We start from the raw sequence: 113657 nt of genomic DNA on the forward strand, positions 1-113657 counted from the left end.
GATGTTCAGCGGCAGGCGCAGGCTGCCGCAGCGGCTGCGGATGGCGCGGCTTTTCACCAGGCCGTAGGGGTCGGGCAGGACCACCTCGTCGTCGGCCTCGAAGTCGAACAGCGCCTTGTAGAACAGCACCCAGCTGTCCAGGCTGTCGGCCGGCAGGGCCATGGCCATGTGGTCGATGCGCTGCAGGTTGCCGCTGGCCTGGGCCTGGGTGTCGAGGCGGAAGTCGCTGTCGTAGATGGTCTGCCCCGGCGCGCCCGGCTCCACCAGGTAGATCAGGCTGCCGTCGGGGGCGCGCACCGCGGGCACCTCGCGTTCGTTGGGGCCGACCAGGCCGCGGAACGGCTGGCCACGGAAGGCCTGGGCGCGCTCCAGGGCCTGGGCGCCGTCGCGCACCCGCAGGGCGGTGGCGCACAGCGAGGGGCCGTGGGCCTCGAAGAAGTTGTGGGCGAAGGAGTACGGCTCGGCGTTGAGCACGATGTTGATGTCGCCCTGGCGCAGCAGGCTCACCGCCTTGGAGCGGTGTTCGCCGGCGCGGGCGAAGCCGAGCTTCTCCAGCCAGTTGCCCAGGCGCGCGCCCAGGTCCTCGTCCACGGCGAATTCGAGGAATTCCACGCCGTCGTAGCGGCTGGCCGGCGGCGGCGCGAAGAGGATGCCGGGGTCGCCGGCGGGCGCGGCGTCCTGCTCCAGCAGGCGGCGCGTCTTCTCCTCCAGGTAGAGCAGCGAGCGCAGGCCATCGGCGGCGTTGGAGCGGGTCGGCGCGGCGCGGAAGCCGTCGTTGAAGATTTCCAGCGACAGCGGGCCCTGGTAGCCGCTGCGCAGGATGGGCGCGAGGAAGCCCGCCAGGTCGAACTCGCCCTGGCCGGGGAAGCAGCGGAAATGCCGGCTCCACTCCAGCACGTCCATGGCCAGCACGGGCGCGTCGGCCATCTGCACGAAGAAGATTTTCTCGCCGGGGATGTCGGCGATGCCGCTGGGGTCGCCCTTGATCGACAGGGTGTGGAAGCTGTCCAGCAGCACGCCCAGGGCCGGGTGGTCGGCGGCTTTCACCAGGTCCCAGACCTGCTGCCAGGTGTTGACGTGGCGGCCCCAGGCCAGGGCCTCGTAGCCGATGCGCAGGCCGCGCTTGCCGGCGCGCTCGGCCAGCTCGCGCAGGTCGTCGACGAGGATGTCGCGCTCGCCCAGGGAATCGGCGACGGTGTTGCTGCACACCAGCACCAGGTCGGTGCCCAGCTCCTGCATCAGGTCGAACTTGCGCTCAGCGCGCTCCAGGTTGCGCGCCAGGCGCTCGCGGCGGCAGCCCTCGAAATCGCGGAAGGGCTGGAACAGGGTGATCGCCAGATTCAGGTCGGCGCACATCTGGCGCACATCGCGCGGGCTGCCGTCGTAGTACAGGAGGTCGTTTTCGAAGATCTCCACGCCGTCGAAGCCGGCGGCGGCGATGGCTTCGAGTTTCTCGGGCAGGGTACCGCTCAGGGAGACGGTGGCGATCGAGCGCTGCATGCTGGGGCTCCTGTGCTGCTGGCTTCTGCGAGCCATGGCCTGGCCGCCGGCTGTCGGCGACCTTCGGAAATATCGCCAGCCGTAGGACGCACGGCTGGTCATTGGATTATTCGCAGGGTATTTTCCAGCGGCAAGGCAAATTGTACGAACCAGTTAGTTTTGTGTTCGATCAGCGAACAAAAGGCCGATCAGCGAATTGACGGTTTTTCGTCCAGTGGCCGACCATGGATTCACCGCGACACACCAGGGCCATGCCTCCCCTGGCCCGCGAGACGCCTTGCCCTATAACAATTTCAACAAGAGTCCCTGCCCATGTTGACTGCACGCCTCCTCACCGCCGCCGTCTCCAGCCCAACACGAACGCCGGCTCGCCCCCAGCCCTGAGCCGCGCCGCCCGGCGCATTTCCGACACGGGCCCCGGCCAGGGGCCTTAGCGACGACCTCAGTGCCCCTGTTCGATCAGCGCACACGCCCCTGAAGGGCGCGGCGCCCGGACAGGCACCGACAACAACAAGAACCGGAGACAACGATGGCGACTTCCTCCAGCTCCCAAGCCAAGAAAGCCACCGCCAGTGGCTGGATCGGCTCGGCTCTCGAGTACTACGACTTCTTCATCTACGCCCAGGCCGCTGCGCTGATCTTCCCGCAGCTGTTCTTCCCCTCCTCCGACCCGAAGATGGCCATAGTCGCGTCGCTGGCGACCTACGGCGTGGGCTACCTGGCCCGCCCGATCGGCGCCTTCTTCCTCGGCCACTGGGGTGATACCCGCGGGCGCAAGAACGTGCTGCTGCTGTGCATGTTCATGATGGGCCTGTCGACCATGGCCGTGGGCCTGCTGCCGACCTACCACGACGTCGGCTTCCTCGCCCCGGCGCTGCTGGTGGTGCTGCGCCTGGTGCAGGGCTTCGCCGTGGCTGGGGAAATCTCCGGGGCCAGTTCGATGATCCTCGAACACGCGCCCTTCGGCCGCCGCGGCTACTTCGCCAGCTACACCCTGCAGGGCGTGCAGGCCGGCCAGGTGATGGCCGCCGCGGTATTCCTGCCGCTGGCCTACTTCATGCCCAACGACGCCTTCAACGCCTGGGGCTGGCGGATTCCCTTCCTGCTCAGCGCCGTGGTGCTGATCGCCGGCCTGATCATCCGCCGCGAAGTCCACGAGACCCCGGCCTTCGTCAGCGAGGAAGCCAAGCAGCAGGTGGCCAAGTCGCCGATCGCCGAAGCCTTCCGCAACAGCTGGAAGCAGATGCTGCTGGTGATGGTCATGTCGCTGATGAACGTGATCCCGGTGGTGGCCACCATCTTCGGCGCGGCCTACGCGGTGCAGCCGGCCTACGGCATCGGCTTCGACAAGAGCGTGTACCTGTGGATCCCGGTGGTGGGCAACATAGTCGCGGTGCTGGCCATTCCCTTCGTCGGCAATCTCTCCGACCGCATTGGCCGCCGCCCGACGCTGATCTTTGGCGCCCTGGGCTCGGGCCTGCTCGCCTTCGGCTACCTGTACGCCATCAACATCCAGAACGTGCCGCTGGCCTTCCTCATGTCGCTGCTGATGTGGGGCCTGGTGTACCAGGGCTACAACGCGGTGTTCCCGTCCTTCTACCCGGAGCTGTTCCAGACCCGCTACCGCGTCTCGGCCATGGCCATCGCGCAGAACATCGGCACCATGCTCACCGCCATGCTGCCGGCGCTGTTCGCCGCCGTCGCCCCGCCCGGCTCGGACAACGTCCCGATGGTGATCGGCAGCCTGGCCTTCCTCATCACCTGCCTGTGCGCCTTCGCCGCCTACCTGGCCCCGGAAACCCACCGCCTGCCGATGGAAGACCTGGGAAAGCCTGACGCCAAGCCACTGGAAAAAGCCGCCTACGACAGCGCGCGGCAGAACAGCCTGCGGGTGGCGAGCCACTGAACAGGTAATGCCCGAGCATGAAAAAAGGCCCCGTGAGGGGCCTTTTTTCGTGGGGCGGCGTCAGGCGACATGCACCGCCCGCACCTGGATTTCCACCCCCAGGGTACGGCGCAGGGCATCGAAGATCGCCGCCAGGTTGTCCATGCCCGGGTTGCCCGAGGCCGACAGCATGCGGTGCAGGCTTTTGCTCGGCCGTTCCGTCTCCAGCGCCAGGCGCTCGAAGCCCAGGGTGGCGTTGACCAGATCGCGGAGGATCAGGCGCGCGGCGTCCGGTTCGCCGTTGAGGAACAGCGAAGCGGCCTCGTCGAGCAGCGCGGTGGCGAATGCCGGTTCGCGCTGCACCCGCGCGACGACGGTCTGCTTGAAATCCCTGGTCAGTACCATTGGAATCACCCTCTCATCTGCGGCCCGAACCGGGCCTTCTTGCGTTGCTTGTACTCGGCATGCAGCGTCTTCGCCTTGCGGATATCCGCCGCCTGACCGGCCTTGCTGCCACCACCGAACAGCACGATGAGCGCCTCGCCATCCCTCGCCAGGTAGATCCGGTAGCCCGGGCCCCAGTCGATGCGGTATTCGCCGATGCCATCGAACCATTTGACATTGGAGGTGTTGCCCACCGCCATGCGCACCTTGGCGGTGGCAACCTTGGCCGCCGCCTGGAAATGCAGGGAGTCGAACCACTCCTGATAGGGGCAGGACGCGTCTTCCCGGACATACTCGACCACCTCTATGGCCGTCATAGTAACCTACTCGTTACCATTTACCAATAGGTCTCAGACGAGGCGAGTGCTGCTTCGGGAATGGAATCCCCTCACCGGCGTCTGTGCGAGGGGAAGAAAGTACGGTTACCGGGCGCCTGCCCGGGGTGCGCGGCTGCACACCTGGCTATCACCCTGGAGAAGAAACGGAAGTTGCCTACATCGCGAGAGCCCAGGTCCGACGCCCCGCAGCGGAAAATCGCGGACAGAGTCCGCGATCGGATTCACCGGCCCGCCGGACGCATCGGTGGCACGGCCAACGGCGGATAACCGCGAACGGTTATGCACCCTACGCTCCAGGAGTATCAGGATGACTCCAGACTTCCCGGCGGCTCAGGACAGCCCCCTCTCCCTCCGGGAGAGGGTTGGGGTGAGGGGCTCTTGAACCCGGCACCGACGCCACCGTGAAACTCCATTCGCGAGCAAGCTCGCTCCTACACCACCCCTCACCCCCGCCGCTGCATCCAGGCCGCCGCCAGCCCGCTCAGGCAGATCACAGCAATGCCCACCAAAGCACTGGCGCTCGGCACGTGGCTGAAGACCAGCCAGCCGATCAGCCCGGCGAAGACGATCTGGCAATAGCCGAAGGGCGCCAGCAGCGCCGGGGCGGCATGGCGGAAGGCCTGGGTGAGGAACAGGTGGGCAGACATGCCGCAGGTGCCCAGGGCGAGCATCAGCAGCGCGTGACCGAGGCTCGGGGTGTGCCAGACGAAGGGCACCATCGCAGTGGTCAGCGCGGTGTTCAGCAGGCCGGCGAAGAAGTTGCTGGTGGTCGGGCTGTCCACCGCCGCCAGCTTGCGCGTCAGCAGCTGGTAGAAGCAGAAGCACAGCGCCGAACCCAGCGGCAGCAACACCGCCGGGGTGAACAGTTCGCCGCCGGGATGGACGATCGCCAGCACCCCGGCGAAGCCCAGGCTCACCGCGGCCCATTGCCCGGCGCTGACCTTCTCGTGCAGCAGCGGCACCGACAGCGCGGTGACCATCAGCGGTGCGAGGAAATTGACCGCCGTGGCCTCCGCCAGGGGGATGTACTGCAGGCCGGTGGTGAACAGCAGGCTGGTGCCCAGCAGGCACAGCGCGCGCAGGGTCTGCAGCCCCGGCCGGCGGGTGCGCAGCACGCGCAGGCCCGACTGCGGCAGGAAGATGCCGGCCATCAGCAGCGTGTGCACCACGTAGCGGGCCCAGACCACCAGCAGGATCGGGTAGAAGCCGGAGAGGTACTTGGACAGGGCGTCGTGGGTGGAGAACAGCGAGGTGGCCAGCACCACCAGAAGGATGCCCTTCAGGGGCTGGCTGCTGCCGGACAACGCGGAGGCGGCGGTCATCGGGTTTCCCGTGGTTTACAAAGCAAGGCGCCCGGCAGTGTGCCGGGCGAACGGGTGGATGGGAATGGCGCAGTTGCCGGCATCAGAGCCGGGCGAGCACCGTGCGTGCCTTGTCCAGCGCCAGGCTGGCCCGCTCCAGGGCGCTGACGCCCTGCTCCAGCAACTGCCGGGTGGGGATTTCCAGGCTCAGCGGCACGCTCGCCGGCAAGGTCCGCAACAGACCCGCCAGGTCGCAGTCGCCATCGCCGGGGAAGCGCCGCTCGTTGCGCGCCTGGCGGAGGATTTCCTGCATGTCGTCCGGGCGTGGGCCGGCCACGTCGCACAACTGGGCATAGCGCATGCGCGAGGCCGGCAGCTGCGCCAGGTCCTGCAAGGATGAGCCGGAACGGTCGAAGTGGAAGGCGTCGACCAGCACGCAGCCGTTGTCGCGCCCGGCGTTGCGCACCACGCGCCAGGCCGTGGCCAGGTCGGGGGCGTCGGTCCAGGGCATGAACTCCAGGTGCGGGTGGATGCCGTAGCCCTCGGCCAGTTCGCACAGTTCGGCGAAGCGTTCGGTCATGCGCGCCTCATCCGCGTCGTTGCCGGCCACCAGCAGCTCCGTGCCGCCGAACTCGGCGCCGACGGCGAGGATGGGCTCGAAGTCGGCCACGCGGGTCTCCGGCTTCAGGCGCAGGATTTCCAGGTCCAGCACGCGGATGCCGGTGTCGCGCAGGCGCGCCTGGGTCTGCCGGCGCAGCTCGGCATCGGCCACCAGCGGGAAGTGGTGCTCCTCGGCGGTGGCCGGCACCAGGCGCAGGCCGACGTGGCTGTAGCCGGCGCGGGCGGCGACCTCGACCATGTCCGGCGGCGACAGTTCGAGGACAGTCAGAGCGGCGAGGGAGAAGATTCGGTCGGTCATGGGTATCGGTATCCGGTTCACAGGTGAATTGTAGGAGCGCCCCCTGGGCGCGAATCGCGTGGCTTGCAGGCCGCGCCAAGGCGCTTTTCCTTTTCGTAGGAGCGAGCTTGCTCGCGAACGGTATTCACCGGCAGCCCAGGTGTCAGGTTCAAGAGCGCCCTCTCCCCAACCCTCTCCCGCAAGCGGGAGAGGGGGCTGTCCGGCATGGACGGGAAGCTCGGCGTCAACTTGTAGGATGGGTTGAGCTTGCGATACCCATGCGGTCGTGGTGATGGGTATCGCTTCGCTCCACCCATCCTACGGTGGCCCCTCTCCCGTACGGGTTCATTCACTCAACCCGCGCCGGCGCACACGCCCGGCCGCTGGCGGCGGCCTCGCGGATGGCCTCGATCAGCGCCAGGGTGCGGCCGCCGTCCACGGCGTCGGTCAGCGGCTGCTCCTCGCCATGCACCACACGCACAAAATGCTCCAGTTGCCGGCGCAGCGCCTCGCCCGGGGTGAAGGGCTCGCTGCTGCGCAGCAACGGCTGGTGCCAGCCGGCGCCCGGCTGCGCGTAGTGCCAGCGCTGCAACTGCGGGATGCTCAGCGCACCCTCGGTGCCGGCCAGCAGGTAGCAGGGCTGGTCGACCTGACGCGGGTAGACCGGGCTCTCGCCGGAATCCAGCTCCCAGCTCCAGGGCGCGGCCACGCCGTCGGAGCCGGTCAGGCTGCCAAGGGCGCCGTTCTCGAACTGCAGGAGGATGGCCGCGCTGTCCTCGTTGACCAGGCCGCGCACCGCGTTGCCGGTGAAGGCCTGCACCTGCGCCACCTCGCCGCACAGGTAGCGCAGCAGGTCGAGGTCGTGGATCAGGTTGGTGAGCAGGAAGCCGGCGCCCGGCTCGCGGCGCCAGGGCACTTCGAAGTAGCTGTCGGGCTTCTGCAGTTGCCACAGCGCGGTGACGTTGACCAGACGGCCCAGGGCGCCCGCAGCCAGGATTTCCCGCGCCTTGCCGATCAGCGGGTTGTGCCGGCGGTGATGGCCCACCAGCACCGGCACACCGCTGCCCCGGCTCGCCTCCACCAGCTCGCGCACTTCGTCCAGGTGCACGCCCACCGGCTTCTCCAGCAGCACCGGCACGCCGGCGGCCAGGCAGTCCAGGGCGGTGGCCACGTGCAGGTTATTGGGGTTAGCGATGATCGCCGCCTGCGGTTGCGCCTCTTCCAGCATGCGCCGGTGGTCGGCGTAGTACGGCACCCCGCATTCGGCGGCGAACCCGGCCGCGCCGGGACCCGGGTCGGCCACCGCGCAGAGTTGCAGGGCAGGCACCTGGAGCAGGTGCTGGTGATGCTGGCGGCCCATGATGCCGGCGCCGATCAGGGCAATGCGCAAGGGAACGGTCACGCGAGATTCCTCTTCTGCTTGTTGTGCTGGAGCCTCGCTGCACGGGGCTCCATGGAATGGCACGAGCAAATTTAGAACTTGGTTCCATTTTTACTCAAGCGCAATGCGACAAGCAGCGGGCGATTATCGACCGCCGTTACATCCGGGCAGGCGCAAGCGGCCCTCCTCCATGGGAGGAAGGCCAGGCAAGGGGGAATCAGGCGAAGAGGTCGGAAGCCTGGCTGGCGGCGGACAGCTCGGCGCTGGCGGCCAGCAGCAGCGGCGCCAGTTCGTGCAGGCGCGCTTCCGGCAGGCGCGCGCTGGGCCCGGCGATGCTCAGCACGCCGATCGTCCGGCGGTCCACCGGGCTGTGCACCACGGCGGCCAGGGCCGAGGTGCCGAGCGCCGAGGTTTCTTCGACCCAGGCGTAGCCACGCTCGCGGGCACGGCGCAGGTAGCCGAGCAGTTCGTCCTCGCTGCGCGGGGCGCGCGGGCCGAAGTTGGCGGGGTCGCCCACGCCCTGCCGACGCACCAGTTCCAGGGCCTGGGCGTCGTCCAGGCTGGCCAGCCAGGCGTGCCCGGAGGCGGTGTAGAACAGCGGCGCGTCGCGGCCCATGTCCGGGTCGTAGCGCAGTCCCGAGCGGGCGCCCTGGGACTTGGCGATCCAGGTCTGGCGGCTGCCGTCGATCACCCCCAGGCGCACCAGTTCGCTGCTGTCCTGGGCCAGGCGGTCGAGGATCGGCTGGACGATGTCGGCGCCGCTGCAGGACAGGTAGCGGAAGCCCAGCGCCACCAGCTTGGTGGACAGCTGGTAGCGGGCGTTCTCCGGGTTCTGCCGCACGTAGCCCAGGCGGATCAGTTCGGCGAGCATGCGGTGGGTGGCGCTCTTGGGTATCTCCAGGCGCTCGGCGAGGGTCTGCATCGGCAGGCCGCGGGGCTCGCTGGTGAGGCTTTCGAGAAGGCTGAAGGCGCGTTCGATCTGGCTACCGGCCATGGGCGTCGTCCACTACGAGGATCGGCGGATTCTAATGAGATCGACCGGGCCGGGGAACCGCCGGGCTGGATCGGATGCCTTCGCCAAATGTTCGAACCGGTTAATTAATGTTCGCTATTCGCACAAGAAGCGTTTTCGCCGATTGTCCACTGCCTGCCGCCCTTCCACTATCGAGCCGTACCGAAACACCCGGCAGCGCCTGCTGCCCTCGGACGCGAACACCCTCGAACAATTACAAGAAGGTCCAGAGCCATGCCGCACAGCACACGCCCCTCTCTCGATCCGCGAACGCCGGGCCGCCCAGCCGCCTAGCGCCGCGTTTCCCGGCGCCCCGCCGCGCCGCACAAGCCTCTCCCACAACAATGACTCCAGAGAGATCGTCATGGGCTACCCCTGCATCCGCCGTTTTCCCCGTTACCTGCCCGCCGCCCTGGCCCTGGCCGGTACTACCCTGCCCGCCTTCGCCGACGGCTTCCTCGAAGACGCCAAGTCGAGCCTGACGCTGCGCAACTTCTACATGAACCGCAACTACCTGGGCGACACCGCCCAGGGCAAGGCCGAGGAGTGGACGCAGAACTTCATCCTCGACTTCAAGTCCGGCTTCACCCAGGGCACCGTCGGCCTGGGCCTGGACGTACTCGGCCTGTACAGCGTCAAGCTCGATGGCGGCAAGGGCACCGCCGGCACCCAGTTGCTGCCGGTGCACGACGATGGCCGCCCGGCCGACGACTTCGGCCGCCTGGCGGTGGCCGGCAAGGCGCGCATTTCCAAGACCGAGCTGAAGGTCGGCGAATGGGCGCCGGCGCTGCCGATCCTGCGCTCCGACGACGGCCGTTCGCTGACGCAGACCTTCCAGGGCGCGCAGGTGACCTCGAAGGAACTCGCCGGGCTGACCCTCTACGGCGGCCAGTTCCGCCAGAACAGCCCGCGCAACGACGCCAGCATGGAGGACATGAGCCTGTTCAACCGCACGGCGTTCAAGTCCGACCGCTTCAACTTCGTCGGCGGCGAATACCGCTTCAACGGCGAACGCACCCTGGTCGGCCTGTGGAACGCCGAGCTGAAGGACATCTACCAGCAGCAATACCTGCAGGTGCAGCACTTCCAGCCGGTGGGCGACTGGGTGCTGGGCGCCAACCTCGGCTACTTCTGGGGCAAGGAAGACGGCAGCGCCCGCGCCGGCAACCTGGACAACCGCACCGCCTCCGGGCTGTTCTCCGCCAAGTACGGCGCCGGCACCTTCTACCTGGGCCTGCAGAAGGTCATGGGCGACGACGAGTGGTTCCGCGTCAACGGCGCCAGCGGCGGCACCCTGGCCAACGACAGCTACAACTCCAGCTACGAGAACGCCAAGGAGCGCTCCTGGCAGCTGCGCTACGACTACGACTTCGCCGGCCTCGGCCTCCCCGGCCTGACCCTGATGAACCGCTACATCCATGGCAGCAACGTGCACAACGCCAGCACCGACGACGGCACCGAATGGGGCCGCGAGAGCGAGCTGGCCTACACCGTGCAGTCCGGGTCGCTGAAGACGCTGAACCTGAAGTGGCGCAACTCGACGATGCGCCGCGATTGGGGGCGGACCAACAGCTTCGACGAGAACCGGTTGATCGTGAGTTATCCGCTGGATCTGTTGTAACGCCCGAACCGGGCGCTTTTCGTAGGATCGAGGGGGGACGCCTGATTCCTGCTCGCGAATGAGCCCCGCAGCGGAGTCTGTTCGCGAGCAAGCTCGCTCCTACAATGCGCCCACCTGTAGGAGCGGGCCCTGCCCGCGATTCGCGCGCAGGGCGCGCTCCTACAGGGGCATGGTTGTGCGCCGGAAACCGCGGTTATCGCGGACGGAATCCGCTCCTACGCTGGACCCACTTTCGAACCCACGTTCAAGTAGGAGTAACTGTCTTGCCAACTGCGTCAGGGTGCGCCTCAACGGATGGGTTGAGCCTTGGCGAAACCCATGCGGTGGCGGCGATGGGTATCGCTTCGCTCAACCCATCCTACGGGGCTGCCTTGCCTGCCACGCCGAGGGGCTCTTCGTAGCGAGCCCTGCCCGCGATTCGCGCGCAGGGCGCGCTCCTACATTTATTGGCGCGCCATGGCTGATGCAGCGTAGGAATCGCGGATGGAATCCGCTCCTACGGGGGCGTCCCGGAGCCTTGCGTGACCGGGGTCTCGAACAGGCGCTCCATGGTCGAATCCGCGGCGCGCCGGGGATCAAGGTCAAACGGCGGATAACCGCGAACGGTTATCCGCCCTACGGTTGAGTTCGACCGTAGCGGGCCGGGCCTCGCCCTACCCGGCCTCCAGGCTATAGCCCACGCCGTATACCGAGCGGATGGGATCGTGCCCCGGGGCCACCGCCGCCAGTTTGCGTCGCAGGTTCTTCACGTGGCTGTCGACGGTGCGGTCGGCGACCACGCGGTGGTCCTGGTAGATGTGGTTCATCAGCTGGTCGCGGGACAGCACCTGGCCAGGGCGGGCGGCCAGGGCGGCGAGCATGCGGAATTCCACCGGGGTGAGGTCCAGCGCCACGCCCAGGTAGCGCGCCTGGAAGGCCCGCGGGTCCAGTTCCAGGCCCAGGCTCGGCGCCTGGGCGCCGCTGCGGCGCAGCACGGCCTTGACCCGCGCCACCAGTTCGCGGGGGGAGAAGGGTTTGCAGATGTAGTCGTCGGCGCCCAGTTCCAGGCCCAGCAGGCGGTCGATCTCCTCGACCCGCGCGGTCATCATGATCAGCGGCATGCGGCTGAAGCCGCGCAGCTCGCGGCAGATGTCCAGGCCGTCGCGGCCGGGCAGCATCAGGTCGAGCAGCAGCAGGTCGTAGGTCTTGCCGCGCAGCGCCGGGATCACCGCGTTGCCGTCGGCGAGGTGTTCCACCTGGTAGCCGGCGACGCGCAGGTAGTCGCCCACCAGCGCGGCCAGCTTGGGTTCGTCTTCCACCAGCAGGATGTCGCCCTGGCTCATGGCGCGTCTCCGGCCTGCGGCAGTTCCAGCGTCATCAGCAACCCTCCCATGCTCGATGCCCGGGCGCTCAGGCGGCCGCCGTGCACCTCGGCGATGCCGCGGCAGATCGCCAGGCCCAGGCCGGTGCCGCCGCTGGCGCGGTTGCGCGAGCGCTCGGCGCGGTAGAAGCGCTCGAACAGGCGCTCCAGCGCCGCCGGATCGACGCCCGGCGCGGAATCCTCGCACTGTACCAGCACCCGTTCGCCCTCGCGCAGCGCGCGCAGCACGGTGCGGCCGCCGGGGTCGGTGTAGCGCCGGCTGTTCTCCAGCAGGTTGTGCAGCAGTTGGCCCAGGCGCGATTCGTCGCCCAGCACCCACAGCGGCTCGTCGGGCAGCTCTACGTCCAGGGCCAGGCCGCGTTCGGCGAAGCCGGCGCGGAAGGCGTCGGCCACCACCGGCAGCAGCACCCGCAGGTCGATGCGCTCGCGGCGGTAGGTGGGCCCGCCGACCTCGGCCAGGGACAGGTCGAAGAGGTCGTCCACCAGCTTGGCCAGGGCCCCCACCTCGGCCTGCAGCGAGCGCAGGGCGGCGCCGTCCAGGGGGCGGATGCCGTCCTCCATGGCTTCCAGCTCGGCGCGCATCACCGCCAGCGGGGTGCGCAGTTCGTGGGAGATGTCGGCCATGAAATCGCGGCGCAGGCGTTCGTTGCTGGCCAGGGTGGCGGCCATGCGGTTGAAGTCGGCGGCCAGCTGGCCGGCCTCGTCGGCCGAGCGCACCGGCAGCTGGATGGCATAGTCGCCGGCGGCCAGGCGATGGGTGGCCCCGGCCACCTGGCGGATCGGCCGCAGCAGGCTGCGGGTGAGCCACCAGGCGATCACCGCCGTGGCCAGCAGGCAGGCCAGGCCGATGAGCAGGCTGGAACGCAGCTGGTTGAGCTGGAAGCGCCGGTCGCCGACGCTGGTCACCGACTGCAGCGGCGCCAGGGCCATCCAGCCGACCACCTGGCCCTGGTGGCGGATCGGCCGCAGGACCATCTCCCGCGGCGGCGCCTGGTAGCCGATGATCGGGCGCTGCGCCTCGTCCAGCAGGGCGAAGCGGACGAAGGCGCCGGTGAGGTCGGAGACGGTCAGCAGGCTGGGGTCGAAGTCGCGGTCCTGGGTCGCCGCGTCGGGGCGCAGCATGTCGAACCACTGTTCGTGGTCGCGGCGGATGAAGTCCCAGCTGCCGTGGGTGGCGAAGGCCCGCTCGGCGCGCGGGACGATGAGTTCCATGCGCTCCTCGGCCTGCTGGTTGAGGTAGCCGAGGAAGCCGTACCTGAGGCTCAGGTAGGCGGCGAAGACCATGCCCAGCACGGCGAAGGCGCAGACCGCCAGCATGGCCAGGAAGAATTTGCTGGAGAGGCTGATTTTCATGGCACCGCCGGGCTCTGTCGGGATGCCGCCATTGAAGCGCGGCCCCCGCGGCCCTTCAAGGCGCGGCGGGCAATCTCCCAGATTTCTGCACATTGCCTGCACATTCGCCGAGCACCCTTGACGCTGAATCCAACCTGGATCGGAGTCCCGGATGTCCCCCCTCGCCCCCCCGCTTTCTTCGCTGGCCCGCGCCCTGTTGCTGGGCGCCGGCCTGCTCGCCCTGGGCGGCTGCCTCGACGACGAGGCGGCCGCGCCGCAAGCCGACCTGCAGGAGGTCGGCATCTACCAGGTGCGCAGCGCGCCCCAGGCGCTCAGCCTCACCCTCCCCGGCCGCGCCAGCGCGCACCTGGTGGCGGAGATCCGCCCGCAGGTCGGTGGCATCATCCAGCGGCGGCTGTTCGAGGAAGGCCAGACGGTGAAGGCCGGTCAGGCGCTGTACCAGATCGACGCGCAGCCCTACGAGGCCGCCCTGGCCCAGGCCGAGGCCAGCGTCACCTCCGCCCGTGCCACCCTGAAGGCGGCCGAGCTCAAGGCCCGGCGCGACGCCCAGCTGGTGAAGATCGACGCCATCAGCGCGGAGGACAACGAGAGCGCCCAGGCCGCGCTGCTGGAGGCCCGCGCCAACCTGCAGTCGGCCCAGGCGGCGTTGAAGACGGCGCGCATCAACCTGGGCTACACGCGGATCGACGCGCCGATCTCCGGGCGCACGGCCACCTCCTCGGTCACCGCCGGCGCGCTGGTCACCGCCGAGCAGACCACCGCCCTGACCACGGTGCAGCAGCTGGACCCGATCTACGTCGACTTCACCCAGCCCAGCACCACCCTGCTGCGCCTCAAGCGCGAGCTGGCCGAGGGCAAGCTCGCCCCCGCCGAGGCGCAGGACGCCACGCGCATCAGCCTGCAGCTGGAGGACGGCAGCGCCTACGCCCACGACGGCACCCTGACCTTCAACGGCGTGAGCGTCGACGAGAGCACCGGCAGCGTGACCCTGCGCGCCCTGGTGCCCAACCCCGAGGGCCTGCTGCTGCCGGGCATGTACCTGAAGGCGACGCTGGCCGAGGGCGTGCAGCCGGACGCCATCCTGGTGCCGCAGCAGGGCGTGGCCCGCGACGAGCGCGGCCAGGCCACCGCCCTGGTGGTGGTTGACGGCAAGGTCGAGCAGCGCCAGCTGAGCCTGGCCCGCGCGGTGGGCAACCACTGGTGGGTCGACAAGGGCCTGGCGGACGGCGACCAGTTGATCGTCCAGGGCGCGCAGAAGGTCCGCGTCGGCCAGCAGGTCAAGACCCTGGACGCGCAGCTGACCGCGCAGAACGACGCGCGCGACTGAGGACCCGCCATGGCACGCTTCTTCATCGACCGGCCCATCTTCGCCTGGGTGCTCGCCATCCTGGTGATGCTCGGCGGCACCCTGGCCATCTTCCAGCTGCCGCTGGCCCAGTACCCCAGCATCGCGCCGCCGCAGATCCGCCTCAGCGCCACCTACACCGGCGCCTCGGCCAAGACCATGGAAGACTCGGTGACCCAGGTCATCGAGCAGCAGATGACCGGCCTGGACGGCCTCACCTACATGTCCTCCAGCAGCAGCTCGGCGGGCAGCGCCAGCATCACCCTGACCTTCGACGCCGGCACCGACATCAACACCGCGCAGATGCAGGTGCAGACCAAGCTGGAGCAGGCCAAGGCGCGGCTGCCCGACGAGGTGCAGCAGCAGGGCATCGAGATCCGCAATTCCTCCAGCGACTTCCTGATCATCCTCTCGCTGGTCTCGGACAACCCCGAGGTCGGCGCCACCGACATCAGCGACTTCATCGCCAGCACCCTGTACGACCAGGTCAGCCGCGTCAGCGGCGTCGGCGAGGTGACCACCCTGGGCTCCAGCTACGCCATGCGCATCTGGCTGGACCCGGACAAGCTCAAGCAGTACTCGCTGATGCCCTCGGACATCAGCAGCGCCCTGCAGGCGCAGAACGTCGACACCTCCGCCGGCCAGCTCGGCGCCCTGCCGGCGCGCCCGGGGCAGCAGCTCAACGCCAGCATCAATGCGCGCAGCAAGCTCAAGACCGCGGCGCAGTTCCGCGAGGTGGTGCTCAAGTACGCCAGCAACGGCGCCGTGGTCACCCTCGGCGACGTGGCGCGGGTGGAGCTGGGCAGCGAGAGCTACGACGTGGTCGCCGAGCACGGCGGGCGCCCCTCCGGCGGCCTGGCCATCAGCCTGGCCACCGGCGCCAACGCCCTGGACGTGGCCGAGGCGGTGCAGGCCAAGGTGGCCGAGCTGCAGCAGTTCTTCCCCAGCCGGCTGCAGCTGCGCGCCGAGGTAGCCTACAACACCGCGCCCTTCGTGAAGATTTCCATCGAGGAGGTGGTCAAGACGCTGTTCGAGGCCATCGCCCTGGTGGTGCTGATCATGTACCTATTCCTGCAGAACCTGCGCGCCACGCTGATCCCGGCGATCGCCGTGCCGGTGGTGCTGCTGGGCACCTTCGGCGTGCTGGCGCTGATGGGCTACTCGATCAACACCCTGACCATGTTCGCCATGGTCCTGGCCATCGGCCTGCTGGTGGACGACGCCATCGTGGTGGTGGAGAACGTCGAGCGGATCATCGCCGAGCGCGGCCTGTCGCCACGGGAGGCCACGCGCGAGTCGATGGGCGAGATCAGCGGCGCGCTGGTGGGCATCGCCGTGGTGCTCTCGGCGGTGTTCGTGCCCATGGCCTTCTTCGGCGGCTCCACCGGGGTGATCTACCGGCAGTTCTCGGTGACCATGGTCGCCGCCATGACGCTGTCGGTGCTGGTGGCCATGACCCTCACCCCGGCGCTGTGCGCCACCCTGCTCAAGCCCGGCCACGGCCAGCCGCGGCACGGCTTCTTCGGCTGGTTCAACCGCAACTTCGAGGCCGGCTCGCGGCGCTACCAGCGCGGCGTCGGCAACCTACTGGCGCGGCCCGTGCGCGCGCTGGCGGTCTACGCGCTGGTGCTGGCCGGCGTCGGGCTGATGTTCCACAAGCTGCCCACCGCGTTCCTCCCCGAGGAGGACCAGGGCATGCTGATGATGCAGATGACCCTGCCGGTGGGCGGCACCGACGAGCGCCTGCAGGCGGTCACCCGCCAGGTGACGGACTACCTGCTGCAGCAGCCGGAGGTGGACACGGTGCTCACCGTGCGCGGCCTGGGCAACGGCGGCAACGCGCAGAACAGCGGCCGCGGCTTCATCAAGCTCAAGGACTGGAGCCAGCGCCAGGGCGAGGCGCACAGCGCCGCGGCGGTGGCGCGGCGGGCCAACCGGGCGCTGGCCGGGATCATCGATGCCGACGTCTTCGTCATCGCCCCGCCGGCCATCCAGGGCCTGGGCGAAAGCTCCGGCTTCGACGTCGAGCTGCAGGACCTCGCCGGCCTCGGCCACGCCGAGCTGCTGGCGGCGCGCAACCGCTTCATCGAACTGGCCCGCCAGGACCCGCGCCTGGCCAACGTGCGCGCCCAGGGCCTGGAAGACACCCCGCAGCTGGACCTGCACATCGACGACCGCAAGGCCGGCGCGCTGGGTGTGGCCGCCAGCGACATCAACGACACCCTGAGCGTGGCCCTGGGCGGCAGCTACGTGAACGACTTCCTCGACGCCGGGCGGGTGAAGAAGGTCTACCTGCAGGGCGACGCCGACAAGCGCATGCAGGCCGAGGACATCGGCGACTGGTACGTGCGCAACGACCAGGATGCCATGGTGCCGCTGGCCACCTTCGTCAGCACCGGCTGGAGCACCGCCTCGCCGCTGCTGGAGCGCTACAACGGCTTCGGCGCCTACGAGATCGTCGGCGAGCCGGCCGCCGGCGTCAGCTCCGGCGACGCCATGGCCGCGGTGCAGGCGATCATGGCGCAGCTGCCCGAGGGCATCGGCTACGCCTGGACCGGGCAGTCCTACCAGGAACGCCTGGCCGGCAACCAGGCGCCGCTGCTCTACGCCATTTCCATCCTCTTCGTGTTCCTTTGCCTGGCGGCGCTCTACGAGAGCTGGTCGGTGCCCTTCGCGGTGATGCTGGTGGTGCCCCTGGGCATCCTCGGCGCCCTGGCCCTGACCGGCCTGCGCGGGCTGTCCAACGACGTCTACTTCCAGGTCGGCCTGCTGACCACCGTGGGCCTGGCGGCGAAGAACGCCATCCTCATCGTCGAGTTCGCCAAGGAAGGCTACGACCGCGGCCAGGACCTGCTCGCCGCGACACTGGAAGCGGTGCGCATCCGCCTGCGCCCGGTGCTGATGACCTCGCTGGCCTTCATGCTCGGCGTGCTGCCCCTGGCGCTGAGCCAGGGCGCCGGCGCCGGCGGGCGCCAGGCGATCGGCACCGGCGTGCTCGGCGGCATGCTCGCGGCGACCCTGCTGGGCCTGTTCTTCATTCCCCTGTTCTACGTGCTGGTGCAGCGCCTGGTTGCGCGCCGTGCCCCGGCCACCGTCGAAGGAGACGCCTGATGCGCACCTCCCCTCTTCCCTTGCTGCTGGCTTTGCTGCTGGGCGGCTGCGTCAACCTGGCGCCGGACTACCAGCGCCCCGCCGCGCCGGTGGCGGCGCAATGGCCCGGCGCCGCGCCGGCCGGCGCCAGCCAGGCCGACGTCGACTGGCGCGAGTTCTTCGTCGACGCCCGCCTGCGCGACACCGTGGCCCGCGCCCTGGCCAACAACCGCGACCTGCGGGTGGCGGCGCTGAACGTCGAGTACCAGCGCGCGCAGTACCGCATCCAGCGCGCCGAGCTGTTCCCGGCGGTCTCGGCCAGCGCCGAGGGCACCCGCCAGCGCGCGCTCTCCGACGGCACCACGGCGGTCAGCAGCCAGTACAGCGTCGGCCTGGGCGTGAGCAGCTACGAGCTGGACCTGTTCGGCCGCCTGCGCAACCTCAAGGACGCCGCCCTGGAGGACTACCTGGCCCTGGAGCAGACCCGCCGCAGCACGCAGATCAGCCTGGTGGCCGAGGTGGCCAGCGCCTGGATGACCCTGGCCGCCGACCAGCAGTTGCTCAAGCTGGCCCGCGATACCCACGCCAGCCAGCAGAAGACCTACGAGCTGGTGCAGCGCAGCCACGGCCTGGGCGGCGAGTCCGGGCTGAGCCTGGCGCAGGCGCGCAGCACGGTGGAATCGGCGCGCGCCGAGGCGGCCAGCTACGCCAGCCAGGTCGAGCAGGACCGCAACGCCCTGGAACTGCTGGTGGGCGAACGCCTGGACGCCAGCCTGCTGCCGGGCGACACCGGCCTGGACGCCGCGCTGCTGGTGACGGTGCCGGCGGGCCTGCCGTCGAGCCTGCTGCAACGCCGCCCCGACGTGCTCGCCGCCGAGCACACGCTCAAGGCGGCCAACGCCGACATAGGCGCGGCGCGCGCGGCCTTCTTCCCCAGCGTGAGCCTGACCGCCAGCGGCGGCAGCGCCAGCGGCGAGCTGTCCGGGCTGTTCAAGTCCGGCAGCCGCGCCTGGAGCTTCGCCCCCTCGATCAACCTGCCGATCTTCGACGCCGGCAGCAACCAGGCCGGCCTGGACGCCGCGAAGATCACCCGCGACATCGACGTGGCCAACTACGAGAAGGCCCTGCAGACCGCCTTCAGCGAAGTGGCCGACGCCCTTTCCGTGCGCAGCCACATCAACGAGCGCCTGGACGCCCAGCGCGAACTGACGGCGGCCACCGACAAGAGCTACGACCTGTCGCTGGCGCTGTACAAGCAGGGTTCGGACAGCTTCCTGGAAGTGCTGGACGCGCAGCGCTCGCTGTACTCCGCGCAGCAGACGCTGATCAGCCTGGAGCTGGCCGAGCAGGTCAACCGCGTCACCCTGTACAAGGTCCTGGGCGGCGGTTGGCAAGGCTAAGGCTTAGAACAGCCGCGGCAACTCGATACGCACCAACAGCCCGCCGCCCTCGGCGGGCTCGGCGGCGATCCGCCCGTGATGCAGCTGCACCGCCCGGCTGGCGATGGCCAGGCCCAGGCCGAAGCCGTCGGGGCCGGCGTCGGGGCCGCGCTCGAAGGGTTCGAAGATGCGCCCCAGGCGGCTCTCGTCGACGCCCGGGCCGTGGTCGCTGATGCACACCACCAGGCGTTCGCCGCCCTCCACCAGGCTCGCACCCACGCGCACCTCGGTGCCCGCCGCGGTGTAGCGCACGGCGTTGCGGATGACGTTCTCGAAGGCCCGGTAGAGCAGCTCCTCGTGGGCGCGGCCGAGGAACGGCTGCTCGGCTACAAGGCGCACCTGGCAGCCCTTGCCCGCCGCCTCGAAGCGGGCGTCCTCGACTATCTGCGCCAGCAGCTCGACGACGTCCAGCAGGCGGTATTCGCCGCTGTCCTGGCGCGACTGCGCCCGCGCCAGGGTGAGCAGTTGCTCGATCAGCTCGTCCATGCGCCGCGACTCGCGCTCGATGCGCTCCAGCATGCCGGGCTGCCCCGGCGCCTGCCGCAGCAGGCCGATGGCGGCGCTCATCCGCGTCAGCGGCGAACGCAGCTCGTGGGAGATGTCGTGCAGCAGGTGCTGCTGCGCCTCCACCAGCGCCTTGAGCTGCCCGGCCATGCGGTCGCAGTCCTCGGCCAGGTAGACGATCTCGTCGCGGCGCCGCCCCAGACGCGGCTTGACGCGCACCTCGAAGCGGCCCTGGGCGACCTGGCCCATGGCCTGGCGCAACCAGGCCAGCGGCCGCGCCAGGTACTGGCTGAGCAGCAGGGCGAAGAGCGCGCTCATCAGCGTGCCGGTGAGCAGCGGGCCCAGGCTGCGCGGCGGCGGCGCCTGGTCGAGGGTGGTGGCGGCCGAGGCGCGCAGCAGCAGGCGATGGCCGTCCTGGCTGGTGACCGCCTGCTCGAAGCGCACCTGGGCCACGGCGCGCCCGGCCAATAGCGCGCCCTGGGCGTCGTAGAGGCCGACCTGGACGTCCGGCTGCTGCGGCGACACCTCCAGTAGCTGGCGCCCCGCCGCTTCGCCGAAGCGCTGCAGCAGGCGCACCTCGGTGGCCAGCAGCGAGCGCAGCGCCGGGGTGTCGCCGCGCAGCTCGTCGAACATGAAGGCGCCGGCGCCCACCAGGAAGGTCAGGCTGTTGGCCAGCCAGAAGGCCAGGAACAGCTTCCAGAACAGCCGCCCGCGCTTCATTCGACGATCAGCAGGTAGCCCATGCCGCGCACGCTCTGGATCCAGCTGCTGCCGTCGGCGCGCGGGCCGAGCTTCTGGCGGATGCTGCTGACGTGCACGTCTATGCGCCGGTCGTAGCGGGTCAGCGGGCGGCCCAGGGCGTCCAGCGACAGGTCCTGCTTGCTGACCAGTTGCCCGGCCCGGCGCACCAGCACCTCCAGCAGGCTGAACTCGGTGCCGGTCAGCTCCAGCGGCTGGCCGTGCCACAACGCCTGGCGCTTGCCGGGCCAGAGCGCCAGGGCGCCGCTGCCGACGGCCTCCGGCGCGTTGCCGAGCGGCACCTGGGGCTGCACCCGGCGCAGGATGGCGCGCAGCCGCGCGACCAGCTCGCCGGGCGAGCTGGGCTTGGGCACGTAGTCGTCGGCGCCCAGCTCCAGGCCGGCGATGCGGTCGATGTTGTCGCCCCGCGCGGTCAGCAGCAGGACCGGCACCTGGCTGCGCGCGCGAATGCGCCGCAGCACCTCGATGCCGGACAGGCCCGGCAGCATCACGTCCAGCACCACCAGGGCGTAGGCGCCACCCAGGGCCTCGGCCTCGCCTTCCTCGCCGGTGCCCACGGCGGTGGCCTGGAAACCCTCGCGGGCCAGGTACTGGCTGAGCATCTCGGTGAGTTCGCGGTCATCGTCGACCAGCAGTACGGGAATCATGCAGGGCACGCGGTTCAAGGCCTGGAGGGCGCAATGATCCCTTCCGCGGGGCCGCCCTGTCACCGCCGCATGGGCAAACTTTACACATCTTTACCCTGGGTTAACCGCGCCGAACACAGCCCGCTCTTATCCTCATCGGCCGCCAGCCCGGGCCGGGCGGCAGCGCCCGGACGATCGCCGTGCGAACCGTCCGCGCCCCCTGCCACCGCCTGTCTGGAAGTCACGATGCGCCCTACCCGCCTGCTGTTCCCGATCCTGCTGTTCAACGCCGCCCTGGCCCACGCCGCAGGCTTCAAGATCGCCGACATCCGCGTCAACGGCCTGCAGCGCGTCTCCGCCGGCAGCGTGTTCGCCGCCCTGCCGCTGAACGTCGGCGACCAGGCCGACGACCACGCCCTGGTGGAAGCCTCGCGCTCGCTGTTCCGTACCGGTTTCTTCCAGGACATCCACCTCGGCCGCGACGGCAGCGTGCTGGTCATCGACGTGGTCGAGCGCCCGTCCATCTCCGGCATCGAGATCGAAGGCAACAAGGCCATCAGCACCGAGGACCTGATGAAGGGCCTCAAGCAATCGGGCCTGGCCGAAGGCGAGATCTTCCAGCGCGCCACCCTCGAAGGCGTGCGCAACGAGCTGCAGCGCCAGTACGTGGCCCAGGGCCGCTACTCGGCCACCATCGAAACCCAGATCACCCCGCAGCCGCGCAACCGTGTGGCGCTGAAGATCACCGTCAACGAAGGCACGGTGGCGGCCATCGCCCACGTCAACGTGGTCGGCAACACCGTGTTCTCCGACGAGGACCTGACCGGCCTGTTCGAGCTGAAGGAAAGCAACTGGCTGTCCTTCTTCAAGAACGACGACAAGTATTCCCGCGAGAAGCTCTCCGGCGACCTGGAACGCCTGCGCTCCTACTACCTGGACCGCGGTTATATCCACATGGATATCGCCTCCACCCAGGTTTCCATCACCCCGGACAAGAAACACGTCTACATCACCGTCAACATCAACGAGGGTGAGAAGTACAAGGTCCGCGACGTGAAGCTGACCGGCGACCTCAAGGTGCCGGAAGAGGAAATCAGGAAGCTGATGCTGGTCGAGCCGGGCCAGGTGTTCTCGCGCAAGGTGATGACCTCCACCTCCGACCTGATCACCCGCCGCCTGGGTAACGAGGGCTACACCTTCGCCAACGTCAACGGCGTGCCCGAGGCCCATGACGACGACAAGACCGTGTCCATCACCTACGTGGTCGACCCGGGCAAGCGCGCCTACGTCAACCGCATCAACTTCCGCGGCAACACCAAGACCGAAGACCAGGTGCTGCGCCGCGAGATGCGCCAGATGGAAGGCGGCTGGGCCAGCACCTACCTGATCGACCAGTCCAAGCAGCGCCTGGAGCGCCTGGGCTACTTCAAGACGGTCAACGTCGAGACCCCGGCGGTGCCCGGCACCGACGACCAGGTGGACGTCAACTACAGCGTCGAGGAGCAGGCCTCCGGCTCGCTCAGCGCCAGCGTCGGCTTCTCCCAGAGCGCCGGGCTGATCCTCGGCGGCTCCATCAGCCAGAGCAACTTCCTCGGCACCGGCAACTACACCAGCATCGGCCTGACCCGCTCGGAGTACCAGACCAAGTACAACTTCGGCTTCACCAACCCCTACTTCACCACCGACGGCGTGAGCCTGGGCTACAACCTGTTCTACAGCAGCACCGACTACAGCAAGTACTACGACGACGATGACGAGGTGTCGTACTACTCCCTCGACAGCTTCGGCGCCGGCGTCAGCGTCGGCTACCCGATCAGCGAGACCTCGCGCCTGACCTACGGCCTGACCCTGCAGCACGACGCCGTCAGCCCCGGCACCTACAGCGCCGACGAGATCTACGACTTCATCGCGCGCGAGGGCAAGAGTTTCAACAACCTCAAGGCCTCCATCGGCTGGTCCGAATCCACCCTGAACAAGGGCGTGCTGGCCACCCGCGGGCATTCCCAGAGCCTGACGCTGATGGCCACGGTGCCCGGCAGCGACCTGTCGTTCTACAAGCTCGACTACAGCGCCCAGCGCTTCGTCCCGGTCACCGACCGCACCGCCCTGCGCCTGCACACCAGCCTGGGCTACGGCAACGGCTACGGCCCCACCGACGGCCTGCCCTTCTACGAGAACTACACCGCCGGCGGCCTGAGCTCGGTGCGCGGCTTCAAGGACGGCACCCTGGGCCCGCGCAGCACCCCGGCCACCGGCAACTACTCCAGCGCCGGCCAGGCCTACTACTCCGACCGCGACGCCGAGGTGTTCGGCGGCAACATCCTCATCGCCGGCGGCGTCGAGTACCTGTTCCCGCTGCCCTTCGTCAAGGACCAGAGCCAGCTGCGCAGCACGCTGTTCTGGGATGCCGGCAGCGTCTTCGCCGACAAGTGCTACCTGTCCACCACCCAGGGCTGCGGCAACGTCAGCCTCGGCCAGATGGCCATGTCCATGGGCGTCGGCCTGACCTGGTACAGCCCGCTGGGCCCGCTGAGCTTCAGCCTGGCGACGCCGCTGAAGAAGCCCGACGGCGCCGAGACCGAGGTGTTCCAGTTCTCCCTCGGGCAGACCTTCTGAGGCACGCAATTACCCGCCTTTACCCCGGCTTAACCCAAGTTCACAGTCGCCTTCCCTATGCTGGCGGCACCTGTTCCGGCGGCCGCCCCGGCCGCCGCCCTGCCACTCAGATCCCGGGACGACCATGGGCCAGACCGACCCCACCGCGCTGCTGGAAGAAGTGCCGCGGCAACTGCTGCACGACGTGCAGCGGCAACTGGCGCGCATCCTCGGCGCGCACTTCACCGCCACCCTCGCCGGCAGCGGCGGGCGCACCGGCGCCAGTCACTACCACCTGGCCATCCGCCACGCACCCAGCGGCCTGTCGGTGGAACACCAGGGCACGGTGGCGCCGCCCTTCATCGAGGAGCTGTTCGCTCTCGCCTGGCGCATGAAGGCCATGCTCGAATCCGCCGAACTGCAACGCCTGGACAAACCCGGCCCGGTGCGCCGCCTGGCGTGGATCAGCGAACTGGTCTGCCCGGCGGAACTGCAGAAGGTAGCCGCCAGCCTCTACCCCTCGGCCCGGGTGCTGCTGCCCCAGGGCTGAGCGACAAGCCAAGCCCCGTAGCCCTGTAGGATGGGTTGAGAGAAGCGATACCCATCACCCCCACCGCATGGGCAGGCACAGCTTCTCGTAGGAGCGAGCTTGCTCGCGAACGGTGCTTACCGGCGACAGCGGTGTTTCGGGTTGACGCCGCCCCCTCACCCCAGCCCTCTCCCGGAGGGAGAGGGAGCCGTCCGGCGCGAACGAGAAATTCGGCGTCAACCTGTAGGAGCGGGCAGGCACGGCTTCTCGTAGGCGCGAGCTTGCTCGCGAACGGTGCTTACCGGCGACAGCGATGTTTCGGGTTGACGCCGCCCCCTCACCCCAGCCCTCTCCCGGAGGGAGAGGGAGCCGTCCGGCGCGAACGAGAAATTCGGCGTCAACCTGTAGGCGCGGGCAGGCACGGCTTCTCGTAGGCGCGAGCTTGCTCGCGAACGGTGCTTACCGGCGACAGCGTGTTTCGGGTTGACGCCGCCCCCTCACCCCAACCCTCTCCCGGAGGGAGAGGGAGCCGTCCGGCGCGAGGGGGAAATTCGGCGTCAACCTGTAGGAGCGGGCCCTGCCCGCGATTTCGCGCGCAGGGCGCGCTCCTACATGGGAATGGCGTGGGTGGGGCAGCGTAGGAGCGGACCTTATCCGCCCTACGGATTTTCGATGGGGTTGAGGCTGGAGCGGAGATTGAGAATCCGTAGAAGCCACCCTCACCCCTCCAGGCGCTCCACCTCCAGGCGATTACGCCCACCAGCCTTCGCACGATACAGAGCCCGGTCGGCAGCATTCACCAACTGCCACTCCTGCCCCCCTGCTACCGTGGCCGGTGCGGTGGCCAGGCCGATGCTGGCAGTAACCACACCGAAGGGGCTCTCACGGTGCGCCAGCCGCTCCCCCGCCAAGCGCTGCAGGAAGGCCCTAGCCACCGCCTCGGCGCCAGCGCTGTCAGTGCTAGGCAGAATCACCGCCAACTCCTCACCGCCATAACGCGCCACCAGGTCCCCCGGTCGCCGCACGCAGGCCGCAAGCAACCCGGCCACCACCTGCAGACAGTCATCGCCCGCCTGGTGCCCGTAGCTGTCGTTGTAGCGCTTGAAGTGATCGATATCGACCAGCAACAGCGACAGCGGCGCCCCCTCGCGGGCACAGCGGCGCGCCTCAGTGGCCAGGGTTTCGTCGAAACTGCGGCGGTTGGCCAGGCCGGTCAGCGCGTCCTGGGCGGCGAGCACGCGCAGCTGGTCGTTGGCCCGCAGCAGTTCTTCGCGGGCGGCGGCGAGCTGGCGGCTGGTGCGGGTGCGCTGGCGGATGTCGATGAGCAGGCGCTGGCCGGTCAGGCCGAGCACCGCCAGCAGCACCAGGACGATGCCGGCGTTGAGCTGGGCCTGCTTGCGCCAGTCCCGCAGGGCCTCCGCCTTGCTCAGCGCCACGGTAGTCACCAGCGGGTAGTGGTCGTTGCGGCGGAACACGTAGATGCGCTCCACGCCGTCGAAGCGCGAGGTGCTGCTGGCGCTGCCGGAGTCGGCGTGGCGCAGGTAGTCGGTGAACAGCGGCGAGCCCGACAGGTCGCGGCCCAGGTCGGCCTCGCGGAAGGGGTAGCGCACCAGCAGTTGGCCGTTGCCCTGGCTCAGGCTCATGGCGCCGTGCTGGCCGATGTCCAGGCGGCCGAACAGGCTGAGGAAGTTCTCGATGCCGAGGGTGGTGGCCACCACGCCGGCGAAGCTGCCGTCGGGGTGGTCAAGGCGGCGGCTGACGGTGATCACCCACAGGCCGCTGGAGCGGCTGCGGATCGGCGGGCCGATGAAGATGTCCCGCGAGGGGTTGTCGCGGTGGTGGATGAAGAAGGCGCGGTCTGCGCTGTTCGCCCCCGGCGGGATGGCGCCGTGGGAGAGCAGCAGCCAGCGGCCGTGCGCATCGAACAGCGAAATGCCGACTACCTGGCTGAGCACCTTCTGCTGACGCTCCAGCAGCCGCTGCAGGCGCGCCAGCTGCGCGGGGCCCAGGCCGTCGCTCTCGATGCGGTCGGCCAGGTCCAGCAGCAGCACCTCGCACTGGCGCACCACGCCCTCGGCGTAGGAGTCCAGCGCCTGGGAGAGGTTGAGCATGTCGGTGTTCACTTCGCGCAGGGTGCGCTCGCGCGCCGACCAGGTCTGCCAGGCGGTCAGCAGGGCCAGGGAGACGCAGATCATGAACAGCAGCAGGGAGGCTACGCGGGTATCACGCTTCACGACATCACGGGCTCGACGCGGGGTAATCCGTAGCGGACGGCATGGCCCGCGCAGCGGGTATTCTAGCCCGCGTGGGCGAATCCGCCCATGACCGGCCGGTCAGGCCGGCGTATCGAGCAGGGCGCTGAGCACCGCGCGCAGCTTGCCCGGCTTCAGCGGCTTGTTCAGCTGCGGGATGCCCAGGCGCTGCAGGGCGCGGCGGCATTCGTCGCTGCGGTCGGCGCTGATCATCACCGCGGGGATCTCGCGGCCGTAGTGGCGGCGCAGGTCGCGCACCAGCTCGCAGCCGGTGGCGCCGTGGTCCAGGTGGTAGTCGGCCAGTATCGCCTCCGGCGGCTGCGGGCCGAGCAGCGCCAGGGCGGCGTCGCGGTCGGTGGCGGTGAGCACCTCGCAGCCCCACTGGCCGAGCAGCGCGGCCATGCTGAAGAGGATCGAGGTTTCGTTGTCCACCACCAGCAGGCGCCGGCCCGGCAGCGGGTCGCCGGTGCTCGGGCGCGGCGCGGCATCGCCGCCGGCGCGCGGCGGCAGCGCCTCGGCCAGGGGCACTTCGAGGGCGAACAGCGAGCCGCGCCCGGGCACCGAACGCACCTGCACCGCGCAGCCGAGCAGCCCGGCGATGCGGTCGACGATGGCCAGGCCCAGGCCCACGCCCTGGCGCTCGGCGGCGCGGCCGGTGTCGAGCTGGTTGAATTCGAGGAAGATCGCCTGCAACTGGTCCGCCGGGATGCCGCGGCCGGTGTCCCACACCTCCAGGCGCACGCTGGCGCCGCGCCGCCGTGCGGCCAGCAATACGCCACCGCGCCCGGTGTAGCGGCAGGCGTTGCTGAGGAAATTGCGCAGGATGCGCGACAGCAGGCGCGCATCGGTGCGCACCGAGAGGTTGGGGATGCGCACGCGCCATTGCAGGCCGGACGACAGCGCCACGCTTTCGAACTCCGAGGCCAGCGGGCCGAGCAGTTCGTCCAGGCCGTGGACGTCCAGGTCCGGGCGGATCGCGCTCTGGTCCAGGCGGGCGATTTCCAGCAGGTCGGTGAGCAGGTTCTCGGCGCCTTCCAGGGCCTGGTGGGTGCGTTCAACCAATTGCTGCTCGGCGCCCGGCAATTGCCGCTCGCGCAGGGTGGCCACCAGCAGGCGCGCGGCGTTGAGCGGCTGCAGCAAATCGTGGCTGGCCGCCGCCAGGTACTTGTCCTTGCTGTGGTTGGCCGCCTCGGCGGCGTCGCGCGCCTCGCGCAGTTGCTGGTTCAGCGCTTCCAGCTCGCCGGTGCGTTCGGCGACGCGCTGCTCCAGTTCCTCGTTGAGGGTCTGCAGGCGCTGCTGGGCCAGGATGCGTTCGGTGATGTCGGCGACGAAGCCTTCCACCAGGCCTTCTTCGTCGGGCTTGAGCAGCAGGTTCATGAGCACGTCGACGTGGCTGCCGTCCTTGCGCAGCAGGCGCGTCTCGTAGCCGAACAGCCCGCCCTGCTCGCGCAGCAGGTCGCGGATGCGGCGCATCTCCGCCTCGCCGCCGGCGAACAGTTGCGTGGCCATGTCCTGCAGGTTCCACAACACCTGCTGCGGGTCGGCGTAGCCGAGCATCCGCGCCAGGGCCGGGTTGGCCGCGCGCAGGCCGTCGCTGAGGCTGGCCTGGAAGATGCCGTGCACGGCGTGCTCGAACAGCCACTTGTAGCGGTTGCGCTCGGTTTCCAGTTCCTCCAGGCGCGCCAGCAGCTCGGGGTAGTGGCTCTTGCGCGTGGAGTGGCTGCCCAGGCCGAGCAGCGCCGCCAGGGCGTCCTGCTGCGGCTCAGAGGGCCTCGCCATAGACCACCTCGACGTCGCGCTGGCTGGATTCGCGGGGGTTGGTGAGGATGCACGGGTCCTGCATGGCGTGGCGCGACAGGAAGGGGATGTCGGAGATGCCCACGCCGTGCGGGCCGAGGGTCTCGTGGAAGCCCACGGCGCGCTTGAGGGCGATCAGGTGCTCGACCAGGCGCTGGCGGATTTGCGCGTGGCTGAGGCCGCGGCAGTCGATGCCGAAGGTCTCGGCGATGACCTTGAAGCGCTCGGGCGCGGCGTTGTAGTTGAAGGCCACCACGTGCTCCACCAGCACCGCGTTGCACAGCCCGTGGGGCAGGTCGAGGTAGCCGCCCAGGCTGTGGGACATGGCGTGCACCGCGCCGAGGATGGCATTGGAGAAAGCCAGCCCGGCCTGCATGCTGCCGAGCATGATTTTCTCGCGCAGGGCGATGTCGTTGGGGTTGGCGATCATCTGCACCAGGTTGCCGTCGATCAGGCGCATGGCCTCCAGCGCGTGGCTGTCGGTGAGCGGGCCGTGGCCGGTGGAGACGAAGGCCTCGATGGCGTGGACCAGGGCGTCGATGCCGGTGCAGGCGGAGAGGAAGCCGTCCATGCTCAGGGTGGTTTCCGGGTCGATCAGCGACACGTCGGGCACCACCGCCTTGCTCACCACCGAGAATTTCATGCGCTCGTCCTGGTTGGAGATGATGACAAACTGCGAGACGTCGGCCGAGGTGCCGGCGGTGGTGGGGATGAGGATCAGCGGCGGGCTGGGCACGCGCAGCTTGTCCACGCCCTCGAACTCGAGGATGTTGCGGCCGTGGGCGGCGACGATGCCGATGCCCTTGGCGCAGTCCATGGGGCTGCCGCCGCCGACCGCGACTATCACGTTGCAGCCCTCGCTGCGGTAGATGTCGGCGCCGCGCATCACTTCTTCCACGCGCGGGTTTGGGGATACGTCGGTGTACAGGCAGTGCTCGATGCCCTGCCCGGCCAGGCTGGCCTGCACGTCGGCCACCCAGCCGGCGGCGAGCACGCCGGGGTCGGACACCAGCAGCACCTTGCGGGCGCCGAAGGTCTTGGCGTAGTTGGCGACGGTGTGCCGGCAACCGGCACCGAAGATGATCTCTGGCGAGACGAATTTGCGCAGCAGGCTGAGGTCGTGGCTCATGGGGTGCTTGTTCTTGTTATGAAATGTTTCCGCGAGCCTACTGCATCCTGCGCTGATTGCAATGCGACCTTGGCCCGGCCGTCAGCCGCCCAGCAGCGCACGGTAGAAGCGCCACTCGGCGTCCAGCGCGTGGGCCAGGTTGGCCGCCTGTCGGAAGCCGTGGCGCTCGCCGGGGTACAGGTGGCATTCCACGGCCAAGCCGCGCTGGCGCAGGCTGGCGACCATGGCCTGGGTCTGCTCGGGCACCACCACGGCGTCCAGTTCGCCCTGGAAGAAGATCACCGGCGCCTGGATGCGCGCGGCGTGCAGCAGCGGCGTGCGCGCCCGGTAGCGGCGGGCGTCGCGTTGCGGGTCGCCGATCAGCCAGCCGATGTAGTCGGCCTCGAACTTGTGCGTCACCCGCCCCAGCGCCAGCGGATCGCTGACGCCATAGAGGCTGGCGCCTCCGCGGAAGCCGCCGACGAAGGCCAGGGCGCAGAGCGCGCTGTAGCCGCCGGCGCTGGCGCCGCGGACGAACACCCGCTGGCGGTCGATCAGGCCATCGGCGGCCAGTTGCACCACCGCCGCCCAGATGTCCTGCACCTCCGCCCTGCCCCATTCGCCGCGCAGCCGTTCGCGGTAGGCACGGCCGAAGTTGGCGCTGCCGCGGTAGTTGAGGTCGGCCACGGCGAAGCCGCGCTGCGTCCAGAACTGGATGCGCGCGTCGAACGCCGGGTAGCAGGCCGAAGTGGGCCCGCCATGCAGGAACATCACCAGCGGCGGCCGCCGCCCCGCCGGGCCGCGGCACTGGGCGTTGCGCGGCGGGTAGAAGAAGCCGTAGCCGCGCTCGTTGCCGGCCACCGGGTAGCCGAAGGGTTGCGGGCGCGATAGCTCGGCCTCGTCCAGCGGATGTTCGCCACCGGCGATTACTTGCACCTGGCCACTCTCGCGACTGATGACCAGCAGCGCCGGCAGGCGGTCCTCGGCGGAGGCGATGCAGAAGAAGTGCCCGGCATCGGCGACCAGGGCGCGGAAGCGCGAGAAGTCCGGGGCCAGGCGCCGTTCGCTGCCATCGGCGGCGCGCAGCACCAGCAGCCCGCGGCCTTCCTCGAAGCGGCTCAGCAGCATCTCGTCATTGGCCAGCGGCAGGTAGTTGCGTCCACCCAGCTGCCAGGGCGCCGGGGCGTGGTCGGCGGCAGCGAAGGCACCGCCCTGCCCGTCCTCGGCCTCGGGGCGCCACCAGCCGCCGCGGTCGCTGAGCCAGTGCAGGCGGCCCTGGTCGTCGAAGCGCGGTTGCTGGATGGATTCTTCGCCGCCCTCGCCTACCAGGCAACACTGCGTGCCGTCCCGCAGCAGGCACAGGCGCGTGGCGGTCCAGGGCTGTCGCGGGCGGTCCCATTCCACCCAGGCGATGCGCGCCGCGTCGGAGCTGGCTGTCGGCGCGGCGTAGAAGTCCGCGCCCTCGGCGATGACCTGGCGCGCGCCGTCGGCATCCAGGCGCACGATGCGGTGGACCACTGCGTCGCCCTCGCGGCTTTCCTCCACCGTCAGCAGCGCATTCCAGGCCGCCACGTAGTGCAGGTCGCCATAGCGGCACTGCGGGCGCTCGGTCAACTGCCGGGGCGCCTCGCCGAAGCGCAGCCAGCGCACCTGCTGGTCGCCCTCCTCCACCCAGGCCACGCCCTCGGCCGTGGCGCAGCAGGCGCCGCCGCCGTATTCGTAGACGCGGCTGCGCGCCGAGGCGCCGGGCGGCGTCAGCTCCTGCAGCGCGCCGTCGCGCCACAGGTACAGGCGGCAGCGCGCGCTGCGCGGCTCGAACTCCAGCCACAGCAGCCCGCCGTGGGCCGCATGCAGTTCGGCGAAGTCACGCCCCGCCGCCACCGCGCGCTCGGCGCTCCAGGCGCTGGGCCAGTCGCCATGGGCTAGGCTGCGCACCCTCAGGCCTTGCAGATCAACTGTGAGGCGCGCTGGTTGCGCCAGGTCAGCTGGTCCAGGCCCAGCGGCGCTTCCTCGGCCTGGCGCCGGGCGTCGAGAATCTTCCCGTGGTGGGCCGACTTGGCGCACACCGGGTCGGTGGCGTCGGCGTCGCCGGTGAGCATGTAGGCCTGGCAGCGGCAGCCGCCGTGGTCGCGTTCCTTCTCCGAGCAGGAGCGGCACGGCTCGGGCATCCAGGCGTCGCCGCGGTAGCGGTTGAAGCCGAAGGATTCGTACCAGATGTGCTGCAGGCTGTGCTCGCGCACGTTGGGGAACTGCACCGGCAGTTGCCGCGCGCTGTGGCACGGCAGCGCGGTGCCGTCGGGGGTGACGTCGAGGAACACGCTGGCCCAGCCGCCCATGCAGGCCTTGGGGCGCTCTTCGTAGTAGTCCGGGGTGACGAAGATCAGCTTGCAGGGGTTGCCTTCGGCGGCCAGGCGTTCGCGGTATTCGTGGGTGATGCGCTCGGCGCGCTCCAATTGCGCACGGGTCGGCAGCAGGCCGGCGCGGTTCAGCTCGGCCCAGCCGTAGAACTGGCAGGTGGCGAGTTCGACGAAGTCGGCCTCAAGCTCGATGCACAGCTCGATGATCCGCCCGATGTTGTCGATGTTGTGCCGGTGGGTGACGAAGTTGAGCACCATCGGGTAGCCGTGGGCCTTCACAGCGCGGGCCATGGCCAGCTTCTGGGCGAAGGCCTTGCGCGAGCCGGCGAGCAGATTGTTCACCTCCTCGTCGGCGGCCTGGAAGCTGATCTGGATGTGGTCCAGCCCGGCCTCGGCGAACTGCGCCAGGCGCGCCTCGCTCAGGCCGATGCCGGAGGTGATCAGGTTGGTGTAGAAGCCCAGCCCGCGGGCCGCGCTGATCAGCTCGGCGAGGTCCTGGCGCAGCAGCGGCTCGCCGCCGGAAAAGCCCAGCTGCGCGGCGCCCAGCTCGCGGGCCTGGCGGAACACCTCGATCCACTCGGCGGTGCTCAGTTCACCGCTCTGCCTGGCGAAGTCCAGCGGGTTGGAGCAGTACGGGCACTGCAGCGGGCAGCGGTAGGTCAGCTCGGCCAGCAGCCACAGCGGCGGGCCGGCGCTTTCAGTGCAGCTCGATCCAGAATTGCGCATGGGCCACCTCGAGGAATGCCAGGATGTCTTCGTCGATGCCCGGCACGCCGGGGAAGCTCTTGCTCAGCTCGGCGATAATGGCCGCCACGTCGCGCTGGCCATCGACGCGCTGGAGGATTTCCCCGGCGCTGTCGTTGAGCTTGACCATGCCTTCGGGGTAGAGCAGCACGTGGCAGCCCTGGGCCGGTTCGAATTGCAGGCGGAAGCCGCGGCGGATGCGCGGCACGCTGTCCAGCGCGGGCAGGCTCATCACAGCAGCCCCCTGTGCCAGATGCGCTCGCGCGTCACCGTGTGGTACGGCGGGCGGCCCAGCTCGTAGGCCATGCTCATGGCGTCGAGCATGCTCCAGAGCACGTCGAGCTTGAACTGCAGGATGTCCAGCATGCGCGCCTGGGCCTCGCGGGTGCGGTAGTGCTCCAGGGTGATGCGCAGGCCGTGCTCCACGTCACGGCGGGCCTGGGACAGGCGGCTGCGGAAGTAGTCGTAGCCGGCCGCGTCTATCCAGGGGTAGTGCTGCGGCCAGGCGTCCAGCCGCGACTGGTGGATCTGCGGGGCGAACAGCTCGGTCAGCGAACTGCTGGCCGCTTCCTGCCAGCTGGCGCGGCGGGCGAAGTTGACGTAGGCGTCCACGGCGAAGCGCACGCCGGGCAGCACCAGTTCCTGCGACAGCACCTGCTCGCGCTCCAGGCCCACCGCCTCGGCCAGGCGCAGCCAGGCCTCGATGCCGCCGGGCTCGCCGGGGCGGCCGTCGTGGTCGAGGATGCGCTGCACCCACTCGCGGCGGGTGTCGCGGTCCGGGCAGTTGGCGAGGATGGCGGCGTCCTTCAGCGGGATGTTCAGCTGGTAGTAGAAGCGGTTGGCCACCCAGCCCTGGAGCTGCTCGCGGGTGCAGCGGCCCTCGTACATGGCCACGTGGAACGGGTGGTGGATGTGATAGCAGGCGCCCTTGGCGCGCAGCGCCTGCTCGAATTCGGCGGGGCTCATGGCGGCGTTCATCGCGCGCTCCCTCTACAGATGGATGGCCATGCCGTCCCAGGCCACTTCGACGCCGCGGGCGTCCAGTTCGGCGCGTTCGGGCGAGGCCGGGTCGAGGATGGGGTTGGTGTTGTTGATGTGGATAAGCACCTTGCGCGGCCCGGGCACGCCGTCCAGCACCTCGAGCATGCCGCCGGGGCCGCTCTGGGCCAGGTGGCCCATCTCGCTGCCGAGCTTGTCGCCCACTTCGCAGCGGCGCATCTCGTCGTCGCGCCACAGGGTACCGTCCACCAGCAGGCAGTCGGCGCGGCGCATCCAGCCCAGCAGCGCCTCGTCCACCTGGCCCAGGCCGGGGGCGTAGAACAGCTTGCCGCCGCTGCCCAGGTCCTCGACGAACAGGCCGATGTTGTCGCCCGGGTGCGGGTCGTGGCGGTGCGGCGAATACGGCGGCGCGGCGCTGCGCAGCGGGATGGCGGTGAAGCGCAGGTTCGGGCAGGCGGGCACGGTGAAGGGCGCGCCGTCCAGCTCGATCGGGTGGTGGCGCAGGCCGCCGTTCCAGTGCTGCAGCATGTTGAACAGCGGGAAGCCGCTGGTCAGGTCCTGGTGGACCATCTGCGTGCACCAGACGTCGTGCGGGCAGCCCTCGCGCAGGCTGAGCAGGCCGGTGCAGTGGTCGATCTGGCTGTCCAGCAGGAGGATGCCGGCGATGGCCGTGTCGCGCACCTTGCGCGCCGGCTGCAGGGCCGGGAAGGCGGCCAACTGGGCGCGGATGTCGGGCGAGGCGTTGCAGAGAATCCAGCGCTCGCCGTCGTCGGACAGGGCGATGGACGACTGGGTGCGCGGCTGCGCCAGCACCTGGCCGCTGCGCACGCCGTGGCAGTTGCGGCAGTTGCAGTTCCATTGCGGGAAGCCGCCACCGGCGGCCGAACCGAGAATACGGATGTGCATGACAGTGCCCCGTGGGCAGGGGCCCCGGAAGACCGGGGCCGGGTGGATCAGCGGTTGGCGAAGTACAGGGTCACTTCGAAGCCAAGGCGCAGGTCGGTGAAGCTAGGCTTGGTCCACATGGGTCTGTCCTCTTCTTGTTGGCCGGCGATTCCGGCAGGTCGAGTTAAACACCAGGGGTGGGCCCTCCGAATGATACTTTCGAAGGAGTTTTCCCCCTGATTTGGTAGGGAGGGGCGATGGGTGTCGCGGTGCTTTTGTGAGTGGTGCCTCCCGGCTGCAGGGGTGCAAGCATTGACGCCGTCCCCTCTCCCTAACCCTCTCCCTGAAGGGAGAGGGGACCGTTCGGCATGCGCTGGTATTTCCGCGTTAGCCGGCTTGCACCGGGTGGCCGGCTGACTCCAGATCCTCTCTCGGCACGGACTGGCCCCTCTCCCTTCAGGGCGGGGCGCGCAGCCGAGGGCTGGGGAGAGGGAACGGAGTGACGCCAAGAACACCGCGATCACCGGGAAACACCCTGCCCAAAAACAAAAAACGCGGCCGAAGCCGCGCTCGATAGCCCCGCAACGCCCGGAAGTGGGAGTGGCGCGCGGGTCGCCCAGGCTGGGCGCATCGAAAGGAAGGTGGCCCGGTGGAGCGCCGGGCGCGGGTGTTGAACACGCTTGCCGGAACCGGCCCGCGCCCCCGGATGGGGACGGGGTCGCGGGCGGCCGGTCTACCTCAGAAGAACCCCAGCGGGTTGACGTCGTAGCTCACCAGCAGGTTCTTGGTCTGCTGGTAGTGGTCGAGCATCATCTTGTGCGTCTCGCGGCCGACGCCGGACTTCTTGTAGCCGCCGAACGCGGCGTGCGCCGGGTACAGGTGGTAGCAGTTGGTCCACACGCGGCCGGCCTTGATGCCGCGGCCCATGCGCCAGGCGCGGTTGATGTCGCGGGTCCAGACGCCGGCGCCCAGGCCGAACTCGGTGTCGTTGGCAATCGCCAGGGCCTCGGCCTCGTCCTTGAAGGTGGTCACGCCCACCACCGGGCCGAAGATTTCCTCCTGGAACACGCGCATGCCGTTGTGGCCCTTCAGCAGCGTGGGCTGGATGTAGTAGCCGCTGGCGAGGTCGCCGGACAGCCGCTCGCTCTGGCCGCCGGCCAGCAGCTGGGCGCCTTCGTTCTGGGCGATGTCGAGGTACGACAGAATCTTCTCGTACTGCTGCTGCGAGGCCTGGGCACCGACCATGGTCTCGGTGTCCAGCGGGTTGCCGCGCTTGATCTGGGCGATCTTCTTCTGCACCTCGGCCATGAACGGCTCGAAGATCGACTCCTGCACCAGGGCGCGCGACGGGCAGGTGCACACCTCGCCCTGGTTGAAGAAGGCCAGCACCAGGCCCTCGGCGGCCTTCTCGATGAAGCTCGGCTCGGCGCGCAGGATGTCGTCGAAGAAGATGTTCGGGCTCTTGCCGCCCAGCTCCACGGTGGACGGGATGATGTTCTCCGCCGCGCAATGGAGGATGTGCGCGCCCACCGGGGTGGAGCCGGTGAAGGCGATCTTGGCGATGCGCTTGCTGGTGGCCAGCGCCTGCCCCGCTTCCTTGCCGAAGCCCTGGACGATGTTGAGCACGCCCGGCGGCAGCAGGTCGTTGATGATCTCGGCCAGCAGCATGATCGACAGCGGCGTCTGCTCGGCCGGCTTGAGCACCACGCAGTTGCCGGCGGCCAGGGCCGGGGCCAGCTTCCAGGCGGCCATCAGCAGCGGGAAGTTCCACGGGATGATCTGCCCGACCACGCCCAGCGGCTCGTGGATGTGGTAGGCCACGGTGCTGTCGTTGATCTCGGCGGCGCCGCCTTCCTGGGCGCGGATGCAGCCGGCGAAGTAGCGGAAGTGGTCGGCGGCCAGCGGGATGTCGGCGTTGAGGGTTTCGCGCACCGGCTTGCCGTTGTCCCAGGTCTCGGTGACGGCGAGCACTTCCAGGTTCTGTTCGATGCGGTCGGCGATCTTCAGCAGGACCAGCGAGCGCTCCTGCACCGAAGTGCGGCCCCAGGCATCGGCGGCGGCGTGGGCGGCGTCCAGCGCGCGCTCCACGTCCTCGGCGGTGGAACGGGGGAATTCGGCGATCGGTTGGCCGTTCACCGGGGAAGTGTTGGTGAAGTACTGGCCGAGCACCGGCGGCACGAATTCACCGCCGATGTAGTTGCCGTAGCGCGGCTTGAGGGTGACGACGGCACCGGGGGTTCCGGGTGGGGCGTAGATCATGGCGAAGCTCTCCTGTGGCGTCCCGGCGCACCAAGCCCGGGCCTTGCGGCGATCTTAGGCAGCGCCCTTGCCGGCCAGGAATGCGCCCATGGGCGTGAGGGGGTAGTTATTTGGTAGTAGAGGGGGGTGTTCGTGGGGGCGAGCTTGCTTGCGCGAACCACCACATGGAGTCTGCCGGCGATTCCAGTGCAGGCTCGAATCTCGCCCCCTCTCCCCAGCCCTCGGCTGCGCGCCCCGCCCTGAAGGGAGAGGGGGCTTGTCCGTGCCGAGAGAGGACTTGGTGTCAGCTGGCCACTCGGTACAAGCTGGCTAACGCCGAAGCATCAGCGCACACCGAACGGTCCCCTCTCCCTTCAGGGCGGGGCGCGCAGCCGAGGGTTAGGGAGAGGGGCCGGAGTCAACGCTTGCACCACTGCAACCGGGAGACACCGTTCGCGAGCAAGCTCGCTCCTACGAAAAGCAAAAAGCAAAGCCCCCAAAAAGCAAAGGGCCGGCACCAGCCAGCCCCCTGCCCTACCCCAGCGAACTCAACGCTTGCTCACCAGGTCCTTCGGCAGCTTGAAGGTCCAGATCATCCCGCCCTGGTCCAGGTCCTTGATGCGCTTGGCCACCTCGCCGCCCCACAGCGGCACGGCGCCGCCCCAGCCGGAGAGCACGGTGACGTACTGCTCGCCGTCCATCTCCCAGGTGATCGGCGAGGCGATCACGCCCGAGCCGGTGTTGAACTCGTAGAGCTTCTTGCCGGTCTTGGCGTCGAAGGCCATCAGGTAGCCCTCGGGGTTGCCGGTGAACACCAGGTTGCCGTGGGTGGCCAGCACGCCGCCCCACAGCGGCGCGTAGTTCTCGTAGCGCCACACCTGCTTGCCGGTCTTCGGGTCGATGGCGCGCAGCACGCCGATGTACTTCTCGTTCAGCGGCTTGATGGTGAAACCGGCGCCCAGGTAGGCCGCGCCCTTCTTGTAGGTCACGTTCTCGTTCCACATGTCCATGCCCCACTCGTTGGAGGGCACGTAGAACAGGCCGGTGTCCTGGCTGTAGGCCATGGGCATCCAGTTCTTGCCGCCGAGGAAGGACGGCGAGACGAACACCGAGCTTCCCTTGGCGCCCTCGCCCGGCGCGCCGGGGCGGTGGGCGTCGTCGTAGATCGGCCGGCCGTTCGGGTCCAGGCCCTTGGCCCAGGTCACCTTGTCGACGAAGGGGAAGCCGCGGATGAACTTGCCGTTGGTGCGGTCCAGCACGTAGAAGAAGCCGTTGCGGTCGGCGGTGGCCGCGGCCTTCACGGTCTTGCCGCCGTCCTTGTAGTCGAAGGACACCAGCTCGTTCACGCCGTCGAAGTCCCAGCCGTCGTGGGGGGTGGTCTGGAAGTGCCACTTGATCGAGCCGTCCTCCGGGTTCAGCGCCAGGCGCGAGGAGGAGAACAGGTTGTCGCCCGGGCGCAGGTGCGAGTTCCACGGCGACGGGTTGCCGGTGCCGATGAACAGCGAATCGGTGCTCGGGTCGTAGTAGCCGCCCAGCCAGGGCGCGGCGCCGCCGGTCTTCCACAGGTCGCCCGGCCAGGTCTTGCCGGCCTCGCCGCCGGAGATGCCGTTCTCGATGGCCTTGCCGTCCTTGTACACGTAGCCCATGTGGCCTTCGACGGTCGGGCGGCTCCACAGCAGGTCGCCGTTAGTGGGGTCGTACGCCTCGATCTTGCCGACCACGCCGAACTCGCCGCCGGCCACGCCGGTAATCAGCTTGCCCTTGGCGATCAGCGGCGCGGCGGAGATGGAGTAGCCGGCCTTGTAGTCGGCCACGGTCTTCTTCCACACCACCTTGCCGGTGTCCTTGTTCAGCGCCACCAGCTTGGCGTCCAGGGTGCCGAAGATCACCAGGTCGCCGTACAGGGCCACGCCGCGGTTGATCACGTCGCAGCAGGGCATGATGCCGTCGGGCAGGCGCGCGTCGTACTGCCAGAGCTTGCGCCCGGTGCGCGCGTCCACGGCGAACACCCGCGAGTAGGAGGCGCTGACGTACATCACCCCGTCCTTGACCAGCGGCTGGGCCTGCTGGCCGCGTTGTTTCTCGCCGCCGAACGACAGCGCCCACACCGGGCGCAGTTCCTTGACGTTGTCGCTGTTGAGGGTCTTCAGCGGGCTGAAGCGCTGGCCCTGCTGGTTGATGCCGTTGACCACAATCTGGTCGGTGCGCTTGGCGCTGTCGCTGATGTCCTGGTCGGTAACCGCGGCCCGGGCGCCCAGGCTGGCCAGGGCGAGTGCGGCGAAGAGCGCGCTGCGCGCGAAGGAAGGGGTGGGACCTGCATGTCTCATTGCGGCTACCTCTGCGGATTTGTTGTTGTACCCGGGAAGTTTTCCCGGTCTGCCGCAGATTCTTGGCCCGGTGCGGTGGGCCAACAATTGACCGCTTTGCCGAATTCCCTAGTTCCTTGGTAGCAATACCCGGCTTTGTGATCGCTGTTTTCTGGGTTCCCGCGAACGCGGGAACCCAATAGACAACTCCGTGACGTGCGGAAGACCTGTAGGAGCGGGCCCTGCCCGCGATTCGCGCGCAGGGCGCGCTCCTACAGGGGAACGGCCACGCGGCCCGTTACAGGTGAACACGGCCTTTCGTAGGAGCGAGCTCGCTCCTACGAAGAGCCGGGGCGGCTCATTGCCGGTCGATACGCGGCAACGCCTGCTGTTCGTAGCGCGGGTACAGGTGGGTGACGCTGCGGATCAGCTCGTAGCGCGTCAGGCTGATGCCGGCGAAGCGTTCGGGGATGGGGGTGCGCAGCAGGTCGTTCATGTCCGCGCCTTCGCGGGTGCCTTCGCGCATCACGCCATCGAGCCAGCCGAGGTAGTCGCGCATCTGGGCGAAGGGTTTGGCGTCGGTGGCGATGGGCCCGTGGCCGGGGACGATCAGCTTCCAGGGCAGCGCCTGCAGGGTATCGAGATCGGCCAGCCAGACGTCCAGCCCAGGACTGTTGGGCGTGGTCAGCGCGCGCTCGTAGAACACCAGGTCGCCGGCGAACAACACCCCGCTGGTCTCGTCGAGGATCGCCAGGTCCGCCCCGGTATGCCCGCGCAGGCCGAGCAGGCGGAAGCGGTGCGTGCCGACCTGCAGCTCGCCCGGCTCCACCGTCTGCGTCGGCAGCATCACCTCGGTGCCGCGCATCCAGTCGCCCACCAGGCGGTACATGTTCTCCGCCATGGCGTTGCCCTGCTCCTTCAGCAGCTTGCCGGTGCCGGCCAGCGCGCCGATGGGCACGTCGGCGAAGGCCTGGTTGCCCAGCACGTGGTCGGGGTGGTGGTGCGTCAGCAGCACCTGCTTCACCGGCTTGCCGGTGGTCTGCTGGATCACCGCGCGCAACGCCTCGCCGTAGCGCCGCGAGGGGCCGGTGTCGATCACCAGGATGCCGTCGCCGGTGTCGATGAACGCCACGTTGACGATGTTGCCGCCGTTGTCCTTGGCGAAGTTGTCGGTGCTGCCCTCCACCAGCCAGGTGCCCTCGGCGATCTGCCGGGGTTGCAGGTGGTACTGCAGGTCGGCGAGGACCTGGGTGCAGAGCAGCAGCAGGAAGGTCAGCAGGTAACGCATGGGCACCTCGCGGGCGGGCCGGCCGCCTCAGAGGGCGGCCTCGAATTCGTTGCCGTTGTTGTCGTGCAGGAACAGCTTCGCGTGGGGGTGGCCGCGCAGTTCGAAGCTGAAGCTGGGGTTCTCGCTCACCGCCGGGAACAGCTCCAGGCGCGCCAGCACCTCGCCCTCGGGCGTGCGCAGCTCGGCGTGGTCGAGGTAGAACTCGGGGATGCCGCCGACCAGGCCGTTGTCCATCGGGTGGTCCACCTTCAGCCGCAGCCGCGTGTTCGGCCCGCGCGAGAAAGCCCCGCCGTGCACCTGGCCCAGGCGCTGTTCCCAGCCGGCCTGGGCGCGCACCACGCTGGGCGCGGTGCAGCCGCCGCCGGCGGCGTCGATCCACGCAGAGCCCACGTGCCACACGCCATCTTCACCACGCAGCGCGGCGCGGATGGCAGTGGCCTGCTCGATGCGGATGCGCACCGCCAGCAGCGCCTCCAGGCCCTTGCCCGGGTAGAGCGTCAGCACGTGGGGGATGGGGTTCAGCTCGGCCCACAGCACCAGGCGCTCGAAGCGCCCGGGCAGTTGCCGCGCGTCCACCTCCACCGGCACCTGCCGCGCGTCCTCGGCGAAGGGCGGCACGCCCAGCTTCACCCGCTCGTCGAAGACGAAGGGCTCGCCGCCGAGCAGGCGCTTGTGGTGGTAGTTCCACATCACCGAGGGCACCGGGTCGCCCTCCACCGCCGCGGCCAGCAGCGGCAGGCCGCACAGGCCCAACAGCAGGCTACGTCTACGCATCCCTCCTCCTCGTGCTATTGCACGTCCTGGTACAGCCCCGGCAACTCGTAGCGCACGCCGTAGCCGGCGTAGAGCCTGGCCAGCTCGCCGCTGCGCACCAGTTCCTCCAGCTCGCCGTCGAGGGCGTTGGAGAGCTGGCGGTTGCTCTCGTGCACCGCCATGCCGATGTCCCAGTCCGGCTGGCCGAGGCTGGGGTAGGTGTTCTCGGCGTTCTTCAGCTGGTCGTCGTGGGCCTGGGCGCGCATCCAGTCCAGCTCGCCGCGCAGGGCCATCACCGCGTCCACCTTGCCGGCGCGCATGGCGTCGAAGGCCGCCTGGGTGCTGGGGAAGTGCACGGTCATGGCGCTGAGCTGGCCGCCCAGCACCGAGGTCAGGTAGAACGAGGGCACGCTGTCCAGTTCCACGCCGATGCGGTGCTCGCGGAACGCCGCGATGGTGTCTACCTGCGGTAGCCGGCGGGCGTCGTTGACCACCTGCCAGCGCTCGCGCTGGTAGGGGCCGAACATCACCACCTGGTCGTTGGCCAGCTCGCCGACGTCGTTGCGCTTGTTCGAATAGTCGCGGTCGTAGGGCACCCGCAGCATCACGTCGGCGACCACGCCCGGGCGCAGGTAGTGGCCCTTCCAGATGAAGTTGCGCAGGTCGTCGTCCAGGCGCTCGCCGGGAATCACCCAGAGGAACTCCGCGCGCAGCCCCAGGCCCTGGGCCAGGCGCGTGGCGAGATCCACGTCGATGCCGTGGGGCTGGCCGCCCTGCATGAAGCTGTAGGGCGGGAAGTTCTGGTAGACCGCCACCCGCAATACGCCGGAAGCGACCATGTCTTCGTAGGGCCGGACCTTGGCCTCGGCCTGCCCCAGCAACAGGAGCAGGCCGCACAGCAGGCTGAGCAGGCGCATGGCGGCGTCACTCGTCCACGTGGACGCTTTCCAGGTAGCTGCGGATGGCCCACAGGCCTTCCTGGCTGATGAAGTCGGCCATCTTCGGCATGTACACGGCGCCGTCGCGCACCGCGCCGTTGATCACCCGCTCCTTGAACCACTCGTCGCCCTCGGCGCCCAGGTCGAGCTTGCGCAGGTCGGGGGCAATGCCGCCGGACTTGGCCTCCAGGCCATGGCAGCGCGCGCAGTTCTGGTTGTAGGCGGAGGAGCCGATCTCCACCGCCAGCTTGTGGTTGGCGTAGGGCTCGCGGTACGGGTTGGTGTCGCGCCACTCCTTGCCCAGGGGCTCCAGGCCCTTGGTATCCACCGCTTGCGGGGTCACGTTGCCATGGGCCAGGGCCAGGGCCGAGACGCTGAGGCCGGCCAGCACCAGCAGGCCGCGCAAGGAGTTCTTCTTGTTCATCACTTCATTCCTCTGGGGGTAGGACAAGGCACGGGCGCCACCGGAGGCGCTCCTCGACCATGTTAGGAAGCCCCGCCCCCGCCCCGAATGCTGCTTTGGATGCCCCCGCCTACTCCCTTCGTACTAGGGCGCAGGGCTGCCGCGCCAGGGCCTTCGGCAGCAAGCCCAAGTCATGCCCCGACCGGGAACTTGTCCCGGCCGATGCGGGAGCTTTTCCGTTTCCGCCACCGCCGCCGGCTCCCACCATGGAACCGCCGCGGCCCGAGCAGCGGCCCGCCGTTTCTCGACCCAACACCAAAAACGGGAACCCGAAGATGACAACAAGAACCTCCCCCGCCTCTTCACCAACGCCTGCCGGCCCCCTGCGCCTCGCCCTGCACAGCCTGACCCTCGCCATCGCCCTGGGCGCCGGCGGCGCGGCGCTGGCCAAGGACGTCAGCTGGGACGACATCGCCAACGACCACAAGACCACCAGCGACGTGCTGCAGTACGGCATGGGCACCAACGCCCAGCGCTGGAGCCCGCTCAAGCAGGTCAACGCCGACAACGTGTTCAAGCTGACCCCGGCCTGGTCCTACTCCTTCGGCGACGAGAAGCAGCGCGGCCAGGAATCCCAGGCCATCGTCAGCGACGGGGTGATCTACGTCACCGCCTCCTACTCGCGGCTGTTCGCCCTCGACGCCAAGACCGGCAAGCGCCTGTGGACCTACAACCACCGCCTGCCCGACGACATCCGCCCGTGCTGCGACGTGGTCAACCGCGGCGCCGCCATCTACGGCGACAAGATCTTCTTCGGCACCCTCGACGCCTCGGTCGTGGCGCTGAACAAGAACACCGGCAAGGTGGTATGGAAGAAGAAGTTCGGCGAACACGGCGCCGGCTACACCATGACCGGCGCGCCGACCATCGTGAAGGACCAGAAGACCGGCAAGGTGCTGCTCATCCACGGCAGCTCGGGCGACGAGTTCGGCGTGGTCGGCCGCCTGTTCGCCCGCGACCCGGACACCGGCGAGGAAATCTGGATGCGGCCCTTCGTCGAAGGCCACATGGGCCGCCTCAACGGCAAGGACAGCAGCGTCACCGGCAACGTCAAGGCGCCATCCTGGCCGGACGACCCCAGCTCGCCCACCGGCAAGGTCGAATCCTGGAACCACGGCGGCGGCGCGCCCTGGCAGAGCGCCAGCTTCGACGCCGAGACCAACACCATCATCGTCGGCGCCGGCAACCCCGGCCCGTGGAACACCTGGGCGCGCACCGCCAAGGGCGGCAACCCGCACGACTACGACAGCCTGTACACCTCAGGGCAAGTGGGCGTGGACCCGAGCACCGGCGAGGTGAAGTGGTTCTACCAGCACACCCCGAACGACGCCTGGGACTTCTCCGGCAACAACGAACTGGTGCTGTTCGACTACAAGGCCAAGGACGGCAAGATCGTCAAGGCCACCGCCCACGCCGACCGCAACGGCTTCTTCTACGTGGTCGACCGCAGCAACGGCAAGCTGCAGAACGCCTTCCCCTTCGTCGACAACATCACCTGGGCCAGCCACATCGACCTGAAGACCGGCCGCCCGGTCGAGCGTGAAGGCCAGCGCCCGCCGCTGCCGGAACCGGGGCAGAAGCACGGCAAGGCGGTGGAAGTCTCGCCGCCCTTCCTCGGCGGCAAGAACTGGAACCCCATGGCCTACAGCCAGGACACCGGCCTGTTCTACGTGCCGGCCAACCACTGGAAGGAGGACTACTGGACCGAGGAAGTCAGCTACACCAAGGGCAGCGCCTACCTGGGCATGGGCTTCCGCATCAAGCGCATGTACGACGACCACGTCGGCAGCCTGCGCGCCATGGACCCCACCAGCGGCAAGGTGGTGTGGGAACACAAGGAGCACCTGCCGCTGTGGGCCGGCGTGCTGGCCACCGCCGGCAACCTGGTGTTCACCGGCACCGGCGACGGCTTCCTCAAGGCCTTCGACGCGAAGAACGGCAAGGAACTGTGGAAGTTCCAGACCGGCAGCGGCATCGTCTCCCCGCCCATCACCTGGGAACAGGACGGCGAGCAGTACATCGGCGTGACCGTCGGCTACGGCGGCGCCGTGCCGCTGTGGGGCGGCGACATGGCCGACCTGACGCGCCCGGTGGCCCAGGGCGGTTCCTTCTGGGTGTTCAAGCTGCCCAGCTGGGACAACAAGACCGCCAGCCGCTGAGCCCACCGACCGCGCCCCCAGGGGCGCGGTTTTCCATGCCCCGGGAGAAAGCCATGAAAACCACCACCCTGCTCGCCGCCCTGCTGCTGGCCGGCCTGGCCCACGCCAGCGACGAATCCGCCGACACCGACGACGACGCCACCGTCATCGCCCACTGCCGCATCGCCCCCGCCAGCCAATGCCCCGGCGCCGACCTGCGCGGCGCCGACCTGAAAGGCCAGGACCTCAGCCGCATGAACCTCGCCGGCGCGGACCTTTCAGGCGCCGACCTGCGCCACGCCACCCTCGACCTGGCCAACCTGGAAAAAGCCAACCTGCGCGGCGCCAACCTCACCCGCGCCAGCCTGCAACAAGCCAACCTGCGCGCCGCCGACCTCTCCGGCGCCAGCCTGGTGGCCATCCAGGCCTGGGGCCTGTTCGCCCAGGGCGCCCAATGGCAAGGCGCCGACCTGACCGCCGCCTACCTCGAATTCGCCCGCCTGAGCGGCGGCAAACTGCACCAGGCCAACCTGCGCGCGGCGGACCTGGAGATGACCTGGCTGTCCCGTGCGGACCTGAAGGGAGCGGATTTGCGCGATGCGAACCTGCAGGAGGTGAAGTTGGCGGAGGCGAATCTGGAGGATGCGGATTTACGGGGGAGCAAGCCGAGGTTCGGGAACTTCCAGGGGACGAATATGCGGGGGTGCAAGGGGTGTCCCGGCGGGTGGGATTGAGCGGCATCAACTCTAGGAGCGAGCTTGCTCGCGAATGGGATGTCCCGGGTAACGCGTAGGGCGCATAACGCCCCAAGCGTTATCCGCTGTCGGCCCCTGTACCGAGGCCACCGGCGGATAACCGCGAACGGTTATGCGCCCTACGAACATGACCATCAAGACAGCTTTAGAGCAGAATAAATTCATCCAATCGCCCTCAGCATCACAAGCTTTATCTGGCTAGTTGCTTTTTAGCTTCTTACGCTTTTGTTTTTTAAATAGCGTTATGTCTCCCTTTCGCTCATGTAGTAAATAATGAACCTCACAAAGCACACGATATTCACGAAAGAATCTCTCGAATGCATCGTGCAGTTCGATTGACCAAGAAAGACGGTTAGCGTCTGGAGCAAAGAAACTTCGGGCTGCCGCAAGATTCTCACGGAGGTGAAAAACTGTATTTCTAAACTCACGAAGTGTGTCAGCATGCTGCTTCATTAGACGTCCAATTGGATCTGCAAAAACCGTCAAATCAGCAAACATTTTAGGTCTATTTTGGGTTAGTAAACCCTGACACTCAGACCTTTAAAACCTTCACAAGTTACAGCAAGAAATCCCAACCATGAAGAGAAATAAATTCTAAAATCCACTCCTTCATCTTGATTAAGCCCTCCATCCTTACTCCATTTCCCATTAAGCTTTTCATAGTTCTTCCGCATAAGATCTGCCGCAAGAAAATAATGCGCATACAACGTCAAGACAGGGTCATGATTCCGATTTGGCAGTAAATCATCATGATCTCGGAATTCGACATCTGTGGCGTAAAGGCGAGGAGTGCCTGCAACATAATAGAGATCGAAGTCCAAAGGAAGGAGTGTACTTTCACCAACAGCTTCATCAAAGCACTTATAAACCTCAGAATCACTTAAGAAGCCATATTCCAACAATCGATTTTTAGAAAAGACAACCAACCTCCATGCATCAAAAACATTACACTCCCCTTGCGCTCCAAAATCAAAATCTATTGTTCCAGAAGAGAAACAGACCCCACAGCCGGCGCCATGCTTATAATACTCAGATCCATCAATAAGCCTGCCACTCCCAGGAATATCTGATTCAATCCACTGAGAACTACCACAAGGCATCGAGATACCCGAACGCCTCATTAGAGCAAGAGTGGACTCTACAGCCTTCTGATAATCATGAATTAATTTAGCTAGTCGAGCATCCATGTAAACTCCTATATTCGGCCCATTGACATAGACGTAGAAGAAAAGGAGGTAGATTTATTTTTCTACTCTAAAGCCTACTTGGAGATCAGGACTAGAGTGGCGAAAGTGAATCTGTCCTTTTTCCCTTCAGACCATCTGGACGGTCAGCCCTCCTTCAACATCCATTCCAATTGACAGCATCTTAGCAACTCCCTAACGTTGCCCAGCCACCCAACAGGGCGATTCGGGATTGGCGTCCCGATAGACGCATGAGCATCCGCTCGGCGTCTCGCATGGCTACACCTGCGTTATGGGCGGGCCGCGCAGGGCATCTTCGGATGCGCCGGTTCCCTTGTCCCGGTACGCCAACCTGTGCGGTCCGCCCTCCCTGATTGGCGAGCCCAAGCTCTACCCCGTCCCTGACGAGCACCACCGCCCCGTCGGACCTCTACGACACCGCCCAAGCCCGCCAATCGGCCCTGGTCAACCTGCTACGCCTGCTGGCTGGCGCGCCGGACCTGGGGGCGCCTGGTGAGGATGTGCTGGACGGCACCTTCAGCGCCCTGGAGTACCTGGCGGCCGATGCAGAGCGGTTGTATGCCGCGGCTGAGAGAGGCGGCCGGGCGTAGGGAACGTGATGCGAAGCGTCAGCCGCTGGTGGTGGGTGGCGCTTCGCTTCATATCGATCCTGTAGGAGCAACTGGCTTGCAGGCTGCGCCGAGGCGCCCTTCGTAGGAGCGAGCTTGCTCGCGAATGGCGCTTCCCGGGCGCCATTGATGTTTGGATAAACTCCGTCCCCTCTCCCCAACCCTCTCCCTGAAGGGAGAGGGGGCCGTTCGGAGCGTTCGGCGAGTTCAGTGTCATCCTGATACGCCTAGCTATCCTCGTCATTTCCGCGAACGCGGGAACCCAATAGACACCCTCACACCGAGCCCCATGTAGGAGCCCGCCCTGCGCGCGAATCGCGGGCAGGGCCCGCTACAGGTTGACGCCAAACCTCCCGGCCATGCCGGACAGCCCCCTCTCCCGCTTGCGGGAGAGGGTTGGGGTGAGGGAACGGAGTCAACCCGAGACACCAGCGCCACCGGGAAGCACCACCTGCAGTCAGACCCGGCACGCCATCAGCTCCGTCAACTCCGCGCCTGCGCCTCCAGCACCTCGATCTCGGCGATCCGCCATTGCCGCCTTTTGCCTTCCAGCACACCCTGCCGTTGCCATTCGGCCAGCAGGCGGTTCAGGGTTTCCGCGCGCACGCCCAGCTTGGCAGCCAGTTGGCGCTGGCTCAGCGGCAGTTCGATGCTCTGCCCCGGGCGGCGTGGCAGGCGCAGCAGGTAGGTCGCCAGGCGTTGCGGCGCGTTGAAGCCGGCGAGGCTGTCGACGTCGTCGATCCTCGAACTCAGCGCCTGGCCGGCTATGTCCAGCATGTCCAGCGCCAGGGGCGGGTGTTCCAGGCAGGCGCGGCGCAGGTTTTCCCGGTGCAGGCGGCACAGCAGGCTCGGCATGGCCGCGCGGGTGCCCACCGGGTATTGCCGCTGCGGCATGAACATCACGATGGGCGCCAGCAACTGGCCGCGGCCCACGTGCTGGATCACCCGCTCCTCGCCGTCCATGCCGTAGCGCAGGGTATCGATGCGGCCCTCCAGCACCACGTACCAGAACAGCGCCGACTGGCCCTGGCTGAACACCGCCTCGCCCTCCTCCAGCGCGCACAGGCTGGCGTCCGCCAGCAGGCTTTCGCGCAGCGCCTCCGGCTGCGCGCCCAGCAGCGGGTGGCCGGCGAGCAGTTCGCGGGCCAGCGACAGGCCACTCTTGACATTTCTCATTTGATACAAGCCCGCAAAGGTGGATTATTCGCAAATGATAATTCATGTCATTTACAGCGTGCAGCTCTTTTGCTAAGGGCGCACACCATCCTTGGGGGAGGCATTGATCGTGGTTCTGAAGTCCTATCGTGCAGTGTTGTTGGCACCCGCCCTGAGCGGCCTGTTCACCCTGAGCCCGCTGGCCCAGGCGGAAGACAATAAAGAGCTGGAAAGCCTGACGGTGACCGCCACCCGCTCCTCGGCGGCGGCCGAGGATTCGCCGCGCACCCTGACCGTGATCAGCGGCGAGCAGGTCCGCGAGCGCGTCGGCAGCGGCGGCATCCAGAGCCTGCTGGCGGAAATCCCCGGCATCGAGTTCGCCCGCAGCGGCGGCCTTGGCGGGCAGTTGGTGGTACGCGGCTTCAACAGCAACTCGGGGCGCTCGATCCTGGCCATCGACGGCGACCGCTACCGTGGCCGCAGCACCCTGGAATTCAACATGATCGACCCGGACTCGATCGAACGCATCGAGATCATCCGCGGCCCCGCCTCGGCGCTCTATGGCTCCGACGCCATGAACGGCGTGGTCAACATCGTCACCCGGCGGGCCAAGGTCGACCCCACGCAGAGCTTCGAGCTGACGCCAAAGCTACGCGCCCTGGAATGGAACAGCGGCAACAGCATGTTCGGCGGGCGTGCCGAGATGGTCGGCGGCGGCAACGGCTTCGACGTGCTGCTGGGCGTCAACCAGCGCAGCGCCAGCGACTATTCCACCCCCATCGGCGACGCCAGCAACAGCGGCTACAGCTCGCTCGGCGGCGACTTCGCCATCGGCTACAGCCCCGACAGCGATTCGCGCTGGGAACTCTCCGGGCGCTACCAGCGGGTGGTCAGCAAGCGCGCCGGCGGCCTCGGCGCGGCGCCGGGCGAGCCCTTCATGGACGTGCGCGAAGACCCGATCACCGAGCGCTACCTGCGCCTGGGCTACCAGAACTACAACGTCGGCGCCTGGGCCGACAGCCTGGACAGCAGCCTCTACGTGCGCGACTTCGAGACCGACATCTACCAACGCAACAGCACCGTCGCCACGGTCGACGCCTTCGCCCACATCAAGGTCTACACCCCCACCGTCTGGGGCGGCCACCTGACCGCCATGAAGCAGTTGGGCGAACACAACCTCAGCTACGGCGGCGACTTCTTCAACGAGCGCTTCGACGGCCGCGAGAACAACGCCCGGCGCTACAACCGCAGCACCGGCGCGCTGCTCTCCGACAGCGGCTGGAACCAGATGGAGCGCGACTCCGAGCAGACCAACCTGGGCCTGTTCGTCAACGACGACTGGCGCTTCGACGAACGCTGGTCGTTCACCGGCGCGCTGCGCGGCGACGTGGTCGACGTGGACATCGGCGACACCTTCGCCGGCGAGGCCGCGAGCCTGGCCAACGCCTACCGCGGCAACACCGACCAGCGCCACTACGCCGTCACCGGCAGCCTGGGCGCGGTGTACCGGCTGACCCCGGCCTGGCACCTGGTGGGCAACCTCAGCCGCGGCTTCCGCGCGCCCTCGGGCAACGAGCTGACCATCTCCAGCACCGCCGGCACCCAGCCGACGCTGCCCTCGCCGGACCTCGACCCGGAAACCAACGTCACCGCCGAGGCCGGCGTGCGCTGGTACGGCGAGCGCAGCCAGCTGAACCTCACCGCCTACCAGAGCAAGTACAAGGACCTGATCAGCCTGGTGCGCCTGGACTCCACCCTCTACCAGCGGCAGAACGTGGCCAAGGCCACCATCCGCGGCCTGGAGCTGGACGGCCGCACGCAGCTGGCCGAACGCTGGAGCCTGGGCTACGCCGCCACCCTGACCCGCGGCCGCGACGACAAGACCGACCAGGACCTGCCCTACATCGCCCCGCTCACCGGCAACCTCAAGCTGCGCTACGACACCGGCCACTGGTACGGCGAGGGCGTGGTGCGCGCCTACCAGGGCAAGCACCACATCGACGAGAAGCAGGAACGCGAGACCTCCAGCTACGCCATGGTCGACCTGTACGCCGGCATCGACCTGGACCGCGTGCTCGGCAACGGCTGGCAGGACTGGAAGCTGATGGGCGGGGTGGAGAACCTGTTCGACCGCGTGGGCCGCAACCCCACGGTGGCGGAGAACCTGGCCTACCCCAACGACCTGGTGGGCAACCCGCTGGTGGAGCCGGGCCGCGCCCTGGTGGTCAAGCTGTCGGTGGACTACTGATGCGGCGCCCCATCGCACTGCTGCTGGCCCTGCTCGGCGCCGCCCCGGCGCTGGCCGCCCAGGTCGTCGACCAGAGCGGCCGCAGCGTGGAACTGCCGGCGCGGGTCGAGCACCTGGTGGCCATCCCCATCCCGCTGGCGTCGATGATCATGGCCGTGGACGGCGGCCCGCAACGCCTGGCCGGGATGAACTCGGCCAGCCGCGCCGACTTCGAGCACGGCCTGCTCGGGCGCATGTACCCGCAGGCGCAGCAGGTGCCCTCGCAGGTGGCCGGCGAAGGCTTCGTGCCCAACGTCGAGGCGCTGGCCGCCACCGGCGCGGACCTGGTGTTCCAGTGGGGCGACCGCGGCGACGACATCGTCCGCCCGATCAGCGCCCTGGGCATCCCGGTGATCACCCTGCGCTACGGCGACAGCGCCCTGGCCGCCGGCTGGCTGCGGCTGGTCGGCGCCGCCCTCGGCAAGCCCGAGCGTGGCGAGCGCCTGGCGCAGTGGTTCGAGGCGCGGCGCCAGGCCATCGCCACGCGCGCAGCGGGCATCCCCGCGGCGCAGCGGCCGCGGGTGCTGTACCTGCAGCGCACGCGCTCGGGGCTGATCGCCGCCGGCGCCGGCACCAGCATGGACGGCGACATCCGCCTGGCCGGGGGCAGCAACGTCGCCGCCGGCATCCCCGGCTTCGCCCCGGTGGACGTCGAGCAGTTGCTGGTGTGGGACCCGCAGGTGGTGCTGCTGAACAACTTCGAACCGGGCCTGGCCCCGGCCGAACTCTATGGCGACAGCCGCCTCGCCGGCCTGGCCGCGGTGCGCGAGCGGCGCGTCTACAGCTACCCCCACGGCGGCTTCCGCTGGGACCCGCCGAGCCAGGAAACGCCCCTGGCGCTGGACTGGCTGACCAGCCTGTTCCACCCCGAACGGGCCGAACCCGGCCTGCGCCAGCGCATCACCGAGGCCTACCAGTTGCTCTACGGCTACGCCATGAGCCCGGCCGACCTCGACGACCTGCTCAAGCTCGCCGGCAACGGCGACAGCGCCCACTACCGCGCGCTGTTCGCCGGGGAGGCCCGATGAACCTGCGCCAACGCCTGGCCACGCCGCTGTTGCTGCTCGCCCTGCTGCTGGCCGCGGTGCTCGCCCTGGGCGCCGGGCGCTACGCCATCGAGCCCTGGACCGTGCTGCGCATCCTCTTCGCGCCGCTGTTCGGCGAAGGCGGCTGGAACGCCATGCAGCAACGCGTGGTGGAAGGCGTGCGCCTGCCGCGGGTGCTGCTGGCCGCGGTGGTCGGCGCCGGCCTGGCCGGGGCCGGGGCGGCGCTGCAGGCGCTGTTCCGCAACCCGCTGGCCGAGCCGCAACTGCTCGGCGTGTCGTCCGGTGCGGCGTTCGGCGGCGTGCTGGCCTTCCTGCTCGCCGGCGACGGCTGGCCGGTGGTCACCGGTGCGCTGGTCTGGGGCCTGCTGGCCCTGCTGGCGGTCTACTGGCTGGCCGGCGGGCGCGGCAGCCGTGGCAGCAGCACGGTGCTGCTGGTGCTGGCCGGCATCGTGGTCAGCGCCGTGTTCGCCTCCGGCGTGTCGCTGATCAAGCTGGTGGCCGACCCGCAGAACCAGCTGCCGGCCATCGTCTTCTGGCTGATGGGCAGCCTGTCCGCGGCCGACACCGGCAAGCTGCTGATCGCCCTGCCCTGCATCGGCCTCAGCCTGGCCGTGCTCTACGGCCTGCGCTTCCACCTGATGGCGCTGTCGGTCGGCGACAGCGATGCGCGCAGCCTCGGCGTACCGGTGCAGCGCGTGCGCCTGCTGGCCCTGCTCGCCGTCGGCGTGATCGCCGCCTCCAGCGTGGCGGTGTGCGGCGTGGTCGGCTGGGTCGGCCTGGTGGTGCCGCACCTGGTGCGCATGGGCTGCGGCAGCGACCACCGCGGCTTCCTGCTCAACACCGCGCTGGCCGGCGCCACCTACCTGATCCTGGTGGACACCCTGGCGCGCACCCTCACCCAGCTGGAAGTGCCCCTGGGCGTGCTCACCGCACTGCTCGGCGCGCCGCTGTTCGCCTTCCTCATCCGCCGCCTGGGGGGAACCCTGCATGGCTGAAATCGCCCTGCGTTGCCACGACCTGCACCACGCCTACGACAGCCGCCCGCTGCTGCGCGGCCTCGACCTTGCGCTGCCGCGCGGCGCCCTCTGCGCGCTGCTGGGCGGCAACGGCGCCGGCAAGTCCACCCTGCTGAAAATCCTGGCCGGCAGCCTCACGCCCAGCCGTGGCCACGTCGAACGCCGCGGCCGCCTGGGCTTCGTGCCCCAGGAAGTGCACCCGGCGCTGCCGATGAGCGCCCTGGAGATGGTCCTGCTCGGGCGCTCCGCGAGCATCTCCCTGCTACGCGCCGCCGGCCGCGACGACTACGCCGCCGCCCACCGCGCCCTGGAGCGCGTGGAGGCGGCGCACCTGGCGGACCGCGCCTTCGCCTCGCTGTCCGGCGGCGAGCGCCAGCTGGTGCTGCTGGCCCGCGCCCTGGCCGCCGAGGCCGACATCCTGCTGCTGGACGAACCCACCGCGGCCATGGACTGGCACAACCAGGCCCTGACCCTGCGCCTGCTGGCGGAACTGGCCGGCGCCGGCATCACCCTGGTGTTCAGCACCCACGCCCCGCAACACGCGCTGGAGTTCGCCAGCCACGCCCTGCTGCTGTTCAACGAAGGCGCCCACGCCTTCGGCGAGCCGGCGCAGGTGATGGACGAAACGGCGCTGTCGCGCCTGTACCGCATCCCCGTACGCCGGGTCCGCCTGGACGAGCTGCCGCAGAGCGGCACGGCGGTCCCGATCTTTTCCCAACTCCCACAGGAGAACCGTGAACAGCCATGAGCAGCATCCTCCACATCCGAGCCGTCTCCCATGAACTGCCGGCCTTCGCCGCGCGCCTGGAAGCGCTCGGCATCGACTCCCTGTCGCTGCGCCAGATGACCGACGAGCACTTCGCTGGGCGCAGCGCCATCCTCGTCGAGGGCCACGTCGACCAGCGCGCCCTCCTCGCCCACCGCGACGCCCTGCGCCGCCACCTCGACGCCGGCGGCACCCTGGTGTTCAACGGCCACCTGGTCTACCCGATCTTCGACGGCCTGGCCGACTTCGTCGTGGCGCCACGGCGCGGCGTGAAGGAGCTGGAAGTGGAACGCGTGAACCCGCACCCGGTGTTCGACGGCGTGGACTGCCACGACCTCAGCTACCGCCGCGGCGTGGCCGGCTTCTACGCCCGCGGCGCCAACCCGCCGCCGCCCGGCGCCGTGGTGCTGCACCGCCTGCGCGTCGACGGCTCGCCCATCGACTGGGTATGGCAGCGGCCGGATGGCGGGCAGGTGTTCATGCACAGCGGCAACAACCTGTGGATGTACATCAACGACGACACCAGCGCGGCGCGCATCGCCCCGCAGCTGCTGGACTGGGTGCGCGCCGGCGCGCCCGCCGCCATCTACCCGGAACAGGAGTGAAAGCATGCGAATCGCCTTCGTCGACGGTGGCACCTACTACCACCACGCCACCTACAACGACCCGCAGCTACGCCCCTGCTTCCACAGCAACCTCTATGCCCCGGAACTGCCCGGCGCCGACCTCGACGACATCGACTGCCTGTACGTCGCCAGCCGGCAGAACCCCGAGGACCTGATAGCCGCGCAAGACACCATCGCTGCCTTCCTCGCCGCCGGAAAACTGGTGGTGGCCCTGGGCGAAAGCCGCGCCGACCTCTGGCTGCAAGGCGTGCGCTGGCGCCCCTGCGAAACCAACTTCTGGTGGTGGCTGCAACCCGGCGCCGACTCCGGCCTGCGCCTGGGCGCCGCCGACCACGGCCTGTTCGCCCACCTCGACCTGGCCGCCGCCACCTGGCACCGCCACGGCGAACTGCAGCCGCCGGAAGGCGCCATCTCCCTGGTGAACACCGTGGACGGCGGCTCGGTGCTCTACGACGACAGCGTCACCACGGCGGGGCGGATGATCGTCTCCACCCTGGATCCGTGCTACCACCATGGCAGCTACTTCATGCCGGCGACCACGCGCTTCCTGCATGGGTTCCTGCCGTGGTTGAAGGCGGGGGCCAAGGTCAGGCGGGAGAGTTGAGGCGATGCCGAGGTGCTCTTCGTAGGAGCGAGCTTGCTCGCGAATGAACCCCCGCTGCGGAATCTGTTCGCGAGCAAGCTCGCTCCTACGAGAAGCCAGAAGCCAGAAGCCGTGCCCGACCCACCACACCCACGCCATTCCCCCTGTAGGAGCGCGCCCTGCGCGCGAAATCGCGGGCAGGGCCCGCTCCTACGACGGACCGGGCGTAGGGCGGATAACCGTTCGCGGTTATCCGCCGTTACACCTTTCTCATCGCCAACACCGTGGCCGGTCCTGGCGTTCCCACCCAAGATGCCCAAGCCCGCCCCGAGCGGGGTTCAACCAAGGCCAAACGGCGGATAACGCGGAGCGTTATTCGCCCTACGCGCCGAACTCCGCCAACGGCTGCAACGCTCGGCACGCATGGGCGCTACAATGGCGCCCGCGCCGATCTCCCCCAATCGGGCACGCCCGGAGCCAGCTTCAGATGTTTACCCTCGTAACCCTGGACACACCGCCGCCGGAGTCCCTGAAGAATCAGGTTCTGCAAATGGTGGTGGACTACTTCAGCGATATCAGCCCGGTGCCGCTGACGCCCAGCAATCCGCTCTACCAGCTGTACCAGTACGTGATCGGCTACGAGGTGCACCTGTATCTACAGGCCATGGACCGCGCCGTGGACAGCAGCGCGCGGTTGGTCCTGGCCCTAGACGACGAGGATCCCTCCCAGGTCCTGGGTTTTGCCCTGTACCTGCCGAGCCAGGATGATGCCCAGGCCTGCACGCTGGCCTACCTCGCCGTCACGGCCAGCCATCGCCGGCACGGCATCGCGCGGGCCATGCTGCAACAGGTGGCCGGCCATCGGCCCCACGTCGAACTCGCCTGCGCGGCGAGCAAGGTGCCAGCCTTCGAGTCGATGGGCTTTAAGGTCCTGGCCGCACAAGGGCCGCACGTGCTGCTCAACACCCGCGATCACCGCTCCGACGGCATGGTCGCGGTGCAGGACCTGGCCCCGATCTATCAGTCCAAGGAAGTGCGGCAGATCCACGCCTACCTGGTGCAGCAACACGGCCGGAAGGCCATGGCCGATGCCGAGAAAAAACGCGACCGCCTGCTTGACCAGATGGCCCATCAGGCCCAGGCGCTGGTGAAAGAGCGCTTCCCCACGCTGCACTGACAGCCAGCGGAAACGGATTCGGCTTTGAGTGTCTGCTAACGGCCAGAAGCAATGGTCATTCGCAGCCGACTGCTTGAGCGCTATGCTTCACTGGCGTTCGTCCCTGCTCTGAGAAGGCGAGCATCGACCAGGAAAGCAGAATGGACTTCATCGCAGACTTCATAGTCCACTATCTGGCGCATCGTATCGGTGTCCGTGTGTTGGGATTTCTGAGCGGTGGCCGGTTCAAGGGTGAAAGCGGCTTTGCCTATGGCTGGGCAGAAGTTGTCGGCGGCCTGATTCTGTTTGCTCCCTTCGTAGCATTCATCGCTTGGCTCATTCATAACAGCGGCCATTGAGTCGATGTCGGCTATGGGGCCGAAAGCAGACCTCGGTAATCGTCAGCTTCCGCCCCCATGGCAGCCATACCGCCGCGATGCCAAGCGCTAAGCCGGCTGATGCCAGGCGTCCATGGGCCTCCTGCGCTTCTCCACACGGTCAGGCCTGCGCCCGCGGCCGCTTCAAAAACTGTACTTCACCGACAACATCAGATTCCGCGGCTCCCCATACACATTGCTCGGCACCGTGACAGACGAACTCAAGGAGTTGTAGTACTTCTTGTCGAACGCATTGTTCAGGTTCAGCTGCGCATCGATATGGGCAGTCGGCTTGAACCCCAGCATGAAGTCCACCAGCGTGTAGGCGTCCTGCTCGATCATGTAGGTGGTGCCTTTGTTGTAGATGCGGTTCTGCCGGTACAGGGAACTACCAATGCGCCATTGGTCGAGCGCGCCTGGCAGGGTGTAGGTGGTGCTCATCTTGAACAGGTGTCGCGGGATGTCGGTATCGAACAGGCGACCTTCGTTGGACTTGTTCGCATCCTTGCGGTATTTGGCTTCGGTGAAGGTGTAGCCGGCGCCCAGTTGCCAGTTGGGCGTGAGCTGCCCTTGCAGTTCCAGTTCGATGCCTTTGCTGCGCACCTCGCCGGCCGCCTCGTAGCAGGAAGTGGTGGGATAGCTGGGGCAAAGGCTCTGGTCGGTGATGGCCTTGGCGCGGTTTTCCTGGTCCAGCTGGAAGATGGCGGCCGAGGCGTTCAGGGCGCCGTCGAAATACTCGCCCTTGATGCCCAGCTCGTAGTTCTTGCCGGTGATGGGTTCGATGACCGAGCCTGAGGTGTCGAAGTAACTCTGCGGCTTGAAGATGTCGGTGTAGCTGACGTACACCGAGTGATGCGCGTCCAGGTCATAGATCAGGCCCGCGTACTTGGTGACGTGGCGGTTGACCTTGAGTTCGGTCTCGGTGCCTTTGTAGGGGGCGCTGGTATCGTTTTCGTACCAGTCCAGGCGGCTGCCCAGAATCAGTTTCAATGGGTCGGCCAGGTTCAGGCGGGTGGTGGCGTAAACGCTGTTGAGCTTGGCGTTGGTGTTCTGCCAGCCGTATTTGGTCTGGCTGGCGATTTTCGGGGTGTCGCCGTTCCAGTTGTAGATATCGATATTGCTGTGCAGCAGCACGTTTACCGGCACGTCGCCATTGAACACCACGCGGCGATGGCTGGCACCGAACACCAGTTCGTGGTCGCGGTCCATCAGGCGGAACGGGCCGCTGGCGTAGGCATCGAAGCTGTTCTGGCTTTCCCGATAGTGGCCGGCGCCCACGTACTGGTCATAGGTCTGGGTGGCGGTGCGCCCCAGTATGTAGGTGCCCAGCATGTCCAGGTCGGCCCAGGACTTGGTGGCCGACAGGTTGAGTTTCCAGCCGTTGTCCAGGGCGTGCTCGATGGCGGCATATGCGGAGGTGCTGGTCTTGTTCCAGTACTCCCAGTCATTGCTCAGAGAAGTGGAGCGCGACAGCTTCAGGTCGCTGCCGTCGAAGCCCACCGGCAGGCCGGTCCAGCCGTTGCCGTTGTAGTCGTCCTGCTGGCGCGAAGCGCTGAGCGTCAGGGTGGTGCTGTCGTTCAGGTCGGCCTCTACGATCCCGTAGAACAGGTTCCGCTCGTTATCCAGCGAGTCGCGGAAGCTGCCCTGGGTCTGGTAGGCGGTGACCAGGCGACCGCGCACAGCGCCGTTGTCGGTCAGCGGGCCGGACAGGTCGACGTCGGTGCGGTAGCGATCCCAGGTGCCGGCGCTGCCCTGGATGCTGGCCTGGAACGTTGGCGTAGGACGCTTGCGAACCAGGTTGATGGCCGCGGCCGGGTTTCCGGCGCCCTGCATCAGGCCGGTGGCGCCGCGCACCACCTCCACCCGGTCGTACATGGCCATGTCTGCGGAAAGCAGGTCCTGGGACAGCTGGGAACTGTCGAGGCTGGTGGGCAGGCCGTCGTACATGATGTTGTCGAGCGCAAAGCCGCGGGCGTAGTAGGTGGAACGCTCCGGCCCCGTGCGCCGGATGACCATGCCCGGGGTGTTCTGCACAACGTCGTTGAGGTCGGCCAGGGCCTGGTCGTCGAGGCGCTGGCGAGTCATCACCGTGACCGACTGCGGCGTTTCACGCAGCGAGAGGTTCAGCTTGGTGGCGGTCTGCATGGCGCCGGTCGTATAGGAGCCCGTTCCCTCGGTCAGGCCATCCTGGCGAACGCCCATGATTTCGCTGCTGTCCATCTTCAGTGGCTGCTCGGCCTCGGCTACCGGACGCAGGACATAGAGGCCGTCGCCCTGCCGTGAGGCGCGCAGTCCAGTCCCCTCGAGCAGCCGGCTCAGGCCGGTGTCGACGTCGGCATCGCCGCTCAGGCCTCGACTCTTCAGCCCCTGTACCCGCTGCGGCTGCAGCGGCAGTGTGATGCCCGCCTGGCTCGCGAACTCCGCCAGCGCAGCGCCCAGCGGGCCAGGGGCTATCTCGAAGTGGCGTTGCCGACTGGCCTGATCGGAGGTGTCGGCCTGCGCGGACGCGACGAAGCTGATCGGGCCCAGGCACAGCCCGAGCGCAGCGGCGCGCAATGCCTGGGCGAGTTCGCTGGGTCGTGCTGCGCGGCGCGAAGCGAAGGGGTGAAGCTGCATGAGTGACTCCCTGTGTCGAGCATGTTTTTTCGTTGTGTGCTCGGGTGACACGCGAGAGACGAAAAAGGCGACAAAATAAGTTCGGCAGCGCCAATCAGCTGGGCCGATCAGCTGGAAAGGGGCGCGATGGTGACCCAGTAACGGGTGCGATAGCGGATTTCCACCGGCAGCACCTGGGTCAACGCATGGAGCGCCTGGTCGGTGTCGTGCAGTTGAAACGCCCCGGAGACTTCCAGTTGCGCAACCTCGGGGTCGCAGCGCAACAGGCCGGGCCGGTATCGCCCCAGTTCGGCGGCGAAGCTTGCCAGGCTCATACGCTCGGCCTTGATCACGCCTCGGGTCCAATCGGCGATGCGTACATCGAGCGGCTCGACGCCGCCCACATGCCGAGCGTTGAATCTCGCCTGTTCGCCGGCCTTCAGCAGCTGGGATTCTCCAGCCCGCGAGTTCAGCTTCACCGCGCCTTCGAGCACCGCAACCTGGCTGTCCTCGGGCCATTGCCGTACCAGGAAGCGCGTGCCGATGGGCTCGATCTCGCCCTGGGCAGTTTCCACAATGAAGGGTCTGCCGGCCGGGTCCTTGGCGGTGATGATCAGCACCTCGCCTGCAACCAGCCGTACCCGCCGGCTCGCACCGTCGAAGGCCACATCGACTGCGCTGTCGGTATTGAGATGAATCTGCGTGCCGTCGGCCAGAGACATCTGGCGCTGCTCGCCTACCCCGCTGCGAACATCGGCATTGAGCTGCTGCCAGGACTGCGTACGGCGAATCAGCAAGGCTGCAGGCGCCGTTGCCAGCAGCAGCGCGAGCAACTTGAGGGCCTGTCGGCGCGTAGCGGCATGGGAACGATCCAGCGTTTCAAGCCCCAGCTGAGGCGGGATCAGCCCCAGTCGCCGGTTGAAGCCCTCCGCCAACTGCCAGGCGCGTTCGTGCTCCGGGTCGGCTGCGCGCCAGCGCTCGCAATCGCGACGTTGCGCCTCGCTGACGCGCGGCCCCTGAAGGCGCACATACCAGCGCGCAGCCTGGCGAGCGATATCACGGTCGATGGGTTGCGCGCTCACGGGTGCTCCGGCACTTCCGCCGCCAGCACGATGCACTCTTCGAAAGCCAGCGCGAGATAGCGCTGAACGCTACGTACGCTCACGCCCAACCGCTGGGCGATGGCATCCTGGGTGAGCCCTTCGAGCTGGTACAGGAGGAATGCCTGGCGTGCCTTGCTCGGCAGGCGGGCCAGTACCGCGTTGACCTCATGCAGGGCTTCGAGCACCAGAGCCTGATGCTCCAGCGAAGGCGTGCACGCCTCCGGCAGGCTGGCCAGGACTTCCAGATACGCCTGCTCCAGCGAGCGCCGACGGTAGAGATTGATCACCAGCCGCCGGGCGATGGTCAGCAGGTAGGCTCGCGGCGTCGCGATGGGCTGCTGCAGCGCAGCGGGCGAAACGAGCAACCGGACGAAGGTATCCTGGGCCAGGTCGGCCGCATCGCAACGGTTGCCCAATCGACGATGGAGCCATCCGCGCAGCCATCCGTGGTGGTCCTGGTACAGCCGGCCGAGCAGCAGCTGATCCTCTGTAGCGACAGTAGCGTGCATGGAGTGGCATTCCATCATATGCGAATGACTCGCATTATATTTTTATACCACCTCTTCCATCAAGGCATTCGGGACGGGATCAGCGCGCCTTATCGTGGATGCCCGCCATGGGGGCCGTGCGGGGCATCTTCGGATGCGCCGGTCCGAGTCCGGTACGCCAACCTGCATGGCCCGCCCTGGTGCCGTAAGAGCGACTCTCTTACCGGCCGTGCGGGGACGCTTCGTAGGATCGAGGGGAGACGCCTGGTTCTTGCTCGCGAATGAGCCCGCAGCGGAGCCTGTTCGCGAGCAAGCTCGCTCCTACGAGAAGCCGTGCCCACCGGTATGGTGTCCGTGCAAGACAGGTTTATTTTCAGCACTCTAGTCTCGTCCATCCGGACAGCTTTAGAGCAGAAGGAATAAATCTGTTCCTCTTCCACAATGGGGCGTCTGCGTCATTGCCGTTCAAGCCCTTGAGCGTCGCGGCTCCCGGCGTTTCTGGCGTTACAGGGCATAGCCACCATCCAGCGTCAGGCTCGCCCCGGTCATGTGGGCCGCTGCCGGGCTGGTGAGATACGCGACCAGGCCGGCGATCTCCATGGGCTGGGCGACGCGTCCGAGTGGGACGAGTTCCGCCAGCGCGTCCAGGTGCGCTTGCGTCATGTCGGTCGCGGTCGGGCCGGGTTGGATATTGTTGACGGTGATCCGGCGCGCCGCGAGATCCAGCGCGAGCCCTTGCACCAGGCGCGCGACGGCGGCCTTGGTCATCGCATACACCGCGCCTTCGACCGAAGTGCGCCCAGAGGCCGAGTTGCTGCCGATGGTGATCACCCGCCCGCCGTCGCGCATGCTGGCCACGGCGGCCTGGATCGAGAGAATGACCCCGCGGATGTTCACGTCGAGCATCAGGTCGAGGTCCTCGACGCCAAGGGCATCGATACGGGCGAGCCGCAGCACGCCGGCATTGACCACCGCCACGTCGATCGCGCCAAAGCGCTCGACCGCCGCCGACACCGCATTCCGGATGGCGGCGGCATCCTTGCTGTCGGCCTGGATCGCAAGGGCACGGCCGCCACCCGCCTCGATCTCGGCGGCCAGCGCTTTGGCGCTGTCCGGCCGGGACACATAGGTCAGCGCCACCGAGAAACCGTCGGCGGCGAGTTGCCTCGCCGCTGCCGCGCCAATGCCCCGGGAGCCACCAAAAACAATGGCGACCTTGTCATTCCCTGCTTCGTCTCGCTTCATCGCCTCACCTTCATTGACTGAAAACGTGAAAACCCGGGAATCAGACGGTTGCCGATTCATGGGACGACGCCACGCGCTTGCCCAACGGCGTCCGACTGTAGCCATCTGCGGCAATGGTCTGTTGCGCAGGCGCTGCCGAGTTCACACGCATGCCCAGGGGCGTCCTGCTGAAGCCATCTTCCGCCAGTTGCGGGGTTGCGCCTTCTTCAGCCAGGGGCGTCAGTTGGAAACAGACGGTGCCGTGGGAGCAGCGCGCTTCGGCTGCACTCGCATGCACCGCCACACCAGCCAGCGAAAAGGTAATGGCGGTCACGAGGGTCTTCAGAGTGTTCATGGCATTGTTCCTCAAGGGTTAGGGGGAACAGTCCATCGGAGTGGGAAAGAGCGCTCTGGAAGAGTGCTGGCTCCAACCGCGCGCCGATGTCCTGTTGGAGTGAATTAAAAGCCCTTGGGGTATCTGCGCCGTGTCGAGAAAAGGCGTGGCCGTCTCTGCGAATGTCAAAACGGTCTGCGGACACACTGGAATACAAAGCGCCTCCGGGAAAGTGCGGATGGGCAGGCAGCGAGCTTCCGTCGTCATTGCCAAGACGGGGCGTCGCAACGTTCGCTATGGGTCAAGAGCTGCCGCTTAACGAAGGCAGCTTTCGGCCAGAAGCGGTCTCTCGCAGCGAGTACGTATTTCGTTGTACGACCAGCTTCAAGGACACCAGTTCAAAGGTGTTCCAAACGCTTCTGCAACACGAGCCAGCTTCTCAGCGGACTTGGCAGAAATAGCGAGAGGCGGCTCTTTGATCATGTAGAACAGATGATCAAGGGCGATACCCGCCTCGCCGTGTGCAAGGTAGTCCAGAACGATTTCTGCCCCATTCTCAAGACCCGCCTGAGCCAGTGGATGGTCATCAGGTATGGGGCCGAGCTGCGCATAGGCAGCGGACATCAGTGCAGAGACCTCATCCAGCACTTCGGAGAGGTCTGCATGTAGCGTGGGGCTCAGCTGACTCATTTCGCCTTATTCCCTGCGATCATCGGTTCAGTTTGTATCGGCAGAACCTGAAGAGTCAAAGCGATGATTCTGCTAAGGGCTGCAATCGGCCAAAAGCGGACGTAAATCTGATCTCAGGTAAGGCTTCATTACTACAGTGATGGCTACACTCGCATTCCCAAAAGAAGGGACGGTTCAACATGCCGCATGCGAGCACTAGACAGTTATACCCTCGAAGGAGACATGCTTAACCTCGATAATTAGCTTAATTTTTGCAAATTCATCAATCACTGAGTTCAAAGTCTTTCTATTTCTTGAGTCGAGATTGGCATCCCACTCATCAAGCATGACAATAGAGGATTCGCTCTCGAGAGCCAACATGACTTGGTGAACTCTGCTCTCACCCGTAGACCTATTTTCTTGTGCAACACCAAGATTGACATCAGGGAGCAACAGAGTCGAGTCGTGGCTTTGAGATTTAAAAGTTTTTAGCATGCTCGATTTTCCCGCCCCATTTGGGCCGGTAATACAAAACCTTCCTGAAGAAATTCCTCCGTTCAAAACGAGCCGTTCAAATTCTTCTGGAGACTCCGTATCTCCCGTCATGGCATTGATAATGCGCAGACTACTATATGAGACTTTTGTCGAGAAATCATTTTTATCTAATGTCTCAATAAACTCATCGAGATTTCTAACCTTCCGTCGAATCAGGTAGTATTGACTAAGATACATAGTGAGCGAGTGTATGTTGCCAAATAACTGCAAGCTTCTTGGAAGAATTGCAACAAGAGTCCCGATGGCTGCTGCGGTATATGCTCCTGGAATAACAAGCATGGCCACCACAGCGAGGACAGCCGTGATTACTGGCAAGCATGCCACTGTTTGCTCGAGAAGAGTGTAACGCTCTGTCTCTCCGAAGTAGCTTGACGCATTTAATCTGAAGTTTTTAAGTCCTTCATTTCGACAGTTTTGACCGCCAAACGTTGCCAAATCCCAGAGAGCGTCAACGAACGTTAAGGTTGAAAGTCTCTGAGCTTGCATGCCTGTTGCAAGGCGATCAATACGTTTTCTAAGCCCCGTGACAAGCAATGCGGAAAGCAACAGCGCAATGCAGATAGTCAATGTAAATGACAACCCTATGGAGATATAGAAAACAAAAACCGTCAGCACCACGTTCAGCACAAGCGAAATAAAACCCAAATAGAACTGAGTAGCATGTGGAATGGTCGCCGCGGCCTCTCCGTTCACCCAATGAACAACATTGCTTTTGTTTTTAGATGAGCAGTAAGAGATATCACTAGATACCGTCTCGATGGTATTCCTAGCATATGCGTACCAAATTTCATTGCCGGCCCTAACGGACAAGAATGTCGAAAATGAACTAAGAATGTATGCAGAAAGAGCAAAAACAAAAAACCAAATTATACTAACTATCGCCTGCTCTGGCAAAGAAGTCAGCTGAGCACCTGCAGATGCAATATAGTACGTCGAAAGCGCAAGTGCAATTTGCTGAAAAACAACCATAATAGCGGATGCAATATAGTTTAAGTTTTTTGAGAACATACTACCCCCATAGAGCCTTAAACATGAAGACTAAAACGGCAGACCCAAATAGAAAAGCAGCCAGATTTCTAGTTAGTGAAGCTGCTCTATAGCGCAACCTAAGGGTTTTCGCTCCTGTCACTTGTTTCATCAGGGATCGCTTTCCTTCTGTGCCGGAAAACTTCTTAATGTACGAATTCAAAAATCTGATTTTTTCCTTCGTTCCGTAGTGATCTGGCGTTAGAAACTGCAGATCCTGCGAGGTCAAATCTCGGATCACCATGGTAGGGGTCGGAGTTCTGAGCGGGAAATAGTCATGGGAGTGCAGACTTGGTGCCGAACTATCTCTGTAAAGAAGACCAAGCATCAGATCCTTCTCCATGCAGAGCAGCTTACCAGCCACATGTAGCTGATGGAGTTTCACCAGATCCGCAGATGGAGCGAACATTATAACAATCGCCCCATGTCCCAAACTCTCTCGCTGCTTGAAGAAGTCAATGCAAGCTTTTAGCGACTCTTGCAAATGGGAAACTGACATATTTGCATCAAAAAATGAAACAAATATATCGTCATTCTCTAAGGCTTTCGGCATGAAGGGACACATCACTCCCCCCCTATGCGGATGGCGAGAAGTCAGAAACTGAGTGAGATAGGGTATGAGTCCTTCTTGTAACTTGGCGACGTGATTAGGCACATCCTCTGGGGGAGCAGAGGTAAGGCTCCAAATTGATGTCATGCGTGTGCTCCATTACACGATCAAAACTAAAAGGCCTCTCTTAGAAAGAGAGGCCCTTTTTACTGCTTAGCGATTACCACTTCCAGCCAGCGCAGAACGGAGGCGGGCCAGGGAGGCAGCCGATGCTCAATGCCATGCGACGAATAAGGCTTTTCGGACGAGCGTCCTGAAAACCTACATCGCGTTCGTTCTTTTGGGTGAATGCCGCCGAAAGTGGCTTAGAGAAATCGTCCATAGTATCTCCAGTGATAAGTATTTGTGATCGCGAATGCGTCACGTTCTCATTATCAGCACAAGAGTATCCACAATGCAAGTATCTAGGAGCGCCTAACGGGCCGGCGCAGATAGGGCTCCGTCACTCAGGTCGTCATCCGAATGATCCGGATGACGGCTTCTCTTTCAGGGCCATAGATCAGCTTTGATCTCATTAGCTGGCTCATCCATCGAAGTGCCCATTGAGCGAGAGTCCGCTATGGGTCGGAAGCAGCCATTCGCCTACGGCTGCTATGCAGGCCAACTGCACACCCCGCCTCGCTCTTTGCCACGCCCGATTGACAGCCTCACGGCAACTCCCTGACGTTGCTCAGCCGCTCAACAGAACGGTGTGGGATTGGCGTCACGGAATTCTGGAAGGTGTCTGGGTCAATCTCCGGCACCTTGCATGGCTGTACCCATGTTATGGGCGGGCCGTGCGGGGCATCTTCGGATGCGCCGGTTCCCAGATTCCGGTACGCCAACCTGTACGGTCCGCCCTCCCCGATTGGCGTCGGGAGGCGGAAGACTGAATCAATCTGGGAGATTTTCATGAGCCTTTCTGCCCAAGTTCTACCCCATCCCCTCAAGCACGCTGTCCCATCGGACTTCTACGACGCTGCCCAATCCCGTCAATCCGCCCTGATCAATCTGCTGCGCCTGCTGGCCGGCGCGCCGGACCTGGGAGCGCCTGCCGAGGATGTGTTGGACGGCACCTTCAGCGCACTGGAGTACCTGGCGGCCGATGCCGAGCGGTTGTATGCCGCAGCTGAGGAGCATGGGCGGGCGTAGGGCGCATAACCGTTCGCGGTTATCCGCCGTCGACGGTGCCACCGAGGCGTCCGGCGTGGCCGGTGAATCCAATCGCGGACAGAGTTCGCTCCTACGACCGTGCCTCCCTGTAACCGTAGGAGCAACTGTCTGCGTCGAGATGCTTTTCGTAGGATGGGTTGAGCTTGCGAAACCCATGCGGTCATGGCGATGGGTATCGCTTCGCTCAACACCATCCTACGAGGGGACCTGCCCCCGTAGGCGGACCTTGTCCGCGATAGCCGGACGTCCCGGCGCGATTCGCGGATGAGATCCACGCCTACAGGTTGATGCCGAATGGACGGCCCTCTCGCGGCTAGCCGAGCTTCTGCGCCAGTTCGCCGATGAACTGGCGCAGCCATTCGTGGTGCGGTTTGCTGTGCTTGGCGATGTCCCAGACCATGAAGCAGCGGAAGGACGGCACCGGCAGCGGCGCCGGGCTCGCGCGCAGCTGGGTCATGGCCGCGTAGCTCTCGGCGGCGAAGGTCGGGAGCGTGGCGATGGCCTCGCTGCTCACCAGCGTGGTCAAGGCGCCGCTGAAGTGGGTGAAGGAGGCGATGACGCGGCGGGCGTAGCCGGCGGACTCGAACATGTCGTCGATGAAGCCGCGGCGGCCGTCGTAGGAGATGCGCACGTGGTCGGCGGCGAAGTATTCCTCCAGGCCGATGGGTTCGTCCGCCGCGCCGGCGTGCGGACGGAACAGGCAGGAGTACGAGGAGGAGAACAGCACCTGGGACGAATAGCTGGTGTTGAAGTCCTTCGGCTCGCTGCAGATCACCAGGTCCATGTCCGGATCCTGCAGCGACTGCTTCCACAGCGAGCTGTTGCTCTGGTGAAAGGCGAAAGTCACGCCCAGGCCCCGCTCCGCCGCCGCGCTGACGATGCGCGGGGCGAGGTAGGACTCGATGTCGTCGGACAGGCCGATGTTGAACAGGTAGCTGGAATCGCGCGGGGAGAACTCCGGCTCGGCGCCCAGCACGCCGGAGATGGAGGTCAGTGCCTCGGCGATCTTCGGCGCCAGCTCCATGGCCTTGCGCGTGGGCTGCATGCCGGAGGCGGTGCGGATGAACAGTTCGTCGCCGAAGTGCTCGCGCAGCCGGCGCAGCGCCGCGCTCACCGCGCCCTGGGTCACGTGCAGCATCGCCGAGGCGCGGGTGGCGCTGCGCTCGGTCATCAGGCAGTGGAAGGTGAGCAGAAGGTTGAGGTCGATCCGCGAGATATTACGTACGTTAATCCGGCTCATATTTGCTAATCGTTTGCCCCGTGCCCGAGGAGATTCCTAGTCTGGCGTCCACAACAACATAACAAGCGCTGGAGAATTCTGTGGACGCGATTGAGCAAAGCATGGGTGCAGGCGGCATCCGGAGCAGGGGCGGACAGTCGGATATCCGCAAGCGGGCCATCGCGGTCGGCATCGGCAATTTCATGGAATGGTTCGATTTCGCCATCTACGGCTACTTCGCCGCGGTGATCGGCATGCTGTTCTTCCCCTCCAGCGCGCCGGGCGTGTCGCTGCTCTCATCGCTGGCGGTGTTCGCCGTCGGCTTTCTCTCCAGGCCTTTCGGCGCGTTGATCCTCGGGCCCATCGGCGACCGCTTCGGCCGCCGCGCGGTGCTGATCATCACGGTGTTCGGCATGGGCGTGTGCACCACCATCATCGGCCTGCTGCCCTCCTACGAGGCGATCGGCATCGCCGCGCCCATCCTGCTCATCGCCATGCGCTTCATCCAGGGCATGATGGTCGGTGGCGAGTGGTCCAGCGCCGGCATCTACATCGTCGAGAGTGCCCCGTCCAACCGCCGCGCCACCGCGGCCAGCGTGATCACCGGCACGGCGGGGCTGGCCTTCCTGTTCGGCACCTTCACCGCCGCGAGCATCGCCTCGGCGCTGGACGACCAGCAGTTGGCGGCCTGGGGCTGGCGCCTGCCGTTCGTGGCGTCCATCGTGATGACCGGCATCGCCGTGTTCATCCGCCGCAAGCTGGGCGACACCCCGGTGTACGAGGAAATGGTCCGCCAGCGCGATTCGCACAAGGCGCAAGCCCCTAGCCGCGCCGTGCGCCGCCGCGCCTTCGTCACCACCTTCGCCTTCTCCGCGCTGTTCGGCGTCTCGCTCTACTACTTCATCACCTACGCCAACAACCACCTGGTCTCCACCGTCGGCCTGCCGCGCAGCAGCGCGCTGTGGCTGTGCAGCGCGGCGCTGGTGGTCTATGTGATCGTCAACCCGCTGATCGGCCAACTCAGCGACCGCATCGGCCGGCGCAAGCTGCTGCTGGGCGCTGCCGCCGCACTGACGCTGCTGGCCTATCCGATCTTCCTGCTGCTCAACAGCGGCAACCCGCTGGCGATCCTCACCGGGCTGATCGTGATGGGCGTGCTGGTGGCGATCACCGCGGTGATGGACGTGGTGCTGCTGGTGGAAGTCTTCCCGGCCTCGATCCGCTCCACCGGCGCGGCCCTGGGCCACAACCTGGCGCTGGCGATCCTCGCCGGGCCCGGGCCCTTCATCGCCGCCGCGCTGATTCGCCAGACCGGCGACGCGAACCTGCCCGCGGCCTACCTGGCGGCGGTCTCCCTGGTGTGCCTGGTGGTGCTGTGGAAGACCCTGCCGGAAACCCGCGACAACGACATCAGCCGTTTCTAAGCCTTTCAACAGATAGTCAGGAGTCCCCCATGACCCGTGTAGCAATCATCCAGGCCGCCTCCGTTCCCTACGAGCCGATGGCCAGCGTCGAGAAGGCCTGCGGCATCCTCCGCCGCGTGGCGGAGCAGGGCGCGAAGCTGGCGGTGTTCCCCGAAGCCTTCATCGGCGGCTACCCCAAGGGGGTGGCCTTCGGCAGCGTGGTGGGCAACCGCAGCGCCGCGGGGCGCGAGCTGTACCAGCGTTACGTCGAGGGCGCCGTGGCGCTGGACGGCCCGGAGCTGGCGGTGCTCGCCGAGTGCGTGGAGCAGACCGGCGTGACCGTGGTGGTGGGCATCATCGAGCGCTTCGGCCGCACCCTGTACTGCACCGCCGTGACCCTGGCGCCGGGGCGCGGCATCGCCGGCTACCACCGCAAGCTGATGCCCACCGGGCAGGAACGGCTGATCTGGGGCTTCGGCGACGGTTCCACGATAGCGCCGGTGGACACCGAGTTCGGCGTGCTGGGCAGCGTGATCTGCTGGGAGAACTACATGCCGGCGCTGCGCCAGGCCATGTACGCCCAGGGCGTGCAGCTGTATTGCGCGCCCACCGCGGATGACCGCCCGTCCTGGGCCAGCTCGATGGTGCATATCGCCCTGGAAGGCCGGGTGTTCGTGCTCTCGGCCTGCCAGGCGATCCGCTTGGGCGAGTACCCGCAGCAGCACCGCGAGGCGTTCGGCCTGGACTATCAGGAGGACGAGTACGTGATGCGCGGCGGCAGCATGATCGTCAGCCCGCAGGGCGAAGTGCTGGCCGGCCCGGTGTTCGACTGCGAGACCGAACTCTACGTCGACCTCGACATGGCCCAGCTGAGCAAGGGCAACCTCGATTTCGACGCCTGCGGCCACTACGCGCGGCCGGATGTGTTCGAGTTGAAGGTGAATACCGCACCGCTGCGGCCGGTGACTTTCGAGCCTTGAGGGCGACCGTTGCAGGAGGCGTGACCGCGGATCGCGGACGAAGTCCGCTCCTACAGGGGAGGTGGTGCGCAGGGGGGTGATGGGTATCGCTGCGCTCCACGCCATCCTACGGAGCAGCTCCCCGATGCTTCGGAACAGGCAAGGCCCCGCATTCGCGGGGCTTTTCAGCTTTCAGGCGATATCGGCGAAGCGCTCGATATGTGGTTGTTCGCGGTGCCTGGCCTGCCAGATGTCGTAGTCGGCCTGCACGCCGAGCCAGGTGCGCGCCGTGCCGATGCCGGCCAGTTCCAGGCGCACGGCCAGGTCCGGGCTGATGGGCGCGCGGCCGTGCAGCACCCGCGACAGGGTTTCGCGTGCGAAGCCCAGGCGGCGGGCCAGTTCGGTGACGCTGATATCGAGCGCCGGCAGCACGTCTTCGCGCAGGGTTTCGCCAGGATGTGGTGGATTGAACATGACCATGGGCACCCCCTCCTGTTCAGTGGTAATCAAGATAGTCGACAAGTTCCACGTCGTTGCCGATGAAGCGGAAGATCACCCGCCAGTTGCCGCTGACCGTGAGTGACCAGAAACCGTCCAGTTCTCCCTTCAAGGGATGCAGACGCCAGCCCGGCAGGTTGAGGTCGTCCGGAGCGGCCGCTCGATCGAGGAACGGCAACATACGCGCCAGGCGTTTGGCGTGGTCGGCACGGATTCCTCGGGTGGAGCCAGTTCTGAAGAACAGAGCCAGGCCCTTGTGCTGGAAGCTGACGATCATGCGGCGAAGTGTGATGCAATACATCACACCAAGCAACAGGTAGTTGGAAACCCAATCAGGTTATGCGTGGGAAAAAGATGGGTATCGCTGCGCTCCACGCCATCCTATGCCTGCGCCTCCCAGACCCTGGGGGAGCGACTGCCTTGCCGGCTGCGCCGGAGCGCTTTTCGTAGGATGGTGTTGAGCGAAGCGATACCCATCCTACGAAAAGCCATGCTCGCTCCTACGCGGCACCACCCACACCATTCCCTGCAAAGACAGGTCCCTACCCCGCCAGCGCCTCGCCGCTCACACGCAGCACCCCGCTGTCGATGGCGAGGTGCACCAGCTCTGCATGGGAACTCACCTGCAGCTTCTGCTTCAGCAGCGTCACATGGTTGGACACCGTCTTGGCGCTCACGCACAGGTGTTCGGCCACCTGCCTTGCCGGCAGGCCGCGGGCGAGCATGACGAAGATTTCGAATTCGCGGCGGGTCAGGCCGTGCAGGCGCGGGTCGCCCTCTTCCAGGCCCCTGGGCTGGCAGGCCAGGCGGGTGGCCAGGGGTTGTTCGATGTAAAGCTGGCCGGCCAGCACGCGGCGCACCGCTTCGAGCAGCACCGCCGGGGCCGCGCCCTTGGTCACGTAGCCGGCGGCGCCGGCGTCCAGGGCCTGGCGCACCAGGGGCAGTTCGTCGTGCATGCTGAAGAACAGCACGCGCAGCTGCGGCAGGCGCTGGCGCAGCCGGCGGGTGACTTCCAGGCCGCTGATGCCGGGCAGGCCGATGTCGAGGATGACCAGCGCGGGAATCTCGCGCTGCACCGCCTGCAACGCTTCCTCGCCGTCGCCCGCCTCCACCACGTCCGCTTCCGGCAGCAGGCCGCGCAGCAGGGCGGCTATGCCTTCGCGCACCACGAAATGGTCGTCCACCAGCAGGATTTTCATCGCTTTCTCTCCTCTCATGCCGCCACCGGCAGCGGCACCCGCAGGCGCAGCGCCAGGCCCAGGCCGGGCTGGCTGCGCAGTTGCAGTTCGCCGCCCAGGCAGCGGGCGCGCTCGCGCATGGAGCGCAGGCCGATGCCGGCGCGCGGCGGGCCGTCGCTGCCGCGGCCGTCGTCGCGCACGGCCAGGTACAGGTGGCCGCCGCGGGTTTGCAGGCGCACCCACACGCGGGTGGCGCCGGCGTGGCGGGCGACGTTGGTCAGCGCCTCTTGCAGCAGGCGGTACAGATGCGCCTTGGCCGCGTCGCCCAGGGGCGGCAGGCTGTCGGGCAGGCGCAGGGTGCAGGCGATGCCCTGGCTGGCCTGCCAGTCCTCGACGTAGGCGCGCACCGCTTCGTCCAGGGCCAGGTGCTCCAGCACCACCGGGTAGAGGTCGCGGATCAGCGCGCGGAAGCTGTCGTTCAGGCCGCGGCAGTGCTGGTCCATGCGTTCCAGGGTGGGCTGCGCGGCGGGTTGGTCGTGCAGGCTGCGCAGCAGGAAGAGTTGCGCGCGGATGCCGGCCAGGTATTGGCCGATGTCGTCGTGCAGGGCCTGGGCCAGTTCCTGGCGCTCTCGCTCCTGCACGGCGAGCAGCGAGCGGGTCAGTTCGGCGTTTTCCTGGCAGGCGCGCTCCAGGGCCTCGGCCATGCCGTTGAAGCGCCCGGCCAGGCGTTGCGCTTCGGGCAGCGAATGGCCGGGCAGACGCACCTGCAGGCGGCCCTGGGCGATCTCGCCGAACGCGGTCTGCAACTGTTCCACCACCCGCAGCCCGCCGCGCACCGCCCAGCGGATCGCCAGCAGGCTGACCGCCAGGGCCACGCCGAACAGCGCCAGCAGCTGCACCAGGGAGTCGCGGACTTCGTCGATTTCGTCGCGCGGGTCCACGCTCAGCTGCACGCGGCGGCCGTCGGCCAGTTGCAGCGGCGCGGCGTGGTAGACGTCCGGGTACAGGCGCGCCGCCAGCCATTCGTCGAGCCAGCCGCGCAGCGCCGGCGGCGGCTGGTCGAGCCAGTGCACGCGCACGTGGCGCAGGCCGCCGGTAAGGCTCTGGTCGAGGCTGGCCGGGTCGCGCAGCGCCGCCTCGCGCAGGTATTCCACCACGGCGCGAGCGGCGTCCAGTTCGCGGCGCACGTCCTCGTCGCCCTGGTGCAGCAGCACGGCAACGCACAGCGCGGCGACCAGGGCGAAGAACAGCCCGACCAGCAGGTTGATCCGCCACAGCGCCGACATGGCCGCGCCCTAGGGCCCCACGCGGCAGGGCTGGCCGACGACGCAGGCACTGGGCACGCCGGGGCGGGTGTGCAGGCTGTACATGAAATCGAAGCCCAGCAGGCTGAGGATCAGCAGGATGGGCAGTACCAGGGTGACGGCGATACGCATGGCTCGGCTCCCGTTGTCTTTGTTGTTGTAGGGCCATGCTAGGGGGCGGCCGCGGGCGGCGATCTACTACCTTGGTATTGCCCCGGCGGTACTTTCTGCATATTTCCCAGGCCCTGGCGCGTTCCTATGCTGGCGACACAACAACAATGGAGTCGCCCATGCGCCAGTTCGCCCTGCACGGCGTGGCCTACCTGCTGGCGGTCGCCTGCGCTGCCCTGCTCTGCCTGAACGCGCGTGCCGAGGATGCCCCGGCCGAGCTGCAGGTGCGCATCGCCTACCTCGGCTACACGCCCGACCCCGGCCCGCTGCTGTCCAATATCATCCCTGAACCCAGCGACGCCGGCCTGCGCGGCGCCGAGCTGGCCATCGACGACAGCAACACCACCGGGCGCTTCCTCAAGCAGCGCTACAGCCTGGTCAGCGCCACCAGCGCCGATGCCCAGCAGCTGCTGGCCGAGGCGCGCAAGCTGCACGACGACGGCCTGCGCCTGTTCGTGGTCAACGCCCCGGCCGAGAGCCTGCGCCAGCTGGCCGCCGCGCTGCCGGACAGCCTGCTGTTCAACGCCGGCGCCGCCGACGACGAGCTGCGCGCCGAGCAGTGCCCGGCCAACGTGCTGCACACCCTGCCCAGCCGGCTGATGCTGACCGACGCCCTCACCCAGTTCCTGGTGCTGCGCAAGTGGACGCACTGGCTGCTGGTGGTCGGCCAGCGCCCCGAGGACAAGGCCTACGCCGCCGCCCTGCGCCGCTCGGCCAGGCGCTTCGGGGCGAAGATAGTCGAGGAGAAGGCCTTCACTTTCGCCAACGACCAGCGCCGCAGCGCCCAGGCCGACATGCCGCTGTTCACCCAGGCCGGCGACGATTACGACGTGGTGCTGGTGGCCGACGAGCACGGCGACTTCGGCGAGTACGTGCCCTACAACACCTGGCTGCCGCGCCCGGTGGCCGGCACCCAGGGCCTGGTCGCCACGGGCTGGCACAAGACCGTGGAAACCTTCGGCGCCGCGCAGCTGCAGAAGCGCTTCGAGGCCCAGGCCAAGCGCTGGATGAACGACCGCGACTTCGCCGCCTGGGTCGCCGTGCGCAGCGTGGCCAGCGCCGTGACGCGCCTGCGCAATGCCGAGCCGCAAGCCATCCGCGCCCTGGCGCTGTCGCCGGACCTGCCGCTGGACGGTTTCAAGGGCTACAAACTCAGCTACCGCCCCTGGGACGGCCAGCTGCGCCAACCCATTCCCCTGGTGCAGCCGCGCGCGCTGGTCAGCACCTCCCCGCAGGAAGGCTTCCTGCATCCCGCAAGCGAACTCGACAGCCTCGGCCTGGATGCCCCGGAAAGCCGTTGCCGCCTCGCCGACGCCAAGCCCTGATCTGGAGATACGCCATGTTCCGCGCCGCCATTTTCCGACCTGCCATGCTCCAGGCCACCCTGGTCCCTTCCCTGCTGGCCGCCGCCCTGTGCCTGGCGCCGCCGGCCTTCGCCGCCAAGGCCTACGTGTCCAACGAGAAGGACAACAACATCAGCGTCATCGACCTGGACAGCATGACCGTCACCGGCACCCTGGACACCGGCAAGCGCCCGCGCGGCCTGGCGCTGTCCCACGACAACAAGCTGCTGTACATCTGCGCCAGCGACTCCGACACCGTGCAGGTGATGGACCTGGCCAGCGGCAAGATCGTCAAGCAGCTGCCCTCCGGCGCCGACCCCGAGCAGTTCGCCCTGCACCCCAACGACCGCTGGCTGTACGTCTCCAACGAGGACGACGCGCTGGTGACGGTGGTCGATACCCAGACCGCCCAGGTGCTCGGCCAGATCGACGTGGGCGTGGAGCCCGAGGGCATGGCGGTGAGCCCGGACGGCAAGTGGGCGGTGAACACCAGCGAGACCACCAACATGCTGCACTGGATCGACACCGCCACGCAGAAGCTGGTGGACAGCACCCTGGTGGACCAGCGCCCGCGCCACGCGGAGTTCAACAAGGACGGCAGCCAGGTCTGGGTGTCGGCGGAGATCGGCGGCAGCGTCAGCGTGGTGGACGTGGCCAGCCGCAAGATCCTCAAGAGCCTGCGCTTCGCCATCAAGGGCGTGCACCCGGACAAGATCCAGCCCGTGGGCGTGAAGCTGACCAGCGACGGCAAGTACGCCTTCGTCGCCCTGGGCCCGGCCAACCACGTGGCGGTGGTGGATGCGAAGACCTTCGAGGTGCTCGACTACCTGCTGGTGGGCCGTCGCGTGTGGCACCTGGCGTTCACCTCGGACGAGAGCCTGCTGCTGGCCACCAACGGCGTCAGCGGCGACGTGTCGGTGATCGACGTGAAGGACCTCAAGGTGACCCGTTCGATCAAGGTCGGGCGCTACCCCTGGGGCGTGGTGGTGACGCCATGAACGCCCTGCGGGTGGCGGGCGTGGGCTTCGCCTACGGCGCGCGCAAGGCGCTGGACGGCATCGACTTCACCCTGCCGGCCGGGCGCTTCACCGCCCTGCTGGGGCCCAACAGCGCCGGCAAGTCCACGCTGATCGCCCTGCTCACGCGCCTGTACGACCTGCAGGTTGGCGAGATCGAGGTGTGCGGCTGCAGCCTGGCCCGCCAGCCGCACCTGGCCCTGCGCCAGCTGGGCGTGGTGTTCCAGCAGAGCACCCTGGACCTGGACCTGAGCGTGGAGCAGAACCTGCGCTACCACGCCGCCCTGCACGGCCTGCCGCGGGCCCTGGCGGCCGAGCGCATCGAGCAGGAACTGGCCCGCCAGCAGTTGCAGGAACGCCGCCGCGACAAGGTGCGCACCTTGAACGGCGGCCACCGCCGCCGCGTGGAGATCGCCCGCGCGCTGCTGCACCGCCCGCGCCTGCTGCTGCTCGACGAGGCCAGCGTGGGGCTGGACCCGGCGGCGCGCCAGGGGCTGAACGAACACGTGCGCCAGCTGTGCCGCGACGAGGGCCTGGCGGTGCTGTGGACCACCCATCTGCTGGACGAGGTGCGCGGCGACGACCAGTTGCTGGTGCTCGACCGCGGCCGCCTGGTAGCCCAGGGTGAAGCGGCGCAGGTCAGCGCCGCCGACGACGGCGACCTGCCCCGCACCTTCGCCCGTCTCACCCGCCTGGAAGCCTGCGCATGAAGCCATACGACACCCTCGGTTTCGGCCCCGCCGCCTACTGGCAGTGCCTGCGCGGCATCGTGGTGCGCGAGTGGCTGCGCTTCGTGCTGCAGCGCTCGCGCTTCCTCAGCGCCCTGGTGCGCCCGCTGCTGTGGCTGCTGGTGTTCGCCGCCGGCTTTCGCGCCGCGCTGGGCATCTCGATCATCGAGCCCTACGACACCTACGTGACCTACGAGACCTACATCGTCCCTGGGCTGTGCTGCATGATCCTGCTGTTCAACGGCATGCAGGGCTCGCTGTCGATGGTCTACGACCGCGAGATGGGCAGCATGCGCGTGCTGCTCACCAGCCCGCTGCCGCGCGCCTTCCTGCTGGCCGGCAAGCTGCTGGCCACGGCGCTGGTGTCACTGCTGCAGGTGTACGCCTTCCTCGCCATCGCCTGGCTGTACGGCGTGCAGCCGCCGGCCTGGGGGCTACTAGCCGCGCTGCCGGCGCTGCTGCTGGCAGCCCTGCTGCTCAGCGCCCTGGGGCTGCTGCTGTCCAACGCCATCCGCCAGCTGGAGAACTTCGCCGGGGTGATGAACTTCGTGATCTTCCCGCTGTTCTTCCTGTCCTCGGCGCTGTACCCGCTGTGGAAGATGCGCGAGGCCAGCGTGGGCCTGTACTGGCTGTGCGCGCTCAACCCCTTCAGCCACGCCGTGGAGCTGGTGCGCTTCGCCCTGTACCAGCGCTTCGACCCGCTGGCGCTGGCGGTGTGCCTGGGGCTGACGCTGCTGTTCGCCGGCCTTGCACTGCTCACCTTCAACCCGCAGCACGCGGCGCTGCGCAAGGGCTGAAATCTCCTACTTTGGTACTGGATCAACCCTCCGGACGTCGAATTTCCAAAGCAGCGCCCCTGGCATGTAATGGCGGGTAGAAGAATAAATATCGAGATGCCACCATGCCTCGCCTAGCCCCTGCCCTGCTCTGCGCATTGCTGGGCCTGCCGCTGGCCCATGCGGACGAAGCGCTGTTCTCCAGCGACGGCTACCGCACCAGCCAGTACCGCAGCCCGACCCCGGCCAGCGCCGACCACGCCACCACCCTGGACACCGCCGCCCTGCAGGCGCTGCTCAAGCGCGAGCCGCGCACGCGCCTGGTGGACGTGTACCGCCGCACCTGGCTCAACGGCCAGTTCGTGGCCAACGAGCCGCACCGCAACCTGCCCGGCAGCCTGTGGCTGGCCAATACCGGCGACGGCGTGCTGAGCGCGCCCTGGCAGGCCTACTTCCGCGAGAACCTGCGGCAGCTGAGCGAGGGCGACCCGACGCGCCCACTGGTGTTCTACTGCCGCTCGGACTGCTGGGCGAGCTGGAACGCGGTCCGCCGCGCCCACGCGCTGGGCTATTCCAGGCTCTACTGGTACCGTGACGGAGTAGACGCCTGGGAACAGGCCGGCCTGCCCCTGCAGGACGCCCAGCCGCACCCTTTCCCCTGAGCACACCCGGCAACGGCTAGCCGCCGCCCATAACGACAACAACGAGGTGTAGGCCATGTACAAGATCCTGATCGCCGACGATCACCCGCTGTTCCGCGAGGCCATCCACAACGTCATCGCCGACGGCTTCCCCGGCAGCGAGGTGATGGAGACCGCCGACCTCGACAGCGCCCTGGGCCTGACCCAGGAGCACGACGACCTGGACCTGATCCTGCTCGACCTGAACATGCCCGGCATGCACGGCCTGAGCGGCCTGATGAACCTGCGCAACGAGGCGCCGACCATCCCGGTGGTGATCGTCTCGGCCGAGCAGGACAAGCAGGTGGTGCTGCAGGCCATCACCTACGGCGCGGTGGGCTTCATCACCAAGTCCTCGCCGCGGGCGCAGATGACCGAGGCCATCGAGCAGATCCTCAACGGCAACGTCTACCTGCCCTCGGACATCATCCGCACGCAGAAGGCCTCGCCGCGGCGCAACGGCCACGAGGAGCACGGCATCCCGCCGGAGCTGCTGCAGGCGCTGACGCGCAAGCAGCTGCTGGTGCTCGAACGCATGACCAAGGGCGAGTCGAACAAGCAGATCGCCTACAACCTGGAGATCGCCGAGACCACGGTGAAGGCCCACGTCTCGGCGATCCTGCGCAAGCTCAAGGTGCACAACCGCGTGCAGGCCATCCTCAGCGCCGGCGACATCGACTTCGCCGCCTACCTGCGCCGCTAGGGAGCCGCCATGCCCGCCTCGCGCACCCTGCTGCTCACAGCGCTGGCGATGCTCGCCTTCGCCGGCAATTCCCTGCTCTGCCGCCTGGCCCTGAAGGCCACCCAGCTGGACGCGGTGAGCTTCACCGGCATCCGCATCCTCTCCGGCGCGCTGATGCTCGGCCTGCTGCTGCGCCTGCGCGGCCGGGCCAGCCAGGCCAGGGGCAACTGGCGCGCGGCGGCGGCGCTGTTCGTCTACGCCGCGGCCTTCTCCTACGCCTACGTGCAGCTGGACGCCGGCACAGGCGCGCTGCTGCTGTTCGGCGCGGTGCAGGTGACCATGCTGGTGGTCGGCCTGCTGCGCGGCGAACGCCTGGCCGGCCAGGCCCTGCTGGGCTTCGCCCTGGCCCTGGGCGGGCTGCTGGTGCAACTGCTGCCCGGCGCCGGCGCCCCGCCCCTGACTGGGGCGCTGCTGATGCTGCTGTCCGGCGTGGCCTGGGGGTTGTATTCGCTGCTGGGGCGTAATGCGGGCGATCCATTGGCGGTGACTACGGGCAACTTCGTTCGAGGTATCGCCTTTGCTGCCGTGCTGGCCCTGGTGTTCCATGGCCAGTTGCGGGGGGATGTGCCGGGAGTGGTCTACGCGGTGCTGTCCGGGGCGCTGGCTTCGGGGATTGGCTACGCCATCTGGTACGCGGCGCTGCCGGGGTTGTCGGCGATCCAGGCGGCGTCGGTGCAGTTGAGTGTGCCGGTGCTGGCGGCGTTGTCCGGGGCGTTGCTGCTGGGGGAGCACATCGGTTTGCGGTTGTTGCTGGTGTCCTGCGCGGTGTTGGGGGGGATTGCGCTGATACTGCGGGCCAAGGTGCGCGTGCCGGCTGCTCAGCGGGCTTGAGCACTGGTTGGCTTTTCGTAGGAGCGAGGGGGACGCCTAGTTCTTGCTCGCGAACCTGTTTGCCGGTGACTCCTCTGCTGGGCCAACCTCCGCTCCCTCACCCTAACCCTCTCCCAGAGGGAGAGGGGACCGTTCGGCGTGCGCTGACGTTTCGGCGTTAGCCGGTTTGTACCGAGTATCCGGCTGGCACCAGATCTCTTCTCCGCACGGACAAGCCCCTCTCCCTAACCCTCTCCCTGAAGGGAGAGGGGACCGTTCGGCGTGAAGTGTGATTTCAGCGCTCGCCGGCCACGCCGGTGTTGCCGGATGGCACGAAAACCACCAGCGGCACGGATAGCCCCCTCTCCCTTCAGGGCGGGGCGCGCAGCCGAGGGCTGGGGAGAGGGTTGCGGACCCAAACCCTGCGCCAAAGTCGAACCTTCACTGCCACGACCCCCAACCAACGGCGGATAACCGCGAACGGTTATCCGCCCTACCCGGCCCACCCACCATTCCCCATGTAGGAGCGCGCCCTGCGCGCGAAAATCGCGGGCAGGGCCCGCTCAGGTACGGCGCCAGCCTCAGCCAGCCCTATCCATCAAGTGACACAACGCCGTCTTCAGCTTCATCGGCCTCACCGGCTTGTGCATCAGCGTATGCCCCAGCTCCCGCACCTGCTGCTTGAGCTCGTTGCTGTAGTTGGCCGTGATCATCAGCGCCGGCAGCGGCGCGCCGCGGCGGGCGTTTATCGAGGCCACGGCGTCCACGCCGTTGCAGCCGTCGTCCAGGTGGTAGTCGGCTATCAGCAGGTCCGCCTCGGCGTGGAAGTTGTCCACCTGGCGCGCCAGGTCTTCTTCCGATAGCGCCGTGACCACCCGGCAGCCCCAGGCTTCCAGCAGGGTGCGCATGCCGGCGCAGATGGCCGCGTCGTTGTCCAGCACCCACACCCGCGAGCCGCGCAGGCGTTCCACCAGGTGTTCGGCCTGCTGCGCCGGCTCCGGGCGGGCGCGCACCGCACCGCGCGCCAGCGGAACCTCGATGGCGAAGCGCGAGCCCTTGCCGGGCACCGAGCCGACCTGGATGCGGTGGCCGAGCATGCGCGCGATCTTCTCGACGATCGCCAGCCCCAGGCCCAGGCCGCGGTCCTGGTGGGAGCGCTGGGTGTCGCCGCGCTTGAACTCCTGGAAAATCTCGCCGAGCTTGTCCGCCGGGATGCCCATGCCGGTGTCCCAGACCTCGATCCACAGGCTCTGCCGGCGCCGCCGGCAGCCCAGCAGCACGCGGCCGGCGGGCGTGTAGCGGATGGCGTTGGACAGCAGGTTGCGCAGGATCCGCGCGAGCAGTTGCAGGTCGCTGCGCACCTGGGCGTCGCAGGCCACGTAGTCCAGGCGCAGGCCTTCGCTGGCGGCGATCTGGCGGTATTCGGCGGCGAGGTTGCCGAGCAGCTCGCCCACCTCGAAGGGCGCGATATCCGGCTTGATCACCCCGGCGTCGAGCTTGGAGATGTCCACCAGGGTGCCCAGCAGGTTCTCCACGTCTTCCAGCGAGTGGCTGATGTTGCGCACCAGGCCGTCGCCCTCGCCGCGCTCCTGCAGGGCGCTGGTGAACAGTCGCGCGGCGTTCAGCGGCTGCAGCAGGTCGTGGCTGACCGCGGCGAGGAACTTGGTCTTCGACAGGTTGGCCTGCTCGGCCTCGCGCTTGGCCTCGCGCAGGCGCGCCTGCACCTGGCTGCGCTCGTCGATCTCGCGCTTGAGCTGGTCGTTCAGGCTGGTCAGCTCGGCGGTGCGTTCGCGCACCCGTTGCTCCAGGTTCTGGTAGGCCTGGTGCAGCGCCTCGGCGGTGCGCCGGCGCTCGGTGATGTCGCGGATCAGCACGAACAGCCCGGCGACCTGGCCGTCGGCCTGGCGGTTGGGCACGTAGGAGCGCTGCATGTAGCGCTCCTGCCCGGCCAGGTTGGTCTCGGCGATCTCGAAGGTCACGCTCTCGCCCGACAGCGCCCGCTCGAAGTACGGCTCCAGGCGCCGGCAGTGCTCGGCGCCGTGCACCTCGCGCAGGTTGCGCCCGAGCATCGCGCCGCTGGGCCAGCGGTACCACTGCTCGTAGACCTTGTTGGTGAACTCGTAGACCAGGTCGGCGTTGAGGTAGGCGATCAGCGCCGGCACCTGGTCGGTGATCAGGCGGATCCAGCGTTCGCTCTCGCGCAGCGCCTCGGCGTGGCGGTAGCGCTCGGTGATGTCGGTGAAGGTGTTGACGAAGCCGCCGGTGGGCAGCGCGTGGGTGCGGATTTCTAGCATGCGGCCGTCGAACAGGCGCTGCTCCAGGGCCGCCAGGGGCGCGCCGTCGTCGCCGCGGCTGCGCGGGGTGAGCAGCGGCAGGCCGCTCTCGCCCATGACGTCGGCGAAGGGTCGGTGCGCGCCGATCGGCGCCAGCCCGCAGAGCTCCAGGAAACGTCGGTTCCACAGCTCCAGCGCGCCTTCGGCGCCGACCATGGCCACGCCCTGGGACAGGTTGTCCACGGCGCGCTGCAGCAGGTGCGACTTCTGCGCCACCGCCTGCTCGCGGCGCGCGGTCTCGCTGAGCTTGATCTCGGTGATGTCGGTGTAGAGCACCACCAGCCCGCCGTCGCGGGTCGGCCGCTCGCTCATGCGCACCCAGCGGTCGTCGCGCAGGCGGTAGAGAGTGTGTTCGTCGTCGTTGCTGCGCTGTTCCTCGACTATCAGCCCGCTGCTCTGCGCCAGGCGGCGCACCTCGGCCAGCCGGGTGCCGGCGCCCAGGCGCGCGCGAGTGGGCGCCCAGAGCGCGCGGAAGCGTTCGTTGAAGAGCACGATGCGCTGCTGCGGGTCGAACAGCACGAAGGCGTCGGAGATGCTTTCGATGGCATCCAGCAGGTGCTGGTGGGCGGTCTCGGCGCGCAGGCGGGCGTCGCTGAGCAGTTGGTTGCTGGACTTCAGCTCGGCCATGGCCTGGCTCAGGGCGTCGGTGCGCTCGCGCACCTGCTCGGCCAGCACCACCGAATGCTGGAAGGCCCCGTAGGCGCCGTCGCCGCGCGAGGCGCTGGATTCGATGCGCTCGATCAGCGCGGTGTTGATGCGCTGCAGCTTGAGCTTGTCGCGCTCGAGTTCGTCGATGCGCGCCAGCAGCTCAGCCGGCGCCGCCACGGGGACGGCCAATGGCGACGCCGGTGAAGGTCTGGTTGATGTGCATGCCATTGAATTGCTCTCCGTAGGTGTTGAAGCCGATCACCTGCTGGTGGCGGAGAAAAGCGGCGGTGGCTGCGCTGTCGCCCGTCACTTCCAGCTCCAGGCGGCGCAGGAAGCAGTCGCAGCCGATGGTCAGCAGCGGCGGGCCGAGGCGTTCGTGCAGGCGCGCGAACTGCGCCTGCAGGTTGGGCAGCAGCGGCCCGGTGCTCATGGCGGTGAGGACGATGCCGTTCTCCACCGCGCAGTAGAAGGTCAGGCTGAAGTCGTCGTGCACCTGCTGGATGGAGCGCACGTAGTACTGGTCCTTGATGCGCACCGCCAGCGGGTGGCGGGAGAACAGCTCGAAGCTCAGTTCGTGGGGCTCCACGCCGACCAGCCGGGCGTATTCCAGGGCGGCGGGCTCGGCGTTGAGTTCCAGCACCCGGCGGCTGGCGCTGTCGGCGCGGGTCACCACCAGCTTCTCGCCGCGCGGTACCACGTGGTGGGTAGTGAACACCTCGAAGTCGAGCCAGGTGTTGAACAGCAGCACCACCGCCGCGCCGGTGTGGAACTGGCCCTGGTAGTAGACGTGGGTATGGGTGAGGTGGTTGTCGTCGCCGGCCGAGCCGCCGAAGTGCGGGATGGCGCCAAGCGCCGCGCTGAGCGCCGCCAGCACCACTTCCTCGCGGCTGGACAGGCCGTCGAGCAGGGTCAGGGCGAAGCTGTGGTCCTTGATCGGCGCCAACTCGCTGCTGCGGCAGTCGGCCACCAGGGCCTCCACCAGTTGCTGCGCGTCGATCAGGCTGAAGCGTTCCATCTCGTCGATCAGCGCGCTGGCCACGGCGAAGCTGCGCACGTCGAAGCCCACCGCGCTGACGCAACCGCGGCCGTAGCCCTGGGGGGTGATCTCGCCGGCGGTGGTGCAGCCGACCAGCTCGATGCCGCCGAAGTACTGCTCCAGGGCGGCGGCCAGGGCCGGCAGGTCGTACTCGGCGGAGCAGAAGAACAGCACGAAGCCCAGGTGCGGGTGGATCAACTGGCGCGCCAGATCCTGGGCCACCGCCTCCGCATCGCGGGCGCTGGACATGCCCCTGACTACGCCTTCCCCCTGCCCTTCCTGCATACGCCTGCCTCAACGCCGGTTGACCACGGGGGCATTCTACGAAGGCGCCCGGCGCGGCCCCATGCTACTTGGGTGCTGGCGGGGACCTCCAAAAGGCGTAGCTCCGTGTCATTCGTAGGAGCGCGCCCTGCGCGCGATTCGCGGTATAGCGAACAGCGGAGTCAGGTTCAGTTGCGGAGCGGGGTTGGTGTCCGCAACCCTCTCCCTAACCCTCTCCCTGAAGGGAGAGGGGACCGTTCGGTGTGTGCTGATGTTTCGGCGTTAGCCGGCAAAACCGAAAGTTACCGGCTGAAACCACTCCTCCTCTCGGCACGGACTAGCCCCCTCTCCCTTCAGGGAGAGGGCTGGGGAGAGGGCGCTCTTCAAAGACTCTCCCGACAGAACACCATCCCCCCACAAAAAAAACGGCGGACCGACGCCACCGCCGCCCCGCCCAATTACTGCCAAAGGAGCCCTGAGGATTACCAGTTCAATACCGCGCCAACCGCAAAGGTGTCGGTGTCCTCGCTCACCAGCGAGCCCTTGCGGCCGTCGATCTCGTACTGGTTGTACTCGGCCACCAGCTTGAGGTTGTCGTTGATGGTGCGGAAGTAGGCGATGCCGCGGGTGGAGTAGTCCGCCGCGCTGCCCAGGCCGTTGCCGTCGTCCTCGGTCTTGCCGTAGGACAGCGCCAGGCGGTTCTTGCCCCAGGTGTAGGAGCCCTGCAGCAGCATGCCGCGGCTGTCCACCTCGCGCAGCGCGGCTTCGCCGGCGTTGTTGGTGAAGAAGGGGTTGATGCCCTTGGCGGTGAAGCCCGAGCCGGTCAGCGACACGCCGCCGAACTTGGCCTGGATGCCGTAGCCCAGGCCCTTGGAGGTGACGTCGTCGACCTGGTCGTTGGTGTTCTTCGAGGTCTGGTAGGCGCCGTTGACCCAGCTGTAGATCTGCGCGCCGCCCAGGTCGAACTGGTAGCTGATCTCACTCTCGTAGCGCGGGTTGTCCTGGTAGGCCTTGTCGTCCAGGCCGTCGCTGGCGTCCTTGTCGATCTGGTTGGTGTCGATCGGGTCCATGATGCCCACCGCCACGCGCAGGCCGTCCACCAGGTTGTTGTTGCGGTAGGTGATCTGCGAGGTGGGGAACGGGTACGGGTAGCCGGTGCCGATGTTGCCGAAGGACACGCCCTTGCCGTCCACCAGGCCGAGGGTGTCGCTGGCGTTGCCGAAGCCGGCCAGCAGTTCGTCGAGGAAGATGTTCGAGCGCGAGAACAGGCCGAAGTCCTTGCCGATCAGCACCTCGCCCCAGTCGCCGGCCACGTTGCCGTAGAACTGCCGCACGTCGATGGCGGTGTCGGTGCCGTCCTGCTCGCTGTCGTTGATGGTCACCCAGAACGAGGAACGCCCGGTGAGGGTCAGGCCGTCGATCTTCTTGCCGAAGTTGAAGCCGATGTAGTTGGGCAAAAAGCCCATCTTCACCCGCGACTGGCGGCGGTCGTAGGTGTCGCCCTCGCGGTCCACGTCGCTGTTGACGTAGAAGGCGTTGAAGTAGCCGTCGGTGGAGAAGGTGGTGTCGTCCTTGTCGTACAGCTTGATGTCGGCGACGGCCGGCAGGCAGCCCAGGCTGCCCAGCGAGGCCAGGGCCAGGGGCAGGAAACGGCGAATGGCGGTGTTGTTCTTGTTCATGACGCGCTCCGCAGGGGATGGATGACCGTTCGGGGTCGTGGCGGAGGCGATTATCGAAACGCCCCGCGCGGCGCCATACGCTGCTTTGGGCGCGCTTCGACGCTGCTTGCGTGGGGCTTGCCGGAGCGCTGCGCAAGGCCATGGCACCAGGCCACCACAAGGCCCGGCGCCTTGGTCGCGGGGGTAGCGGCACCTTGGCAGCGGGCCTTGTGGCGCAGGACCAAAGTCGCAGGCGTACGTGCCCGGGGCGGTAGGCCCGGGCAGTAGCGGAAGAAGGTCTGGAGGGTGGATCAGGCGCGGTGGGTCAGCAGCCAGCAGCCGCCCTGTTCGTCCAGCAATGCGGCGTGAGCGGCCAGGAGGTCGGCACGGGCGGTGTGGCGGGCGGCCTCGGCCACGCGTTGCGCGTGGCCGGCATCCACACCGGCGAGTTGGTCGCGCCAGGCCGCGTTCTCGTTGGCCGGCTCGTTCGCCAGGCTGTGGGCGAGGTCGTGCAGGCGGGCGTCGGGCAGTTCGCCCAGGGAGATGGCGGCGTCTTCCAGGAAGGTGCGCAGGTGCTCGAACAGCGCGTCCGGCTGCGCGTGCGGCGACTGCACGGCGAACAGCAGCCCGCGCCAGCCGGCGACCTGGCGGAAGCCACAGAACAGCGCATAGCCCAGGTTCAGCTCGACGCGCAGGCGCTGGTAGAAGCCGCCTTCCAGCTCACGTGCCAGCAGGCGCCAGGCGGCCTCTTGCGGCGCATCCCGCCCTGGCAGCGGGTAGAACAGCAGCAGCGCCGACTCGCCCTCACCCGCCATGACGCAGCGATGGCGGCCGGGAACCAGTGCCGGCGGCAACAACGGTTCCGTCGCCAACCGGCCGGGCACCCGACTCGCCAGCGGTGGCTCGACGTTGCGCACCAGCACATCCCAGCGCGCCGAGGACCAGTCCGGCAAAGCCGCACCCTCCCCCGCCAAATGGACCGGCAAGGCGTCGAGCAGGCGGCGGATCGGCAGTTCGGCGGCCTTCTGCTGCCGCTCGCGCAACAGCAGGCGCTCCCCCTGGGCCAGCACTGCCGCGGGGGGCTCGGCCAGCAGCGCCAGGGCGCCGTCCAGGCAGCTTTCCAGGCGATCGGCCGGGCCTTGCAGGCCCAGGGCCCAGTCGGCGCCCTCCTCGTCCAGGCGCAGGCTCACGCCATTGCGCCGCGCCAACCCCGCCAGCGGGCGCAGGCCGTGGCGCAAGGCGAGGAAGTGGCTACGGGCCGGCGCGCACGGGAAGTGCCAACGCAAATGAATCGCACCCGTCGCCGCCGTGCTGGCCGCAGGCGGCGCCGCAAAACGCCAGGGCTGTGGGGCAAAGGCCACGGGCTCGACCGGGCTGCGCCCCAGGTGCAGGTCGAAGCCGGCTACGCAGGCGGGCTGGCCCGGCGCATCCGCCGCGACCAGCAGGCGGACCAGGCATGATGCGTCCAGCGCCGCCAGCCATTGCGGCGAGACCGGCGCCGGCAGGCCCCGGGCACGCCGCTGCAGTTGCTCCAGGGGAGGCAGTTGCCGTGCTTCGTCCGTCACCAAGGCATCGCCGCCACTCTCACGCAACGCCCGCAGCCAATCGAGGAAGGCCGCCTCGACCTGCGCGGCATCCCGAGCCTGGGCCAGTTCGAAGGTCGCCGCCAGCAGCGCCTGCCCCGGCGCGCGGTAGGCCACCCGCAAGCTCGCCGCATCGCACAGCCCGCGCTCGCCCAGCCAGGCCAGCAGCCCGCCGTCCGCCTCGTCGCCCAGCAGGCCGGCCAGGGCGTCGAAGGTCTGTTCGCCGGCAGCATCCAGTTCGGCCACGGCGAAGCCCAGCACCAGGCGCGGCGCACCGGGCAGACGCAGGTGCAGCCTGTCGCCGGCCAGCGGCGCCAGGGCCGGCGGCAGGTCGCGGACCGGCACTGGGCCAGCCAACCAATCCCCGCAGTGCCGGACGGCCAGGGCCTGCAACTCGTCGAGGGACTGCGGCCCCTGCAACCACAGCTGCACATTGCCGGGCCGGTAGAAGCCGCCATGGAAGTCCCGCAGCGCGCTCTGGAAATCCGCCGCCTCCACCGCCAGGCTGGCGCGCCGGCCGGCCACGAAGCGGCGCAGCGGATGCCCCTCGGCCACCCCGGCGGCCAGGGCCGCGTCGATCAGCGTGCCGGCATCGCTGGCGCGGGCGATGTATTCCGCCTCCAGCACCTCGCGCTCGCCGAGCTGCGCGCTAACTTCCAACCGCGGCCGGGCCAGCATGTCGAGCAGGCGCGCCAGCCCACCTTCCAGCTCCGCGGCGGGCACTTCGAAGAAGTAGTCGGTAGTGCGCGCCCGGGTGCTGGCGTTCAGCCGCCCGCCCCGCGCCTGCACCCAGGGCATCAGCCGCTCGCCCGCGGCGAAGCGCGCGCCGCCGAGGAACAGCAGGTGTTCGAGGAAATGCGCGAGCCCGGGGTGCGCCCGCGGCTCGTCATGGCTGCCGGCCGCCACCCGCGCCAGGGCGGCGGCGCGGGTGGCCTGCGGGGCGTGCACCAGGGTCAGCCCCAGGCCGTTGGCCAGGACGACCTGGCGGGCCTGCGGGGGCGCGGCGTTGCGGTTCATGGGCAATCCAGCGGTGTTCTGCCGCCACCTTACCCGCACGCCGGTGGAAGGGAATAGTGCTTTGGAGGGGTCAGGGGCCGCTGGCGCTGATGACGCCCGTGCGCACCTGCTCGGCCATGGCGATCAGCCGTTCGGCATCGCCCTGCAGGAACGCCGCCATGCGCACCAGGTGCACCGCCTGGGATGCCGGCAGCTGCTCGGCGGCCCGCCCCAGGTCGGTCGCCAGCCCCTCATGGCGGAAGGCCATGTTCAATAATTCGCGCCGCAGCCGCTGGCTCGCTTCGTTCAGGCCCATGACGCACCCTCGCTGGCAATCGAAAACTCCAGCATAGACGAGCCGGTTTCCGCGCCCCGCCGGCCGTCATACCCAGGTATGCCGGGCCTATACCCAGGTGCATTTCTGGTCGCCGGGCCGCGTTCCTATAATCGCCGTCCGAAGTCACGCGCCGGGCAAGCCCGGGCGCTTGACCTTGACACTAGCGTCAAGCCCCTAGAGTTCCGCCGGTGGAGGTGAACATGCGGATTGGCGAACTGGCACTGCGTACCGGCGCGAGCACCCGCGCGCTTCGTCATTACGAAGCCCGGGCGCTGATCGCGTCGTCGCGGCTGGAAAACGGGTATCGCGACTACGCCCCGGCCATGGTGCAACGCGTGCTCTGGATACGCGAACTGATCGAGTGCGGCTTCAGCACCCGGCAGATCCACGGCCTGTTGCAGTACCTGGAAGAGGAGGAAGACAGCGAAGGCTTTCTCGCCTGCCTGCAGCAGCACCTGGAGAAGCTCCAGGCGCTGGACGCGCTCCAGGCCCGGCTCGCCGATCGCCGCGCGAAGCTGGCGGAGAAGATCGGGCGCTACCTGCCGCTGCCGGCCGATCCTGCATGGCAATCCCCCACGCAAACTCACTCGGCAACGACGTTGGAGGAACGATGGGAAAGCTGAATGACAAGATCGCGCTCGTGACGGGCGGCAACAGCGGTATCGGCCTGGCCACCGCGCAGCGGTTCGCCCAAGAGGGCGCGACGGTGGTGATCACCGGGCGGCGCCGCCAGGTGCTGGACGAGGCCGTCGGGCAGATCGGCGGCAACGCCCTGGGCATCTGCGCCGATGCCGGCCGGCTGGCCGATATCGACGCGCTGTACCAGCGCATCGGCCAGCTGTACGGGCGGCTCGACGTGCTGGTCGCCAATGCCGGCATCATCCGCCCCGCCGCGGGAGAACAGGTGGACGAGGCGCAGTTCGACGAGCAGTTCGACATCAACGTCAAGGGCGTCTTCTACAGCATCCAGAAGGCCCTGCCGCTGCTGCGCGACGGCGGCTCCATCGTGCTGGTGTCGTCCATCGCCCACCTCAAGGCCCTGGACGCCCATGTGGTGTACGCCGCCACCAAGGCCGCCGTCCGCTCCTTCGCGCGCAGCTGGGCGGCGGAACTCAGGCAGCGCAACATCCGCGTCAATTGCCTGAGCCCGGGCCCGGTGCTGACGCCGATCATCGGCAAGATGGGCATCGGCGACGAGCAGTTCGCCGCGTTCGAAAGGCAGGTGGCGGGCCTGATTCCCCTGGGCCGGCTCGGCCGCCCCGAGGAGCTGGCGAACGCCGCGCTGTTCCTCGCCTCGGACGACAGCAGCTTCATCACCGGCGTCGACCTGTGCGTGGACGGCGGCCTATCGCAGCTCTAGGGCCTGCCCCGGGCAGCCCCGCAGCTCGAAGCGGACCCGCGCGCCGCGCGGCGGGTTGGCCAAGGCCTGCAGCTGCCCGCCATGGGCCTCGATGATCGAACGGCAGATCGACAGGCCCATGCCCAGGCCGCTGGGCTTGGTGGTGTAGAAAGGCGCGAAGACCTGCCCGGCGTCCTGCGCGGCGAAGCCCGGCCCGGTGTCGCTGACGCTCACCCGCACGCCGCCTGCGCCGTCCGGCGCCGTCTCGATGTCCAGCCGGCGCACGCCGTCGTCGACCTCGCCCATGGCCTCGATGGCGTTGATGATCAGGTTGAGCAGCACCTGTTGCAGCTCCACCCGGTCGCCCTCCACCGGCGGCAGGCCCTCGGCCAGCCGCGTACGCACCGTGGCGCCACCCTTGGCGGCCTGGCCGCGGGTGAACTCGACCATTTCCAGGATCGCCTCGTTGATGTCCACCGCGCTCTTCTGCGACGGCGCCTTGCGCAGCAGCCCGCGGATGCGCTTGAGCACGTCCGCGGCGCGGTTGGCGTCCTTGACGATGCGTTCGAGCCCCTGCCCCACCTCGCCCAGGTCCGGCGGCTGCGCCCCCAGCCAGCGCTGCGCCGCGTAGGCGTTGGTGATGGTGGCGGCGATCGGCTGGTTGACCTCGTGGGCGATGGACGCGGTGAGCTGGCCCATGGTCGCCACGCGGTTGGCGTGGGCCAGTTCGCCCTGCACCTCGCGGTAGCGCCGCTCGCGCTCGGCGAGGTCGCGGTACAGCCGGGCGTTCTCCAGCGAGGCGGCGGCCTGCGAGGCTACCAGCTTGAGCACGGCGGTGCGCGCCGGGCTGAAGGCGCGGGCGGTCAGGTTGTTCTCCAGGTACAGGGCGCCGCTGAGCTGGCCCTGATTCATCAGCGGCAGGCAGAGGATGGAGCGCGCCTGGCGGTTGCGCACGTAGGGCGAGGTGGCGAACGCCGCCTCGGCCAGGGCGTCGTCCAGCGCCAGGCTCTCGCCGGTGCGCAGCACCTGGTAGAGCAGCGCTTCCGGCAGCAGCGTCTCGCTCAGCGGCTCGTCGCGCAGTTGCAGGCGCGGCGCGTCGTCGTCGACCGTCACCTGCGCCACGATGCGCGGCCCGTTGGCGCCCTGGAGCACCAGCACGCCGCGCTCGGCGCCGGCCTGTTCGAGGGCCGTGCGCATGACGCTGTCCACCAGCCGCTCCAGCACGATTTCGCCGGAGGTGGTCTGCAGCACCTTGAGCACGGTGGCCAGGTCCAGCTGCTCCACCGGTGCAGCCATGGTGGCGGTGGCGCCCGGCGCCGGCGCCTGCTCGCCGAGGAAGGGATGGCGCGCCTCCAGCTGCCGCAGCTTGCCCTCGGCGCCCCAGCGCCGGTAGCAGGCATACGCGCCCTGCTGGTAGACGCGGGCCACCCTGTCGAGCCCGCGCGCGGCGTAGCAGGCGGCCGCCAGTTCGTTGGCCAGCGCCTCCACCTGGAGGAAGCCGTCGTCCTGGGCGGCGCGGATGGCCTGCTCGTAATGCAGCTCGGCGTCGGCCACGCGGCCCTGCAGGCGGGCGAGTTCGGCTTCCAGCAGCAGGACGTGGCAGCTGAAGTTAGCCGGGCAGAGGTCGGCCCATACCCGCAGTTCGTCCCGGTGCGCGGCTATCGCGTCCAGGCGGCTATCGTCCGGCGAGGCGGCATCGCACAGCGCGGCATGGGCGAGCGCGTCGAAGAAGCAGTACTCGCCCTCCTCGATGAACGCGTGGGAGGTCCACAGCAACGGCTGCGCCTGGGCGGAAGCCTCCAGCGCCGCCGCGTACTCGCCGGCGAAGTAGCGCGCCTGCAGCTTGCGGATCCAGTACCAGCAGCTGTACACCCGCGAGGCGCCGGCCAGGCGCGCCTCGGTATCCGTCTCGCGGAAGCCGCCCTGGTCGAGATGGCCGAAGCGCGGGGCCAGGCCGCGCAGGGTGCGGATCAGCGCGAGCTGGTTGTCGAGGAAGTCGATCACCAGGCCGAAGCCGACCTTGCCGGCGTAGGCCAGGCCGCGCTCCGCCTCGGCCTGCAGCTCGGGCAGCGGCTCGCCGCTGAACAGCAGGTTGGACACCAGGCTGTTGCAGGCGAAGGCGCCGAACGGCAGGTCGCCGGTGCGGTTGGCGCTGTCGAACACCCGGCGCAGCTGCTCCTCGCAGGCACGCACCGGCTGCACCCAGCGCTGGGCGAACAGCGAGAACGACAGGTAGGTGCGCGCCTCGTAGCGTTCCAGGCGGCGGCGTTCGACGAGTTCGCAGCCGAGCCGGCCGAACTGGAAGCCGGCCTGGTAGTCGCCGAAGCGCCGTCCGGCGACCCGCGGGATGTTGGCGTAGGCCACGCAGGAGGCGTCGCCGTTGCCGTGTTCCAGGCTCAGGTTGATGGCCTTGCAGATGGTCAGGCAGGCCAGGTTGCCGTCGGTGTGCAGGGCCGGCGAGAACAGCGTGGTCAGCGCCTCGATGGTGGCCAGGGCGAGCGGCTCGCGCATCGGCGGCAAGTCGATGAGCGTGTCGATGGGCCGCGCGCCGAGCTGCGCGCGGATGCGCTCGTACTCGGCCTGCACCGTGGCGTCGTCCGGGTGGGCCGGCCAGTCGATGCCCACGTGGCGGAGGAAGTCCAGGCAGACCGCCACGGCATCGTCGCGGCGGTCGAGGATCAGGTAGACGTCCACCTGCAGGCAGGCCACCCAGGCGCGCTGCACGGTCGTCGCGGCGCGCCCGGAGAGCATCCGCAGGCGCTGCTCGGCCTGGGCCACCTGGCCGGTGGCGAACTCGCATTCGGCGCGGCCGGACTCCAGGGCGAACAGCAGTTCGTGGCGGCCCTGCCAGCTCGCCTCGTCCAGCAGCTCCACGCCGCGGGCGAAATAGGCCAGGGCCGAGGCATAGGCGGTCGAGGCCTTGGCCCGCTGCCCGGCGAGCAGGTTGAACCCGGCCAGGCGCTCGCGCTCGGCCGGCTCGGCGATCAGCGCGGCGCCGCGGTTGAGCTGGCCGACGATCTCGAAGATCGCCTCTTCGCGCGCCTGCGGCGGCGTCTGCTCGGCCAGCAGGCGGCCGATCCGCAGGTGCGCCGCGGCGCGCTCGGCCTGGGGAATCAACAGGTAGGCCGCTTCGTGGATACGGTCGTGGGCGAAGGCGTAGGCGCCCTCCCCGCGCTCCACCAGCTCCTGGCGGATGGCGTCCCACAGGGCCCGCTGCAACTGGCTGCGCGATAGTGCCAGCACGCTGCCCAGGGTCCCGGCCTCGGCGCGGTTGCCCAGGCAGGCCAGCTGCTGCAGCACCTCCTGGGTCTGCGCCGGCAGCCGCGCCAGCTTGTCGAGCATCAGGTCGACGACATTGTCGGTGTAGCCCATCGCCTGGATGCGCCCGAGGTCCCAGCGCCACTGCCGCGCCTGCGCCTCGAAGGCCAGCAGGCCCTCCTCGGCCAGGGCCTGGAGGAACTGGATGACGAAGAACGGGTTGCCGGCGGTCTTGTCGTGCACCAGCTGCGCCAGCGGGCGGATATGCGCCGGCGCGCCGTGCAGGGCCTCGGCGATCAGCTGCTCGACGTGGCCGCGGCCCAGCGGCGCCAGGCAGATCTCGTCGATGCGCACCTGCGCCTTGCCGACCTTGCGCAGCGTGGTGCGCAGGGGGTGGGCCTCGTCCACCTCGTTGCTGCGGTAGGCGCCGAGCAGCATCAGGTGGCGCAGGTCGTCGCTGGTCAGCAGGTCTTCCAGCAGGTCGAGGGTGGCCGCGTCCAGCCATTGCAGGTCGTCGAGGAACAGCGCCAGCGGGTGTTCCGGCCGGGCGAACACGCCGATGAAGCGCTTGAGCACCAGCAGGAAGCGGCGCTGCGCCTGCTGCGGTTCCAGCGCCGGCAGCGGCGGCGGCTCGCCGATGATCAGCTTCAGCTCCGGGATCAGCTCGGTCATCACCCGCGCATTGGCGCCCAGCGCCTGTAGCAGGGCCTGGCGCCAGCGCGCCAGCTCGCGGTCGTTCTTGCCCAGGAGCATGCGCACCAGGCCCTGGAAGGCCTGCACCAGGGTGGAGTACGGGATGTTGCGCTTGTACTGGTCGAACTTGCCGGAGGCGAACAGCCCGCGCGGCGGCACCAGCAGCTTGTGCAGCTCGTTGACCACCGAGGACTTGCCGATGCCGGAGTAGCCGGACACCAGCACCAGCCCCGGCGCATCGCCCGCGACTATGCGTTCGAAGGCCGCCACCAGGGTGCCGACCTCGCGTTCGCGGCCGTAGAGCTTCTCGGGGATCAGCAGGCGCTCCGGCACGCTGTGCCCGTCCAGCGGGAAGTCGTCGATGCGCCCGTGGCGCTGCCAGCTCGCCAGGCAGCGGCGCAGGTCGTGCTCCAGCCCGGCGGCGCTCTGGTAGCGCTCCTCGGCGGTCTTGGCCAGCAGCTTCATGACCAGCTGCGACAGCGGCGCGGGGATGCTCGCCACCCGCGCCGTGGGCGGCACCGCCTGGCGCGCGATGTGGCAGTGCACCCACTCCATGGCCTCGCTGGCGGCGAACGGCAGGTCGCCGGTGAGCATCTGGTAGAGGCTGATGCCCAGGGCGTAGAGGTCGCTGCGCGAGTCGATCGAGCGGTTCATCCGCCCGGTCTGCTCGGGCGCCATGTAGGCCAGGGTGCCGGCGATGGTTTCCGGCGGCTCCGGCGCCTGGCGTTCACGCGGCAGCCAGGAGGCCAGGCCGAAACCTGTGAGGCGCACGCGGCCGTCGGCGCAGTCGACCAGGATGTGCGGCGGCTTCAGGTCCTTGTGCACCAGGCCGCGCTGGTGCAGGCGGCCCAGGGCCGCGCTGATACCCACGGCCAGTTGCAGGAAGCGGCCGATCTCCATGGGCGCGCCCAGTTGCGCGGACAGCGGCTCGCCGCCGGGGTCTTCCAGCACCAGCAGGCTGCGCCCGCCCTCGCGCAGCAGCTCCAGCGGGCGCACCGCCCAGGCGCCGTCCAGCTGGTCCTTCAGGCCGAACTCGTGGGCCAGGCGCTCGACGCTGGCGGGCTGCGGCGGCTCGCCGGCCGGGCGCGCGAGCAACACGCCGAGCCCATCCTGGCGCGGATGCCGCCCACGGCTGAACACGCGCTCGCCGTCGTCCCAGAGGACCTGTCGTCTGTCGCTCATCCCCGCTCCACGCCGCGCCCGCTCAGGGGGCCCGGCGCGTCTGCGGCGCGATGCCCAGGGCCTCGGACTTGCGCACCAGGTCCGCCACCGAGCGCGCCGCCAGCTTGCGCATCAATTGCCCGCGGTGGACCTTCACCGTCACTTCGCTGAGGTTCAGCTCGGCGGCGATCTGCTTGTTCATCAGGCCGGCTACCACGTAGCCCATCACCTCCCGCTCGCGGGGGGTGAGCGCGGCGTAGGCCTCGCGCAGCCCGGCGCTGGAGCGCTCGGCGGCGAGCCGTTCGGCGTCCTTGGCCAGGGCGTTGGCCACGGCGTCGAGCATGTCCTGGTCGCGGAACGGCTTGGCGAGGAAGTCGACCGCGCCGGCCTTCATGGCCTTGACGGTCATGGCGATGTCGCCGTGGCCGGTCATGAACACGATGGGCATGCGCAGGCCGTGCTTCTCCACCTGTTCCTGGAAGGCCAGGCCGCTCTCGCCGCGCAGGCGCACGTCGAGCACCAGGCAGCTGGGGGCGTCGTCGCGGGGGAAGGCGAGGAAGTCCGCGGGGGACTCGAAGGTCTCCACGCGCAGGCCGATGGAGCGCAGCAGCCCGGACAGCGCCAGGCGCATCGACTCGTCGTCGTCGACCACGTAGACCACCGGCTCCCTGGGCTTGGCGCTGCCCGGCTGCGCCCCCGATTGCGACCACGAATTCATCCGGCTTGCTCTCCTGCGACCGACGCCGCGCATGGCATACGACTGAAAAAACTAGTCCACCACGGCGCCTCCGACAACGCGGCGGGACGCCCGGCATCCGGACGAAGTTAGCGCGCCGCCGCGCCCACTCGCCAGGACAGAAATCCCAGGTTATCGGCCAGCGCCGGCGCCGGGCTTGCCAAGCGCCGCCGCAGGCGGTATCTCGCTGCTGATTGGAATTGGCATGGCAGCATTGGCAATGAGCATCACCCCAAGCGACAACCCCCAGAATGCGTTGCCCGGCAACGGCCCGCGCGAGGTGCTGTTCGTGGCCTACCCGGACATGGGCCTGCTCGACCTCAGCGGCGCCCAGACGGTGTTCTGGGCCGCCTCCAAGGCGCTGGCCGAACGCGGCCTGCCCGGCTACCGCCTGCACACCGCGAGCCTGGCCGGCGGCCTGGTGCGCACCGTGGAAGGCCTGGCGGTGGACAGCACGCGCCTGCCGCCGCCGCACGCCGTGGCGGCCGACACCCTGGTGGTGCCCGGCGCCCCGGACATCTGCCACACGCTGGACAGCCACGCCGAGTTGGCGGGCTGGATCAGCGCCGCCGCGCCGCGCATCCGGCGCGTCGCCTCGGTGTGCAGCGGCGCCTTCCTGCTGGCCCGCGCCGGCCTGCTCGACGGCCGCCGCGCCGCCACCCACTGGGCCCTGTGCGACGCCCTGCGCCAGCGCTTCCCGGAGGTGGAAGTGGATGCCGACGCGATCTTCATCCAGCAGGGCGAAACCTGGACCTCGGCGGGCGTGAGCGCCGGCATCGACCTGGCCCTGGCGCTGGTGGAAGCCGACTGCGGCCGCGAGGTGGCCATGGCCGTGGCCCGCGAACTGGTGGTGTACCTCAAGCGCCCCGGCGGCCAGGCGCAGTACAGCACCCTGCTGCAGTCCCAGGCCGCCGACAGCCCGCTGTTCGACGAACTGCACCTGTGGCTGGCCGAGCACCTGGGCGAGCGCAGCCTCACGGTGGAGCAACTGGCCGAGCGCGTGCGGATGAGCCCGCGCAACTTCTCGCGGGTCTACAAGCAGCGCACCGGCCGCACCCCGGCCCGGGCCATCGAGCTGTTCCGCCTGGAGGCCGCCCGGCGCCTGCTGGAGCACTCGACGCAGAGCATCGAGCAGATCGCCCGGCAATGCGGCTTCGGCAACGAGGAGCGGATGCGCGTCACCTTCCAGCGCCATCTGTCGATCGCCCCGCGCGACTATCGCAGCCGCTTTACCCGCGAGGCCTGAGCACTATATGCGTATCCATGAACTTGCCCTTCATTGATCGAGGCAAGTTGCCAAGTTGCGGAAAGTGCCTCGACGGAAGTTTGCATAACCCCATACCCAGGTCTCGCCGGACTATACCCAGGTATACTTCTTCGCCTTGTTCGCTGGCGTATCTTGAAGTCTCGACAGATACCGCCACGAGCGATTCCCGATGACCCAAGACCCTCCGAGTCGCCAGACGGCCGTGATTGCCGTGGTCGACGACGATGACTCCGTGCGCGCGGCGCTGCAGAGCCTGCTGCGCGCCAGCGGCTATCGCGTGCGCAGTCATTCCAGCGCCCTGGACTTCCTCGCCGCCGGAGAGCCTGGCGAGGCGCAGTGCCTGGTGTCCGACGTGCAGATGCCCGGCATGAGCGGCCTGCAGCTGCACGCAAGGCTCATCGCCATGGGCCTGCGCATTCCCGTCATCTTCATCACCGCCTACCCCGAGGCGGTCCCCGCCCCGCTCGCCTGCCTGCCCAAGCCGTTCGACGCCGAGCGCCTGCTCGCGTGCATCGAAACCGCCCTGCGCCAGCCGCGCTGAAACTTCCCCGGCAAGTCCTGTCGATACCTGGGTATATATCCGCCAGACCAACGCACTATTCCGCGAACCCCATGTAGAAGTGTGCGGCGCAACTTCCCCGAATAGCATGAATTCCACAGCGGACGACTCGACAGTCACGCCGGGCTTGGAGCCGAAACTTCAAGGTCATTCATCACTACGTATATTCGGGAGCAAATCATGAAACAGCAGATTCTGGTGGTGGGCGCAGGCTTCGGTGGGCTCTGGAGCGCCTTGAGCGCGGCACGCCTGCTGGACCGACACGAGCGTCACGACGTGCAGATCAGCCTCCTCGCGCCCCAGGCGGAGCTGCGCATCCGCCCGCGCTTCTACGAACCCGACGTGGGCCGCATGTTCGCCCCGCTGGACGCGCTGTTCGACACGGTGGGCATCCGCTTCGTCCAGGGCAGCGCCGAGCGCATCGACGAGCAGGCGCAGAGCGTCGGCTACCGCGACGCCGCCGGCCGCCAGGGCGAGCTGGGCTACGACCGCCTGGTGCTGGCCACCGGCAGCCAGCTCGCCCGACCGCCGGTGCCGGGCCTGGACAGCCACGCCTTCGACGTCGACCAGATCGAATCCGCGGCGCGCCTGGAAGCGCACCTCAAGGCCCTGCGCAACCGCCCCGCCAGCCCGGCGCGCAACACCGTGGTGGTAGTCGGCGGCGGCTTCACCGGCATCGAGACCGCCACCGAAATGCCGGCGCGCCTGCGCGAGGCGCTGGGCGCGGAGCAGGACATACGGGTGATAGTCGTCGACCGCGGCGCGCAGGTGGCCGCCGCCCTGGGCGAAGGCATCCGCCCGTCGATCATCGAAGCCTCCGCAAAACTGGGCATCGAATGGCTGCCCGACGCCAGCGTCGCGGCGGTGGACGCCGACGGCGTGAGCCTGGCCGACGGCCGCCGCATCGACAGCCACACGGTCATCTGGACCGGCGGCCTGCGCGCCAGCCCGCTGACCGGGCAACTGAGCGGCGAACGTGACGCCCTGGGCCGCCTGCACGTGGACGGCAACCTCAAGGTGCGCGGCCAGGCCAAGGTGTTCGCCGCCGGCGACGTGGCCTACGCCGCCACCGACGACCTCGGCAACCACGCAGTGATGTCCTGCCAGCACGCCATCTCCCTGGGTCGCCACGCCGGCAACAACGCCGCCGCCGACCTGCTGGGCGTGCCGCCCACCCCCTACCGCCAGCCCAAGTACGTGACCTGCCTGGACCTGGGCGCCTGGGGCGCGGTGTACACCGAGGGCTGGGACCGCCAGGTCAAGCTGCTGGGCGAGCAGGCCAAGGAGCTGAAGACGCAGATCAACACCCTGTGGATCTACCCGCCGGCGGCCGACCGCAGCATCGCCCTGGCGGCGGCCGACCCGCTTATCCCGGTGGCCTGAAACCCTGAACGCGTAGGGCGCATAACCGTTCGCGGTTATGCGCCGCCGGGGCGTCCGGCGTAGCCTGGAATTGTAGGATGGGTTGAGCTTGCGATACCCATGCTGCCGTGGTGATGGGTATCGCTTCGCTCAACGCCATCCTACGAAAAGCCGTGCTTCCTGGCACCGTAGGAGCGGACTCTGTCCGCGATCAGGCAGACTTCAGGAACCACACCCTCACCCCTGCGCGCTCGGCACCTCATCCTCACTGATGCAATGCTCTATCTCGGTCACCTTGCGCAACGCCTGGTCCGCACAGGGATAGGCCCCGAAAATACGCCCTTGGTAGAAGACCACCCAGACGAATCCCAACGGTTCCCCGCCCGCCAGGCCGCGGACCAGCGCCTGGAATCCGGGGGGCAGGTCGTCGATATGCATCTGTGCCATACCGCGCAGGATCATGGCCGCTCACCTCTGGCTCGGAAGGCTGCATTCTCGATGCCCGCGGGCCTGCGGGCAATACGACGGAAGCAGCCCCGCCGCCGCTAGCGCGCCGCGGCGCCCAGCGGCGGGAGCAGTTCGGTGGCGATCAGCGGCAGCTTCGGCGGCGCCCTGAAATCGATGGGCAGGCGGGCCTGGGCCGCGGCAACGGAGGCTTCCACGCCCAGCAGGCCGAGGGTCAGCTCGGCGACATCCTCGATCATCTCCATGGGCAGCCGGCCCTGGTAGATCTCCTGCATCACGCCGTAGGAACTGCCGGAAACCATCGCGATCACCGCGGACTCGTTGCTGACGTGAAAGGCGCCGTTGTCCATGCCGTTCTCCAGGTCGCGCCGGAAGAACTGCCGCACGCCCAGGATGAAGTGCTGGGTGGGTAGGTTGGCGTCGAACAGCAGATGGCCGACGGCGTGCCCCGGCGCGGCCATGCGCAAGGTCTGGCGCACGGAGGTGGCGACTATGGCGCGCAGGTCCGTCATCCCCTCGGTGACCTCGACGACGGCCTGGCGGGCGGCCATGACCAGCAATTCGAAGACGTCGTCCAGCACGTCCTCGCGGGTCCGGTAGTAGTTGTAGAAGGTGCCGGGGGCCATCTCGGCCCGCTCGGTCAGGTTGTAGACCGTCAGGGCGCCCGCCCCGCCTTCGAGGGCCAGTTCCTGGGCCGCGATCAGCAGTTTGCTGCGTGTCCTGTCTCGTTTGCCTATGGCCATAGATGCTCCGTTTGCTTGCCACGAAGAATAGCGGACAGGCCAGGTATTGAAAATCTTTCATTTCTGAAATACCTTCAATTAACGCTTCCAAACAATAACAATGGAGCCGGCCCCGATGCCCATCCAACAACGCATTGCCTTTGCGTGCAGCCCCAGTGCCCTTCGCTCCCGCCTGCCGGCATCTGCCGGCAGCCACGTCGCCGCCGGAGGGTACGCCGCATGATCCTGCGCAACCTGGCCGACATCGAACACCTGGAACGCACCCCGCTCGCCGCCCACGACCTGCCGCAGAACACCTACGCGGCCCTGCAGCGCAGCGCGCAACGCAGCCCGGAGGCCCCGGCGCTGAGCTTCTTCTTCGATGCCGAACATTACCAGCAGGCCTGGCACTGGAGCCATGCCGAACTGTTCGCCCGCATCACCCGCACGGCCAACGCCCTGCACGCGCTGGGCGTCGGCCCGGACGACGTGGTGGCGCTGGTGCTGCCGAACCTGCCGGAAACCCATTTCTGCACCTGGGGCGGCGAGGCGGCGGGCATCGTCATGCCGATCAACCCGCTGCTGGATGGCGCGCAGATGGCCGACCTGCTGCGCGCGGCCAACGCCAAGGTGCTGGTGACCCTGGAACCGACGCCGGGGCAGGACACCTGGGAACGCCTAGCCCCGCACCTCGACCAGTTGCCGGCGCTGCGCGAAGTGGTCTGGGTGAGCACCGCGCCCTACCTCGACGCCGAGCGCGCCCAGGCCTTGCGCGAGCATGTCGAGCGGCAACGCCAGGGCCGCAACGTCCACGACCTGCATGGCCTGCTGGCGGAACAGCCGGCCGATCGCCTGGCCAGCGGCCGCGTCATCCAGGCCACGGACCCGTCCTCGTACTTCTGTACCGGCGGCACCACCGGCCTGCCGAAGATCGCCGTGCGTACCCACGGCGCCGAGGTGTTCGACGCCTGGGCGCTGGGCGCCGTGCTCGCCGGCGACCCAGCCAACGAGCGCTACTTCTGCGGCCTGCCGCTGTTCCACGTGAACGCCCAGCTGGTGACCGGGCTGCGCCCCTGGCTGCAGGGCGGCCACGTCATCCTCGGCACGCCCCAGGGCTACCGCAGCGCCGGGTTGCTCGCGCGCTTCTGGCAGATCGTCGAGCACTACCGGATCACCTTCTTCTCCGGCGTGCCCACCGTCTACGCCACGCTGTTGCAGCAGCCGGTGGGCGATGCCGACATCTCCAGCCTGGACTACGCGCTGTGCGGCGCCGCGCCCATGCCGGTGGAGCTGTTCCGCGAGTTCGAGCGCGTCAGCGGCGTGCGCATCCTCGAAGGCTACGGGCTGACCGAGGGCACCTGCGTATCGTCCTGCAACCTGCCCGACGGCGAGCGGCGCATCGGCTCCATCGGCCTGCGCCTGCCCTACCAGCCGATGCGCGCGGTGGTCCTCGACGACGACGGCCGCTACCTGCGCGACGCCGAGGTGGATGAAGTGGGCGCCATCGTCCTGCGCGGGCCCAACCTGTTCGCCGGCTACCTGGACGAGGCGCACAACCGTGGCGTGTGGCTGGACATCGACGGCCAGCGCTGGCTGAACAGCGGCGACCTCGGGCGCCTGGATGCCGAGGGCTACTTCTGGCTCACCGGGCGCAAGAAGGAACTGATCATCCGCGGCGGCCACAACATCGATCCCAAGCAGATCGAGGAGGCCCTGCAGGGGCACCCGGCGGTGGCCCTGGCGGCCGCGGTGGGCAGCCCGGACGCCTATGCCGGCGAGGTGCCGGTGGCCTACGTGCAGCTGGTGCAGGGCGCCCGGGCCGACAGCGAGGAACTGCTGGCCTTCGCAGCCCGCCACGTCAGCGAGCGCGCCGCGGTGCCCAAGCGCATCGAAATTCTCGCCAGCCTGCCGGTGACGCCGGTGGGCAAGCTGTTCAAGCCCGCCCTGCAACGCCGCGAGATCGAGCGCGTGGTGCGCCAGGAGGCCGCCCAGGCCGGCTACGCGGTTGAAGTGGAAGTCGTCCAGGACGGCCGCCGCGGCACCCTCGCCCGGCTCCAGGGCCCGGACCGCCACGACCTGGCCGCGGCGCTGGGGCGCTACGCCTTCCAGGTCGAATGCCTGCCATGAACGACCGCGCCTTGCCCGCGCATTGACGAATTTTCGCCAACCGCCCCGGCGGGAAAAGCCGGGGAGTTGATGCAAGTCGCCAGCAAGGCGCCAGCGAAGTTTGACCGCAACCGACCGAGCGAGGGCCAAGACCACGGAAAAACACCATAGGAATCAATAGGAAGCCCTCTCCGGCAGAGGCTATGCATGGCGCCGCGCAGCGCGCCTGGCACAGCCATTGCCCTGGATGAGCCCAGTGCCTGCCGCTTCCGGATTTTCTCGAGCAAGGGAACCTTTCACGTCGCCGCCGCGAAGAACGCCGCGTTCCTCGCAGGGGACCTGTCTGCCCCGAAAAAAGTGCACTGCATGCCACACAACAACAAAAAGGTATGAGTCATGAACCACAAACCCATGTTCCGGCACCGCGCCTGCATGCCCCTGGCGCTCGGCCTGGCCGGCAGCCTGGCCGTGCCGGCCTACGGCGTGACCTTCAATGCCGGCGAGATCGAAGGCCAGTTCGACAGCACCTTCAGCCTGGGCGCCAGCTGGGCCCTGCGCGGCGCCGACTCCAGGCTGGTCGGCGAGAACAACGGCGGCAAGGGCCTCGCCACCGGCACCGACGACGGCCGCCTGAACTTCAAGAAGGGCGAGACCTTCTCGAAGATCTTCAAGGGCCTGCACGAACTGGAACTGAAATACGGCGACAGCGGCGTGTTCGTCCGCGGCAAGTACTGGTACGACTTCGAGCTCAAGGACGAGCACCGCCTCGTCCGGGACATCGACGACCACGGCCGCGAGGAAGGCGCCAAGTCCTCCGGCGGGCAACTGCTCGATGCCTTCCTCTACCACAACTACATGATCGCCGACCTGCCCGGCACCGTGCGCCTGGGCCGGCAGGTGGTCAGCTGGGGCGAGAGCACCTTCATCCAGGGCGGCATCAACAGCATCAACCCGGTGGACGTCTCGGCGTTCCGCCGCCCCGGCGCCGAGATCAAGGAAGGCCTGATCCCGGTGAACATGTTCTACCTGTCCCAGGCCATCACCGACAACCTGTCCGCCGAGGGCTTCTACCAGCTCGGCTGGCAGCAGACGGTGATCGACAACTGCGGCACCTTCTTCTCGCAGAACGACTTCGTCCCCGACGGCTGCAACGGCGTGCCGGTGGGCCCGAACCTGACCGGCAACCCGGCGGCCATGGCGGCGCTCACCCCCTTCGGCATCAACCTCAGCCGCCAGGGCATCGTGGTGCCGCGCCTGGGCGACGACGACGCGCGCGACAGCGGCCAGTTCGGCGTGGCGCTGCGCTGGATGGTGCCGAGCCTGGACACCGAGTTCGGCGCCTACTTCATCAACTACCACAGCCGCCAGCCCTACGTTAACTCCTACTCCAGCCCCAACGCCGACAACCTGAACTTCGTCCCGCAGCTGTGCGGCAACCTCGGCATCGGCGACCCCGGCGCCTGCGCCGGCGCCCTGGGACCTGCGCTGAACGACCTGGCGGTGGCCTACCGCCTGGGCACTTCCAAGTACCAGGTCACCTACCCCGAGGACATCCGCCTCTACGGCCTGAGCTTCGCCACCACCCTGCCCACCGGCACGGCGCTGTCCGGCGAGATCAGCTACCGGCCGAACATGCCGCTGCAGCTCAACGCGGTGGACCAGGTGTCGGCCTCCAGCGGCATTCCCGCCCTCTCCCCGCTGCTGTCCTCGGGCGCCTATCCGGTGGCCGACGATGCACTGATCCAGGGCTACCAGCGCAAGCCGGTGACCCAGGCGCAGGTCACCGCCGTGCAGTTCTTCGACCAGGTGATGGGCGCCGACCGGGTCACGCTGATCGGCGAGGTCGGCGCGGTCCACGTCGGCAACCTCGAAGGCAAGGGCGGCCTGCGCTATGGCCGCGACCCGGTGTTCGGCCAGGGCGCGCTGTACCCCGACAACAGCCTGTGCCAGGCCTCCAACAGCCCGGCGACCGCGCGCAATTGCAACAGCCACGGCTTCACCACCGACTTCTCCTGGGGCTATCGCATGCGCGCCATCTGGGAGTACAGCAACCTGATCCCCTCGGTGACGCTCAAGCCCAACATCGCCTGGTCCCACGACGTCGAAGGCTACGCGCCGGAGCCGGGCTTCAACGAAGGCAGCAAGGCCGTCAGCCTCGGCATCGACGCCGACTACCGCAACACCTACAGCGCCAGCCTGTCGGTCACCGACTTCTTCGATGGCCGCTACAACACCAACGTCGATCGCGACTTCGTCGCCTTCAGCGTCGGCATGTCCTTCTGAGCCGGAGTCCCCTCATGAACCACCTGATCAAAGGCACCACCCTCGGCCTCTCACTGCTGGCCGGCAGCGCCCTCGCCGCCGTCTCCCCGGAACAGGCCGCGGAGCTGGGCAAGCGCCTCACCCCGCTGGGCGCCGAGCGCGCCGGTAACGCCGACGGCAGCATTCCCGAATGGACCGGCGGGCTGCCCAGCAACGCCGGCAGCAAGGACGGCGCGGGCTTCCTGAGCAACCCCTACGCGGCGGAGAAACCGCTGTTCGTCATCGACGCGAAGAACGTCGACAAGTACAAGGACAAGCTCAGCCCCGGCCAACTGGCGATGTTCAAGCGCTACCCGGACAGCTACCGCATGCCGGTGTACCCGAGCCACCGCAGCGTCTCGCTGCCCGATGCCATCTACAACGACGCCAAGGCCAACGCCCTGCACGCGAAGATGGTCAAGGACGGCAACGGCCTGGCCGACTTCCTCACCGCCTACCCCTTCCCCATCCCGCAGAACGCCCAGGAAGTGATGTGGAACCACACCACCCGCTACCGCGGCGGCAGCGTCAAGCGCCTGAGCGTGCAGGCCACCCCGGACAAGGACGGCGGCTTCACTCCGGTGTTCTTCCAACTGCAGTTCACCTACCGCGACCGGCTCAAGGAGTTCGACCCGGGCAACCCCGGCAACGTGCTCTTCTACTACAAGGAAGCGGTGACCGCGCCGGCGCGCCTGGCCGGTGACGTGCTGCTGGTGCACGAGACCATCGACCAGGTCGCCGAGCCGCGCCAGGCGTGGATCTACAACGCCGGCCAGCGCCGCGTGCGACGCGCCCCGCAGGTAGCCTACGACGGCCCCTACCCGGCCTCCGAGGGCCAGCGCGTGGGCGACAACTTCGACTTGTACAACGGCGCCCAGGACCGCTACACCTGGAAGCTGCTGGGCAAGCGCGAGATGTACATCCCCTACAACGCCTTCGCCCTGGACGCGCCCGGCAAGCAGTACACCGACGTGATCAAGGCCGGTCACCTCAACCCCGACCTGACCCGCTACGAGCTGCACCGCGTGTGGGTGGTGGAGGCCAACCTGAAGCCCGGCGCCCGGCACATCTACGCCAAGCGCGTGTACTTCGTCGACGAGGATTCCTGGCAGATCGCCCTGGCCGACCACTACGACGGCCGCGGCAACCTGTGGCGCGTCGCCGAGGGCCACATGGAACCCTTCTACGACGTGAAGGTGCCGTGGCTGGCGGTGGAAACCCTGTATGACCTGCAGAACGGCCGCTACATCGCCTCGGGCATGCGCAACCAGGAACGCAACGCCATCGAGTTCGGCGTGAAGGCGGTGGCCGCCGACTTCACCCCGACCGCGCTGAGGAATGCCGGCGTGCGCTGAGCACGCCGCCCCGGGCATGGGCGGGCCCCGGCCTGCCCCTGCAACTCCTGACGCAACGCCTTGCAGCCACCCAGGTGGCTGCTTTTTTTCCGCCGCTGGCACGGGCGCCGCGGCGGCGCGCAGACATCCCCGGGAAGGCATCGAGGACTTCGTGCACCGCGGCAGAGGTTGCTTTTCGTAGGAGCGAGCAAGCTCCTACGAAAAGCCACACCAGCCACCCACCACACGCCCTCCAACCCTCACCTTCATCTCGTCGATTTTATTTTTTGAATATCCTTCAAATTTGATGCTAGTATCAAACCACCTCCCCTCCCAGCTCAGCCGGGGGAGGCGCAGAAGAGCCTTGATAACAATCGACAAGACAAAGGTATTTCCATGAGCACCATCGCCTATGCCGCAACACCCGCCAGAACCGAGCGCAGCGCCGACGACCTGCGTGCCTACGCCGCCTCGCTGATCCCCACCCTCAAAGCCCGCGCCAAGGACACCGCCGCCCTCGGCCGGCTGCCCGCCGAGACCATCGCCGACCTCGAGGCCGGCGGCCTGCTGAGCATGACCACGCCGCGCAAGTACGGCGGCCCCTCGGTGTCGGTGCGCACCTTCCTGGAAGTCGTCGCCGAGCTGGGCAAGGCCGATGCCTCGGTGGCCTGGGTCACCGCCCTGACCAACGTCAGCACCTGGAGCGCCGCGACCTTCTTCGGCGAGCAAGCCGCCGAGGAGCTGTTCGGCGAGGGGCCCAAGGCCCGCGTGGTCGGCGTGCTCTCGCCGCGCAAGGCGGTGGTGAAGAAGGTCGAGGGCGGCTACCTGATCGAGGAAGGCCTGTGGGGCTTCAACTCCGGCATCTACCACGCCAACTGGGACCTGCTGGGCATCCCCATCGTCGACGCCGCCGGCAACGTGATCGACCAGGGTGTGTCGCTGGTCCCCACCTCGCAGGTGAAGATCCTCGACGACTGGAACGTGATCGGCATTTCCGGCAGCGGCAGCTCCAGCGTCTCGGTGACCGACGTCTTCGTGCCGGATGCGCGGGTCACCTCGGTGAGCAAGGCCATCGTCGGCGACTACGAGTCGACGCACCTGGCGGACGAGCCGCTGTACAGCGTCGCCTGCATGCCGATGCTGGCGATCATCCTCGCCTTCCCGGCCCTGGGCCTGGGCGTCGCCGCCCTGGAAACCTTCCTCGAAGGCCTGCCGCGCCGCGGCATCCAGTACAGCTGGTACACCAAGCAGGCCGAAGCGCCGGTCACCCACCTGATGGTCGGCGAGGCCTCGGCCAAGCTGGAAGGCGCGCGCGCCATCCTCGAGAAGCACGCCGATGCGCTGGACGCCTGCGCCCGCGACGGCCGCTACATGGAGTTCCTCGACCGCGCCCGGGTGCGCCGCGACGTCGGCTTCGCCGAGAAGCTGCTGTGGGAGGCCGTGGACATGCTGGCCACCGCCTCCGGCGGTTCCCTGGCGGCGGTGGGCAACCCCTTCAACCGCCTCTGGCAGGACGCGCGCATCGCCTCGCTGCACGGCATCGTCACCCCGGCCACCAACTTCGAGACCTACGGCCGCATCCTCTGCGGCATGGAACCGGGCACGCCCTTCATCTGAACCCGTGGCCAGCCAGGAGAAGTCCATGGACATGCAGACAGCGGCACTCGATGCCAAGCGCTTTCGCCGGGTGATGGGCAAGTTCGCCACCGGCGTCACCGTCATCACCTACCAGCACGAGGGGCAGCCGGCGGGCATGACCGCCAACGCCTTCATGTCGCTCTCGGTGGACCCGCCGATGGTGCTGGTGTCGATCCGCAAGGAGTCGCGCTTCGCCGGCAGCGTGAAGCCCGGCGACGGCTTCGGCATCGCCTTCCTGCGCGAGGAGCACGAGGCGCTGAGCCGGCACTTCGGCGGCCGCCCGGACGCGGCGTGCCAGGTCGCCTTCGGCGAGCACCGCGGCACCCCGCTGCTGCAGGGCGCGCTGGTGCAGCTGGCGGTGCGCGCCAACGCCGTGCACCCCGGCGGCGACCACCTGATCTACACGGCCGACGTCGAGGCCATCGAGGAGTCCGATGGCCGCCCGCTGCTGTTCTTCTCCGGCGCCTACAAGCAGCTGCATGCCCTGGACCCCAGCCACTGCTGGCACGACTTCGGCTGAGCCGCCTTTCCTTCACGAACGACAACAAGAGTGCACAAACATGATCAGCGTGCGCGACATCGCTTACGTCCGCTACCAGGTCCCGGACCTGGACGCCCAGGCCGCGTTCCTCGAGGACTTCGGCATGCGCCGACAGCGCAGGACCGACACCGCCCTGTACATGGGCTCCTACACCGGCGGCTACCCGCTGCACATCTCCCAGCTGGGCCCGCGCCAGGCCCTGGGCATCGGCTTCATCGCCCAGGAGCTGGCCGACCTGCAGCGCATCGCCGCCGAGTTCGGCACCCAGGTGCGTGACAACGACGAACTGGGCGCCGGCTCCATCGTCACCCTCGCCGACCCCGACGGCTTCCGCGTCGACCTGCTGCACGGCGGCGAAGTGGTCCAGGCCGCCCCCACCCGCGCCGCGCTGCGCCTGAACAACGCCCAGCAGCGCCCGCGCCTGGGCCAGGCCGCGCGGGTGCCGGCCGGCCCCTCGCACGTCATGCGCCTGGGCCACGTGGTGCTCAAGACCGTCGACTTCCCGGCCATGATGGACTTCTACCAGAAGGTGCTGGGCCTGCGGATTTCCGACAGCTACTACGCGCAGGCGCCGGAAAACATGGTCGCCGCCTTCCTGCATTGCGGCCTGGGCGAGCACTACACCGACCACCACACCGTGGCGCTGATCAACATCGGCAGCCAGGAGCGCGATTTCGACCACAGCGCCTTCGAGGTGCTGGACTGGGACGACCTGGTGCGCGGCAACCAGCACCTGGCGGCCCGCGAGCGCCAGCACGCCTGGGGCATCGGCCGGCACATCCAGGGCAGCCAGGTGTTCGACTACTGGCGCGACCCCTTCGGCAACAAGATCGAGCACTGGACCGACGGCGACCTGGTCAACGACGCCACGCCCACCACCCACGAGCCGCTCACGCCGGACGCCTTCGCGCAATGGGCGCCGCCGCTGTCGCCGGACTTCCTGAACTGAGCCGTCCCCACCCCAGCCCCGCCCCGGCCACCGCCCGGGGCGGCAACGCACAAGAGGAAACCCCATGAAACTCGCACGCTACAGCCACAACGGCCGCACCTCCCTGGGCAAGGTCGAGGGCCAATACCTGATCGACCTGTCCGAAGTGCTGCCCGCCGGCGCCCGCGACGTCGCCGACATCCTCGCCTCGCCCGCGGCCCTGGAAGCCGCGCGCACCCTGCAGGGCCACGCCGGCAACCGCCTGGCGCTGGAAGAGGTGCGCCTGGGCGCGCCCATCCTGCGGCCGTCCAAGTTCATGGCCCTGGGCATGAACTACAAGGACCACGAAGCCGAAGCGCGCCGCGCCGGCGTGCCCATCCCCACCTCCCAGGTGTGGTTCAGCAAGCAGGTGTCCTGCATCACCGGCCCGTTCGACGACGTGCACTACCCCGCCGTGTGCGAGCGCATGGACTACGAGGCCGAGCTGGGCGTGGTGATCGGCAAGCCGGGGCGCTACATCGATGAGGAACAGGCCCTGGAACACGTCGCCGGCTACTTCGTGGCCAACGACGTCAGCGCCCGCGACTGGCAGGCCAAGAGCCCGACCTGGACGCTCGGCAAGTCCTTCGACACCCACGGCCCGATCGGCCCGTGGATCGTCACCGCCGACGAGATCGCCGACCCGCAGGCGCTGAACATCCGCCTGCAGGTCAACGGCGAGACGCGCCAGGAATCCTCGACTTCGAAGATGACCTACAGCGTCGCCAAGCAGATCGCCTACCTCAGCCAGGTGATGACCCTGCAGCCCGGCGACCTGCTGATCACCGGCACCCCGGCCGGCATCGGCCTGGCCATGGACCCGCCGCGCTTCCTCGCCGTCGGCGACGTGATGCGCGTGGAGATCGACGGCATCGGCCACATCGAGAACCGCGTCATCGCCGAACCGCGCTGACCGCGCCCACCCCGCGCAGCCACAAGCCGCGCGGGGTTCCCCTCATCCAGCCTCAGGCGCTGGAACCCGCCGCCAACGGCCGGTGCGCCACCCGCTCGGCCGCTTCCCCGGCAACGCCCAGGCCGAGCAGGAAGAACTCCACAGCGCCTTCGATGGCGCTGGCCTGCCGCTCGCCTTCGAGAATCTGCCGCAACAGGTAGAGGCAGCCGCCGATGATGCAATCGGCCGCGGCCTGCGCGTCGGCAATGGCGAACGATCCCTGCTGCGCGCCGCTGCGCAGGTCCCGCAGCAGCCGGCTGCCGAGGGTGGCGCCGAGGTCGTTGATGCTGTGCGCCGAGTGGATGAAGAACCAGCCCCACACCGGGTCGTGCAGCGCATGGTGCAGCGTCCTGCGGATGTTGTGGCCGACCTGCTCGACGATGTCGCGGCTGTTCGCGGCCTCGGCGTCCAGCAGGTCCGCCAGGGCCAGGGCGTCCTCGATGAACACCGCGCGGGCGATCGCTTCCTTGCTGCTGAAGTAGTTGTAGAACGAGCCCAGCGACAGCTCGGCGCGCTCGGTGATCTCGCCGATGGCGGTGGCCTCGATGCCCTGCCGGCCCATGACCTCGCGCGCCGCGCGGATCAGCTTGGCGCGGGTGCGCGAGCGCGCCTTGGCGTTGCGCGTGGCCGCGCCGGCATCCGCTTGGGGCGCGGGCGCCCCGGGCTGGTTGTGTGGCTTTCTGCTCGACATGCGCCGTCCTTCGATCACGCCCTTGCGCTCCGCGGGGCGGAGCTTTGCGAAGGCGTACTCTACAGCAGTGGCCCGGCCGAGCGCTGGTCGGCCGCGGCGCTCGGCCGACCGGGCCTCAGCTGGCGCCCTGGGGCGTGGCCTCGCTTAGCGCGGCGCTCTGCCGGTGGGCATCGGCGGCGTAGGTGCGCGCCCCCATCAGCAGCGCCAGCATGCACAGCAGCAGCGACACCGGGATCAGCAGCATGGCGTCGTGCAGGCCCAGGGCGCGGAACTCCTCGCGCATCTGCCCGGTGCCGGCGGCGAGCATCGCCAGGTGCGAGAAGTGGTCGGAGAGCAGGCCCACCACGATCGGCCCCAGGCCGCCGCCGAGCAGGTAGAGGAAGATGAAGTACAGGGCCATCGCGGTGGCCCGCAGGCGCGGCTCGATGACGTCCTGGATCGCCGTGTAGACGCAGGTGAAGAAGGCGTAGGAGAACAGCCAGCCGACGCCGAACACGGCGATGAACAGGCCGGTATCGATGCGCCCGGCGAGCAAGGCGCCGCCGGTGGCCAGCGCGGCCACCAGCATGCTGAAGGCGGCGAACAGCAGGCGCCCGCTGCGGCTGCGCTGGTGCAGGTAGTCGGCGACCCAGCCGCCGGCGGTGAGGCCGATCAGTCCGGTCAGACCGACGATCAGCCCGGTCGCGATGCCCGCCTGCTCCAGCGGCAGCAGGAAGTAGCGCTGCAGCAGCGGCACCATGAACGAGTTGCAGGCGTAGCTGGCGAAGTTGAACGCCAGCCCGGCGAGGATCAGCCACCAGAAGGTACGGATCGCCAGCACCCGGCGCATGGGGCGCGCCACCGGCGTGCTGTCGGCGACCACGCCGTCGGCCGCGCCACGTGCCGGCTCGCGGATGCGCAGGGTGAAGAACGCCAGCAGCAGCCCCGGCACCGCGGCGATGAAGAAAGGCGCGCGCCAGCTGTCGAAGGCCTTGACGATGGCGCCGGTGGTGAAGAACGCCAGGATCAGCCCCAGCGGCAGGCCGAGCATGAAGATGCCCATGGCGCGGGCGCGCTTGTGGGCCGGGAACAGGTCGCCGATCAGCGAGCTGGCGGCCGGCCCGTAGCTGGCCTCGCCGACACCGATGCCCATGCGGATGAGCAGGAAGCTGGTGTAGTTCCAGGCCAGCCCGTTGAGCGCGGTCAGCCCGCTCCAGGCGGCCAGGCCCCAGCCCATGATGCGGCTGCGCGAGCCGCGGTCGGCCATGCGCCCCAGGGGCAGGCCGGCGATGGCGTAGACCAGGGTGAACACGGTGCCGGCCAGGCCCAGCTGGAAGTCGCTGAGGTTCCACTCGTGGCGGATCGGCTCGACCAGGATCGCCGGGATGGTGCGGTCGAAGAAATTGAACAGGTTGGCGAGGAAAAGCAGGAAGAGGATGCGCCAGGCATTGTCCGCCTGCTGGCTGTGCTGCTGCATGGTGTTTCCCTTGTTCTTGTTGTCATGGACACCGGCACGCCGGGCTTCAGCGCGGCAAGGCCGCGGAGCCTGCCGCCGGGTGGCCGAGTTGCCGGGACAGTTCGGCGGCGGCCGCGAGCAGGCGCCGGGGAACCTCGCCCTCCCAGTCTGCACCCAGGCGTGCCGGGCTGCCTGCCAAGGTCAACGCCATGATCATGTCACCATTCGTGTCGCGAATGGGTGCGCTGAAAGTATTCACCGCGGTTTTGTGCAAACGCGCCGGCGCCGGCCCCAGCTCGCGGGCCAGGCCGCGCTGGCGCACCTCGTCGAGGGCCGCGCGGAACTGCTCGCGGCGTGCATCGAGGTCCTGCCCGGGCTCGGCGAACTGGCGCAGTTCCTCCTCGATGAAGGGCGTGGTCCAGGCCTCCGGCAGGAAGGCGGCGAAGGCCTGGCCGGTGGCCGAGCGGGTGACCGGCATGACCAGGCCGCTGACCAGGTGCTCGCTGACCGGCTGGCGCGACGCCTCCCAGTGCAGCGCCACCGGCCCGCGGTTGCCCCAGGCCGCCAGGCACAGGCTGTGCTCGCCCAGGCTCGCGGCCAGCTCCGGCAGCGCCGCGACGACGTTGCGCAGGGCCTGCGGCGGCAAGGCCGGGGCCTGTTCGAACTGCAGGTAGGACGCCTCCAGGTCCCAGGAATGCGCGAGCATGTAGCGGCCGCCGGCGAAGGCCAGCGGCCGGCGGTTGGCGTGGCCGATGCGCAGCACCCGGCCGATGTAGATCAGGTGGTCGCCGCTGGGATAGGCGGCCACCTGCTCGCATTCCAGGTGCGCCGCCGCGCCGGCCAGCACCGGCGCGCCGCCGTGGCCATCATGGTGCTCGACGCCGTTGAACTTGTCCTCGCGGGACTTGGCGAAGTGCCCGGAAAGCGCCACCTGGTCGTGGGCCAGGATGTTCACCGCGAAATGCCGGCTGTCGCGGAAGGCCTCGAAGCTGCGCGAGGTCAGCGCCTGGCTCCAGAGCACCAGCGGCGGGTCGAGGGACACCGAGCTGAAGGAGTTGGCGGTGACGCCGTGGGCCACGCCCCGGGCGTCGCGGGTGGTGACCACGGTGACGCCGGTGACGAAGGTGCCGAGGACGTCGCGCAGTTGCCGCTGGTCGAAGGGAGCGACGGAGAGAGTCATGTCGTCATACCTGCAAGGGGCCGCGCCGGGCGGCCGCGAGATCGAAGAAGAAAGCCGCGGCTCAGCGCGGAACCGTGAGGCCGACGGCGACGTGGTCCCAGGTGTCGGCGGTCAGCCCGGCTTCGCGCAGGGGGACCTTGAGCACCTTGCCGGTGGGCGTGCGCGGCAGCACCTGCACCACGCGGTAGTAGCGCGGCACCATGAAGCGCGGCAGTTGCCGCACGCAGTGCTGGAACAGCGCGCTGAAGTCCAGCGCCTGCGGGGCGTGGTGCTCCACCACCACCATCACCTCGTCCTCGCCCAGGTCCGAGCGCACGCCGATGGCCGCCGCGTCCACCACCCCGGGGAAGGCCGCCAGGGCGCGCTCCAGCTCCATCGAGGAGATGTTCTCGCCGCGCCGGCGCAGCGAGTCGGACTTGCGGTCGTGGAAGTAGAAGAAGCCGTCCTCGTCCATCGAGCCCAGGTCGCCGGTGTGCCACCACAGGCCGGCCATCTTCTCCAGGGTCGCGGTCGGGTTGCGGTGGTAGTGGCTGAGCATGATGTGCGGCAGCCGCGGGCGGTAGACGATCTCACCGACCTGGCCGGGCGCCAGGCGGTTGCCCTGCTCGTCGTGGATTTCCAGGATCGACGAGGCGGTCGGCTTGCCCAGCGAGCCGACCTTGCGGCCCTGGCGCGGGTTGTACAGGACGTTCTTGATCTCGGTCTGGCCGTAGCCTTCGAGCACGTGCACGCCGAAACGCGCCTCGAAGCGGTAGAGCACCTCGGCCGGCGCGGGCGCGGCGAACACCAGTTGCACGTCGTGCTCGCGGTCGCGCGGCGACGGCGGCGTGGACAGCAGCATGTGCAGCATCGAGCCTAGGGCGTTGAACTGGGTGGCGCGGGACTCGCGCACCTCGTTCCACAGGTTGCTGACACTGAAGCGCGGCGACAGGATGATGCAGGCGCCGGCGTAGATGGCCGCGGCGCAGGTGGTCACCTGGGCCATGCCGTGGAACAGCGGCATGCAGGTGTACAGCCGGTCGCGCGGGGTGAGGCCGAAGGCCTGGGCGGTCTCCCGCGCCATGATCACGCCCTGCAGGTGCGGCGCGACCACGCCCTTGCTCTTGCCGGTGGTGCCGGAGGTGAAGCTGATGGCGCCGATGTCGTGGTATTCCACGCGGGGGAACTGCGGCGCGTCGCTGGCGCCGGCGAGCAGCTCGGCCCAGGACAGCACCCGCAGCCCCGGCGCGTCGATGCCTGGCGCTTCGTCGCCGAGGTAGACCAGGGTGCGCAGCGTCGGCGGCAGTTCGTCAAGCTGGGCCACGGCCTGGGCCAGGCGCGAGTCGGTAATGAGTATCTGCACCCCGGAATGCTCCAGGGCGTAGTGCAGGAACTCGCCCTTGTAGGCGTTGTTGATCGACACATTGACCAGCCCGGCGCGGGACGAGCCGAGGGTGGTGAACAGGTATTCCGGACGGTTGCCGAGGAACACGCCCAGCACGTCGCCCTTGCCCAGGCCCTGCGCCATCAGCGCCGAGCCGAGCCGGTCGGCCTCGCGGTTCAGCTCGGCATAGCTGTACTCGCGGCCCTCGAACAACAGCGCCGGGTTGTCCGGCGCCTGCCGGGCGCGCCGGGCCAGCAGGCCGGTCAGGGTGCCGCCGCCAAGGTCCTCTAAGTCATGCACGTTCATGGATTCGCCTCTTGTTG

96 protein-coding genes (1 of these 96 cut by a window edge) are annotated in these 113657 nt (G+C 68.1%); 41 read left to right on the top strand and 55 right to left on the bottom strand.

All coding sequences use genetic code 11. The annotated features are described in order from the left end of the window. On the bottom strand, positions 1–1500 hold the 5' portion of the coding sequence (quiC, locus tag PcP3B5_RS17620) for a 3-dehydroshikimate dehydratase QuiC (protein WP_061561985.1). Its footprint begins 411 nt before the window's first position; 1500 of the gene's 1911 nt are visible here — the first part of the coding sequence; its start codon is at positions 1498–1500; the stop codon falls past the left edge of the window. A 529-nt stretch (positions 1501–2029) separates the two neighbouring features. Between quiC and PcP3B5_RS17625 the strand changes: the two genes are divergently transcribed. Then, positions 2030–3406: an MFS transporter gene (locus PcP3B5_RS17625; RefSeq protein ID WP_058071110.1), complete on the top strand. Its 1377-nt coding sequence runs from the start codon at positions 2030–2032 to the stop codon at positions 3404–3406. A 60-nt stretch (positions 3407–3466) separates the two neighbouring features. Here PcP3B5_RS17625 and PcP3B5_RS17630 read toward each other — a convergent pair whose 3' ends face one another. The 6 genes from PcP3B5_RS17630 to PcP3B5_RS17655 form a co-directional block, all read right to left on the bottom strand. Continuing rightward, positions 3467–3790, bottom strand: a complete 324-nt coding sequence (locus PcP3B5_RS17630) for a helix-turn-helix domain-containing transcriptional regulator (RefSeq protein WP_043271888.1) — start codon at positions 3788–3790, stop codon at positions 3467–3469. Positions 3791–3795: 5 nt separating this feature from the next. Then, entirely contained in the window at positions 3796–4146 is a 351-nt protein-coding gene (locus PcP3B5_RS17635) for a type II toxin-antitoxin system RelE/ParE family toxin (protein ID WP_058071111.1), read from the bottom strand. A 464-nt stretch (positions 4147–4610) separates the two neighbouring features. Beyond that, complete coding sequence (locus PcP3B5_RS17640; protein WP_009622878.1) at positions 4611–5489, bottom strand: DMT family transporter; 879 nt, start codon at positions 5487–5489, stop codon at positions 4611–4613. Between the two features lie 82 nt (positions 5490–5571). Next, complete coding sequence (locus PcP3B5_RS17645) at positions 5572–6387, bottom strand: sugar phosphate isomerase/epimerase family protein (protein WP_043271890.1); 816 nt, start codon at positions 6385–6387, stop codon at positions 5572–5574. 328 nt (positions 6388–6715) lie between these two features. After that, positions 6716–7768, bottom strand: coding sequence for a Gfo/Idh/MocA family protein (locus PcP3B5_RS17650; protein WP_061561986.1), 1053 nt, complete (start codon positions 7766–7768; stop codon positions 6716–6718). A gap of 196 nt (positions 7769–7964) precedes the next feature. Next, entirely contained in the window at positions 7965–8741 is a 777-nt protein-coding gene (locus PcP3B5_RS17655) for an IclR family transcriptional regulator (RefSeq protein ID WP_061561987.1), read from the bottom strand. A gap of 382 nt (positions 8742–9123) precedes the next feature. Between PcP3B5_RS17655 and PcP3B5_RS17660 the strand changes: the two genes are divergently transcribed. Beyond that, positions 9124–10380, top strand: coding sequence for an OprD family porin (locus PcP3B5_RS17660; protein ID WP_058490050.1), 1257 nt, complete (start codon positions 9124–9126; stop codon positions 10378–10380). 653 nt (positions 10381–11033) lie between these two features. Here PcP3B5_RS17660 and PcP3B5_RS17665 read toward each other — a convergent pair. Together PcP3B5_RS17665 and PcP3B5_RS17670 are read right to left on the bottom strand one after the other, a co-directional pair. Further along, entirely contained in the window at positions 11034–11702 is a 669-nt protein-coding gene (locus tag PcP3B5_RS17665; RefSeq protein WP_009622888.1) for a response regulator, read from the bottom strand. Beyond that, a complete protein-coding gene (locus tag PcP3B5_RS17670; RefSeq protein WP_061561988.1) occupies positions 11699–13093 on the bottom strand; it encodes an ATP-binding protein in 1395 nt (464 codons plus the stop codon). The genes PcP3B5_RS17665 and PcP3B5_RS17670 overlap by 4 nt, the downstream gene beginning before the upstream one ends. Positions 13094–13244: 151 nt before the next feature. Here PcP3B5_RS17670 and PcP3B5_RS17675 point away from each other — a divergent pair, with 151 nt between their 5' ends. The 3 genes from PcP3B5_RS17675 to PcP3B5_RS17685 are packed head-to-tail and all read left to right on the top strand — an operon-like array spanning position 13245 to position 18928. Continuing rightward, on the top strand, positions 13245–14420 hold the full coding sequence (locus PcP3B5_RS17675; protein ID WP_061561989.1) for an efflux RND transporter periplasmic adaptor subunit: 1176 nt from the start codon (positions 13245–13247) through the stop codon (positions 14418–14420). A gap of 9 nt (positions 14421–14429) precedes the next feature. Next, positions 14430–17549, top strand: coding sequence for an efflux RND transporter permease subunit (locus PcP3B5_RS17680; protein ID WP_043271897.1), 3120 nt, complete (start codon positions 14430–14432; stop codon positions 17547–17549). Then, positions 17549–18928 (top strand): efflux transporter outer membrane subunit, encoded by a 1380-nt coding sequence (locus PcP3B5_RS17685; protein WP_009622896.1) that lies wholly within the window; start codon positions 17549–17551, stop codon positions 18926–18928. The genes PcP3B5_RS17680 and PcP3B5_RS17685 overlap by 1 nt, the downstream gene beginning before the upstream one ends. 3 nt (positions 18929–18931) lie before the next feature. Here the strand turns inward: PcP3B5_RS17685 and PcP3B5_RS17690 are convergent, their stop codons facing one another. Together PcP3B5_RS17690 and PcP3B5_RS17695 are read right to left on the bottom strand one after the other, a co-directional pair. Then, positions 18932–20191, bottom strand: a complete 1260-nt coding sequence (locus tag PcP3B5_RS17690; RefSeq protein ID WP_043313209.1) for a HAMP domain-containing sensor histidine kinase — start codon at positions 20189–20191, stop codon at positions 18932–18934. Then, positions 20188–20877, bottom strand: a complete 690-nt coding sequence (locus PcP3B5_RS17695; RefSeq protein ID WP_009622900.1) for a response regulator transcription factor — start codon at positions 20875–20877, stop codon at positions 20188–20190. Before PcP3B5_RS17695 ends, PcP3B5_RS17690 begins: the two co-directional genes overlap by 4 nt. 225 nt (positions 20878–21102) lie before the next feature. On the opposite strand from PcP3B5_RS17695, the gene bamA reads away from it, so the two are divergent. Beyond that, positions 21103–23472 (top strand): outer membrane protein assembly factor BamA, encoded by a 2370-nt coding sequence (bamA, locus tag PcP3B5_RS17700; protein ID WP_061561990.1) that lies wholly within the window; start codon positions 21103–21105, stop codon positions 23470–23472. Between the two features lie 124 nt (positions 23473–23596). Further along, a complete protein-coding gene (locus PcP3B5_RS17705) occupies positions 23597–24001 on the top strand; it encodes a hypothetical protein (RefSeq protein ID WP_061561991.1) in 405 nt (134 codons plus the stop codon). A 698-nt stretch (positions 24002–24699) separates the two neighbouring features. On the opposite strand, the gene PcP3B5_RS17710 is transcribed toward PcP3B5_RS17705, so the two are convergent. The 15 genes from PcP3B5_RS17710 to pedF all read right to left on the bottom strand — a co-directional run bounded on the left by PcP3B5_RS17710 (position 24700) and on the right by pedF (position 42069). Beyond that, positions 24700–26214, bottom strand: coding sequence for a sensor domain-containing diguanylate cyclase (locus PcP3B5_RS17710; RefSeq protein ID WP_061561992.1), 1515 nt, complete (start codon positions 26212–26214; stop codon positions 24700–24702). A gap of 99 nt (positions 26215–26313) precedes the next feature. Further along, positions 26314–28011 carry a PAS domain-containing hybrid sensor histidine kinase/response regulator gene (locus PcP3B5_RS17715; protein WP_061561993.1) on the bottom strand — a complete coding sequence of 566 codons (1698 nt, stop codon included), beginning with the start codon at positions 28009–28011 and terminating at the stop codon, positions 26314–26316. Next, positions 27995–29158, bottom strand: a complete 1164-nt coding sequence (gene ercA, locus PcP3B5_RS17720; protein ID WP_061561994.1) for an alcohol dehydrogenase-like regulatory protein ErcA — start codon at positions 29156–29158, stop codon at positions 27995–27997. The genes PcP3B5_RS17715 and ercA overlap by 17 nt, the downstream gene beginning before the upstream one ends. Positions 29159–29239: 81 nt before the next feature. Then, positions 29240–31072, bottom strand: a complete 1833-nt coding sequence (locus PcP3B5_RS17725) for an alpha/beta hydrolase family protein (RefSeq protein WP_061561995.1) — start codon at positions 31070–31072, stop codon at positions 29240–29242. Between the two features lie 2 nt (positions 31073–31074). Then, the gene (pqqE, locus tag PcP3B5_RS17730) at positions 31075–32220 is read right to left on the bottom strand and encodes a pyrroloquinoline quinone biosynthesis protein PqqE (protein WP_061561996.1); all 1146 of its coding nucleotides are present in this window, start codon (positions 32218–32220) and stop codon (positions 31075–31077) included. Beyond that, positions 32192–32470 carry a pyrroloquinoline quinone biosynthesis peptide chaperone PqqD gene (gene pqqD, locus PcP3B5_RS17735; protein ID WP_061561997.1) on the bottom strand — a complete coding sequence of 93 codons (279 nt, stop codon included), beginning with the start codon at positions 32468–32470 and terminating at the stop codon, positions 32192–32194. The genes pqqE and pqqD overlap by 29 nt, the downstream gene beginning before the upstream one ends. After that, positions 32470–33216, bottom strand: a complete 747-nt coding sequence (pqqC, locus tag PcP3B5_RS17740; protein WP_061561998.1) for a pyrroloquinoline-quinone synthase PqqC — start codon at positions 33214–33216, stop codon at positions 32470–32472. Before pqqC ends, pqqD begins: the two co-directional genes overlap by 1 nt. A gap of 12 nt (positions 33217–33228) precedes the next feature. After that, entirely contained in the window at positions 33229–34143 is a 915-nt protein-coding gene (gene pqqB, locus PcP3B5_RS17745; protein ID WP_061561999.1) for a pyrroloquinoline quinone biosynthesis protein PqqB, read from the bottom strand. 47 nt (positions 34144–34190) lie between these two features. Continuing rightward, a complete protein-coding gene (gene pqqA, locus PcP3B5_RS30835; protein WP_003106462.1) occupies positions 34191–34262 on the bottom strand; it encodes a pyrroloquinoline quinone precursor peptide PqqA in 72 nt (23 codons plus the stop codon). 598 nt (positions 34263–34860) lie between these two features. Then, complete coding sequence (gene exaC / locus PcP3B5_RS17750) at positions 34861–36381, bottom strand: acetaldehyde dehydrogenase ExaC (protein WP_061562000.1); 1521 nt, start codon at positions 36379–36381, stop codon at positions 34861–34863. A gap of 527 nt (positions 36382–36908) precedes the next feature. Beyond that, complete coding sequence (locus PcP3B5_RS17755) at positions 36909–38687, bottom strand: methanol/ethanol family PQQ-dependent dehydrogenase (RefSeq protein WP_061562001.1); 1779 nt, start codon at positions 38685–38687, stop codon at positions 36909–36911. A gap of 337 nt (positions 38688–39024) precedes the next feature. Further along, a complete protein-coding gene (locus tag PcP3B5_RS17760; protein ID WP_061562002.1) occupies positions 39025–39954 on the bottom strand; it encodes a quinoprotein relay system zinc metallohydrolase 1 in 930 nt (309 codons plus the stop codon). Between the two features lie 27 nt (positions 39955–39981). Then, the gene (locus PcP3B5_RS17765; RefSeq protein ID WP_061562003.1) at positions 39982–40728 is read right to left on the bottom strand and encodes a quinoprotein dehydrogenase-associated SoxYZ-like carrier; all 747 of its coding nucleotides are present in this window, start codon (positions 40726–40728) and stop codon (positions 39982–39984) included. Positions 40729–40742: 14 nt separating this feature from the next. Next, positions 40743–41624 carry a substrate-binding periplasmic protein gene (locus PcP3B5_RS17770; protein ID WP_043271916.1) on the bottom strand — a complete coding sequence of 294 codons (882 nt, stop codon included), beginning with the start codon at positions 41622–41624 and terminating at the stop codon, positions 40743–40745. 7 nt (positions 41625–41631) lie between these two features. Next, complete coding sequence (pedF, locus tag PcP3B5_RS17775; RefSeq protein ID WP_009622924.1) at positions 41632–42069, bottom strand: cytochrome c-550 PedF; 438 nt, start codon at positions 42067–42069, stop codon at positions 41632–41634. A gap of 314 nt (positions 42070–42383) precedes the next feature. Between pedF and exaA the strand changes: the two genes are divergently transcribed. After that, positions 42384–44267, top strand: a complete 1884-nt coding sequence (exaA, locus tag PcP3B5_RS17780) for a quinoprotein ethanol dehydrogenase (protein WP_061562004.1) — start codon at positions 42384–42386, stop codon at positions 44265–44267. Positions 44268–44320: 53 nt separating this feature from the next. Next, on the top strand, positions 44321–44980 hold the full coding sequence (locus PcP3B5_RS17785; protein ID WP_061562005.1) for a pentapeptide repeat-containing protein: 660 nt from the start codon (positions 44321–44323) through the stop codon (positions 44978–44980). A 536-nt stretch (positions 44981–45516) separates the two neighbouring features. Here the strand turns inward: PcP3B5_RS17785 and PcP3B5_RS32025 are convergent. Beyond that, a complete protein-coding gene (locus tag PcP3B5_RS32025; protein ID WP_203228500.1) occupies positions 45517–46188 on the bottom strand; it encodes a DUF6896 domain-containing protein in 672 nt (223 codons plus the stop codon). Positions 46189–46559: 371 nt separating this feature from the next. Here PcP3B5_RS32025 and PcP3B5_RS17795 point away from each other — a divergent pair, with 371 nt between their 5' ends. Next, on the top strand, positions 46560–46796 hold the full coding sequence (locus PcP3B5_RS17795; protein ID WP_061562007.1) for a hypothetical protein: 237 nt from the start codon (positions 46560–46562) through the stop codon (positions 46794–46796). A gap of 501 nt (positions 46797–47297) precedes the next feature. Here PcP3B5_RS17795 and PcP3B5_RS17800 read toward each other — a convergent pair. Further along, positions 47298–47990: a Crp/Fnr family transcriptional regulator gene (locus PcP3B5_RS17800; RefSeq protein ID WP_061562008.1), complete on the bottom strand. Its 693-nt coding sequence runs from the start codon at positions 47988–47990 to the stop codon at positions 47298–47300. 136 nt (positions 47991–48126) lie between these two features. Here PcP3B5_RS17800 and PcP3B5_RS17805 point away from each other — a divergent pair, with 136 nt between their 5' ends. The 8 genes from PcP3B5_RS17805 to PcP3B5_RS17840 all read left to right on the top strand — a co-directional run bounded on the left by PcP3B5_RS17805 (position 48127) and on the right by PcP3B5_RS17840 (position 55808). Then, positions 48127–50217: a TonB-dependent receptor gene (locus PcP3B5_RS17805; protein WP_203228501.1), complete on the top strand. Its 2091-nt coding sequence runs from the start codon at positions 48127–48129 to the stop codon at positions 50215–50217. Beyond that, positions 50217–51284, top strand: a complete 1068-nt coding sequence (locus tag PcP3B5_RS17810) for an ABC transporter substrate-binding protein (RefSeq protein WP_061562009.1) — start codon at positions 50217–50219, stop codon at positions 51282–51284. The genes PcP3B5_RS17805 and PcP3B5_RS17810 overlap by 1 nt, the downstream gene beginning before the upstream one ends. Beyond that, on the top strand, positions 51281–52297 hold the full coding sequence (locus tag PcP3B5_RS17815) for a FecCD family ABC transporter permease (RefSeq protein WP_070065504.1): 1017 nt from the start codon (positions 51281–51283) through the stop codon (positions 52295–52297). Before PcP3B5_RS17810 ends, PcP3B5_RS17815 begins: the two co-directional genes overlap by 4 nt. Then, a complete protein-coding gene (locus PcP3B5_RS17820) occupies positions 52290–53066 on the top strand; it encodes an ABC transporter ATP-binding protein (RefSeq protein WP_061562010.1) in 777 nt (258 codons plus the stop codon). The genes PcP3B5_RS17815 and PcP3B5_RS17820 overlap by 8 nt, the downstream gene beginning before the upstream one ends. Then, positions 53063–53689, top strand: coding sequence for a hypothetical protein (locus tag PcP3B5_RS17825; RefSeq protein ID WP_061562011.1), 627 nt, complete (start codon positions 53063–53065; stop codon positions 53687–53689). Before PcP3B5_RS17820 ends, PcP3B5_RS17825 begins: the two co-directional genes overlap by 4 nt. 4 nt (positions 53690–53693) lie before the next feature. Beyond that, a complete protein-coding gene (locus PcP3B5_RS17830) occupies positions 53694–54314 on the top strand; it encodes a hypothetical protein (RefSeq protein ID WP_061562012.1) in 621 nt (206 codons plus the stop codon). A gap of 466 nt (positions 54315–54780) precedes the next feature. Then, a complete protein-coding gene (locus tag PcP3B5_RS17835) occupies positions 54781–55470 on the top strand; it encodes a GNAT family N-acetyltransferase (RefSeq protein WP_061562013.1) in 690 nt (229 codons plus the stop codon). A 140-nt stretch (positions 55471–55610) separates the two neighbouring features. Then, the gene (locus tag PcP3B5_RS17840; RefSeq protein WP_061562014.1) at positions 55611–55808 is read left to right on the top strand and encodes a hypothetical protein; all 198 of its coding nucleotides are present in this window, start codon (positions 55611–55613) and stop codon (positions 55806–55808) included. A 162-nt stretch (positions 55809–55970) separates the two neighbouring features. On the opposite strand, the gene PcP3B5_RS17845 is transcribed toward PcP3B5_RS17840, so the two are convergent. From PcP3B5_RS17845 to PcP3B5_RS31510, 8 genes are all read right to left on the bottom strand, one after another. Continuing rightward, positions 55971–58442 (bottom strand): TonB-dependent siderophore receptor, encoded by a 2472-nt coding sequence (locus tag PcP3B5_RS17845; protein ID WP_061562015.1) that lies wholly within the window; start codon positions 58440–58442, stop codon positions 55971–55973. Positions 58443–58549: 107 nt separating this feature from the next. Then, a complete protein-coding gene (locus tag PcP3B5_RS17850; protein WP_061562016.1) occupies positions 58550–59503 on the bottom strand; it encodes a FecR domain-containing protein in 954 nt (317 codons plus the stop codon). Beyond that, positions 59500–60033: a sigma-70 family RNA polymerase sigma factor gene (locus tag PcP3B5_RS17855; protein ID WP_061562017.1), complete on the bottom strand. Its 534-nt coding sequence runs from the start codon at positions 60031–60033 to the stop codon at positions 59500–59502. Before PcP3B5_RS17855 ends, PcP3B5_RS17850 begins: the two co-directional genes overlap by 4 nt. A gap of 483 nt (positions 60034–60516) precedes the next feature. Beyond that, positions 60517–61257 (bottom strand): SDR family oxidoreductase, encoded by a 741-nt coding sequence (locus PcP3B5_RS17860; RefSeq protein ID WP_203228503.1) that lies wholly within the window; start codon positions 61255–61257, stop codon positions 60517–60519. 40 nt (positions 61258–61297) lie between these two features. Further along, positions 61298–61591, bottom strand: a complete 294-nt coding sequence (locus tag PcP3B5_RS17865) for a hypothetical protein (protein WP_043315531.1) — start codon at positions 61589–61591, stop codon at positions 61298–61300. A gap of 363 nt (positions 61592–61954) precedes the next feature. Further along, positions 61955–62260, bottom strand: a complete 306-nt coding sequence (locus PcP3B5_RS30845) for a hypothetical protein (RefSeq protein ID WP_082033828.1) — start codon at positions 62258–62260, stop codon at positions 61955–61957. A gap of 195 nt (positions 62261–62455) precedes the next feature. Continuing rightward, a complete protein-coding gene (locus PcP3B5_RS31505; protein ID WP_145923916.1) occupies positions 62456–63802 on the bottom strand; it encodes an AAA family ATPase in 1347 nt (448 codons plus the stop codon). A 1-nt stretch (position 63803) separates the two neighbouring features. Next, the gene (locus tag PcP3B5_RS31510; RefSeq protein ID WP_145923917.1) at positions 63804–64517 is read right to left on the bottom strand and encodes a DUF6875 domain-containing protein; all 714 of its coding nucleotides are present in this window, start codon (positions 64515–64517) and stop codon (positions 63804–63806) included. 804 nt (positions 64518–65321) lie between these two features. On the opposite strand from PcP3B5_RS31510, the gene PcP3B5_RS17870 reads away from it, so the two are divergent. Then, a complete protein-coding gene (locus PcP3B5_RS17870; RefSeq protein WP_061562018.1) occupies positions 65322–65561 on the top strand; it encodes a hypothetical protein in 240 nt (79 codons plus the stop codon). Between the two features lie 334 nt (positions 65562–65895). Here the strand turns inward: PcP3B5_RS17870 and PcP3B5_RS17875 are convergent, their stop codons facing one another. After that, positions 65896–66822: a LysR family transcriptional regulator gene (locus PcP3B5_RS17875; RefSeq protein WP_061562019.1), complete on the bottom strand. Its 927-nt coding sequence runs from the start codon at positions 66820–66822 to the stop codon at positions 65896–65898. Between the two features lie 101 nt (positions 66823–66923). Here PcP3B5_RS17875 and PcP3B5_RS17880 point away from each other — a divergent pair, with 101 nt between their 5' ends. Continuing rightward, on the top strand, positions 66924–68225 hold the full coding sequence (locus PcP3B5_RS17880) for an MFS transporter (protein ID WP_257724423.1): 1302 nt from the start codon (positions 66924–66926) through the stop codon (positions 68223–68225). Between the two features lie 29 nt (positions 68226–68254). Beyond that, positions 68255–69184: a carbon-nitrogen hydrolase family protein gene (locus tag PcP3B5_RS17885; RefSeq protein ID WP_061562021.1), complete on the top strand. Its 930-nt coding sequence runs from the start codon at positions 68255–68257 to the stop codon at positions 69182–69184. A 171-nt stretch (positions 69185–69355) separates the two neighbouring features. Here PcP3B5_RS17885 and PcP3B5_RS17890 read toward each other — a convergent pair whose 3' ends face one another. The 5 genes from PcP3B5_RS17890 to PcP3B5_RS32030 all read right to left on the bottom strand — a co-directional run bounded on the left by PcP3B5_RS17890 (position 69356) and on the right by PcP3B5_RS32030 (position 72275). After that, entirely contained in the window at positions 69356–69643 is a 288-nt protein-coding gene (locus PcP3B5_RS17890) for a HigA family addiction module antitoxin (RefSeq protein WP_009622956.1), read from the bottom strand. Between the two features lie 16 nt (positions 69644–69659). After that, the gene (locus PcP3B5_RS17895) at positions 69660–69938 is read right to left on the bottom strand and encodes a type II toxin-antitoxin system RelE/ParE family toxin (protein WP_024128692.1); all 279 of its coding nucleotides are present in this window, start codon (positions 69936–69938) and stop codon (positions 69660–69662) included. Positions 69939–70203: 265 nt separating this feature from the next. Beyond that, positions 70204–70860 (bottom strand): response regulator transcription factor, encoded by a 657-nt coding sequence (locus tag PcP3B5_RS17900; RefSeq protein WP_061562022.1) that lies wholly within the window; start codon positions 70858–70860, stop codon positions 70204–70206. Positions 70861–70874: 14 nt separating this feature from the next. Continuing rightward, positions 70875–72125: a sensor histidine kinase gene (locus PcP3B5_RS17905; RefSeq protein ID WP_061562023.1), complete on the bottom strand. Its 1251-nt coding sequence runs from the start codon at positions 72123–72125 to the stop codon at positions 70875–70877. A 9-nt stretch (positions 72126–72134) separates the two neighbouring features. After that, positions 72135–72275 carry a hypothetical protein gene (locus tag PcP3B5_RS32030; protein ID WP_203228505.1) on the bottom strand — a complete coding sequence of 47 codons (141 nt, stop codon included), beginning with the start codon at positions 72273–72275 and terminating at the stop codon, positions 72135–72137. 158 nt (positions 72276–72433) lie between these two features. On the opposite strand from PcP3B5_RS32030, the gene PcP3B5_RS17910 reads away from it, so the two are divergent. From PcP3B5_RS17910 to PcP3B5_RS17940, 7 genes are all read left to right on the top strand, one after another. Continuing rightward, positions 72434–73639, top strand: a complete 1206-nt coding sequence (locus PcP3B5_RS17910) for an ABC transporter substrate-binding protein (RefSeq protein WP_061562024.1) — start codon at positions 72434–72436, stop codon at positions 73637–73639. A 44-nt stretch (positions 73640–73683) separates the two neighbouring features. Next, positions 73684–74655: a YVTN family beta-propeller repeat protein gene (locus tag PcP3B5_RS17915; protein ID WP_061563291.1), complete on the top strand. Its 972-nt coding sequence runs from the start codon at positions 73684–73686 to the stop codon at positions 74653–74655. Then, entirely contained in the window at positions 74652–75383 is a 732-nt protein-coding gene (locus PcP3B5_RS17920) for an ABC transporter ATP-binding protein (protein WP_061562025.1), read from the top strand. Before PcP3B5_RS17915 ends, PcP3B5_RS17920 begins: the two co-directional genes overlap by 4 nt. Then, positions 75380–76198, top strand: coding sequence for an ABC transporter permease (locus PcP3B5_RS17925; protein WP_061562026.1), 819 nt, complete (start codon positions 75380–75382; stop codon positions 76196–76198). Before PcP3B5_RS17920 ends, PcP3B5_RS17925 begins: the two co-directional genes overlap by 4 nt. A 104-nt stretch (positions 76199–76302) precedes the next feature. After that, positions 76303–76839: a PQQ-dependent catabolism-associated CXXCW motif protein gene (locus PcP3B5_RS17930; protein WP_058070435.1), complete on the top strand. Its 537-nt coding sequence runs from the start codon at positions 76303–76305 to the stop codon at positions 76837–76839. Between the two features lie 55 nt (positions 76840–76894). Next, complete coding sequence (agmR, locus tag PcP3B5_RS17935; RefSeq protein WP_009622977.1) at positions 76895–77560, top strand: response regulator AgmR; 666 nt, start codon at positions 76895–76897, stop codon at positions 77558–77560. Between the two features lie 9 nt (positions 77561–77569). Beyond that, on the top strand, positions 77570–78430 hold the full coding sequence (locus PcP3B5_RS17940; protein ID WP_061562027.1) for a DMT family transporter: 861 nt from the start codon (positions 77570–77572) through the stop codon (positions 78428–78430). 560 nt (positions 78431–78990) lie between these two features. On the opposite strand, the gene nahK is transcribed toward PcP3B5_RS17940, so the two are convergent. The 5 genes from nahK to PcP3B5_RS17965 form a co-directional block, all read right to left on the bottom strand. Next, positions 78991–81618: a hybrid sensor histidine kinase/response regulator NahK/ErcS' gene (nahK, locus tag PcP3B5_RS17945; protein WP_082816353.1), complete on the bottom strand. Its 2628-nt coding sequence runs from the start codon at positions 81616–81618 to the stop codon at positions 78991–78993. Further along, entirely contained in the window at positions 81551–82711 is a 1161-nt protein-coding gene (gene nosP / locus PcP3B5_RS17950; RefSeq protein WP_061562029.1) for a nitric oxide-sensing protein NosP, read from the bottom strand. The genes nahK and nosP overlap by 68 nt, the downstream gene beginning before the upstream one ends. 461 nt (positions 82712–83172) lie before the next feature. Then, positions 83173–84369: a porin gene (locus PcP3B5_RS17955; protein ID WP_043316469.1), complete on the bottom strand. Its 1197-nt coding sequence runs from the start codon at positions 84367–84369 to the stop codon at positions 83173–83175. A 290-nt stretch (positions 84370–84659) separates the two neighbouring features. Next, a complete protein-coding gene (pqqF, locus tag PcP3B5_RS17960; RefSeq protein ID WP_061562030.1) occupies positions 84660–86948 on the bottom strand; it encodes a pyrroloquinoline quinone biosynthesis protein PqqF in 2289 nt (762 codons plus the stop codon). A gap of 70 nt (positions 86949–87018) precedes the next feature. Next, positions 87019–87243 (bottom strand): hypothetical protein, encoded by a 225-nt coding sequence (locus tag PcP3B5_RS17965; RefSeq protein ID WP_058070440.1) that lies wholly within the window; start codon positions 87241–87243, stop codon positions 87019–87021. 221 nt (positions 87244–87464) lie between these two features. Here PcP3B5_RS17965 and PcP3B5_RS17970 point away from each other — a divergent pair, with 221 nt between their 5' ends. Next, on the top strand, positions 87465–87887 hold the full coding sequence (locus tag PcP3B5_RS17970; protein WP_061562031.1) for a MerR family transcriptional regulator: 423 nt from the start codon (positions 87465–87467) through the stop codon (positions 87885–87887). Continuing rightward, positions 87875–88624 carry an SDR family NAD(P)-dependent oxidoreductase gene (locus tag PcP3B5_RS17975; RefSeq protein ID WP_061562032.1) on the top strand — a complete coding sequence of 250 codons (750 nt, stop codon included), beginning with the start codon at positions 87875–87877 and terminating at the stop codon, positions 88622–88624. Before PcP3B5_RS17970 ends, PcP3B5_RS17975 begins: the two co-directional genes overlap by 13 nt. Here the strand turns inward: PcP3B5_RS17975 and PcP3B5_RS17980 are convergent. Continuing rightward, positions 88610–93736: a trifunctional serine/threonine-protein kinase/ATP-binding protein/sensor histidine kinase gene (locus PcP3B5_RS17980; protein ID WP_061562033.1), complete on the bottom strand. Its 5127-nt coding sequence runs from the start codon at positions 93734–93736 to the stop codon at positions 88610–88612. The two genes, PcP3B5_RS17975 and PcP3B5_RS17980, sit on opposite strands and share 15 nt — an antisense overlap. 22 nt (positions 93737–93758) lie before the next feature. Then, a complete protein-coding gene (locus PcP3B5_RS17985; protein WP_043271974.1) occupies positions 93759–94433 on the bottom strand; it encodes a response regulator transcription factor in 675 nt (224 codons plus the stop codon). A 238-nt stretch (positions 94434–94671) separates the two neighbouring features. On the opposite strand from PcP3B5_RS17985, the gene PcP3B5_RS17990 reads away from it, so the two are divergent. The 3 genes from PcP3B5_RS17990 to PcP3B5_RS18000 all read left to right on the top strand — a co-directional run bounded on the left by PcP3B5_RS17990 (position 94672) and on the right by PcP3B5_RS18000 (position 97660). After that, positions 94672–95697, top strand: coding sequence for a GlxA family transcriptional regulator (locus tag PcP3B5_RS17990; protein ID WP_061562034.1), 1026 nt, complete (start codon positions 94672–94674; stop codon positions 95695–95697). Positions 95698–95887: 190 nt separating this feature from the next. Then, positions 95888–96259, top strand: coding sequence for a response regulator transcription factor (locus PcP3B5_RS17995; protein WP_061562035.1), 372 nt, complete (start codon positions 95888–95890; stop codon positions 96257–96259). Positions 96260–96457: 198 nt separating this feature from the next. Continuing rightward, positions 96458–97660 (top strand): NAD(P)/FAD-dependent oxidoreductase, encoded by a 1203-nt coding sequence (locus PcP3B5_RS18000; protein ID WP_061562036.1) that lies wholly within the window; start codon positions 96458–96460, stop codon positions 97658–97660. 216 nt (positions 97661–97876) lie between these two features. Here PcP3B5_RS18000 and PcP3B5_RS18005 read toward each other — a convergent pair whose 3' ends face one another. Both PcP3B5_RS18005 and PcP3B5_RS18010 read right to left on the bottom strand, forming a co-directional pair. Beyond that, positions 97877–98101, bottom strand: coding sequence for a hypothetical protein (locus PcP3B5_RS18005; RefSeq protein WP_061562037.1), 225 nt, complete (start codon positions 98099–98101; stop codon positions 97877–97879). Between the two features lie 83 nt (positions 98102–98184). Next, a complete protein-coding gene (locus PcP3B5_RS18010; protein WP_043271983.1) occupies positions 98185–98847 on the bottom strand; it encodes a TetR/AcrR family transcriptional regulator in 663 nt (220 codons plus the stop codon). 219 nt (positions 98848–99066) lie between these two features. Between PcP3B5_RS18010 and PcP3B5_RS18015 the strand changes: the two genes are divergently transcribed. From PcP3B5_RS18015 to PcP3B5_RS18045, 8 genes are all read left to right on the top strand, one after another. Then, the gene (locus PcP3B5_RS18015; protein WP_061562038.1) at positions 99067–100953 is read left to right on the top strand and encodes an acyl-CoA synthetase; all 1887 of its coding nucleotides are present in this window, start codon (positions 99067–99069) and stop codon (positions 100951–100953) included. A gap of 186 nt (positions 100954–101139) precedes the next feature. Continuing rightward, on the top strand, positions 101140–101325 hold the full coding sequence (locus tag PcP3B5_RS31515; protein ID WP_134163419.1) for a hypothetical protein: 186 nt from the start codon (positions 101140–101142) through the stop codon (positions 101323–101325). A 3-nt stretch (positions 101326–101328) separates the two neighbouring features. Then, complete coding sequence (locus PcP3B5_RS18020; RefSeq protein WP_061562039.1) at positions 101329–103215, top strand: DUF1302 domain-containing protein; 1887 nt, start codon at positions 101329–101331, stop codon at positions 103213–103215. A gap of 14 nt (positions 103216–103229) precedes the next feature. Next, complete coding sequence (locus PcP3B5_RS18025; RefSeq protein WP_009623011.1) at positions 103230–104588, top strand: DUF1329 domain-containing protein; 1359 nt, start codon at positions 103230–103232, stop codon at positions 104586–104588. Between the two features lie 375 nt (positions 104589–104963). Continuing rightward, entirely contained in the window at positions 104964–106184 is a 1221-nt protein-coding gene (locus tag PcP3B5_RS18030; RefSeq protein ID WP_061562040.1) for an acyl-CoA dehydrogenase family protein, read from the top strand. Between the two features lie 25 nt (positions 106185–106209). Continuing rightward, positions 106210–106725, top strand: a complete 516-nt coding sequence (locus PcP3B5_RS18035) for a flavin reductase family protein (RefSeq protein ID WP_058490101.1) — start codon at positions 106210–106212, stop codon at positions 106723–106725. A gap of 40 nt (positions 106726–106765) precedes the next feature. Next, positions 106766–107695, top strand: a complete 930-nt coding sequence (locus PcP3B5_RS18040; RefSeq protein WP_061562041.1) for a VOC family protein — start codon at positions 106766–106768, stop codon at positions 107693–107695. Between the two features lie 64 nt (positions 107696–107759). Next, on the top strand, positions 107760–108626 hold the full coding sequence (locus PcP3B5_RS18045; RefSeq protein ID WP_061562042.1) for a fumarylacetoacetate hydrolase family protein: 867 nt from the start codon (positions 107760–107762) through the stop codon (positions 108624–108626). A 52-nt stretch (positions 108627–108678) separates the two neighbouring features. On the opposite strand, the gene PcP3B5_RS18050 is transcribed toward PcP3B5_RS18045, so the two are convergent. The 4 genes from PcP3B5_RS18050 to PcP3B5_RS18065 form a co-directional block, all read right to left on the bottom strand. After that, a complete protein-coding gene (locus PcP3B5_RS18050; protein ID WP_061562043.1) occupies positions 108679–109356 on the bottom strand; it encodes a TetR/AcrR family transcriptional regulator in 678 nt (225 codons plus the stop codon). A 115-nt stretch (positions 109357–109471) separates the two neighbouring features. Then, entirely contained in the window at positions 109472–110812 is a 1341-nt protein-coding gene (locus PcP3B5_RS18055; protein ID WP_058490104.1) for a spinster family MFS transporter, read from the bottom strand. A gap of 46 nt (positions 110813–110858) precedes the next feature. Continuing rightward, entirely contained in the window at positions 110859–111971 is a 1113-nt protein-coding gene (locus PcP3B5_RS30385; protein ID WP_070065505.1) for a flavin reductase, read from the bottom strand. Between the two features lie 61 nt (positions 111972–112032). Next, positions 112033–113640 carry an AMP-binding protein gene (locus tag PcP3B5_RS18065; RefSeq protein WP_058490105.1) on the bottom strand — a complete coding sequence of 536 codons (1608 nt, stop codon included), beginning with the start codon at positions 113638–113640 and terminating at the stop codon, positions 112033–112035. Positions 113641–113657: the final 17 nt, after the last annotated feature.

This window comes from Pseudomonas citronellolis (assembly GCF_001586155.1).
GTDB classification, from domain to species: domain Bacteria; phylum Pseudomonadota; class Gammaproteobacteria; order Pseudomonadales; family Pseudomonadaceae; genus Pseudomonas; species Pseudomonas citronellolis.

Coding starts and splice junctions, on each gene's coding strand:
- PcP3B5_RS17625 (WP_058071110.1), top strand. CDS start 2,030: ATGGCGACTTCCTCCAGCTCCCAAGCCAAGAAAGCCACCGCCAGTGGC.
- PcP3B5_RS17630 (WP_043271888.1), bottom strand. CDS start 3,790: ATGGTACTGACCAGGGATTTCAAGCAGACCGTCGTCGCGCGGGTGCAG.
- PcP3B5_RS17635 (WP_058071111.1), bottom strand. CDS start 4,146: ATGACGGCCATAGAGGTGGTCGAGTATGTCCGGGAAGACGCGTCCTGC.
- PcP3B5_RS17640 (WP_009622878.1), bottom strand. CDS start 5,489: ATGACCGCCGCCTCCGCGTTGTCCGGCAGCAGCCAGCCCCTGAAGGGC.
- PcP3B5_RS17645 (WP_043271890.1), bottom strand. CDS start 6,387: ATGACCGACCGAATCTTCTCCCTCGCCGCTCTGACTGTCCTCGAACTG.
- PcP3B5_RS17655 (WP_061561987.1), bottom strand. CDS start 8,741: ATGGCCGGTAGCCAGATCGAACGCGCCTTCAGCCTTCTCGAAAGCCTC.
- PcP3B5_RS17660 (WP_058490050.1), top strand. CDS start 9,124: ATGGGCTACCCCTGCATCCGCCGTTTTCCCCGTTACCTGCCCGCCGCC.
- PcP3B5_RS17665 (WP_009622888.1), bottom strand. CDS start 11,702: ATGAGCCAGGGCGACATCCTGCTGGTGGAAGACGAACCCAAGCTGGCC.
- PcP3B5_RS17670 (WP_061561988.1), bottom strand. CDS start 13,093: ATGAAAATCAGCCTCTCCAGCAAATTCTTCCTGGCCATGCTGGCGGTC.
- PcP3B5_RS17675 (WP_061561989.1), top strand. CDS start 13,245: ATGTCCCCCCTCGCCCCCCCGCTTTCTTCGCTGGCCCGCGCCCTGTTG.
- PcP3B5_RS17680 (WP_043271897.1), top strand. CDS start 14,430: ATGGCACGCTTCTTCATCGACCGGCCCATCTTCGCCTGGGTGCTCGCC.
- PcP3B5_RS17685 (WP_009622896.1), top strand. CDS start 17,549: ATGCGCACCTCCCCTCTTCCCTTGCTGCTGGCTTTGCTGCTGGGCGGC.
- PcP3B5_RS17690 (WP_043313209.1), bottom strand. CDS start 20,191: ATGAAGCGCGGGCGGCTGTTCTGGAAGCTGTTCCTGGCCTTCTGGCTG.
- PcP3B5_RS17695 (WP_009622900.1), bottom strand. CDS start 20,877: ATGATTCCCGTACTGCTGGTCGACGATGACCGCGAACTCACCGAGATG.
- bamA (WP_061561990.1), top strand. CDS start 21,103: ATGCGCCCTACCCGCCTGCTGTTCCCGATCCTGCTGTTCAACGCCGCC.
- PcP3B5_RS17705 (WP_061561991.1), top strand. CDS start 23,597: ATGGGCCAGACCGACCCCACCGCGCTGCTGGAAGAAGTGCCGCGGCAA.
- PcP3B5_RS17715 (WP_061561993.1), bottom strand. CDS start 28,011: ATGGCGAGGCCCTCTGAGCCGCAGCAGGACGCCCTGGCGGCGCTGCTC.
- ercA (WP_061561994.1), bottom strand. CDS start 29,158: ATGAGCCACGACCTCAGCCTGCTGCGCAAATTCGTCTCGCCAGAGATC.
- pqqE (WP_061561996.1), bottom strand. CDS start 32,220: ATGCGCAATTCTGGATCGAGCTGCACTGAAAGCGCCGGCCCGCCGCTG.
- pqqD (WP_061561997.1), bottom strand. CDS start 32,470: ATGAGCCTGCCCGCGCTGGACAGCGTGCCGCGCATCCGCCGCGGCTTC.
- pqqC (WP_061561998.1), bottom strand. CDS start 33,216: ATGAACGCCGCCATGAGCCCCGCCGAATTCGAGCAGGCGCTGCGCGCC.
- pqqB (WP_061561999.1), bottom strand. CDS start 34,143: ATGCACATCCGTATTCTCGGTTCGGCCGCCGGTGGCGGCTTCCCGCAA.
- exaC (WP_061562000.1), bottom strand. CDS start 36,381: ATGATCTACGCCCCACCCGGAACCCCCGGTGCCGTCGTCACCCTCAAG.
- PcP3B5_RS17755 (WP_061562001.1), bottom strand. CDS start 38,687: ATGAGACATGCAGGTCCCACCCCTTCCTTCGCGCGCAGCGCGCTCTTC.
- PcP3B5_RS17760 (WP_061562002.1), bottom strand. CDS start 39,954: ATGCGTTACCTGCTGACCTTCCTGCTGCTGCTCTGCACCCAGGTCCTC.
- PcP3B5_RS17765 (WP_061562003.1), bottom strand. CDS start 40,728: ATGCGTAGACGTAGCCTGCTGTTGGGCCTGTGCGGCCTGCCGCTGCTG.
- PcP3B5_RS17770 (WP_043271916.1), bottom strand. CDS start 41,624: ATGCGCCTGCTCAGCCTGCTGTGCGGCCTGCTCCTGTTGCTGGGGCAG.
- pedF (WP_009622924.1), bottom strand. CDS start 42,069: ATGAACAAGAAGAACTCCTTGCGCGGCCTGCTGGTGCTGGCCGGCCTC.
- exaA (WP_061562004.1), top strand. CDS start 42,384: ATGACAACAAGAACCTCCCCCGCCTCTTCACCAACGCCTGCCGGCCCC.
- PcP3B5_RS17785 (WP_061562005.1), top strand. CDS start 44,321: ATGAAAACCACCACCCTGCTCGCCGCCCTGCTGCTGGCCGGCCTGGCC.
- PcP3B5_RS32025 (WP_203228500.1), bottom strand. CDS start 46,188: ATGGATGCTCGACTAGCTAAATTAATTCATGATTATCAGAAGGCTGTA.
- PcP3B5_RS17800 (WP_061562008.1), bottom strand. CDS start 47,990: ATGAGAAATGTCAAGAGTGGCCTGTCGCTGGCCCGCGAACTGCTCGCC.
- PcP3B5_RS17810 (WP_061562009.1), top strand. CDS start 50,217: ATGCGGCGCCCCATCGCACTGCTGCTGGCCCTGCTCGGCGCCGCCCCG.
- PcP3B5_RS17815 (WP_070065504.1), top strand. CDS start 51,281: ATGAACCTGCGCCAACGCCTGGCCACGCCGCTGTTGCTGCTCGCCCTG.
- PcP3B5_RS17820 (WP_061562010.1), top strand. CDS start 52,290: ATGGCTGAAATCGCCCTGCGTTGCCACGACCTGCACCACGCCTACGAC.
- PcP3B5_RS17825 (WP_061562011.1), top strand. CDS start 53,063: ATGAGCAGCATCCTCCACATCCGAGCCGTCTCCCATGAACTGCCGGCC.
- PcP3B5_RS17830 (WP_061562012.1), top strand. CDS start 53,694: ATGCGAATCGCCTTCGTCGACGGTGGCACCTACTACCACCACGCCACC.
- PcP3B5_RS17835 (WP_061562013.1), top strand. CDS start 54,781: ATGTTTACCCTCGTAACCCTGGACACACCGCCGCCGGAGTCCCTGAAG.
- PcP3B5_RS17840 (WP_061562014.1), top strand. CDS start 55,611: ATGGACTTCATCGCAGACTTCATAGTCCACTATCTGGCGCATCGTATC.
- PcP3B5_RS17845 (WP_061562015.1), bottom strand. CDS start 58,442: ATGCAGCTTCACCCCTTCGCTTCGCGCCGCGCAGCACGACCCAGCGAA.
- PcP3B5_RS17855 (WP_061562017.1), bottom strand. CDS start 60,033: ATGCACGCTACTGTCGCTACAGAGGATCAGCTGCTGCTCGGCCGGCTG.
- PcP3B5_RS17860 (WP_203228503.1), bottom strand. CDS start 61,257: ATGAAGCGAGACGAAGCAGGGAATGACAAGGTCGCCATTGTTTTTGGT.
- PcP3B5_RS17865 (WP_043315531.1), bottom strand. CDS start 61,591: ATGAACACTCTGAAGACCCTCGTGACCGCCATTACCTTTTCGCTGGCT.
- PcP3B5_RS30845 (WP_082033828.1), bottom strand. CDS start 62,260: ATGAGTCAGCTGAGCCCCACGCTACATGCAGACCTCTCCGAAGTGCTG.
- PcP3B5_RS31505 (WP_145923916.1), bottom strand. CDS start 63,802: ATGTTCTCAAAAAACTTAAACTATATTGCATCCGCTATTATGGTTGTT.
- PcP3B5_RS31510 (WP_145923917.1), bottom strand. CDS start 64,517: ATGACATCAATTTGGAGCCTTACCTCTGCTCCCCCAGAGGATGTGCCT.
- PcP3B5_RS17870 (WP_061562018.1), top strand. CDS start 65,322: ATGAGCCTTTCTGCCCAAGTTCTACCCCATCCCCTCAAGCACGCTGTC.
- PcP3B5_RS17875 (WP_061562019.1), bottom strand. CDS start 66,822: ATGAGCCGGATTAACGTACGTAATATCTCGCGGATCGACCTCAACCTT.
- PcP3B5_RS17880 (WP_257724423.1), top strand. CDS start 66,924: ATGGGTGCAGGCGGCATCCGGAGCAGGGGCGGACAGTCGGATATCCGC.
- PcP3B5_RS17885 (WP_061562021.1), top strand. CDS start 68,255: ATGACCCGTGTAGCAATCATCCAGGCCGCCTCCGTTCCCTACGAGCCG.
- PcP3B5_RS17890 (WP_009622956.1), bottom strand. CDS start 69,643: ATGGTCATGTTCAATCCACCACATCCTGGCGAAACCCTGCGCGAAGAC.
- PcP3B5_RS17895 (WP_024128692.1), bottom strand. CDS start 69,938: ATGATCGTCAGCTTCCAGCACAAGGGCCTGGCTCTGTTCTTCAGAACT.
- PcP3B5_RS17900 (WP_061562022.1), bottom strand. CDS start 70,860: ATGAAAATCCTGCTGGTGGACGACCATTTCGTGGTGCGCGAAGGCATA.
- PcP3B5_RS17905 (WP_061562023.1), bottom strand. CDS start 72,125: ATGTCGGCGCTGTGGCGGATCAACCTGCTGGTCGGGCTGTTCTTCGCC.
- PcP3B5_RS32030 (WP_203228505.1), bottom strand. CDS start 72,275: ATGCGTATCGCCGTCACCCTGGTACTGCCCATCCTGCTGATCCTCAGC.
- PcP3B5_RS17910 (WP_061562024.1), top strand. CDS start 72,434: ATGCGCCAGTTCGCCCTGCACGGCGTGGCCTACCTGCTGGCGGTCGCC.
- PcP3B5_RS17915 (WP_061563291.1), top strand. CDS start 73,684: ATGCTCCAGGCCACCCTGGTCCCTTCCCTGCTGGCCGCCGCCCTGTGC.
- PcP3B5_RS17920 (WP_061562025.1), top strand. CDS start 74,652: ATGAACGCCCTGCGGGTGGCGGGCGTGGGCTTCGCCTACGGCGCGCGC.
- PcP3B5_RS17925 (WP_061562026.1), top strand. CDS start 75,380: ATGAAGCCATACGACACCCTCGGTTTCGGCCCCGCCGCCTACTGGCAG.
- PcP3B5_RS17930 (WP_058070435.1), top strand. CDS start 76,303: ATGCCTCGCCTAGCCCCTGCCCTGCTCTGCGCATTGCTGGGCCTGCCG.
- agmR (WP_009622977.1), top strand. CDS start 76,895: ATGTACAAGATCCTGATCGCCGACGATCACCCGCTGTTCCGCGAGGCC.
- PcP3B5_RS17940 (WP_061562027.1), top strand. CDS start 77,570: ATGCCCGCCTCGCGCACCCTGCTGCTCACAGCGCTGGCGATGCTCGCC.
- nahK (WP_082816353.1), bottom strand. CDS start 81,618: ATGGCATGCACATCAACCAGACCTTCACCGGCGTCGCCATTGGCCGTC.
- nosP (WP_061562029.1), bottom strand. CDS start 82,711: ATGCAGGAAGGGCAGGGGGAAGGCGTAGTCAGGGGCATGTCCAGCGCC.
- PcP3B5_RS17955 (WP_043316469.1), bottom strand. CDS start 84,369: ATGAACAAGAACAACACCGCCATTCGCCGTTTCCTGCCCCTGGCCCTG.
- pqqF (WP_061562030.1), bottom strand. CDS start 86,948: ATGAACCGCAACGCCGCGCCCCCGCAGGCCCGCCAGGTCGTCCTGGCC.
- PcP3B5_RS17965 (WP_058070440.1), bottom strand. CDS start 87,243: ATGGGCCTGAACGAAGCGAGCCAGCGGCTGCGGCGCGAATTATTGAAC.
- PcP3B5_RS17970 (WP_061562031.1), top strand. CDS start 87,465: ATGCGGATTGGCGAACTGGCACTGCGTACCGGCGCGAGCACCCGCGCG.
- PcP3B5_RS17975 (WP_061562032.1), top strand. CDS start 87,875: ATGGGAAAGCTGAATGACAAGATCGCGCTCGTGACGGGCGGCAACAGC.
- PcP3B5_RS17980 (WP_061562033.1), bottom strand. CDS start 93,736: ATGAGCGACAGACGACAGGTCCTCTGGGACGACGGCGAGCGCGTGTTC.
- PcP3B5_RS17985 (WP_043271974.1), bottom strand. CDS start 94,433: ATGAATTCGTGGTCGCAATCGGGGGCGCAGCCGGGCAGCGCCAAGCCC.
- PcP3B5_RS17990 (WP_061562034.1), top strand. CDS start 94,672: ATGAGCATCACCCCAAGCGACAACCCCCAGAATGCGTTGCCCGGCAAC.
- PcP3B5_RS17995 (WP_061562035.1), top strand. CDS start 95,888: ATGACCCAAGACCCTCCGAGTCGCCAGACGGCCGTGATTGCCGTGGTC.
- PcP3B5_RS18000 (WP_061562036.1), top strand. CDS start 96,458: ATGAAACAGCAGATTCTGGTGGTGGGCGCAGGCTTCGGTGGGCTCTGG.
- PcP3B5_RS18005 (WP_061562037.1), bottom strand. CDS start 98,101: ATGATCCTGCGCGGTATGGCACAGATGCATATCGACGACCTGCCCCCC.
- PcP3B5_RS18010 (WP_043271983.1), bottom strand. CDS start 98,847: ATGGCCATAGGCAAACGAGACAGGACACGCAGCAAACTGCTGATCGCG.
- PcP3B5_RS18015 (WP_061562038.1), top strand. CDS start 99,067: ATGATCCTGCGCAACCTGGCCGACATCGAACACCTGGAACGCACCCCG.
- PcP3B5_RS31515 (WP_134163419.1), top strand. CDS start 101,140: ATGGCGCCGCGCAGCGCGCCTGGCACAGCCATTGCCCTGGATGAGCCC.
- PcP3B5_RS18020 (WP_061562039.1), top strand. CDS start 101,329: ATGAACCACAAACCCATGTTCCGGCACCGCGCCTGCATGCCCCTGGCG.
- PcP3B5_RS18025 (WP_009623011.1), top strand. CDS start 103,230: ATGAACCACCTGATCAAAGGCACCACCCTCGGCCTCTCACTGCTGGCC.
- PcP3B5_RS18030 (WP_061562040.1), top strand. CDS start 104,964: ATGAGCACCATCGCCTATGCCGCAACACCCGCCAGAACCGAGCGCAGC.
- PcP3B5_RS18035 (WP_058490101.1), top strand. CDS start 106,210: ATGGACATGCAGACAGCGGCACTCGATGCCAAGCGCTTTCGCCGGGTG.
- PcP3B5_RS18040 (WP_061562041.1), top strand. CDS start 106,766: ATGATCAGCGTGCGCGACATCGCTTACGTCCGCTACCAGGTCCCGGAC.
- PcP3B5_RS18045 (WP_061562042.1), top strand. CDS start 107,760: ATGAAACTCGCACGCTACAGCCACAACGGCCGCACCTCCCTGGGCAAG.
- PcP3B5_RS18050 (WP_061562043.1), bottom strand. CDS start 109,356: ATGTCGAGCAGAAAGCCACACAACCAGCCCGGGGCGCCCGCGCCCCAA.
- PcP3B5_RS18055 (WP_058490104.1), bottom strand. CDS start 110,812: ATGCAGCAGCACAGCCAGCAGGCGGACAATGCCTGGCGCATCCTCTTC.
- PcP3B5_RS30385 (WP_070065505.1), bottom strand. CDS start 111,971: ATGACTCTCTCCGTCGCTCCCTTCGACCAGCGGCAACTGCGCGACGTC.
- PcP3B5_RS18065 (WP_058490105.1), bottom strand. CDS start 113,640: ATGAACGTGCATGACTTAGAGGACCTTGGCGGCGGCACCCTGACCGGC.